The 111425-nt window shown below is 71.6% G+C and carries 105 protein-coding genes (2 of these 105 running past the window's edge); 47 read left to right on the top strand and 58 right to left on the bottom strand.

The features are described 5' to 3' along the window. The 3 genes in view from ACIBP6_RS23115 to ACIBP6_RS23125 are tightly spaced (at most 23 nt apart) and all read left to right on the top strand, a layout consistent with a single transcriptional unit that may run on beyond the window. Positions 1-381: the 3' portion of a GNAT family N-acetyltransferase gene (locus tag ACIBP6_RS23115; protein ID WP_165969904.1), read on the top strand. The gene continues 228 nt to the left of window position 1, outside the view; the window shows 381 of its 609 coding nt (coding positions 229-609); the start codon falls outside the window, past its left edge; the stop codon is at positions 379-381. A 23-nt stretch (positions 382-404) separates the two neighbouring features. Next, positions 405-1280: a 1,4-dihydroxy-2-naphthoate polyprenyltransferase gene (locus ACIBP6_RS23120; RefSeq protein ID WP_397055164.1), complete on the top strand. Its 876-nt coding sequence runs from the start codon at positions 405-407 to the stop codon at positions 1278-1280. Between the two features lie 10 nt (positions 1281-1290). Continuing rightward, on the top strand, positions 1291-2304 hold the full coding sequence (locus ACIBP6_RS23125; protein WP_397055166.1) for an adenosine deaminase: 1014 nt from the start codon (positions 1291-1293) through the stop codon (positions 2302-2304). A 226-nt stretch (positions 2305-2530) separates the two neighbouring features. Here the strand turns inward: ACIBP6_RS23125 and ACIBP6_RS23130 are convergent, their stop codons facing one another. From ACIBP6_RS23130 to ACIBP6_RS23155, 6 genes are all read right to left on the bottom strand, one after another. Further along, on the bottom strand, positions 2531-3037 hold the full coding sequence (locus tag ACIBP6_RS23130) for a GNAT family N-acetyltransferase (RefSeq protein ID WP_397055168.1): 507 nt from the start codon (positions 3035-3037) through the stop codon (positions 2531-2533). 140 nt (positions 3038-3177) lie between these two features. After that, positions 3178-3915, bottom strand: coding sequence for a 4-hydroxy-tetrahydrodipicolinate reductase (dapB, locus tag ACIBP6_RS23135; protein ID WP_397055170.1), 738 nt, complete (start codon positions 3913-3915; stop codon positions 3178-3180). 66 nt (positions 3916-3981) lie between these two features. Next, positions 3982-5292, bottom strand: coding sequence for a M16 family metallopeptidase (locus ACIBP6_RS23140; protein WP_132616048.1), 1311 nt, complete (start codon positions 5290-5292; stop codon positions 3982-3984). Further along, a complete protein-coding gene (locus ACIBP6_RS23145) occupies positions 5289-7622 on the bottom strand; it encodes a polyribonucleotide nucleotidyltransferase (RefSeq protein WP_397055172.1) in 2334 nt (777 codons plus the stop codon). Before ACIBP6_RS23145 ends, ACIBP6_RS23140 begins: the two co-directional genes overlap by 4 nt. A 297-nt stretch (positions 7623-7919) precedes the next feature. Continuing rightward, the gene (gene rpsO / locus ACIBP6_RS23150) at positions 7920-8189 is read right to left on the bottom strand and encodes a 30S ribosomal protein S15 (protein ID WP_132616044.1); all 270 of its coding nucleotides are present in this window, start codon (positions 8187-8189) and stop codon (positions 7920-7922) included. A gap of 214 nt (positions 8190-8403) precedes the next feature. After that, a complete protein-coding gene (locus ACIBP6_RS23155; protein WP_397055174.1) occupies positions 8404-9330 on the bottom strand; it encodes a bifunctional riboflavin kinase/FAD synthetase in 927 nt (308 codons plus the stop codon). An 81-nt stretch (positions 9331-9411) separates the two neighbouring features. Here ACIBP6_RS23155 and ACIBP6_RS23160 point away from each other — a divergent pair, with 81 nt between their 5' ends. After that, positions 9412-10434: a TRM11 family SAM-dependent methyltransferase gene (locus tag ACIBP6_RS23160; RefSeq protein ID WP_397055176.1), complete on the top strand. Its 1023-nt coding sequence runs from the start codon at positions 9412-9414 to the stop codon at positions 10432-10434. A 222-nt stretch (positions 10435-10656) separates the two neighbouring features. On the opposite strand, the gene truB is transcribed toward ACIBP6_RS23160, so the two are convergent. The 8 genes from truB to rimP all read right to left on the bottom strand — a co-directional run bounded on the left by truB (position 10657) and on the right by rimP (position 18496). Further along, the gene (gene truB / locus ACIBP6_RS23165) at positions 10657-11529 is read right to left on the bottom strand and encodes a tRNA pseudouridine(55) synthase TruB (protein WP_397055178.1); all 873 of its coding nucleotides are present in this window, start codon (positions 11527-11529) and stop codon (positions 10657-10659) included. Further along, on the bottom strand, positions 11530-12513 hold the full coding sequence (locus ACIBP6_RS23170; RefSeq protein ID WP_397055180.1) for a bifunctional oligoribonuclease/PAP phosphatase NrnA: 984 nt from the start codon (positions 12511-12513) through the stop codon (positions 11530-11532). A 53-nt stretch (positions 12514-12566) separates the two neighbouring features. Further along, entirely contained in the window at positions 12567-13031 is a 465-nt protein-coding gene (rbfA, locus tag ACIBP6_RS23175; protein ID WP_132613997.1) for a 30S ribosome-binding factor RbfA, read from the bottom strand. A gap of 39 nt (positions 13032-13070) precedes the next feature. Next, positions 13071-13367 (bottom strand): DUF503 domain-containing protein, encoded by a 297-nt coding sequence (locus ACIBP6_RS23180; RefSeq protein ID WP_397055182.1) that lies wholly within the window; start codon positions 13365-13367, stop codon positions 13071-13073. 120 nt (positions 13368-13487) lie between these two features. Beyond that, positions 13488-16586 (bottom strand): translation initiation factor IF-2, encoded by a 3099-nt coding sequence (gene infB / locus ACIBP6_RS23185; protein ID WP_397055184.1) that lies wholly within the window; start codon positions 16584-16586, stop codon positions 13488-13490. A 125-nt stretch (positions 16587-16711) separates the two neighbouring features. Further along, a complete protein-coding gene (locus ACIBP6_RS23190) occupies positions 16712-17011 on the bottom strand; it encodes a YlxR family protein (RefSeq protein ID WP_397055186.1) in 300 nt (99 codons plus the stop codon). After that, on the bottom strand, positions 16995-17999 hold the full coding sequence (gene nusA / locus ACIBP6_RS23195; RefSeq protein WP_397055188.1) for a transcription termination factor NusA: 1005 nt from the start codon (positions 17997-17999) through the stop codon (positions 16995-16997). Before nusA ends, ACIBP6_RS23190 begins: the two co-directional genes overlap by 17 nt. 11 nt (positions 18000-18010) lie before the next feature. Then, positions 18011-18496, bottom strand: coding sequence for a ribosome maturation factor RimP (gene rimP, locus ACIBP6_RS23200; RefSeq protein ID WP_397055190.1), 486 nt, complete (start codon positions 18494-18496; stop codon positions 18011-18013). Positions 18497-18718: 222 nt separating this feature from the next. Here rimP and ACIBP6_RS23205 point away from each other — a divergent pair, with 222 nt between their 5' ends. Further along, positions 18719-19225, top strand: a complete 507-nt coding sequence (locus tag ACIBP6_RS23205; protein ID WP_397055192.1) for a hypothetical protein — start codon at positions 18719-18721, stop codon at positions 19223-19225. Then, a complete protein-coding gene (locus ACIBP6_RS23210; protein ID WP_397055194.1) occupies positions 19222-19746 on the top strand; it encodes a ferritin-like domain-containing protein in 525 nt (174 codons plus the stop codon). The genes ACIBP6_RS23205 and ACIBP6_RS23210 overlap by 4 nt, the downstream gene beginning before the upstream one ends. 36 nt (positions 19747-19782) lie before the next feature. Here the strand turns inward: ACIBP6_RS23210 and ACIBP6_RS23215 are convergent, their stop codons facing one another. From ACIBP6_RS23215 to ACIBP6_RS23225, 3 genes are all read right to left on the bottom strand, one after another. Continuing rightward, positions 19783-21528, bottom strand: a complete 1746-nt coding sequence (locus tag ACIBP6_RS23215) for a proline--tRNA ligase (RefSeq protein WP_397055196.1) — start codon at positions 21526-21528, stop codon at positions 19783-19785. 87 nt (positions 21529-21615) lie between these two features. Further along, entirely contained in the window at positions 21616-22287 is a 672-nt protein-coding gene (locus ACIBP6_RS23220; RefSeq protein ID WP_397055198.1) for a hypothetical protein, read from the bottom strand. Positions 22288-22434: 147 nt separating this feature from the next. Beyond that, entirely contained in the window at positions 22435-22917 is a 483-nt protein-coding gene (locus tag ACIBP6_RS23225; RefSeq protein WP_397055200.1) for a hypothetical protein, read from the bottom strand. Positions 22918-23031: 114 nt separating this feature from the next. Between ACIBP6_RS23225 and ACIBP6_RS23230 the strand changes: the two genes are divergently transcribed. The 3 genes from ACIBP6_RS23230 to ACIBP6_RS23240 are packed head-to-tail and all read left to right on the top strand — an operon-like array spanning position 23032 to position 26658. Next, entirely contained in the window at positions 23032-24204 is a 1173-nt protein-coding gene (locus ACIBP6_RS23230) for a class I adenylate-forming enzyme family protein (RefSeq protein WP_397055202.1), read from the top strand. A 26-nt stretch (positions 24205-24230) separates the two neighbouring features. Beyond that, positions 24231-25532 (top strand): FAD-dependent oxidoreductase, encoded by a 1302-nt coding sequence (locus ACIBP6_RS23235; RefSeq protein ID WP_397055204.1) that lies wholly within the window; start codon positions 24231-24233, stop codon positions 25530-25532. Further along, positions 25516-26658 (top strand): DUF6986 family protein, encoded by a 1143-nt coding sequence (locus tag ACIBP6_RS23240; protein WP_397055206.1) that lies wholly within the window; start codon positions 25516-25518, stop codon positions 26656-26658. The genes ACIBP6_RS23235 and ACIBP6_RS23240 overlap by 17 nt, the downstream gene beginning before the upstream one ends. A gap of 4 nt (positions 26659-26662) precedes the next feature. Here ACIBP6_RS23240 and ACIBP6_RS23245 read toward each other — a convergent pair whose 3' ends face one another. From ACIBP6_RS23245 to ACIBP6_RS23255, 3 genes are all read right to left on the bottom strand, one after another. Further along, entirely contained in the window at positions 26663-27343 is a 681-nt protein-coding gene (locus ACIBP6_RS23245) for a copper homeostasis protein CutC (protein WP_397055208.1), read from the bottom strand. Between the two features lie 112 nt (positions 27344-27455). Continuing rightward, complete coding sequence (locus ACIBP6_RS23250; protein ID WP_397055210.1) at positions 27456-28058, bottom strand: GNAT family N-acetyltransferase; 603 nt, start codon at positions 28056-28058, stop codon at positions 27456-27458. 202 nt (positions 28059-28260) lie between these two features. After that, a complete protein-coding gene (locus ACIBP6_RS23255) occupies positions 28261-28998 on the bottom strand; it encodes a GntR family transcriptional regulator (RefSeq protein ID WP_132613975.1) in 738 nt (245 codons plus the stop codon). A gap of 1021 nt (positions 28999-30019) precedes the next feature. Between ACIBP6_RS23255 and ACIBP6_RS23260 the strand changes: the two genes are divergently transcribed. Both ACIBP6_RS23260 and ACIBP6_RS23265 read left to right on the top strand, forming a co-directional pair. Beyond that, the gene (locus ACIBP6_RS23260; RefSeq protein ID WP_397055212.1) at positions 30020-30880 is read left to right on the top strand and encodes a flavin reductase family protein; all 861 of its coding nucleotides are present in this window, start codon (positions 30020-30022) and stop codon (positions 30878-30880) included. A gap of 66 nt (positions 30881-30946) precedes the next feature. After that, positions 30947-31693, top strand: coding sequence for an SDR family oxidoreductase (locus ACIBP6_RS23265; RefSeq protein WP_397055214.1), 747 nt, complete (start codon positions 30947-30949; stop codon positions 31691-31693). Between the two features lie 218 nt (positions 31694-31911). Here the strand turns inward: ACIBP6_RS23265 and ACIBP6_RS23270 are convergent, their stop codons facing one another. Both ACIBP6_RS23270 and ACIBP6_RS23275 read right to left on the bottom strand, forming a co-directional pair. Further along, on the bottom strand, positions 31912-32169 hold the full coding sequence (locus ACIBP6_RS23270) for a hypothetical protein (RefSeq protein ID WP_397055216.1): 258 nt from the start codon (positions 32167-32169) through the stop codon (positions 31912-31914). Positions 32170-32214: 45 nt separating this feature from the next. Next, positions 32215-32502 carry a hypothetical protein gene (locus ACIBP6_RS23275; protein WP_132613969.1) on the bottom strand — a complete coding sequence of 96 codons (288 nt, stop codon included), beginning with the start codon at positions 32500-32502 and terminating at the stop codon, positions 32215-32217. Positions 32503-32706: 204 nt separating this feature from the next. Between ACIBP6_RS23275 and ACIBP6_RS23280 the strand changes: the two genes are divergently transcribed. Next, complete coding sequence (locus ACIBP6_RS23280) at positions 32707-33360, top strand: NIPSNAP family protein (RefSeq protein ID WP_397055218.1); 654 nt, start codon at positions 32707-32709, stop codon at positions 33358-33360. Positions 33361-33378: 18 nt separating this feature from the next. On the opposite strand, the gene ACIBP6_RS23285 is transcribed toward ACIBP6_RS23280, so the two are convergent. Genes ACIBP6_RS23285 through ACIBP6_RS23295 form a run of 3 tightly spaced genes read right to left on the bottom strand, consistent with a single transcriptional unit; the run spans position 33379 to position 36927 of the window. Beyond that, entirely contained in the window at positions 33379-34053 is a 675-nt protein-coding gene (locus ACIBP6_RS23285; RefSeq protein ID WP_397055220.1) for a pentapeptide repeat-containing protein, read from the bottom strand. Positions 34054-34057: 4 nt separating this feature from the next. Further along, positions 34058-35536: a glycoside hydrolase family 3 protein gene (locus ACIBP6_RS23290; RefSeq protein ID WP_397055222.1), complete on the bottom strand. Its 1479-nt coding sequence runs from the start codon at positions 35534-35536 to the stop codon at positions 34058-34060. Positions 35537-35562: 26 nt separating this feature from the next. After that, the gene (locus ACIBP6_RS23295; RefSeq protein WP_397055224.1) at positions 35563-36927 is read right to left on the bottom strand and encodes an alkaline phosphatase D family protein; all 1365 of its coding nucleotides are present in this window, start codon (positions 36925-36927) and stop codon (positions 35563-35565) included. Positions 36928-37052: 125 nt separating this feature from the next. On the opposite strand from ACIBP6_RS23295, the gene ACIBP6_RS23300 reads away from it, so the two are divergent. After that, positions 37053-37730: a TetR/AcrR family transcriptional regulator gene (locus ACIBP6_RS23300; protein WP_132613961.1), complete on the top strand. Its 678-nt coding sequence runs from the start codon at positions 37053-37055 to the stop codon at positions 37728-37730. Next, a complete protein-coding gene (locus ACIBP6_RS23305; RefSeq protein ID WP_397055226.1) occupies positions 37727-38407 on the top strand; it encodes a DNA alkylation repair protein in 681 nt (226 codons plus the stop codon). Before ACIBP6_RS23300 ends, ACIBP6_RS23305 begins: the two co-directional genes overlap by 4 nt. Here the strand turns inward: ACIBP6_RS23305 and ACIBP6_RS23310 are convergent. Then, positions 38400-39239, bottom strand: coding sequence for a LysR family transcriptional regulator (locus ACIBP6_RS23310; protein ID WP_397055388.1), 840 nt, complete (start codon positions 39237-39239; stop codon positions 38400-38402). The genes ACIBP6_RS23305 and ACIBP6_RS23310 overlap by 8 nt on opposite strands. Positions 39240-39324: 85 nt before the next feature. On the opposite strand from ACIBP6_RS23310, the gene metE reads away from it, so the two are divergent. Continuing rightward, on the top strand, positions 39325-41466 hold the full coding sequence (gene metE / locus ACIBP6_RS23315; RefSeq protein ID WP_397055228.1) for a 5-methyltetrahydropteroyltriglutamate--homocysteine S-methyltransferase: 2142 nt from the start codon (positions 39325-39327) through the stop codon (positions 41464-41466). Positions 41467-41543: 77 nt separating this feature from the next. Here the strand turns inward: metE and ACIBP6_RS23320 are convergent, their stop codons facing one another. The 5 genes from ACIBP6_RS23320 to ACIBP6_RS23340 are packed head-to-tail and all read right to left on the bottom strand — an operon-like array spanning position 41544 to position 46403. After that, positions 41544-42410 carry a carbohydrate ABC transporter permease gene (locus tag ACIBP6_RS23320; RefSeq protein WP_397055230.1) on the bottom strand — a complete coding sequence of 289 codons (867 nt, stop codon included), beginning with the start codon at positions 42408-42410 and terminating at the stop codon, positions 41544-41546. Between the two features lie 48 nt (positions 42411-42458). Continuing rightward, the gene (locus tag ACIBP6_RS23325; protein ID WP_132613951.1) at positions 42459-43370 is read right to left on the bottom strand and encodes a carbohydrate ABC transporter permease; all 912 of its coding nucleotides are present in this window, start codon (positions 43368-43370) and stop codon (positions 42459-42461) included. Continuing rightward, positions 43370-44779 carry an N-acetylglucosamine/diacetylchitobiose ABC transporter substrate-binding protein gene (gene ngcE / locus ACIBP6_RS23330; RefSeq protein WP_397055232.1) on the bottom strand — a complete coding sequence of 470 codons (1410 nt, stop codon included), beginning with the start codon at positions 44777-44779 and terminating at the stop codon, positions 43370-43372. Before ngcE ends, ACIBP6_RS23325 begins: the two co-directional genes overlap by 1 nt. Before the next feature lie 19 nt (positions 44780-44798). Next, the gene (locus tag ACIBP6_RS23335; RefSeq protein ID WP_397055234.1) at positions 44799-45533 is read right to left on the bottom strand and encodes a sugar isomerase domain-containing protein; all 735 of its coding nucleotides are present in this window, start codon (positions 45531-45533) and stop codon (positions 44799-44801) included. Continuing rightward, positions 45534-46403, bottom strand: coding sequence for a MurR/RpiR family transcriptional regulator (locus ACIBP6_RS23340; protein ID WP_397055236.1), 870 nt, complete (start codon positions 46401-46403; stop codon positions 45534-45536). 79 nt (positions 46404-46482) lie between these two features. Between ACIBP6_RS23340 and ACIBP6_RS23345 the strand changes: the two genes are divergently transcribed. After that, entirely contained in the window at positions 46483-47427 is a 945-nt protein-coding gene (locus tag ACIBP6_RS23345) for an N-acetylglucosamine kinase (protein WP_397055238.1), read from the top strand. A gap of 10 nt (positions 47428-47437) precedes the next feature. Here the strand turns inward: ACIBP6_RS23345 and ACIBP6_RS23350 are convergent, their stop codons facing one another. Beyond that, the gene (locus ACIBP6_RS23350) at positions 47438-47761 is read right to left on the bottom strand and encodes a hypothetical protein (protein WP_397055239.1); all 324 of its coding nucleotides are present in this window, start codon (positions 47759-47761) and stop codon (positions 47438-47440) included. Positions 47762-47872: 111 nt separating this feature from the next. Between ACIBP6_RS23350 and ACIBP6_RS23355 the strand changes: the two genes are divergently transcribed. Further along, entirely contained in the window at positions 47873-48349 is a 477-nt protein-coding gene (locus ACIBP6_RS23355; protein ID WP_397055241.1) for a GntR family transcriptional regulator, read from the top strand. 35 nt (positions 48350-48384) lie between these two features. Further along, complete coding sequence (locus ACIBP6_RS23360; RefSeq protein WP_397055243.1) at positions 48385-48879, top strand: GntR family transcriptional regulator; 495 nt, start codon at positions 48385-48387, stop codon at positions 48877-48879. Positions 48880-48892: 13 nt separating this feature from the next. Here ACIBP6_RS23360 and ACIBP6_RS23365 read toward each other — a convergent pair whose 3' ends face one another. The 6 genes from ACIBP6_RS23365 to ACIBP6_RS23390 all read right to left on the bottom strand — a co-directional run bounded on the left by ACIBP6_RS23365 (position 48893) and on the right by ACIBP6_RS23390 (position 55120). Then, a complete protein-coding gene (locus ACIBP6_RS23365) occupies positions 48893-49711 on the bottom strand; it encodes a carbohydrate ABC transporter permease (RefSeq protein ID WP_397055245.1) in 819 nt (272 codons plus the stop codon). After that, on the bottom strand, positions 49708-50592 hold the full coding sequence (locus ACIBP6_RS23370; RefSeq protein WP_397055247.1) for a carbohydrate ABC transporter permease: 885 nt from the start codon (positions 50590-50592) through the stop codon (positions 49708-49710). Before ACIBP6_RS23370 ends, ACIBP6_RS23365 begins: the two co-directional genes overlap by 4 nt. Next, complete coding sequence (locus ACIBP6_RS23375; protein WP_397055249.1) at positions 50592-51851, bottom strand: extracellular solute-binding protein; 1260 nt, start codon at positions 51849-51851, stop codon at positions 50592-50594. Before ACIBP6_RS23375 ends, ACIBP6_RS23370 begins: the two co-directional genes overlap by 1 nt. 63 nt (positions 51852-51914) lie before the next feature. Further along, positions 51915-53276, bottom strand: coding sequence for a cellulose binding domain-containing protein (locus ACIBP6_RS23380; RefSeq protein WP_397055250.1), 1362 nt, complete (start codon positions 53274-53276; stop codon positions 51915-51917). Between the two features lie 63 nt (positions 53277-53339). Then, positions 53340-54089 (bottom strand): sugar isomerase domain-containing protein, encoded by a 750-nt coding sequence (locus ACIBP6_RS23385; protein ID WP_397055252.1) that lies wholly within the window; start codon positions 54087-54089, stop codon positions 53340-53342. Further along, the gene (locus ACIBP6_RS23390; RefSeq protein ID WP_397055254.1) at positions 54086-55120 is read right to left on the bottom strand and encodes a MurR/RpiR family transcriptional regulator; all 1035 of its coding nucleotides are present in this window, start codon (positions 55118-55120) and stop codon (positions 54086-54088) included. The genes ACIBP6_RS23385 and ACIBP6_RS23390 overlap by 4 nt, the downstream gene beginning before the upstream one ends. A 60-nt stretch (positions 55121-55180) precedes the next feature. On the opposite strand from ACIBP6_RS23390, the gene ACIBP6_RS23395 reads away from it, so the two are divergent. Both ACIBP6_RS23395 and ACIBP6_RS23400 read left to right on the top strand, forming a co-directional pair. Next, complete coding sequence (locus tag ACIBP6_RS23395) at positions 55181-56191, top strand: N-acetylglucosamine kinase (protein ID WP_397055255.1); 1011 nt, start codon at positions 55181-55183, stop codon at positions 56189-56191. Positions 56192-56207: 16 nt separating this feature from the next. Beyond that, positions 56208-56834 (top strand): MerR family transcriptional regulator, encoded by a 627-nt coding sequence (locus ACIBP6_RS23400; protein WP_397055257.1) that lies wholly within the window; start codon positions 56208-56210, stop codon positions 56832-56834. A 52-nt stretch (positions 56835-56886) separates the two neighbouring features. Here the strand turns inward: ACIBP6_RS23400 and ACIBP6_RS23405 are convergent, their stop codons facing one another. The 3 genes from ACIBP6_RS23405 to ACIBP6_RS23415 all read right to left on the bottom strand — a co-directional run bounded on the left by ACIBP6_RS23405 (position 56887) and on the right by ACIBP6_RS23415 (position 59926). Continuing rightward, a complete protein-coding gene (locus ACIBP6_RS23405; protein WP_397055259.1) occupies positions 56887-57987 on the bottom strand; it encodes an acyltransferase in 1101 nt (366 codons plus the stop codon). Then, positions 57980-58915 (bottom strand): alpha/beta hydrolase, encoded by a 936-nt coding sequence (locus tag ACIBP6_RS23410; RefSeq protein ID WP_397055261.1) that lies wholly within the window; start codon positions 58913-58915, stop codon positions 57980-57982. Before ACIBP6_RS23410 ends, ACIBP6_RS23405 begins: the two co-directional genes overlap by 8 nt. 123 nt (positions 58916-59038) lie before the next feature. Further along, a complete protein-coding gene (locus tag ACIBP6_RS23415; protein WP_397055263.1) occupies positions 59039-59926 on the bottom strand; it encodes a hypothetical protein in 888 nt (295 codons plus the stop codon). A 95-nt stretch (positions 59927-60021) separates the two neighbouring features. On the opposite strand from ACIBP6_RS23415, the gene ACIBP6_RS23420 reads away from it, so the two are divergent. After that, complete coding sequence (locus ACIBP6_RS23420; RefSeq protein ID WP_397055265.1) at positions 60022-60447, top strand: TIGR03668 family PPOX class F420-dependent oxidoreductase; 426 nt, start codon at positions 60022-60024, stop codon at positions 60445-60447. On the opposite strand, the gene ACIBP6_RS23425 is transcribed toward ACIBP6_RS23420, so the two are convergent. Then, the gene (locus ACIBP6_RS23425) at positions 60431-61105 is read right to left on the bottom strand and encodes a ThuA domain-containing protein (protein ID WP_397055267.1); all 675 of its coding nucleotides are present in this window, start codon (positions 61103-61105) and stop codon (positions 60431-60433) included. The two genes, ACIBP6_RS23420 and ACIBP6_RS23425, sit on opposite strands and share 17 nt — an antisense overlap. Before the next feature lie 98 nt (positions 61106-61203). Between ACIBP6_RS23425 and ACIBP6_RS23430 the strand changes: the two genes are divergently transcribed. The 6 genes from ACIBP6_RS23430 to ACIBP6_RS23455 all read left to right on the top strand — a co-directional run bounded on the left by ACIBP6_RS23430 (position 61204) and on the right by ACIBP6_RS23455 (position 68795). Beyond that, positions 61204-62061, top strand: a complete 858-nt coding sequence (locus tag ACIBP6_RS23430) for an RNA polymerase sigma-70 factor (RefSeq protein WP_397055269.1) — start codon at positions 61204-61206, stop codon at positions 62059-62061. Between the two features lie 33 nt (positions 62062-62094). After that, a complete protein-coding gene (locus ACIBP6_RS23435; RefSeq protein ID WP_397055271.1) occupies positions 62095-62856 on the top strand; it encodes an SDR family oxidoreductase in 762 nt (253 codons plus the stop codon). An 84-nt stretch (positions 62857-62940) separates the two neighbouring features. Continuing rightward, positions 62941-64590 carry an FAD-dependent oxidoreductase gene (locus ACIBP6_RS23440; protein WP_397055273.1) on the top strand — a complete coding sequence of 550 codons (1650 nt, stop codon included), beginning with the start codon at positions 62941-62943 and terminating at the stop codon, positions 64588-64590. Beyond that, positions 64587-66029, top strand: coding sequence for a sensor histidine kinase (locus tag ACIBP6_RS23445; RefSeq protein WP_397055275.1), 1443 nt, complete (start codon positions 64587-64589; stop codon positions 66027-66029). The genes ACIBP6_RS23440 and ACIBP6_RS23445 overlap by 4 nt, the downstream gene beginning before the upstream one ends. Positions 66030-66108: 79 nt before the next feature. Beyond that, positions 66109-67650: an AbgT family transporter gene (locus ACIBP6_RS23450; RefSeq protein WP_397055277.1), complete on the top strand. Its 1542-nt coding sequence runs from the start codon at positions 66109-66111 to the stop codon at positions 67648-67650. 11 nt (positions 67651-67661) lie between these two features. Continuing rightward, entirely contained in the window at positions 67662-68795 is a 1134-nt protein-coding gene (locus ACIBP6_RS23455) for a M20 family metallopeptidase (RefSeq protein ID WP_397055279.1), read from the top strand. Between the two features lie 38 nt (positions 68796-68833). Here ACIBP6_RS23455 and ACIBP6_RS23460 read toward each other — a convergent pair whose 3' ends face one another. Next, positions 68834-69421, bottom strand: a complete 588-nt coding sequence (locus ACIBP6_RS23460) for a TetR/AcrR family transcriptional regulator (protein ID WP_397055281.1) — start codon at positions 69419-69421, stop codon at positions 68834-68836. An 87-nt stretch (positions 69422-69508) separates the two neighbouring features. On the opposite strand from ACIBP6_RS23460, the gene ACIBP6_RS23465 reads away from it, so the two are divergent. The 4 genes from ACIBP6_RS23465 to ACIBP6_RS23480 all read left to right on the top strand — a co-directional run bounded on the left by ACIBP6_RS23465 (position 69509) and on the right by ACIBP6_RS23480 (position 75925). Next, complete coding sequence (locus ACIBP6_RS23465) at positions 69509-70648, top strand: cytochrome P450 (RefSeq protein WP_397055283.1); 1140 nt, start codon at positions 69509-69511, stop codon at positions 70646-70648. 69 nt (positions 70649-70717) lie between these two features. Next, positions 70718-71926, top strand: a complete 1209-nt coding sequence (locus tag ACIBP6_RS23470) for a serine hydrolase domain-containing protein (RefSeq protein WP_397055285.1) — start codon at positions 70718-70720, stop codon at positions 71924-71926. 111 nt (positions 71927-72037) lie between these two features. Beyond that, positions 72038-73903, top strand: coding sequence for a protein kinase domain-containing protein (locus ACIBP6_RS23475; protein ID WP_397055287.1), 1866 nt, complete (start codon positions 72038-72040; stop codon positions 73901-73903). A gap of 264 nt (positions 73904-74167) precedes the next feature. Beyond that, complete coding sequence (locus ACIBP6_RS23480; RefSeq protein ID WP_397055289.1) at positions 74168-75925, top strand: CHAP domain-containing protein; 1758 nt, start codon at positions 74168-74170, stop codon at positions 75923-75925. Between the two features lie 3 nt (positions 75926-75928). On the opposite strand, the gene ACIBP6_RS23485 is transcribed toward ACIBP6_RS23480, so the two are convergent. Further along, positions 75929-76906 carry an alpha/beta hydrolase gene (locus ACIBP6_RS23485; RefSeq protein WP_449594918.1) on the bottom strand — a complete coding sequence of 326 codons (978 nt, stop codon included), beginning with the start codon at positions 76904-76906 and terminating at the stop codon, positions 75929-75931. A gap of 88 nt (positions 76907-76994) precedes the next feature. Between ACIBP6_RS23485 and ACIBP6_RS23490 the strand changes: the two genes are divergently transcribed. From ACIBP6_RS23490 to ACIBP6_RS23510, 5 genes are read left to right on the top strand one after another with little or no spacing between them, the layout of a single operon-like run. Next, entirely contained in the window at positions 76995-77720 is a 726-nt protein-coding gene (locus ACIBP6_RS23490) for a dienelactone hydrolase family protein (protein WP_397055292.1), read from the top strand. Between the two features lie 46 nt (positions 77721-77766). Further along, a complete protein-coding gene (locus ACIBP6_RS23495) occupies positions 77767-78663 on the top strand; it encodes an LLM class flavin-dependent oxidoreductase (RefSeq protein ID WP_397055294.1) in 897 nt (298 codons plus the stop codon). A 28-nt stretch (positions 78664-78691) separates the two neighbouring features. Then, the gene (locus ACIBP6_RS23500; protein WP_397055296.1) at positions 78692-79180 is read left to right on the top strand and encodes a cupin domain-containing protein; all 489 of its coding nucleotides are present in this window, start codon (positions 78692-78694) and stop codon (positions 79178-79180) included. Further along, entirely contained in the window at positions 79180-79821 is a 642-nt protein-coding gene (locus ACIBP6_RS23505) for an ArsR/SmtB family transcription factor (protein ID WP_132622845.1), read from the top strand. The genes ACIBP6_RS23500 and ACIBP6_RS23505 overlap by 1 nt, the downstream gene beginning before the upstream one ends. A 42-nt stretch (positions 79822-79863) precedes the next feature. Further along, positions 79864-80154, top strand: a complete 291-nt coding sequence (locus tag ACIBP6_RS23510) for a hypothetical protein (protein ID WP_397055298.1) — start codon at positions 79864-79866, stop codon at positions 80152-80154. A 3-nt stretch (positions 80155-80157) separates the two neighbouring features. On the opposite strand, the gene ACIBP6_RS23515 is transcribed toward ACIBP6_RS23510, so the two are convergent. Further along, a complete protein-coding gene (locus ACIBP6_RS23515; RefSeq protein WP_397055300.1) occupies positions 80158-82380 on the bottom strand; it encodes an MMPL family transporter in 2223 nt (740 codons plus the stop codon). A gap of 102 nt (positions 82381-82482) precedes the next feature. Between ACIBP6_RS23515 and ACIBP6_RS23520 the strand changes: the two genes are divergently transcribed. The 3 genes from ACIBP6_RS23520 (at position 82483) to ACIBP6_RS23530 (ending at position 86464) form a co-directional block, all read left to right on the top strand. Next, on the top strand, positions 82483-83010 hold the full coding sequence (locus ACIBP6_RS23520; RefSeq protein WP_397055302.1) for a TetR family transcriptional regulator: 528 nt from the start codon (positions 82483-82485) through the stop codon (positions 83008-83010). A gap of 160 nt (positions 83011-83170) precedes the next feature. After that, entirely contained in the window at positions 83171-84388 is a 1218-nt protein-coding gene (locus tag ACIBP6_RS23525; protein ID WP_397055304.1) for a Gfo/Idh/MocA family protein, read from the top strand. A gap of 75 nt (positions 84389-84463) precedes the next feature. Next, positions 84464-86464: a hypothetical protein gene (locus ACIBP6_RS23530; RefSeq protein WP_397055306.1), complete on the top strand. Its 2001-nt coding sequence runs from the start codon at positions 84464-84466 to the stop codon at positions 86462-86464. 357 nt (positions 86465-86821) lie between these two features. Here the strand turns inward: ACIBP6_RS23530 and ACIBP6_RS23535 are convergent, their stop codons facing one another. The 3 genes from ACIBP6_RS23535 to ACIBP6_RS23545 form a co-directional block, all read right to left on the bottom strand. Beyond that, complete coding sequence (locus tag ACIBP6_RS23535) at positions 86822-86983, bottom strand: DUF6203 family protein (RefSeq protein WP_397055308.1); 162 nt, start codon at positions 86981-86983, stop codon at positions 86822-86824. A gap of 178 nt (positions 86984-87161) precedes the next feature. Next, the gene (locus ACIBP6_RS23540) at positions 87162-89444 is read right to left on the bottom strand and encodes a protein kinase domain-containing protein (protein ID WP_397055310.1); all 2283 of its coding nucleotides are present in this window, start codon (positions 89442-89444) and stop codon (positions 87162-87164) included. A gap of 108 nt (positions 89445-89552) precedes the next feature. Next, positions 89553-91235, bottom strand: coding sequence for a serine/threonine-protein kinase (locus ACIBP6_RS23545; RefSeq protein ID WP_397055312.1), 1683 nt, complete (start codon positions 91233-91235; stop codon positions 89553-89555). A gap of 127 nt (positions 91236-91362) precedes the next feature. Here ACIBP6_RS23545 and ACIBP6_RS23550 point away from each other — a divergent pair, with 127 nt between their 5' ends. Beyond that, the gene (locus ACIBP6_RS23550) at positions 91363-92175 is read left to right on the top strand and encodes a HipA family kinase (RefSeq protein ID WP_397055314.1); all 813 of its coding nucleotides are present in this window, start codon (positions 91363-91365) and stop codon (positions 92173-92175) included. Then, positions 92172-92549 carry a DUF3037 domain-containing protein gene (locus ACIBP6_RS23555; RefSeq protein ID WP_397055316.1) on the top strand — a complete coding sequence of 126 codons (378 nt, stop codon included), beginning with the start codon at positions 92172-92174 and terminating at the stop codon, positions 92547-92549. The genes ACIBP6_RS23550 and ACIBP6_RS23555 overlap by 4 nt, the downstream gene beginning before the upstream one ends. A 27-nt stretch (positions 92550-92576) precedes the next feature. On the opposite strand, the gene ACIBP6_RS23560 is transcribed toward ACIBP6_RS23555, so the two are convergent. The 4 genes from ACIBP6_RS23560 to ACIBP6_RS23575 form a co-directional block, all read right to left on the bottom strand. Beyond that, positions 92577-93419 carry a GNAT family N-acetyltransferase gene (locus ACIBP6_RS23560; protein WP_397055390.1) on the bottom strand — a complete coding sequence of 281 codons (843 nt, stop codon included), beginning with the start codon at positions 93417-93419 and terminating at the stop codon, positions 92577-92579. Between the two features lie 72 nt (positions 93420-93491). Then, positions 93492-95090, bottom strand: a complete 1599-nt coding sequence (locus ACIBP6_RS23565; RefSeq protein ID WP_397055318.1) for an alpha/beta hydrolase — start codon at positions 95088-95090, stop codon at positions 93492-93494. Positions 95091-95216: 126 nt separating this feature from the next. After that, on the bottom strand, positions 95217-96296 hold the full coding sequence (locus ACIBP6_RS23570; protein ID WP_397055320.1) for a trypsin-like serine peptidase: 1080 nt from the start codon (positions 96294-96296) through the stop codon (positions 95217-95219). A gap of 55 nt (positions 96297-96351) precedes the next feature. Continuing rightward, the gene (locus ACIBP6_RS23575; protein ID WP_397055322.1) at positions 96352-97353 is read right to left on the bottom strand and encodes a peptidase; all 1002 of its coding nucleotides are present in this window, start codon (positions 97351-97353) and stop codon (positions 96352-96354) included. A 195-nt stretch (positions 97354-97548) separates the two neighbouring features. Between ACIBP6_RS23575 and dxr the strand changes: the two genes are divergently transcribed. Together dxr and ispG are read left to right on the top strand one after the other, a co-directional pair. Further along, the gene (gene dxr / locus ACIBP6_RS23580) at positions 97549-98739 is read left to right on the top strand and encodes a 1-deoxy-D-xylulose-5-phosphate reductoisomerase (protein ID WP_397055323.1); all 1191 of its coding nucleotides are present in this window, start codon (positions 97549-97551) and stop codon (positions 98737-98739) included. A 38-nt stretch (positions 98740-98777) separates the two neighbouring features. Further along, positions 98778-99947, top strand: a complete 1170-nt coding sequence (gene ispG, locus ACIBP6_RS23585; RefSeq protein ID WP_132621290.1) for a flavodoxin-dependent (E)-4-hydroxy-3-methylbut-2-enyl-diphosphate synthase — start codon at positions 98778-98780, stop codon at positions 99945-99947. A 97-nt stretch (positions 99948-100044) separates the two neighbouring features. Here the strand turns inward: ispG and ACIBP6_RS23590 are convergent, their stop codons facing one another. Further along, positions 100045-101472, bottom strand: coding sequence for an aldehyde dehydrogenase family protein (locus ACIBP6_RS23590; RefSeq protein ID WP_397055325.1), 1428 nt, complete (start codon positions 101470-101472; stop codon positions 100045-100047). A gap of 284 nt (positions 101473-101756) precedes the next feature. Here ACIBP6_RS23590 and ACIBP6_RS23595 point away from each other — a divergent pair, with 284 nt between their 5' ends. Next, positions 101757-102383, top strand: coding sequence for a TetR/AcrR family transcriptional regulator (locus tag ACIBP6_RS23595; RefSeq protein WP_132621286.1), 627 nt, complete (start codon positions 101757-101759; stop codon positions 102381-102383). Positions 102384-102389: 6 nt separating this feature from the next. Here ACIBP6_RS23595 and ACIBP6_RS23600 read toward each other — a convergent pair whose 3' ends face one another. Further along, positions 102390-103874, bottom strand: coding sequence for a PucR family transcriptional regulator (locus ACIBP6_RS23600; RefSeq protein ID WP_397055328.1), 1485 nt, complete (start codon positions 103872-103874; stop codon positions 102390-102392). 125 nt (positions 103875-103999) lie between these two features. On the opposite strand from ACIBP6_RS23600, the gene gabT reads away from it, so the two are divergent. Both gabT and ACIBP6_RS23610 read left to right on the top strand, forming a co-directional pair. After that, positions 104000-105328 carry a 4-aminobutyrate--2-oxoglutarate transaminase gene (gene gabT, locus ACIBP6_RS23605; RefSeq protein ID WP_132619309.1) on the top strand — a complete coding sequence of 443 codons (1329 nt, stop codon included), beginning with the start codon at positions 104000-104002 and terminating at the stop codon, positions 105326-105328. A 159-nt stretch (positions 105329-105487) separates the two neighbouring features. Further along, a complete protein-coding gene (locus ACIBP6_RS23610) occupies positions 105488-105739 on the top strand; it encodes a hypothetical protein (protein ID WP_246075452.1) in 252 nt (83 codons plus the stop codon). Between the two features lie 4 nt (positions 105740-105743). Here ACIBP6_RS23610 and ACIBP6_RS23615 read toward each other — a convergent pair whose 3' ends face one another. The 3 genes from ACIBP6_RS23615 to ACIBP6_RS23625 form a co-directional block, all read right to left on the bottom strand. After that, the gene (locus ACIBP6_RS23615) at positions 105744-106880 is read right to left on the bottom strand and encodes an extracellular solute-binding protein (RefSeq protein WP_397055330.1); all 1137 of its coding nucleotides are present in this window, start codon (positions 106878-106880) and stop codon (positions 105744-105746) included. A 95-nt stretch (positions 106881-106975) separates the two neighbouring features. Next, positions 106976-108484, bottom strand: coding sequence for a CoA-acylating methylmalonate-semialdehyde dehydrogenase (locus ACIBP6_RS23620; protein WP_397055332.1), 1509 nt, complete (start codon positions 108482-108484; stop codon positions 106976-106978). Continuing rightward, on the bottom strand, positions 108481-109755 hold the full coding sequence (locus tag ACIBP6_RS23625; RefSeq protein ID WP_397055334.1) for an aspartate aminotransferase family protein: 1275 nt from the start codon (positions 109753-109755) through the stop codon (positions 108481-108483). Before ACIBP6_RS23625 ends, ACIBP6_RS23620 begins: the two co-directional genes overlap by 4 nt. Positions 109756-109989: 234 nt before the next feature. Here ACIBP6_RS23625 and ACIBP6_RS23630 point away from each other — a divergent pair, with 234 nt between their 5' ends. Further along, positions 109990-110688, top strand: coding sequence for an alternative oxidase (locus ACIBP6_RS23630; RefSeq protein ID WP_397055336.1), 699 nt, complete (start codon positions 109990-109992; stop codon positions 110686-110688). On the opposite strand, the gene ACIBP6_RS23635 is transcribed toward ACIBP6_RS23630, so the two are convergent. After that, positions 110685-111425 carry the 3' portion of an MFS transporter gene (locus ACIBP6_RS23635; protein WP_397055338.1) on the bottom strand. Its footprint extends 720 nt past the window's final position, so the window shows 741 of its 1461 coding nt (coding positions 721-1461); the start codon falls outside the window, past its right edge — the gene reads right to left on this strand; its stop codon occupies positions 110685-110687. The two genes, ACIBP6_RS23630 and ACIBP6_RS23635, sit on opposite strands and share 4 nt — an antisense overlap.

Here is a 111425-nt window from a genome sequence, read left to right on the forward strand (position 1 = left end):
GACACCGAAGGCTTCCCCGCGCTCGGCGCGGGCGGCAGCGCCGCACTGGTGACGCCCCGCGGCGGCGAACGCGTGGTGGGCCTGGCCTCACACGCTCCCGCTGAAGATCCCGATCTCGACCCCAGTGTGGTGGCCGAGATGCTGACACTGCTCGTCGACCCCGACTTCGTCCGCCGGGGGCATGGCAGCCGCCTGCTCAACGCCACTGTTGACTACCTGCGCGAAGATGGGTTCCGGCAGATCGTGACCTGGGTCTTCGCTGACAACTACGCTGTGCTCGGCTTCCTGGAGTCGGCCGGTTGGGGCGAGGACATGGCCGAGCGCGTCCTCGACATGGGCCGCCCGATCCGAATGGTCCGGCTTGCCACCGACATCAGTTGATCAGTTGACTTGAGGTAGACAACATGGCAACCCCAGGCCAGTGGATCGCGGGCGCCCGCCCGCGTACCCTGCCCAATGCGATCGTGCCCGTGATGGTGGGCACAGGTGTGGCCGTCGGCGAAGGCGGATTCGTATGGTGGCGGGCGATTTTGGCCCTTCTCGTAGCGTTGTCGCTGCAGATCGGCGTCAACTACGCCAATGACTACAGCGACGGCATCCGTGGCACCGACGACCAGCGGGTCGGCCCGATGCGGTTGGTGGGCTCGCGGGCGGCGACGCCGCGGCAGGTGCTGACGGCCGCGCTGGGCTCCTTCGGGGTCGCGGCGGTGCTCGGGCTCATTTTGGTGATCGCGACGCAGGCGTGGTGGATACTGCTGGTCGGCGCGGCGTGCATCGCGGCCGCCTGGTTCTACACCGGCGGCAGCCGCCCGTACGGCTACCGCGGGCTGGGCGAGGTGGCCGTTTTCCTGTTCTTCGGAGTCGTCCCGGTGGTCGGCACCACGTACGTGCAGACCGAGCAGCTGAGCTGGGCGGCGCTGATCGCCTCCATCCCCGTCGGACTGCTCTCCTGCTCGATGCTCGTGGTCAACAACCTGCGCGACGTCCGCACCGACGGCGAGACGGGCAAGCGCACGCTGGCCGTGGCGCTCGGCGCCGAGCGCACCCGCACGCTCTACGTCGCCTGCCAGATCGTGCCGTTCGTGGTGGCGCTGGCGATGATCCCGATCACGCCGTGGGCGGCCCTGGTGCTGCTCGCCGCGCCGCTGGCCATCTCCCCCATCCGGGTGGTGCTGAGCAAGGCCGTGGGCCCCGCCCTGATCGCGGCGCTCCAGCAGACGGGCAAGCTGCAGATGGCCTACGGGCTGCTCTTCGCGGTGGGGCTCTCGCTCGTCTTCTAGTCTGGGTCGGGTGAGGGATTTCATCGCCGGGCTGCCCAAGGCAGAGCTCCACCTGCACATCGAGGGCACCCTGGAGCCCGAGCTCAAGTTCGAGCTGGCCGCGCGCAACGGCTTGGAGCTGCCGTACGCGAGCGTCGAGGAGATGCGCGCGGCCTACACCTTCGACAGTCTGCCGTCGTTCCTCAGGATCTACTACGAGGGCATGCGGGTGCTGCGCACCGAGCCCGATTTCTACGACCTGGCCATGGCCTACCTGAGCAAGGCCGCCGAGCAGAACGTCCGCTACGCCGAGATCTTCTTCGACCCGCAGGCCCACACCTCGCGCGGGGTGCCGTTCGACGTGGTGATCCGCGGGCTGCGGCGGGCGCTGCTGGACGCCGACGCGCGGCTCGGCGTGCGGGCCCAGCTCATCATGTGCTTCCTGCGCGACTTCCAGGCCGAGTACGCGATGGCGACGCTGCTGGAGTCGCTGCCGTACAAGGAGTGGATCGCCGGCGTGGGGCTCGACTCCGACGAGAAGGGCAACCCGCCGCGCAAGTTCGCCGCCGTCTACGAGCGGGCCAGGCAGGAGGGCTATCTGCTCACCATGCACTGCGACATCGACCAGGACGACACGGTCGAGCACATCCGCCAGGCGATCGAGGAGATCGGCGTCGACCGGATCGACCACGGCGTCAACGTCCTTGCGGACCTGCGGCTGGTGGAGGCGGTGCTGGAGCGGGGTCTCGGGCTGACCTGCTGCCCGATCTCCAACGGCTACGTCAGCGAGGGCATGAAGGCCGAGGGCATCCGCAAGCTGATGGACCTCGGCGTGCGGGTGACGGTCAACTCCGACGATCCGGCGTACTTCTCCGGCTACGTGCGGGAGAACCTGGAGGCGCTGCAGGGCGCGCTCCAGCTCACCCGCGAGGAGCTGGCCGATCTAGAACGCAACGCCTTCGAGATCGCCTGGCTGCCGCGTCACCTCAAGGACGCCTACCTCTCCGAGATCGACGCGTACGTGGCGGCGGGGCAGCCCCGCTAACCCGCCGTGGCCTCCTCGATCGGCTGGTCGAGCACGCGCAGGCCGTCGGCGAGGTGCCTGCTCGCCGCGATGGCGGCCAGGACTCCGGCGACGATGAGGATCGCCGTCGCCGAGCCCAGCCGGTGTAGTCGCGGTTGCGGAACAGCAGCCCCTTCTTCGCGACCGCTTGGGTGGTGCGCCCGGGGTTTGTCACTCGCCAGACACCAAGGGCATCAGACGGTGAAGATCAGCGGAAAGCCACGTCATCCCCGATCTCGGTGGCGCGGCTCATCACCACGCGGGGCGCGACCTCGATGCCCAGCTCGCGCTCATGCTTCACCAGCGCCCGCAGCCGCGGCCCCCACACGCTCTCGGGCAGCACGGAGAAGCCGTGCCGCGCATACCAGGGCGCGTTCCACGGCACGTCGCGGTAGGTCGTCAGCGTCACGGCGGGCGCGCCCGCGGCCCGCGCGTGGTCGACCACGGCCGCCAGCAGCCGCCCGCCGATGCCCCGCCGCATGCTGTCGGGGTGGACGGCGAGCTGGTCGAGATGGACGTTGCCGTCCGCCTGCCCGATCAGCGCGAACCCGGCCGGCGGCTCGCCCTCGACCAGCACCGAACCGGGGTCGCCAACATCCTCGATCATGGTCGTGCCGGGCGGGAAGACGATGCCCACCTGCTCGAACAGCCTGTCGGCGGCCAGCTCGACAGCGACCAGCCCGGGAAGTTCGGCGGCTTGAGCCCATCGCACCATGGCGACACGATCTCATGTTTCGGGCGGATCTCGCCGCTCGTATTAGGGTTGATGATCGTAGGCCCGGCTGTGCGGAGCCGGGACCCTCTCCTCACGACGTGCCCATTACCACTCGGTGGTGGGCACGTCGTGTACGGCGATCAAAGGTCGAGCAGCGGCTCTAGACCCACCGTCAGGCCGGGCACCTCGCGCACCCTGCGCACGCCCAGCAGCACGCCCGGCGCGAACGCCGACCTGCTCATCGTGTCGTGGCGGATCGTCAGGATCTCGCCGTCGCCGCCGAGCAGCACCTCCTGGTGCGCGATCAGCCCCGACAGGCGCACCGCGTGGACGTGCACGCCGCCGACGTCGGCCCCGCGCGAACCGTCGAGCGCGGTGGTCGTCGCGTCGGGCATCGCGCCCAGCCCGGCCTTGGACCGCGCCTCGGCCACCAGCTCCGCCGTACGGCGGGCCGTGCCGGAGGGCGCGTCGGCCTTGTTGGGGTGGTGCAGCTCGACGATCTCGACGGACTCGAAGTAGCGCGCCGCCTGCTGGGCGAAGTGCATCATCAGCACGGCCGCGATGCCGAAGTTGGGGGCGATCAGGCAGTTGGTGCCCGGCGAGGCCGCCAGCCACCCGCGTACGGCCTCCAGCCGGCCCTCGTCGAAGCCGGTCGTGCCGACCACCGGGTGGATGCCGTGACCGATCGCCCATTCGAGGTTGCCCATGACCACGTCGGGGTGGGTGAAGTCGACCACCACCTCCGCGTCCTGCAGCCCCTCGATGGAGTCGTCCTTGTCGAGCGCGGCCACGAGCTCCATGTCGGAGGCCGCCTCGACCGCCTTGCACACCTCCACGCCCACACGGCCGCGGGCGCCGAGCACACCTACCTTGATCACACGGCCAACCCTATCCCACCTGCCCGGAGCCGAAGCGGCGGGCCGCGACCGGCGGCCCGCCGGGACTCAGCGGATGGCGTCGGAGAAGTCCTTGTCGCCGTACGGGCCGATCACGGCGAGCGTGAGCGGCCGGTTGAGCACGTCGCGGGCCACCTCGGAGATCTCGTCAGGGGTGACCGACTCGATGCGCGCGAGCACCTCGTCGACCGACATGAGCTCGTCGTAGACCAGGTCGTTCTTGCCGATGCGGGACATGCGCGAGCCGGTGTCCTCCAGGCCCAGCACGAGCCCGCCGCGCATCTGGCCCTTGCCGCGCATGATCTCGTCGGCGGCCAGGCCCTCGGTCACGACCCTGGCCAGCTCGTCACGGCAGATCTTCAGCACGTCGTCGATCTTCGAGGGCAGGCAGCCCACGTAGATGCCGAACTGGCCGGTGTCGGCGTAGGCCGAGGTGTAGCTGTAGGCGGAGTACGCCAGGCCGCGCTTCTCCCGGATCTCCTGGAACAGCCGCGACGACATGCCGCCGCCCAGGGCGGCGTTGAGCACACCCATCGCGAACCTGCGATCGTCGGTACGGGCCAGGCCGGTCGTGCCGAGCACCAGGTTGGCCTGCTCGGTGGGCCGGTCGAGCACGCGTACGCCGGAGCGCGTCTCGGCTCCGGGGCCGCTCGTGCGCGGCGGGGCGAACTCCGCCGCGCCGCTCAGCGCGCCCGCCCGCTCGTAGGCGCGGGTGACGAGCTCGACGACCTCCTCGTGCCGGATGTTGCCGGCGACGGAGACGACGGTGCGGCGGGGCCGGTAGTAGCGGCGGTAGTACTCCGCGATCCGCTCCCGGGCCAGGGAGTTGATCGACTCGACCGTGCCGAGGATCGGGCGGCCGATCGGCGAGTCGCCGTACAGCTCGGCGGCGAACTGCTCGTGCACCACGTCGGAGGGGTCGTCGTCGTGCATGGCGATCTCCTCCAGGATCACGCCACGCTCCGACTCGACGTCCTCCTCGCTCACCAGGGAGCTCGTCACCACATCGGCGAGCACGTCGACCGCGATCGGCAGGTCCTCGTCGAGGACCCGCGCGTAGTAGCAGGTGTACTCCTTGGCGGTGAAGGCGTTGATCTCACCGCCGATGCCCTCGATGGAGGCGGAGATCTCCATGGCGTCGCGGGTGGCCGTGCCCTTGAACAGCAGGTGCTCGAGGAAATGGGTGGCCCCCATGTGCTCGGGGGCCTCGTCACGCGAGCCGATGCCGACCCACATGCCGACCGCGACGCTACGCACGGTCGGCATGGTCTCGGTCACCACGCGCAGCCCACCCGGGAGGACGGTGCGCCTTACCACCCCGGCTCCGTCCTTGCCGGGGTGCAGCGTGGTCGTGCTCACGAGTTGCGGTCGTCTCCCTCGGCGCTGCGGGTGGTGCGCACGCGCGTACGGGTGCGACGGGGCCGCTCGGACTTGTCCTCGCCCGAAGCCTCGGCCTGCGCCGGGACGTCGGTGTCGTCACCCTCGGCGGCCCCACCCTTGGCCTCCTTCTCGGCGGCCTCCTTCTCGATGACCTCGACCGGCACCAGCGAGAGCTTGCCGCGGCCGTCGATCTCGGCGATCTCGACCTGGATCTTCTCGCCGACGCTCATCACGTCTTCGACGTTCTCGATGCGCTTGCCGCCGTGCAGCTTGCGGATCTGCGAGACGTGCAGCAGGCCGTCCTTGCCCGGCATGAGCGAGACGAACGCGCCGAAGGCCGCGATCTTGACGACCGTGCCCAGGTAGCGCTCGCCGACCTCCGGCATGTGCGGGTTGGCGATCGCGTTGATCGCCGACCGCGCCGCCTCGGCGGACGGGCCGTCGGTGGCGCCGATGTAGATCGTGCCGTCGTCCTCGATGGTGATCTCGGCGCCCGTGTCGTCCTGGATCTGGTTGATCATCTTGCCCTTCGGGCCGATGACCTCGCCGATCTTGTCGACCGGGACCTTGATGGTGATGATGCGCGGCGCGGTCGGGTTCATCTCCGCCGGGGAGTCGATCGCCTCCTGCATCACGTCGAGGATCGCCAGGCGAGCGCCCTTGGCCTGCTTGAGCGCGCCGGCCAGCACGTGGGCCGGGATGCCGTCGAGCTTGGTGTCGAGCTGCAGGGCGGTGATGAGGTCCTTGGTGCCGGCGACCTTGAAGTCCATGTCGCCCATGGCGTCCTCGGCGCCGAGGATGTCGGTCAGCGTGACGTAGGTGTCACCCTCGCCGATCAGGCCCATCGCGATGCCCGCGACCATCTCCTTGAGCGGCACGCCGGCGTCGAGCAGCGCCATCGTGGACGCGCACACCGAGCCCATCGAGGTCGAGCCGTTGGAGCCGAGCGCCTCGGAGACCTGGCGGATGGCGTACGGGAACTCCTCGCGGGTCGGGAGCACCGGGATCAGCGCCCGCTCGGCCAGCGCGCCGTGACCGATCTCGCGGCGCTTGGGCGAGCCCACCCGGCCGGTCTCACCGGTGGAGTAGGGCGGGAAGTTGTAGTTGTGCATGTAGCGCTTGGTGCGCTCGGGGTTGAGCGTGTCGATGACCTGCTCCATGCGGAGCATGTTGAGCGTCGTGATGCCCATGATCTGGGTCTCGCCGCGCTCGAACAGCGCCGAGCCGTGCACCCGGGGCACCACGTGGACCTCGGCGGACAGCGCGCGGATGTCCTTCGTGCCGCGGCCGTCGATGCGCACGCCCTCCTTGACGACCCGCTCGCGCATGAGCTTCTTCATCACCGCGCGGAACGCGGCGCTGATCTCCTTCTCGCGGCCCTCGAAGTCGGGCAGGAGCTTCTCGGCGGCCAGCGCCTTGACCTTGTCGAGCTCGTTCTCGCGCTCCTGCTTGCCGGCGATGGTCAGCGCGGCCGCCAGCTCGGTCCTGATCGCTGCCTCGACGGCGGCGTAGGTGTCTTCCTGGTAGTCGAGGAAGACCGGGAACTCGGCCGTCTCCTTGGCGGCGACCCGCGCGATGCGCGACTGCGCCTCGCACAGCACCTTGATGAAGGGCTTGGCGGCGTCGAGGCCCTGCGCGACGGCCTCCTCGGTCGGCGCGACGGCGCCGTCGGCGACCAGCTTCAGCGTGTCCTTGGTGGACTCGGCCTCGACCATCATGATCGCGACGTCGCCGTCGTCGAGCACGCGGCCCGCCACGACCATGTCGAACGTGGCCCGCTCCAGCTCGTGGTGGGTCGGGAACGCCACCCACTGGCCCTCGATCAGCGCGACCCGCACGCCGCCGATCGGGCCGGAGAACGGCAGGCCCGCCAGCTGCGTGGACAGGGACGCGGCGTTGATCGCGACCACGTCGTAGAGGTGGTCGGGGTTGAGCGCCATGATCGTTGCGACGACCTGCACCTCGTTGCGCAGGCCCTTGACGAACGACGGGCGCAGCGGCCGGTCGATCAGGCGGCAGGTGAGGATGGCGTCCTCGGAAGGACGGCCCTCACGGCGGAAGAACGAGCCGGGGATGCGGCCCGCGGCGTACATGCGCTCTTCGACGTCCACCGTCAGCGGGAAGAAGTCGAACTGCTCCTTCGGAGCCTTGGACGCGGTGGTCGCCGAGAGCACCATCGTGTCGTTGTCGAGATAGGCGACGGCGGAACCCGCCGCCTGACGCGCGAGGCGACCGGTCTCGAACCGGATCGTGCGCGTGCCGAACGAACCGTTGTCTATGACGGCTTCAGCGGTGTGGACACCCTCCACGGGGGACCTCCTTGTGGTCGGTCTCCCGCGCCCTTTTCTCACCGGCACCCTCGTTAGGTGCAGCGCCGGTCTTCGATCGAAGCACCCGGTCGAGGACATCGAGTCCTACCGGAAGCCACTACCGAGGACCGGCCCGCAGGCGTCGCGGGTCGCATGGTGCTGACGGACGCGGGGGCTGTGTGTCTCGGATCTTCAGTTGTACGTCAGGCGCGTGGCCGATTCACGCCGCCACGCGCCTGCTCATATCGGTCGTGCCCATATGAGAAGGGAGCGGCGCGGAGGCCGCTCCCTTCCATGTTATCGGCGCAGGCCGAGCCGCTCGATGAGCGAGCGGTAACGCTGGATGTCGATCTTCTGCAAGTACTTCAGCAGGCGGCGCCGACGGCCCACGAGCAGCAGCAGGCCACGACGGCTGTGGTGGTCGTGCTTGTGCGTCTTCAGGTGCTCGGTGAGCTCGCTGATGCGCTTGCTCAGCAGGGCGATCTGCACCTCGGGCGACCCGGTGTCGCCCTCGACCGTCGCGTATTCGCTGATGATGGACTTCTTGGCAGCGGTGTCGAGGGACACGGCTCTCCTTCGATTCTACGGGCACGCGTCGATGAGATGGACAGACGAACGACCGTGCGTGCCTACAGTCGCCGCGTGAAGGCCGTCATGGGCAGCGGACAGCTCCGCCGCTACAGAGCCGACATGCAAGGTTACCACCTCGTGCCGGATGCTCGGGGTGGTCGCGGGCCGGGAGACGGGAGCCGTCAGCTCGTCAGACGTCAGCTCGTCAGTGTCAGCTCGTCAGACGTCGGGTGGCCGCCACATCGTCGTGGATCTGGGCGATCAGGGCGTCGATCGAGTCGAAGCGGGTGTTGCCGCGCAGGCGCGCCGCGAACTCCACCGCTACGTGCGTGCCGTAGAGATCCAGGTCGTCGCGGTCGAGCGCGTACGCCTCGACCGTGCGCGGCACGTCCTCGAACGTCGGGTTGGTGCCGACGGAGATGGCCGCGGGCCAGCGCTGCCCCTCGTACAGGGTGGGGAGGTTGGCCACCGGGACGCTCTGCAGCCATCCGGCGTAGACGCCGTCGGCCGGGATCGCGGTGTGCTGCGGGGTCTCGACGTTGGCGGTGGGGAAGCCGAGCTCGCGTCCGCGCTGGTAGCCGCGTACGACGATGCCCTCGACGCGGTGCGGCCGGCCGAGCCTGGCCGCGGCGGTCTCGACGTCGCCGGCGGTGAGGAGCTCGCGGACGGCGGTGGAGGAGACGTCGTCGAGCCGGGGCACGACCTCCACCGCGAAGTCATATTTTTCGCCCAGCGTCCGCAATATCTCGACATCGCCGCTGGCGTCACGGCCGAACACGAAATCCTCCCCCACGACGACCGCCGCCGCCCGCAGCCGCTCGGTCAGCACGCTCTGCGCGAAGTCGTCCGGGGTCTCGCGCGCCAGCTCGGGCGTGAACTCCACCACCCGGACCTCGTCGATCCCCAGCCGGGTCAGCAGCTCGATCCTGCGCCGCATGCTGGTCAGCCGCTGCGGTCGCGCGCCGGGCCGGACGATCTCGTCGGGATGCGGCTCGAACGTCACGGCGACGCCCCGCAGCCCCCGCTCGCGGGCGACCGCCACCGTACGTTCCACCACCCGCTGGTGCCCCAGGTGGACGCCGTCGTACACACCGACGGTGACGACGGCCCTTCCCGAACCCTGCACCGCAGCCCCCATTCGCTCATTCCCGGTCAACGCGCACAAGCCTGCCATGCGAGACGCGGCCCGCTCCAACCGAGGGCACTATCATCGGGCATCATGCCTCGTTACGCGCTCCTGATCCTGCCTGCCTTCAACCGGGTCTACGGCGAGAGCGCCGCCCGGCTGACCCGCGCCGAGCTGGCCGTCTTCAGCGCGCGGGCCCTCGACGTCGACGTCGTGGGCAGCGAGGAGACGCGGATCGGTGGCGTCCCCTACGTGACGTTCGAGACCGCGCGGCCGCTCGCCGACGCCGACGTCGCGCTGCTGTCCAACCTGTCCTCCGTCTACGTCGTCTTCGGCGTGGAGGGCGAGCTGCTGCGCCCGCTGGCCATGCGCCCGCGCGACCGGCTGAGCAGCGACCTGATCACCATCCAGAAATACGCCGGCAAGACCAACGAGCACTTCACCAAGCTGCTGCTCAACGTCACCGCGCTGGCCGGCGACAAGGGGCTGGGCGACGGGCTTTCGGTGTTCGACCCGCTGTGCGGCCGCGGCACCACCCTCAACCAGGCCCTCATGTACGGCTACGACGCCTACGGCATCGACGTCGACGGCAAGGACTTCGAGGCCTACACCGGCTTCATCAAGACGTGGCTGCGCAACAAGCGGCTCAAGCACACCGCCGAGACCGTGCCGGTGCGCCGTGAGCGGGCGCTGGTCGGGCGGCGGCTCAACGTGACGTTCGGGCTGTCGAAGGAGGCGGTCAAGGCCGGTGACGTGCAACACCTGACCGTGGTCAACGCCGACACCCTCAAAAGCCGCGACTTCTTCAAGCCCCGCTCGTTCGACCTGCTGGTGACCGACGCGCCCTACGGCGTCCAGCACGGCAGCAAGGGCGGGAGCGGCCTGTCGCGCAGCCCGCTGGAGCTGCTGCGCCAGGCCGTGCCGGTCTGGGCCGAGCTGCTGCGCCCGGGCGGCGCGATGGGCATCGCCTGGAACACCTACGGCGGCACGCGCGCAGAGCTGGGCGAGATCCTGCTGGACGCGGGCCTTCAGGTCATGGAATATCCCGACTTCGAACACTGGGTCGACCAGGCCATCGTCCGCGACATCCTCGTCGCCCACAAACCCGCCCGCTGACCCACCCCGCCAACGCTCGCCTCTTCCGGGCGCGCCCCGCCACGCCCGCCCCGCCAACGCTCGCCTCTTCCGGGGCGCACCCTGCCACGCCCTCCGCACCGAGCGCCCGCGTCCGGGGAGTAGTGCCTGGTGCGCCGCGGACACCGCAGGCGCCGCTCGCCTCTTGGGGGTGGCGGGGGCGATCCCCCCTCCACCGCACTCAGCGCTCCGGTGTGCGGGCGGTCAGCTGACGAAGACCGCGACGGGCTTGGCCGTGCGGCCTTGCTCCTCGACCAGCGCGAGCAAGGCGCCGTCCGGGCCGAACACGCCGATCGGTCCCGGGCCGAGGCCGGCCGCGGGCAGCCGGCCGCCGTGGCCGACGACGCGGGCCTCCTCCGCCGTGACGTCGCGGCGCGGGAACGCCGCCGCCACCGCCTCGGCGATCGGCAGGATCACGCACTCCTCGGCGAGCTGCTCGACCGTCCTGGCCAGCGACAGGTCGTACGGCCCCACGCGGGTGCGCCGCAACCGCGTCAGATGCCCGCCGACGCCGAGCGCCGCCCCCAGGTCGCGGGCCAGCGCGCGGATGTAGGTGCCGCTGGAACACGTCACGACCGCGTCCACGTCGACGACGTCACCGCCGGCCCGGATCTCGCGTACGTCGAACTCCCGCACGGTGACGGGCCTGGCCGCGAGCTCGACCTCCTCGCCCGCGCGCGCCATCTTGTACGCCCGCTGCCCGTTCACCTTGATCGCGCTCACCTGCGGCGGGATCTGCATGATCTCACCGGTCAGCGCCTCGATGCCCTTGCGGATCTCCGCCTCGGTGACGCCGGCCGCCGAGGAGGCGGCGGTGACCTCGCCCTCGGCGTCGTCGGTGTTGGTGCTGACGCCGAGCCGGATCGTCGCCTCGTACACCTTCTCGGTCAGTGTCAGGTGCCCGAGCAGCCTGGTCGCCTTCTCCACGCCGATCACCAGCACGCCCGTGGCCATCGGATCGAGCGTGCCCGCGTGGCCCACCCGGCGGGTGCCCGCGATGCGCCGCATCTTGGCCACCACGTCGTGGGAGGTCCACTCCGCCGGCTTGTCGACGATGATCAGACCGCTCTCGGCCATTCAGCAGACCTTCCGCAGCTCGCGCCGGAACTTCGCCATGGTCTCCTCCACGGAGTCGTGGGAGGTGTAGCCGGCCGCGTTGTGGTGGCCGCCGCCGCCCAGCGCCGCGCACACCGATCCCACGTCGACGCGGCCCTTGGACCTGGTGGAGACCTGCCAGTCGCCCTGGTCGTCCTCCTTGAGAACGACCGCGACCTCGGCCTCGTCGGTGCGCCGGACGATGTCGATGATGCCCTCCAGCTCCGCGTACGGCAGCCCGTACGCGGCCCGGTCGACCCGCGTGACGTACGTCGAGACGAGGCCGTCCTCCAGCGTCACCCGGTCGAGCGCGGCGGCGAGCACCTTGAGGTAGCCGAACGGCGAGCGGTCCCACAGCTCCCGGGCGATCTCGTCGGTACGCAGCCCCGTCGCCACGAGCCTGGCCGCCATCTGGTGGACGGCGGGCGTGACGGAGGAGTGGCGGAAGGAGCCGGTGTCGGTCACCAGCCCGGCGTACAGGCAGGTGGCGATGTCACGGTCCAGACGCCCGCCGAGGCGGTAGACGAGCTGCTCGGCCAGCATGGCCGTGGCCGCCGCCTTGGCGTCGATGAGGCCGAGCGTGCCGAACCCGCCGTTGGACGGGTGGTGGTCGACCACGATGACCTCGCGCGCGGTGGCGGCGTTCGAGCACAGCAGCCCGAGCCGCTCGAACGTCGAGGCGTCGAACACGATCATCAGCTCGGGCTCTGCCGGGTAGTCCTCCGGTGCCACGAGCATGTCCTGGCCCGGCAGGAACCGCAGCAGCCGCGGCACCACGAAGTGGCGGTCGCCGAACGACGCCACCACCCGCTTGCCCATCCGGCGCAGCGTGAAGGCCACCGCCAGCATCGAGCCGAGCGCGTCGCCGTCAGGGGTGACGTGGCAGGCCAGCGCCACCTCGTCGGCGCGGCCGATCAGCTCAAGGGCCCGCTCCCACTGGGAGTCGGGGATCGGGCAGCTCTCCATGGGCCGACGGTCCACGCGGTGCGGACGGCCGGCCCGGTCACGCACGTCGGGTGTCACGCCTGGTCTTCCCCGCCGGACTCGGGCCCCTCGCCGGGGCCTTCCTCCGGCTTCCTGTAGGGGTCGGGCTCACCCGCGTAGGCCGCGGTCTGCGCCTGACGGGCCACCTCGGCGTCGCGCGCCCGCGCGGCATTGATGAGGTCGTCGAGGTGGCGGGCGCTGTCGGGCAGCGGGTCATGCTTGAACGTCAGCGTGGGAGCGAAACGCACACCGGTCTGACGGCCCACCTCGGAGCGGATGATGCCCTTGGCGCTCTCCAGAGCGGCCGCGCTGTCGGCCCGCTCCGCCTCGGAGCCGAACACCGTGTAGAACACCGTCGCATCGCGCAGATCAGCGGTGATGCGCGTGTCGGTCACGGTGACGAAGCCCAGACGGGGATCCTTGATCCGGCGCTCCAGCATCTCGGCGACGATCTGCTGGATGCGGTCGGCGAGCTTGCGCGCTCGTGCGGCATCCACCATGTTCGCTCCCCCTCACGCACGACCTGGCGTGCTGTTCGTTCAATCTTCGTCGTTGTAGAGCCGGTGCCGGGCCGACAGCAGCTCGATCTCGGGCCGGAAAGCCACCATACGCTCGCACGCGTCGAGGACCTCCTTGCAGTTGCCCGCGGAGGCCGACACCACCGCCACGCCGACCTCAGCCCTGCGGTGCAGGTCGAGATGTCCGGTCTCGGCCACCGCGACGCTGGGATAACGGCGCTGCAGCTCGGCGATCAACGGCCGGACGACAGCGCGCTTCTGCTTCAGCGACCTGACATCGCCCAGCAGGATGTCCAGGGTAAGAGCACCCACATACATCGTTGGTAACCACCGCTTGGCCTGGTGGGGTGGAAGCACGGCCGGCCTGCTGCGGTGGGAACCAGGCCTGGGCGTGCGAGAGGCGCCCGGCGGATGTCCCGCCGGGCGCCCGGCCGCGCATCACACGCGCGGCTTCTCCCGCATCTCGAACGTCTCGATCACGTCGTCGATCCGGATGTCGTTGTAGCCGACCCCGATACCGCACTCGAAGCCCTCGCGGACCTCGGTCGCGTCATCCTTGAACCGACGCAGCGACGAGACGGTCAGGTTGTCGGCGATGACGACGCCATCGCGGATCACCCTGGCCTTGCTGTTACGGACGATCACGCCGGAGCGGACCAGCGAACCGGCGACGTTGCCGATCTTCGGCACCTTGAAGACCTCGCGGACCTCCGCCGTGCCCATCTGGACCTCTTCGAACTCGGGCTTGAGCATGCCCTTGAGCGCCGCTTCGATTTCCTCGATCGCCTGGTAGATGACCGAGTAGTAGCGGATGTCGACGCCCTCGCGCTCGGCCAGATCGCGCGCCCGAGGCTCGGGGCGGACGTTGAAGCCGATGATGACCGCGTTGTCGTCGGCGACGGCCAGGTTGACGTCGTACTCGGTGATGGCGCCGACCGCGCGGTGCAGGACTCGGAGCCTGACCTCGTCGCCGACGTCGATCTTGAGCAGGGCGTCTTCCAGGGCCTCGACCGAACCGGACACGTCACCCTTGATGATGAGCTTGAGCTCGTCGACGCGACCCTTCTCAAGGTCGCTGAACAGCTCTTCGAGGGTGCGGCGACGGCTCGACTTCGCCATGTCGGCGCTGCGCTTGCGCGCCGCGCGCTGCTGGGCGATCTGCCGGGCCATCCGGTCGTCGGTGACCACGATGAAGTTGTCACCGGCGCTCGGCACGGCCGTCAGACCCATCACCAGGACCGGACGCGACGGCGTGGCCTCCTCGACCGCGTCGCCGTTGTCGTCGAGCATCGCGCGGACTCGGCCGAAGGCCTCGCCGCACACGATCGAGTCGCCGACCCGCAGCGTGCCGCGCTGGACCAGGACGGTCGCGACGGGGCCGCGGCCCTTGTCGAGGTGAGCCTCGATCGCGATGCCCTGCGCGTCCATCGTCGGGTTGGCCCGCAGGTCGAGCTCGGCGTCGGCGGTCAGCAGGATCGCCTCGAGGAGCTCGTCGATGCCCGTGCCGTTCTTCGCCGAGATGTCGACGAACAGGGTCGAGCCGCCGAACTCCTCGGCCACCAGGCCGTACTCGGTGAGCTGGGCGCGCACCTTGTTGGGGTCGGCGCCCTCCTTGTCGACCTTGTTGACCGCGACCACGACCGGCACCTCCGCCGCCTGGGCGTGGTTGAGGGCCTCGATCGTCTGCGGCTTCACACCGTCGTCGGCCGCGACCACCAGCACCGCGATGTCGGTGGACTTGGCGCCTCGGGCACGCATGGCGGTGAACGCCTCGTGACCCGGGGTGTCGATGAAGGTGACCCTCCGGTCTTGGCCCTCGTGCTCGGTGGAGACCTGGTAAGCACCGATGTGCTGGGTGATGCCACCCGCCTCGCGCGCCACCACGTTGGTCTTGCGGATGGCGTCGAGCAGCTTGGTCTTACCGTGGTCGACGTGACCCATGACGGTCACGACCGGGGGACGCGCGGCCAGGTCGGCCTCGTCGCCCTCGTCCTCGCCGAACTCGATGTCGAAGGCCTCGAGAAGCTCGCGGTCCTCCTCCTCCGGGCTGACGACCTGGATGTTGTAGTCGAGCTCGGCGCCGAGCAGCTGCAGCGTCTCCTCGTTGACCGACTGCGTCGCCGTCACCATCTCGCCGAGGTGCAGCATGATCTGCACGAGCGAGGCGGGGTTGGCGCCGATGCGGTCGGCGAAGTCGGACAGCGACGCGCCGCGCGGCAGCCGGATCGTCGCGCCGTTACCGCGAGCGACCTGCACACCGCCGATCGCCGGCGCCGACATGTTGTCGAACTCCTGGCGCCTCTGACGCTTGGACTTGCGGCCACGGGCCGGACGGCCGCCGGGACGCCCGAAGGCTCCCGCGGTGCCGCCGCCACGGCCACGACCGCCGCCACCGGGACGACCGCCGAAGCCGCCGCCACCGGGACCGCCGGTGCCGGTGCGCTGACCGGTGCCGCCGCCACCCGGCCGGCCGGCGAAACCGCCGCCGCCACCGGGACGACCACCGCCGCCACCACCGCCGGGACGGCCACCGCCGCCACCGCCACCGGGACGACCGCCGCCGCCACCGCCACCGGGACGACCGGCGCCGGGACCACCGGCAGGACGACCCTGCGGCATCATCATCGGGTTGGGCCGCGGGCCACCCGGACGGGGACCACCCGCACCGGGACCCGGACGCGGGCCGCCGGCCGGCGGGCCGGGACGCGCGCCACCGGAGCCGGGCCTGGCGTCGGGGCCGGACCGACCCTGCGGCGGACGCGGCATCGCGCCGTCGCGCGGCGGACCGTCACGACGCTCGCGCTGACCGGGACCGCCACCCTCGCGGTTGCCTCCCGGACGCGGGCGCGACTGACCCATGCCGCTGGCGTTGGACGAGAACGGGTTGTTGCCGGGACGCGGGCCACGCGGGCCGGGCTTGGGACCCGGACCGGGACGCGGGCCGCCGCCACCGGGGCCGCCGGAACGCGGCGCCTGCTGGGAACCGCCGCCACCCGAGGGCCCCGGACGGGGCGCCGGGCCGGGCTTGGGACCCGGACGTGCGGCGGGACCGGGCCTCGGGCCCGGAGCCGGACGTGTGGGCGCGCCGCTCTCGAAGCGCGCCTGAGGAGCCCCGGAGGTCTCGCCGCGCGCAGCCTCGGGCTGCTGCGGCTGCTGCGGCTGGGGCTGCTGCTGCGGCATCGGCGGCACCTGCGGACGCGGCTGACCGCCGCCCGCGGGGCTGGGCCGCGGACCGGGCTTGGGAGCCGGACGCGGCGGAACTGGAACCGGAGCCTGTCCGGCGCCGTTGCCGGCCTGGCTCTCGCCCGGCCGGGGCGCAGCCCTTGGCGGCTGCGGCCTGTTGGACGGCTGACCGCCGCCCCTGGAGGGGCCCCCCTTAGAGGCGCCCAAAGCTTCGGTGAGCCTGCGGACCACCGGCGCCTCGATGGTCGAGGACGCCGAACGGACGAACTCTCCCATCTCTTGGAGCTTGGCCATGACGACCTTGCTCTCTACGCCGAACTCCTTAGCGAGCTCGTATACCCGGACCTTCGCCACTGCACTCCCTTACTCGGCCCGGGAGGCTGGCTGTGCCGTCCGGACCGTCGCTACCTTGACGTCTTCATCGCCGCGTGCTCATCAGGCGCTCATAGCAATCTGACTCCGCCCATCAACTCGGCGTCCTACATGACATTTCGTGGTTCTCCCTCCAGGTGCGCCCGCACGGGCGACACGTCAAGCGGCCCCGTCACGCGGAACGCGCGCGGAAACGCTCGGCGACGCTCGGCAAGCTCCAGACAACTCAAGGACGGATGCAGTGAAGCACCGCGACCGGGGAGCCGTCCTCGCAGGTCGGGGACCACATGATCCTCTACCCGCACCAGGCGGAGCAGCTCGGACTGAGCCGTGCGAACCCTGCAACCCACACAGGTGCGCTGCGGGGCTGCCTGGCCACCATATTCCAGCTTACCGTGTTGACGCATCTACGGAACCGGCGGCGTCCTCGGCTTGGGTGTCGGGACGGATGTCGATCCGCCATCCGGTGAGCCTGGCCGCGAGCCGCGCATTTTGCCCCTCTTTGCCGATCGCCAGCGAGAGCTGGTAGTCGGGCACCGTCACTCGCGCGACCCGCCCGTCCAGATCGAGAACCTCGACGTGGGAAACACGTGCGGGCGACAGGGCATTCCCGACGAACTCGCCCGGATCTTCCGACCAGTCGATGATGTCGATCTTCTCGCCGTGCAACTCGGTCATCACGTTGCGCACGCGCGAGCCCATCGGGCCGATGCACGCGCCCTTGGCGTTGACGCCCGCCTTGCGCGACCTGACGGCGATCTTCGTACGGTGGCCCGCCTCGCGCGCCACCGCCGCGATCTCCACGGTGCCGTCGGCGATCTCCGGCACCTCCAGCGCGAACAGCTTCTTCACCAGCCCGGGATGCGTGCGCGACAGGGTGACGGAGGGGCCCTTGTGGCCCTTCTTCACCTGCACCACGTAGGCGCGGATGCGCTCGCCGTGCGCGTATTCCTCACCGGGGACCTGCTCGGCGTGCGGCAGCACGGCCTCGATCTTGCCGAGGTCGACCAGCACCACGCGCGGGTCCTTGCCCTGCTGGATGACGCCGGAGACCAGCTCGCCCTCGCGGCTGGCGAACTCGCCGAAGTTGATCTCGTCCTCGGCGTCGCGCAACTGCTGCAGGATGACCTGTTTGGCGGTGGTCGCGGCGATCCTGCTGAAGTTGTTGGGTGTGTCGTCGTATTCCCTGACGACCTCGCCGTCCTCGTCGATCTCGGCAGCCCAGATCATGACGTGACCGGTCGCGCGGTCGAGCTCCGCCCGCGCCTTGGAAGCGGCACCGTCGGTGCGGAAGTATGCGATCAGCAGCGCGTCCTCGATCGCCTTGACGACCAGGTCGAAGGAGATGTCCTTCTCCCGCTCCAGGCTGCGCAGGACGCTCATGTCGATGTCCACGGCGGCTCCCCCTAGCCCTCGTCGCCGTCGACGTCGTCGATCCGGCGGAATTCCACCTGTACCCGTCCCCGGGTCAGGTCCTTGTAATCAAGCTTGCGCGCCGTGCCGGCGACGTCGAGGTCGACGCCGCTCTCGTCGGCGCCCAGAATGCGGCCCTCCATCACGGTGCCGTCTCTCATCTCCGCCTTCACCAGCCGTTTGGCCGCGCGCCGCCAGTGGCGCGGCTCGGTGAGCGGACGGTCGACACCGGGCGAGGAGACCTCGAGCGTGTAGGCGCTCTGGCCCATCGCGTCGTCGTCGTCGAGCGCCGCGGAGACGGCCTGGCTCACGTCGGCCACGTCGTCGAGGCTCACGCCGCCGTCACGGTCGACGATCACGCGCAGGATCCGTCGCCTGCCCGCCTGGGTGACCGTGATGTCCTCCAGATCGAGGCCCTCCGCGCTGACCACGGGCTCCAGGAGCTTCATCAGGTGGTCGCGGGGTGATGCGCTGCCCATATCGACCTCCCCTATTGTCATGTCTCAGCCGGGCGGACCTCGCCTCTGGCTCTCCGCCGTCTGACAGCTCGGCCAGCGACGACAGTTGACACCCTATCCGTACGAAGGCACGGAGAGAGCGCCACTCGTCACCGTCGAATGGCGGAGCGTCGCCTGACGGCGATCCGGGGCACCAGCCCGTACGATGCTATCTGCGTCCGTAGTCACTGGAGGTCCACGCCTGTGCGCCCGCGTCACCTGTCTCGGCGAGCCTTGCTGGCGGGCGGAGCGGCCGCTCTCGCCGCCTGCAGCTCGTCAGGGCCGCCCCGGCCGTCCGCCCCGGCTCAAGACTCCGCCGAGACGCGGCTGCTGAGGCAGCTGATCGCCGAGAAGGAGCGGACGATCGCGCTCTACTCGTCGCTGATCGCCGACGGGGGTGACAAGCTGATCCCGTTCCGGCAGCGCCATCAGGCCCACCTCGCCGAACTGCGCAAGCACGTGCCGCCGGCGCCCCAGTCGCCGTCCCAGTCGGTGCCCCAGTCAGTGCCCCAGTCGCCGCGGCCGTCGGGCTCGCCTTCTGCGTCGCCGTCGGCGAAGCCGTCCCTGTCGCGGTTGCGCGACGCCGAGCGCGCGGCGGCGGAGCTGCGTACGCGGCAGCTGGCCGGGGTCTCCCCCGGAGTCGCGCAGCTCATCGCCAGCATCGGGGCCTGCGAGGCGGCCCACGCCGTCGCCCTGCCGAGGTCGTTGTGAGCGGGCGCGCCCTGACGGCGGCGGACGACGCCGAGAAGCTGCGCAAGGCGCTGGCGGCCGAGCACGCGGTGTTGTTCGCCTACGGGCTGCTGGGGGCGCGCACGTCCGGCTCGCTGCGGGAGCGCGTCGAGGACGCCTTCGACGTGCACCGGGCCCGGCGCGATCAGTTGCGCTCCTACATCGTGGCCAGGGGCGGCAAGCCGGCCGAGGCGGAGGCCTCCTACACGCTGCCGTTCTTCCCCTCCAACGCCACGCTGGCCACCAACCTGGCGGTGCACCTGGAGAACGGCGTCACCGCCGCCTACCTGGAGCTGGCCTCCGCCCGGGATCCGTCGCTGCGCCGCTACGCCGCCAAGGCCATGCAGGACGCGGTGACCCGCGCGTACGCCTTCCGCCCGGCCCAGCCGCCGGCCTTCCCCGGCATGCCGGGCTCGACCCGGACGCCCACCCCATCAGCGGCCCCCACAACGACGCCGTCCGCGGCACCCTCCTCGGGGGCGGGCAGCGGCGTGACAGAGTAGCCGCGCGGGCCAAGTCAGCCCGCGCGGCGTGCGGGATCAGCCGGCGCAGACGGCCTGGACGCGGTCGGCGGCCTCCGCCAGCGGGATCTCCGACTTCTCACCCGAGACGCGGTCGCGCAGCTCCACCACGCCCTGCGCCAGGCCGCGGCCGACCACGACGATCGTCGGCACGCCGAGGAGCTCGGCGTCCTTGAACTTCACGCCGGGCGACACCTGCGGCCGGTCGTCGACGAGGACGCGCAGCCCGCGCGCCTCCAGCTCGGCGCCGAGCTGGAGCGCCGCCTCGACCTGGTTGTCCTTGCCGGTGCCGACGATGTGGACGTCGGCGGGCGCGACCTCGCGCGGCCACACGAGCCCGAGCTCGTCGTGCGCCTGCTCGGCGATGACCGCCACCGCGCGGGAGACGCCGATGCCGTAGGAGCCCATGGTGACCCGGATCGGCTTGCCGTCGGGGCCGAGGGCGTCGAGGCCGGCGGCGTCGGCGTATTTGCGGCCCAGCTGGAAGATGTGGCCGATCTCGATGCCGCGGTCGATGGACAGCGCGGAGCCGCAGCGCGGGCAGGGGTCGCCGGCGCGCACCTCGGCGGCCTCGATGGTGCCGTCGGGGGTGAAGTCGCGGCCGGCGACCACGTCGACGGCGTGCCGGCCGGGCTCGTTGGCGCCCGTCACCCACGAGGTGCCGGTGACGACCCGGGGGTCGACGAGGTAGCGGATGCCGAGCTCGCGCAGGATCTGCGGGCCGATGTAGCCGCGGACGAGGCCGGGGTGCTTGTCGAAGTCGGCGGCCTCGAAGATGGCGGGCTCGCCGGGCGACAGCGCCGCCTCCAGGCGCTTGAAGTCGACCTCGCGGTCGCCGGGCACCCCGATGACCAGCGTCTCGACCTTGTCGGTGCCAGGCGTGGAGACCTTGACCACGACGTTCTTGAGCGTGTCGGCGGCGGTGACGGACAGGCCGTGGTGCTCGTTGACGTACGACACCAGCGTCTCGATGGTGGGGGTGTCGGGTGTGTCGAGGACCTTCATCGGCGCCACGTCGTCGTAGGAACGGGCGGCCGGCGCGGGGGTGGTGACGGCCTCGGCGTTGGCGGCGTAGCCGCACGAGCGGCAGGCCACGAACGTGTCCTCGCCGGTGGGCGTGGCCGCGAGGAACTCCTCGGAGGCCGAGCCGCCCATGGCGCCCGACTGGGCAAAGACGATCTTGTAGTTGATGCCGAGGCGGTCGAACGTGCGGATGTAGGCCTCGCGGTGCAGCTCGTAGGAGCGCTTGAGGCCGTCGTCGCCGAGGTCGAAGGAGTAGGAGTCCTTCATCAGGAACTCGCGCCCGCGCAGGATGCCCGCGCGGGGCCGCGCCTCGTCGCGGTATTTGGTCTGGATCTGGTAGAGGATGACCGGATAGTCCTTGTACGAGGAGTATTCGCCCTTGACCATGTCGGTGAAGAGCTCCTCGTGCGTGGGGCCGAGGAGGTAGTCGGCGCCCTTGCGGTCCTGCAGGCGGAAGATGTTGTCGCCGTATTCGGTCCAGCGGCCGGTGGCCTCGTAGTACTCGCGGGGCAGCAGGGCGGGGAAGAGCACCTCCTGACCGCCCATCCGGTTCATCTCCTCGCGGACGATCCTGGTGACGTTCTCCAGCACCATCTTGCCGAGGGGCAGCCAGGAGTAGATCCCGGGCGCGACCCGGCGGACGTAACCGGCGCGGACGAGCAGCTTGTGGCTCGGGACTTCCGCGTCTGCCGGGTCGTCCCGCAGGGTGCGAAGAAACAACGACGACATGCGCAGCAACACGGCCACTCCTTGCTCGAAACCCTGATGGAGGATTACAGGCTATCGACTCGGCGTGGTACGGCGCTCGTCGTTATCGCGCGGCGACCCTCAGACGGCCAGGGGGAACCAGCCCGCGACGAAGGCGGCCAGGCAGGCCGCGAACGTTCCCGAGAAGACGACCGACAGCGCGAGGGCGCGCAGGCGTCCCCGGGTGTTCCTGCGCAGCGCGAGCACGAGGACGAGGGACAACAGCCCGATCGCCATCGCGGGCCCTGGCCAGAACGACTGCTCGCTCTCGATGAAACCGGGGGTCGCGCGGTCCACGACGTCGGCGATGAGCGCCGCGCCGACCGCCCCCGCGGCCAGGTCGCCCCAGCCGTCGTCCCTGCGCGTGGCGTACGCCAGCAGGCCGAGACCGACGAGCAGGACGAGCGTCCAGTTGAGCCCGGCCGCGTCGGAGCCGACGATCTCGAGGATGTCGCGGCCGTGCAGCGCGCCCGCGGCCATGGTGCCGACCAGGGCGGAGACAGCCGCCAGGAACGTGGTCACCAGCGCCCAGGCGAAGCCGGACGCGCTCGCGCCCACGGCGAGCGAGAGGGCGAGGTAGGCGTACGGATCGTAGATCTGGCCGACCCATCCGGGGCCGTTCCCGGCGAAGAGGATGCCGATCAGGCCGACGGTCAGTCCCCCGGCGAAGGCCACCAGCAGGTGACGTTCGATCGCGCGCTGCCGCCTGTCGTACTCGGCGAAGTCTGCGTACTCGATGGTGGTGTTGTTCATCTCCAGTCCCTGGTCAAACCTCCCCCGGTTACAGATAGGGATGACCACCACCAGATTATGTAACCGTACAAAAAAGGCAAATTTGGGTCATCTTAGGGACAAAACGGTCACTTCTGTCCCACAGAGGGATTCCCCGATGTGGGACGGCTAACCACCGAGCAGCTCTTCCCAGGGATGACGGGTGTTGGTGCGGCGGGTGGTGTCGAGTGCCTCGGCCAGGCGCCAGAGGCCGGGCCGGGCGCGTACGGTGGCCCGTCCCATCGGGTCGACCGCGCGCAGCTCGAACCGCACGCCCATCACGTCGAGCACCGCCGAGCCGTCGCCGCCCGGACCTGCCTGGGTGACCAGGGAGCCGTCGTAGTCGGGGTCGCGCACCTCGTCGGCGAGGAGGGCGGCCACCTCCGACGCGTAGGGGCCGTCACGCCACTCGATGTGCCAGCTGTGGTCGGACCCGCGCCACCAGGTCAGGTCGCGGCACGACTCGATGAAGTCGGCCTCGGACGCCAGCGCGGCCATCACCCGGCCGAAGGCTTCGTACCTGCGCGCGCTGGTGAGCGAGAGATCGTCGCCTTGATCAGGGAACGGCCCGCCCTCCGGCCGTCGCAGCGCGTGCTTTCGCTTCACGAGCATCCACTCTGATCGCCCCCTCACCTTCCCGCAAGTCCTTGCCGCGAACCGCTTCCCACTTCACACAGCACGGCGGGCGAGTAGCGTGGAGGTGCGCCCTCTGCCCCGGGAGCTGCCATGTTGGGCCTGCTGGCCGGAGAGGCCGCGCGCAGGTTCGGGGAGCGCGCGGCCGTGTTCACCGGATCTGTGCCGCTGTCGTTCGCCGAGCTCGACCGCCTCTCCGACGAGGTGGCCGCCGGGCTGGCCCATCGCGGGTGCCGCATCGGCGACATCGTGATCCTCGCGCTGCCCGACGGGCCCGAGTTCGTGATCTGCTACGTGGCGGCCGCCAAGATCGGCGCGGTCACCGCCGGCGTCGGGGCGCGGCGGGCGGAGCTGCCCGCCGCGCCGGACCCGGCCGTCGTGGTCACCGCCCCCGGCGTGCTGCCGCCGCTGACCGGGATCGACGTCGTGACGCTGCCGCTCGACCGGCGCCCGCGCGAGCCGCACTCCTACGATCCCGCCCGGCTGGACGGGCTGCGCAGGGCCGAGCCGCCGCCTCCGCCGTTCCCGCCCGATCCCGGGCGGCCGGTGGTGATCACGTTCACCTCGGGAAGGACGGGGCCGCCCAAGGGCGTGCTGTTCGGCGAGCGGCAGCTGGAGGCGATCCGGGCCCACGGCGCCGGGCTGCGCTGGGGCACGGGTGAGGCCCGTCTGGTGCCGCACCCGCTCGGGCGGCTCGGGTTCGCCACCCGGCTGCCGGTCTTCCTGCAGATGGGGCGGACCTGTCACGTCCTGCCCGAATGGACGCCGGAAGCCGCCCTGGAGGTGCTGCGCCGGCACCGGATCGGGGTGCTGCAGGGGAGCCCGTACCAGTTGTCGCGCCTTCTGGCGCTCGGCGCGGATCTGCCGGACCTGGAGCTCGTGCTGTGCGGCGGCGCCCCGGCCGCGCCGGAGCTGATCAGGGGCCTGCGCGAGCGGTACGGCGTGCCCGTCTGCAATCGCTACACCTGCACCGAGGCCGGTCTTGGGCTCGGCACGGCGCCCGGCGACCCTCCGGAGGACGCCGAGGAGAGCGTCGGCAGGCCGCGCGGCGGGGTGGACGTGTCCGTCAGAGACGTGGAGGGGCGGGTCCTGCCCGCCGGGGAGCAGGGCGAGGTGCTCCTCCGCTCCCGGGCGGTGATGAGCGGATATGTCGGCGATATCCCCCGGCGCCCGGCATTCGCCAAAGACGGGTTCATCCGCACCGGGGACCGGGGATACATCGATCACATTGGCCGGTTGCATCTGGTGGGACGCGTGCCCGCGTGAACCGAGCATCGGCAGAGGGAGGCAGCGTGACCTTGCACGTGGCGGTCATCGGATCGGGACCGGCCGGCATCTACACGGCCGAGGCGCTGGTCAAGCAGTCGGCCGAGCCGGTCGCGGTCGACGTGCTCGAACGCCTGCCGACGCCGTACGGGCTGGTGCGGTACGGCGTGGCGCCCGACCACACCTCGATCAAGTCGATCGCCAACTACCTGCGCCGGGTGCTGGAGCTTCCCCAGGTGCGCTTCCTGGGCGGCGTCACGCTCGGCGAGCACCTGACGGTCGAGGACCTGCTCGGCGTCTACGACGCGGTCGTCTACTGCACGGGCGCCATGGTCGACAGGAAGCTCGGCATCCCCGGCGAGGACCTGCCGGGCAGCGTGGCGGCGACCGACTTCGTCAACTGGTACTGCGGCCACCCCGACGTCGACCCGGACCGGTTCACGCTCGACACCTCCGAGGTCGCGGTCATCGGCGTCGGCAACGTGGCGGTCGATGTCGTACGCGTCCTGGCCAAGACGGCCGAGGAGCTGAGCGCCACCGACGTGCCCCACGAGGTGCTCGAACGCCTCGGCGAGAGCCAGGTGAAGGCCATCCACATGATCGGCCGGCGCGGGCCGGAGCACGCCAAGTTCACCCTGAAGGAGCTGCGCGAGCTGGGCGAGCTGGCCAACGCCGACGTCTGCGTACGCCCCGAGGAGGCCGTCGTGCTGGGCGGCGACTTCCCGCGGCAGGTGCAGGGCAACATCAAGGTGCTGCAGTCGTGGGCCGCCCGCGAGCCGGTGGGGCGTCCGCGCCGGCTCGACGTGCGCTTCTGGATGCGGCCGGTGGAGATCCTCGGCGCCGAACGGGTCGAGGGCCTGAAGCTGGAGCGCACCCGGCTGTCGGAGGACGGCCGCGTGGTCGGCACCGGCGAGTTCGAGACGCTGCCGGTCGGCATGGTGCTGCGCTCGGTGGGCTACCGCAGCGTGCCGCTGCCGGGGGTGCCGTTCTCGGAGCGGACCATGACCGTGCCCAACGAGGCGGGGCGGGTACGCGAGCGCGAATACGTGGCGGGGTGGCTCAAGCGCGGGCCGACCGGGGTGATCGGCACCAACAAGTCCGACGCGGCCGAGACCGTCCGGACGTTGCTGGCCGACCTCGACGGGCGCGAGCGCGTGGGTCACGACGGCATCGGCGCGCTGCTGGCCTCGCGCGGGGTGCGGCCGGTGACCTACGACGAGTGGCTGGCCGTCGAGGCCGCCGAGGCGGAGCTGGCCAAGACGCTGGGGCGCGGCGAACGCGTCAAGCTCGTGGGTTTGGAGGCCATGCTCCGTGCGTGCCGTCCCTGAGGGATTCGAGGAGGCGTACCGGCTGCAGCGGGCCCGGTATCCCGCCGATGAGCCCGCCTGGCAGCCCGTCCACACCGTGTACGTGCCCGCCGACCGGTTCACCGAGCGCACCGTCGCCGACTGGGGCGAGCGGGCGCTGTCGCTGCTCAAGTCCCATCTGGCGAGCGCCGAGGAGATGGCCGAGGTCTTCGGTGTGCCGGGGGGCCTCGCCGCGGTCGTCCACGACAAGGTGCTGCTGAAGCTGGCCACCGAGCCGGTCGAGGACCTGCGGATCGACTTCGAGGACGGCTACGGCCTGCGGCCGGGGCCGGTCGAGGACGGTCACGTGGATCAGTCCGTCGCCGCGGTGGCCGCCATGAGCGACGCCGGGACGCTGCCGCGGCGGTGGGGGCCCCGGGTGAAGTCGTTCGCGGACGGCGACCCGGAACGCTCGGCGCGGACGCTGGAGAGGTTCGTCACGGGGGTGGCCGAGCGGGCCGGAGGGCTGCCGGACGGCTTCACGGTGACCTTCCCCAAGATCCTCATGGAGTCCTACCTCGGGCAGTTCGCGGGCGTGCTGGCCGGGCTGGAGGCGGAGCTCGGGGTGCGGCTGCGGTTCGAGATGCAGGTGGAGGCGCCGCAGACGCTGGCGTTCCTGCGCGGCGACCTCAACGAGTCGCTGGGCGGGCGGCTGGCGGCGGCGCACTTCGGGGTCTTCGACTACACCGCCGCGATCGGGCTGCCGCCGCACGAGCAGCGGCTCGACCACCCGGCCTGCGACCACGCGCGCCACGTGATGCAGACGGCGCTCGCCGGCACGGGGGTGGAGCTGTCGGACGGGTCACTGGCCGCCGCGCCCGCCTCCGACCGGACGCTCGACGTCCACGTGCTGTGGCGGCGTCACGCCGAGCTGGTCAGGCACTCGCTGCGGCACGGCTTCCACCAGGGCTGGGACATGCACCCCTCGCACCTGGTGAGCCGCTTCGCCACCGTCTACGCCTTCCACCTGGCCCGCTACGACTCCTATCGGGAGCGGGTGCGGGCCTGGGAGGAGCGGCGCGCGGCCGAGGGCGGCGTGCTGGACGAGCCCGCCACGATCCGCACGCTCGCCGCCGCCCTGCGCCGGGCCGACGCGACTCTCCCCTGACGGGTCAGTCGCGTTCGACCAGGTCGCGCCACTGGCGGACCAGGTGCCGCTCGACCGGGTCCGACCAGCTCGCCCGTACGGCGGAGCCCACGTGGAAGGCGCGGATGCCGTAGCCGAGCAGGGCCGGCACGTGGCCGGGGCGCAGGCCGCCGCCGGCCAGGATGATGGAGGCGTCCCCGGCGTCGGCGCGTGCCTTCAGCACGCCCAGGCCGTCGCCCACGCCCGTCGGGGCGCCGGAGGTCAGCACCGTGGCGAGGTTGGGCAGCAGCCGTACGGCCCGCCAGGCCGCCTGGAGGTCGGCGGCGTGGTCGACGGCGCGGTGGAACGTCCACGGCAGTGGGGAGACGGCGTGGATGAGCGCCTCGGTGGCCGTCAGATCGACGGCGCCCGCGCCGTCCAGGAAGCCGAACACGAATCCCGCCGCGCCCGCCTGGGCGAGATCCTTGGCGTCGCGGCGCAGCCGGTCGAGGACGTCGGGGTCGGCGGTGAAGTTCGCGTCACAGCGGAGCATCACCATCTGCGGAAGGGGACATTCCGCCGCGATCGCGGCGACCGTCTCCGGCGAGGGGGTCAGCCCGTCGGCCGCCATGTCGGCGACGACCTCCAGCCGGTCGGCTCCGCCCTGTTCGGCGGCCACGGCGTCGCGCACGTTCAGCGCGATCACCTCGAGCAGGGATCCGGTCATGCAGCAGAGGTTATATGGTGCTCTGCCCCTTTCTGCTGTGGATCACGGGCAAAGCCCCCGGCGAGAAGCCGGGCCCGGCCCCTGGCGTGGGGCCGGGCCGCCGTCGAGCCGGTCAGGCGCTGATCAGTTCCGCCGCCGTGAGGTCGCGGAACACCGTGGGGGACACGTCCTCGGACGGGCGCTCGAAGAGCGCACCCGAGGCGCGGTGGGGCAGATCCACCGTGCGGATGTGCCGGAAGCCGCGCTTTCTGTAGTAGTCCTGCAGCCGCAGGTTGGTCTTCGCGCAGTCGAGCCGCAGCCAGGGCAGCCCGGCCGCGTACGCCGCGGCGCAGGCCCAGTCCAGCAGGGCGTCGCCGAGACCGCTGCCCGACCAGTTGCGGGCGACGGCGAGCTTGTGGACGTACAGCGCCGCGCCGGGGTCGTCGCCGGGAGTCCAGAACTCAGGGTCGGCGTGTTCGTCGAGGGCTATGGTGGCGACCGGCGGCGCCGAGGCGCCGGGGTCGAGGTAGCGAAGTTCGTCGTCCAGCAGGAACAGCACCCGCTCCTCGATCAGCGGCTCGATCCGCTCGGGGCCGAAGCCTCCGCGGGGCCATTGCCGCACTCCCTGCGTGTAGAGCCACTCGGAGGTGTCGGCGAGCAGCTTGAGTACGCCGTGGAGGTCCGCCGGCTCGGCTCTGCGGAGCGCGAGAGGATGAAGCAGGGTGGGGGTGTGCATGAGTAAGCCCTTCGTCGCGTTGGGTTTCCACGCTGACACGTAGCGTGATGAGGCAATGTCGCGTGGGGCCGAAATGGGGCCTTAACCCGATATATATGGATAAATGGCGATTTAGGGGAGTATGCACGACTCCCCATGGCCAGCGAGGCGGCTTATTTCTCGCTGCGCCCGGCCGGCGGGATCACCCCTTCACCCTGAGCTCTTAGCGGCGATCGAGCTCGTACCTGATCAGATGCTTGTCGGCGGGCAGCACCGACACGGCGACACGAACGGGCATGTCGGCCCGGTCGTACCCAACTCGGACATAGACCATGACGGGTGTGCCGAGTTCCAATTGAAGGCGTTCCGCCTCCTCCTGGTTGGGCATGCGTGCCCAGATGTCGTCGACGACGCGCACCTGCGCATGCCCGAGCTCCTCCAGCACCCGGTTCGCCCCTCGCGCGATGTCCCCGGGCCTGGCGATCTCGGAGTCGGCCACCAGATCACGGGGAAAGTAGGAATCGTTGGTGTTGTACGGCTGACCGTCGACGAAACGCAGACGGCGTCTGACCACCGCCAATTCCCCGTCTGCCAGCTGGAGCCTGCTGGCGATCTCCTCGACCGGAGACACCGTCAGGACCTCGATGTACTGGCTGGGTTCGCGGCCTTCCTGCGACACGGCATAGGCGAAGGCCTCTTTCAGCTCCCCACGGGGTTGTGGCTCCAGCTCCCGCTGCGGGTACATCAGCAGCGGCCGGCGGTCTCTCACCACGGTTCCGCGGCGCGGCGTACGCGTGACGAGTCCCTCGTTGACGAGTTCGCCCAGGGCCAGCCTCACGGTGTTCCTGCTCACCCCATGGTCTTCCATGAGCTGTGCCTCGGTCGGAAGCTGCGCCCCGGGGCCGAGGACACCCGAGTAGATGGCTCGTCGCAACTCCGAAGCCACCTGCTGATACAGCACCGACCTTGCCACTTTCACCCCTTTTGTTCCAACAATTTAGACGATCTGGTTCTAGCAGGCCACAACCCCTTGACCGAACCCCTTCGACCGGCCCATCATCCATTCGTTGGTACAAATCCATCTAAAGGCCGGTGAGGGGGTGAGGGCCAGTGTTGCCGGTCCGCACGGGTACGCCATTACTGCCCTGGCATGACCCCCGCGAAGCAACTCGTTTACTGCGTTACGGGTTGAGTCGCGATGGGGTAACCCACACCTACCAGAGCAGTGGTGTTTCCGTGCCATCGGTGTTCGCTGAGCTGACCGTGTGGTGCGCTGACGGATCCTTTGTCGCGAACGAGGAGGGTGGCGCCCCCGTCGCGCACTCCATTGATGACCTGGTCGGCGCAGCTCGACGCATCGACGCACGTTGCCGGCAGCAGGGGCCTTCGTGCTCCCCCATCGACTCCGTGTGCGAACCAGCGGTCTAGGACTCCATCCCTCGCCGGAGTCCTGGCGCCGCCGCACGCGGGGCAGGAAGCGCGTCCTGGCGGGTCCCCCACGCCCGCCAGGGCGCGCTTTCCTCCGAAGGGACCCGACGCCTCCATCAGCCGATGGGGGCTTCGTCGTCGTCAGGCGGGGCGCGAGTGCAGGGGCGACTCATCCGGGAGACGTCATGACGGACGCACGAAACCGTCTTCCGCGGCCCCGTCGCCGGGGCCGCCGTCCCGTACGTACCTCTCACGTGTGCCGCCAAGTCCGAGCCGTCCGCGTCGACGCCTCCCCCATCATCGGCCCTCGGGGCCTGGGCTGTGGGCCGCTTCGTCAGGGTGGGACCAATGGTTTCGTCGGTACCGATCCCGTCGCCGGACCGAGACCGTCCTGGTCGGGTCCTCGCGGGCTGGGGGATGGTCATGCAGACTCCGAGAGGGGCGATCGGGGCGAGCCGTCCGGGGGTCCGGGGGCACTTGACAGCACTCTCCGCCAACCCTACCGTCCAAGCAAGCGCTTGGTTTGATCTGGTGCGGTGGACTTGGAGGCGGACATGAGCACACGCGCTGCCCGGACCGGCAAGGCGGACGGCTGCCGCGGCATCCTCGTGCCCCGCAGGCGCAGAACCCGCCGGGGCGTCATCCTGCCGCCCCTCCGCGCGTCCGGCGCCGGCCCCACCACCGCCGAGGCCGACCAGCCGAACGGCCGCTCAAGCGATCGAGTGGAGCGGCGGCTGGAGCGCCGGCTCGACGGCAGCGCAGAGGGACAGCCCCACGACCGTGCGGAGGGGCGGAGCGACCACAGCGAGGACGGGCCGCGTGTGCCTGGGGTGTCCGGCCCGCGTGTGGCCGGGATGGTCGAGGGGCGGCGGTTTCGGGAGGTGCTGGGGACGTTCGCGACCGGGGTGGTGGCGATCACGGCGGTGGATCCGCGGGACGGGCGGCCGTGCGGGCTGGCCGTCAACTCCTTCACCTCGGTCTCGCTCGACCCGCCCCTGGTCGCGTTCTGCGTGGCGCACACCAGCTCCAGCTGGCCGCGCGTGCGCGACGCCGGAGTCGTCACCGTGAACGTGCTGGCGGGCGACCAGCGGGACGTCTGCGCCCGGCTGGCCTCCCGTGGCGGCGACAAGTTCGCCGGCCTGTCGTGGAGCGGCTCCCCCGGCGGCAACCCCGTGCTGGACGGCGCGCTGGCCTGGCTGGACTGCGCGATCGAGGCCGAGCACCCGGCGGGCGACCACACGATCGTGGTGGCCCGGGTGCTCCGGCTCGCCGCCCTCGCGGACGGCGACCCGCTGGTCTTCTTCCGCGGCGCGTACGGCTCCTTCAGCGCCGCACCGCCGAAGACCGCCGCACCGCCGAAGACCGCCGCACCTCCGCAACCCGCCGCGCTGCTGGAGCCCGCGCCTGCCTGCTGAGACCGGCGCCAGGGCGCATCCCGGGCTTCTGGCAACCGACCGTTCGGTATGGCATGCTTCCGGAACATGACTCTGTTCTCGGTGGAAGGCAAGACGGTCGTCGTCACGGGCGGGTCGCGCGGCATCGGACGCATGATCGCCGCCGGCTTCGTACAGGCAGGGGCGAACGTCTATATATCCGCCCGCAAGTCGGCCGAGGTCGAGAAGACGGCCGCGGAGCTGGGCTGCGTCGCCGTACCGGCCGACCTGTCGACGCCCGAGGGGCTGGAGACGCTGGTGGCCGCGGTGGACGGGCCGCTGGACGTGCTGGTGAACAACGCGGGGGCGACCTGGGGCGCGCCGCTGGAGGAGTATCCGGAGCACGCCTTCGACAAGCTCTGGGACATCAACGTCAAGGGCGTCTTCCATCTGACCCAGAAGTTCCTGCCCCAGCTGCGGGAGGCGGCGAGCGCCGACGACCCGGCGCGGGTGATCAACGTGGGCTCGATCGACGGCATCAAGGTGCCCGCGCTGCCGACCTACGCGTATTCGTCGACGAAGTCGGCCGTGCACATGCTGACCCGGCACCTGGCCAAGCACCTGGCCAAGGAGCACATCACGGTGAACGCCATCGCACCGGGGCCGTTCGACTCGAAGATGATGGCGTTCGCGCTCGACGACCCGGAGACGCGCAAGTCGATCGCGGCGAACGTGCCCCTGGGGCGCATCGGACGGCCGGACGACATGGCCGGCGCGGCGATCTTCCTCGCCTCGCGGGCGGGGGCGTACCTGACGGGGACGGTGATCCCGGTGGACGGCGGGATCACCTGCTGACATGGACCGGGCCGGGTCGCTCCCGGCCTGGAGAAGGACATGGGGTACGGCAGCAAGGACCTTCTCGGCGAGCTCGACCCGGCCCGGGGCTGGGGCGCGTCATCGCACCCGCACCGGAGGCGGTGCGGGAACGGCGCGAGCCGGGGCCGTCACGGGACCCGGCTCGCACGCGCTCCGGACGCGCCGCGTCCCGCAGGGGCGCGGCGCGCGTCGGCAGGTCAGTCGACCACGTCGTCCACGAGCAGGTCGCTGCCGTAGGCGCCGATCACGGCGTTGCCGTTGACGGTGTTGACACCCGTCGCGGCACGGCCGTTCACGTTGGTGCTGACGACGTTGCCGAAGTTGTTGCCCGACTGCGACGAGGCGCGGTTGACGCTGGTGTTGCCCGCGTTGACGTCGGCGTACGAGGGAGCCGACATCAGGGTCACGCCCGCCGCGGCGGCGATGAGACCGGTCACGCAGAGCTTCTTCATCATGTCGATGTCCTTCCAGAGAGTGCTTGTGTGCGGAACGTCAGCCGGTCAGTCGAAGATGTACATCACCGTGATGCCGCCGTGGGCGGACGTCGCGGCGATGCCGTTGGTGTTGTTGACGTTGGTCGAGAAGCCCGCGCCGCGGATGCCGGCGAGGACGTCGCCGAAGTTGTTTCCCGTCTGGAGCGAGTCGCCGTTGGCGCTGCGGTTCACCCCCCAGTTGGCACCGGACCAGGGGCTGCGCCAGCCGTCGTCGGCATGGGCGGGGGCTGCCAATAGTGCGCTGCCGCCGACCGCTGCGAGCATCGCCACGACGGCGGACGTCCTTTTGATCACTTCTGCTCCTTCGCCAGTGGGGAAAGCCTTCCGGGACGGGTCGGACGCCGGGGCCCCGAGGCGCACGCCCTTCCTTTGACCTTCCTTGACCCCTGGGGATCAAGGCAGTGCGAGCATATAACCCTGCGTTGCCAATCGGTAGCTATGAGTAATCAGAATATTGTTCGACGGTCGGATGTCGGTGACCATGGCTACCATCCGCGCATGATCTACGAGCTGCGCAACTACACGATGCGCCCCGGACGGCGCGACGAGCTGATCGCGCTGTTCGAGCGCGAGTTCGTCGAGCCGCAGGAAGCGGTCGGCATACGCGTCACCGGCACCTTCCGCGATCCCGACGCGCCCGACACGTTCCCGTGGGTGCGGGCCTTCCCTGACATGGAGTCGCGCCGCGCGTCGCTCGAGGCGTTCTACGGCGGCCCCGTGTGGCGCGCGCACCGCGACGCGGCCAACGCCACGATGGAGAGCTCCGACGACGTGCTCCTGTTACGCCCGGCCGGCCCGGAGTTCCAGGTCTCGGAGCGTCCGCCGGTGGGCGCGGCCAAGGCCCCGCCGTCGTCCTACGTCGCCACGGTCTATCACGTCACGGACGGCTTCGCCGGTCTCTTCGCCCGTGCGGCGGCGCCGGTGCTGGCCGAGGCCGGGGTGCCGCCGGTGGCCTGTTTCGAGACCGAGCCCGCGCGGAACACCTTTCCGCGGCTGCCCGTACGGACCGGGGTGAAGGTGTTCGTGTGGTTCGCCCGTTTCGACACGCCGGAGGCGGAGCGGGAGGTGGACCTGCCGATGCTGGCGCCGTGCCTCACCGCCGCCCCCGTACGGCTGCGCCTGCGGCCCACGGCCCGCTCGTCGCTGCGCTGACCGTCTGCCCGCGGGCCGTCAGATGACGGTGAGGCCGCGGGCGGCGAGGATGGCGGTGGCCTGCGACTGGGTGATCACCGCACCGGCCAGGGCGCGGAGCCTGGTGTCGTCGTCGATGTCGCCCAGGTCGGCGCCGCGCAGATCGGCCTGGGCGAAGACCGTCTTCAACAGGCGCGCGCCGATCAACCGGCAGTCCGTCAGGGTGGCCTGGGTGAAGTCGCAGCCGGCCAGGTCGGCGTCGTCGAAGCGGACGCCCTCGATGTGCTCGCGGCGGAACGAGCAACCACCGAGGTTGGCCAGCGTCAGGTTGCAGCCGGTCACGGTGAAGCCGGTGCCCCGCGAGCCGGTCAGGGAGGCGCCGATCATGCGGCAGCCGGTGAACGCGGCGTCGGTCAGCAGGGCGCCGCCGAACTGCGCCGACGACAGGTCGACGTCGGTGAAGGTGGCGTCGATGAGGTCGGCGTCGCTGAAGCGGGCCCGCATGCCGCCCCCGCCGGTGAACACGGCTCCGTCGAGGTCGGCCTTGCGGAAGTCGGTCTGCTCCAGCACGCACGACTCGAACCTGGCCCCGGCCAGCGACGCGCCCCACAGGTCGGCCTCGGTGAGGTCGCAGTCGTGGAAGACGTGCGTCTCCCCCGGCGCCAGGCGGTCGGCCAGGGGCTTGCGGGAGAGGTCCTCGCCGTCGAAGTTCACGATCTCAGAGCCTACCGCTCAGCGCCTCCGCCGCCGCCCGGCCGCAGACGGGGGCCGAGCCGTGCGTGGCGATGTGCACGGCGCCCAGGTCGGCGCGGGCGGGCAGGCCCATCTCGACGACGACGGCGTCGGGGCGGGCGCTCAGCAGGTGGCGCAGGGCGTCGGCCTGCCAGGGGTGGCGGTGCGCGTCGCGGACCACGACGACCAAGGGCCGGTCGGCGGCCGTCGCGATCAGGCGTTCGAGTGCGGGGCCGGTCGCCTCGCCGGACGTGAGGCGGGTGACCGCGGTGCCGGGCACGAGGCGGGCCAGCGGCTCCCCCACACCCCACGGGGTCTTCTTGTCGATCGCCAGGTTCATCTCGGGCGCCAGCTCCACGACGTGCGCGGGATCCGCCAGCGGCAGGACCTGCGCGGTGGAGCGGCGCGTGATCCGGATCGCCCGCCGGGCGGCGACCAGCCCGATCCCGGGTTCCGCCGGGGTGGGGCTGCCCGAGGAGGTGGTCCAGGCGGCCAGCTCGCGGACCCTTCGAGCGGCGTCGGCCAGACGTTCCTCGGGCAGCAGCCCCTCGACCACCGCCGCCGCGATCGCGTCGCGGATCCCGGCGGCGGTGGCCTCGTCGGCCCGCTCGCCGCCGACGCAGATCGCGTCGGCGCCGGCGGCTATGGCGCGGGCGGAGGCGCCCCCGATGCCGTACGCCCCCGACACCGCCGCCATCTCGATGCCGTCAGTGATGATCATGCCGTCGAACCCGAGCTCCTCCCGCAGCAGCCCGGCGAGCACCTTGGGGCTGAGCGTGGCGGGCCGCTCGGCGTCGTACGAGGGCACGAGCAGGTGGCCGGTCATGACGGCCTTGACGCCCGCCGCGATCGCCGCGCGAAAAGGGCGCAGCGCCTCCTCGATGCCCTGCTCGGCGACCACGGGCACGCCGTGGTGGGAGTCGACCGAGGTGTCGCCGTGGCCGGGGAAGTGTTTGGCGCACGCGGCCACCCCGGCGGACTGCAGGCCGCGGACGAACGCCCGGGTGTGCCGGGCGACCAGATCGGGGTCGGCGCCGAAGGCCCGCAGGCCGATGACCGGGTTGTCCGGGTTGGAGTTGACGTCGGCCGAGGGCGCGAAGTCGATCGTGACGCCGGCCCTGGCCAGGTCGCCGCCGAGGTCCACGGCCACGGCCTCGGTGAGCCGCACGTCGTCCACGACGCCGAGGGCGTACGCGCCGGGGCGGCTGCTGCCGGTGGCGGCTTCGAGCCGGGTGACCTCGCCCGACTCCTCGTCGGTGCCGACGAGCACCGCGGGGTTCTCGGCGCGCAGGGCGGCGGTCAGCCGGGCGATCTGCTCAGGCCCGGCGATGTTGCGTGAGAACAGCACCACCCCGGCCAGCCCCTCGCCGAGCCGGCGGCGGATCCAGTCGGGTGGGCCGTGCCCGGCGAAGCCGGGGAAGAGGACGGCGTCGGCGAGGCGAAGCAGGTCACCGCTGAGGGGCATGCCCATGAATCTAATAGGAAACTTTACTATTTGCTAGTGGCATTTTCTGACGTCAGCCCGTCTCCCTCTGTGCGGAACTCCGCGACGGTCGTGACAGGCGCGCCGGGCCGGTCGACGTGGTCGATCGCCTGGAAGGCCACCCGCAGCTCGTCGGGGCCCGCCGTGCCCGACAGGTAACCGCGGTGGCCGTCGAAGAACTTCAGGTGCGGGTTGGCGGCCAGCACGGCGGGGCCGTCGGTCGCCGGGGGCCTGCTGCTGATCGCGCTGGCCACGAACTCCACGCCCACCGTGGCCGAGCCCGGGTCGAGGAAGTCGGCCTTCAGCTCCCCGGCCCAGGCGTTGTGCACGTCGCCGCTGAGCACCACCAGGCCGGGCGCCCCCGCCGCCAGGATGCGCGCCCGCTGCTCCTGGTGACCGTCCCAGGAGTCGGTACGCAGGTTCGGCGCCGGCCCCGGCACGAAACGGCGGGCGAAGAACAGCGGCTGCACCAGCACGCGCCACCTGACCCGCCCGGTGACCAGCCGGGAGATCAGCCACTCCTCCTGCGCGGCCCCGAGCATGGTGCCCGCGTCGCGGTGCTGGCGCACGTCGAGCACCAGGAAGTCGGCGACGGCGCCGTACGTCCGCCTGCGGTACATCTGCAGGCCGCCGCCCCGCGGGCGCACCCTGATCGGCTGGTTCTCGAAGTACGCCTGGTAGGCCGCGGCCCGCCGGCGCAGGAACGCCGCGGTGCCGTCGCCCGTGCCCCGGTAGTTGTTCGCGACCTCGTGGTCGTCCCAGGTGGGCACCCAGGGCGCGGCGGCGTGGGCGGCCCGCAGGTCGGGGTCGGACTTGTAGCGGGCGTAGCGCAGGCGGTACTCGGCCAGCGTGTCGGTCTCGCCGGGCAGCGTCCCGAGGGGGCGTACGACGCTCGCGGCCTGGCGTGACTCGTAGATGTAGTCGCCGACGTGGAGGACGACGTCGGGCCGCTCGGCCGCGAGGTGGCGGTAGGCGGTGTAGAAGCCGTGCTCGTAGCGCTGGCAGTTGGCCACGGCGAAGCGTACGGGCCGGGTGGAGGCCGGGTCGTCGGCCGTCCGCGTGCGCCCGACGGGGCTCTGCGCGCCGCTCGCCCTGAACCGGTAGTAGTAGTCGGTGCCGGGCTTGAGACCGGCGACCCTGACGTGCACGCTGTGCGCCCAGGCCGGCTGGGCCTCGGTGACGCCCTGGCGCAGCCCTCGCGTGAAGTGTTCGTCCTCGGCGAGCTGCCAGCTCACCTCGACGGCCCGCGCGGCCATGCCGCCGGGCCGGGCGGGATCGGCGCTCAGGGGGTCGACGGCCAAGCGGGTCCAGAGCATGACGCCGTCGGGCAGTGGCTCACCCGACGCGACGCCGAGGGTGAAAGGGTCGGCCATACTTTTCTATCGTGACCGAGGAACGGCAGGGTAAAGCTCACCAAGCGCTTGGTTTGCCGCCGAATGCCGCATGAGCTGGGCCGGTTGCGAGAACAAGCGATTGTCTGAGGGCTCATAATGGTGGCGTGACCACGCGAAAGAACTCCGGCACCGCCACCACGGCGAAGCGTCAGCGCACGACCTCGACGGGGTCGGCGTCCGAGCGCCGCGACCACCTCGTCAAGCTCGCCGCGGAGCTCTTCGCACGCAAGGGCTTCCAGGCCACGACCGTACGCCAGATCGCCGACGAGGCCGGCATCCTGTCCGGGAGCCTCTACCACCACTTCGACTCCAAGGAGACGATCGTCGACGAGGTGCTGTCCACCTTCCTCGACGACATCATCGCCCGCTACCGCGGCGCGCTCGACACGAGCACCGACGCCCGCGAGGTGCTCTCGGAGATGGTCCGCATCGGCTTCGCCACGCTGGAGCCGCACCGCGCCGCGATCACGGTGATGCAGAACGACTGGAACTACCTGCGTCAGTTCGAGCGCTTCAACTACCTCGTCAAGGCTGAGGAGGAGGTCGAGCAGATCTGGGTCGAGCAGATCAAGGCGGGTCAGGCGGCCGGGCTGTTCCGGGCCGACGTCGATCCCAAGCTGACCTACCGCATGATCCGCGACACGATCTGGGTGGCGGTGCGCTGGTTCCGCCCCGGCGGCAGGCTCAATCCCCACGCCCTGGCCGAGCACTACATCACCGTGCTGTTCGACGGTCTGGCCACCGGCGAGCGCACCACCCCCACCAGCGCCGCCGCGGGATGAGCCTCGGCAAGGCGGTGCGCCTGGCCCTGCAGGAGGCGGCCCAGCCCGGCAAGGCCGAGGTCATGCGGGCGTACATGAAGTCGTCGATGCCGTTCCTCGGTGTGCAGGCGGTGCCGCGGCGGGGGGCGCTGCGCAAGGTGTTCGCCGAGCACCGGCTGGCGACCGCGCCGGAGTGGCGGCGGGCGGTGTTGTCCCTGTGGCGCGAGGCCGAATACCGGGAGGAGCGCTACGCCGCGATCGAGCTGTCCGGCCACCACTTCTACCGGGAGTTCCAGACCCTCTACACGGTGCCGATGTACGAGGAGATGATCGTCACCGGCGCCTGGTGGGACCTCGTGGACGAGCTGGCCACCCACCGGGTCGGCGGCCTGCTGGCGGCCTACCCCGACACGATGCGGCCGCTCATGCTGGAATGGGCGGGCGACGCCGACCTGTGGAAGCGCCGTACGGCGATCCTGTGCCAGAACCGGTTCAAGGCCCGCACCGACACCGCCCTGCTGTACGCGTGCATCGAGCCGAGCCTGTCCGACACCGACTTCTTCGCCCGCAAGGCGATCGGCTGGGCGTTACGCGAATACGCCAAGACCAATCCCGCCGAAGTGATCCGCTACGTCAAGGCCAAGGGCATCTCGGGCCTGAGCCGCCGCGAGGCGCTGAAGAACCTCTCCCTCACCTAGTCCACAGCGCCTCCTGCACCGCCTGCACGAGAGCCATCAGCTCCGGCGTGACGCGCTCCTTCGACCAGGCCAGGGCGTACGTGATGCGCAGGTCGCCCGCCTCCAGCGGCACGAACCGCAGGTCGTCGCGCCTGACCGTCCTGACCAGCAGGTGCGGGACGGGCAGCAGCCCGGCGCCCGCGGCCACCAGGTCGAGCGCGGCGGCGAAGTCGTCCTCGGCCACCAGGCGCGCCCGGCCCGGCAGCCCCGCCCAGGGCCGGCCGGCCGGCGTGAGCAGCACCTGCCCGGCCAGGTCGGCGGGCGTGACGCGCGGACTCGACCCCAGCCGGTGCCCCACCGGCACGGCCAGGTGGTCGACGGTGACGTGGAACCTGGCCGCCGTGACGAGCCCGGCGGGCGCCGGGGTGGCCAGGATCGCGGCCGAGACCTCGCCGCCGGCCAGCGCTCGCGCCGCCTCCCCCCGCCCGGCCGCCCGCAGCTCCACCCCGATCGCGGGCGTGCGGCTCGCGAGCCGCCTGGCGATGCGTGCCGCGAGCGCTCCGACCGGCGGTGGATAAGCGAGGTGAATGGTCGGCCGTGCCAGCCGGGCCGCCTCGGCGGTGAAAGCGCCGACCGACTCGATCACCTGCTCGGCGTACGCGAGGAGCGTCTTGCCCTCGGCGGTGAGCCGCACCTCGCGGGCGGTCCGGGCGAAGAGCCGGAGGCCGGTGGCGCGTTCGAGCCGGGTGATCGCCTGGCTCATGGCGGGCTGGGACATCCCGAGGTCGGCGGCGGCGGCCGAGAAGCTGAGCCTGGCCGCGACCCGCGTGAAGCAGTGGATCTCCCTGAGCATAAGCAACACCAATACATGGTGCACCACTCGCCGGGCAGTCGGCAGGATGCCGAGCATTCTGATCCACCGTGCGAGGAGACGTAAGATGTCGGCATTTCCCCAGTCCACCGTGCTCGGATACCCGCGGATCGGGCCGCGCAGGGAGCTGAAGCGGGCGCTGGAGTCATACTGGGACGGGCGGTCCGGCCGGGCGGAGCTCGAGCGGACGGGCGCCGAGCTGCGGGCCAGGACCTGGCGCCGGCTGGCCGAGCTGGGGCTGGAGGGGCTGCCGTCGAACACCTTCTCGCTGTACGACCAGGTGCTGGACACGGCGGTCATGCTCGGCGCGGTGCCGGAGCGCTATCGCGCGGCCGAGGACCCCTACTTCGCGATGGCGCGCGGCACCGAGGGGCTCGCGCCGCTGCGGATGACGAAGTGGTTCGACACGAACTACCACTACATCGTGCCGGAGATCGGCCCCCAGACCGTGTTCAAGCTGGACGCGGGCAAGCCGCTCGGCGAGGTGCGCGAGGCGCGCGCGCTCGGCTTCGAGACGCGTCCCGTGGTGGTGGGGCCGGTGACGTTCCTGCTGCTGGGCTCGGCGCCGGACCGGCTGGAGGAGGTGCTGGGCTGTTACGCGGAGCTGCTCGCGGCGCTGGCCACCGAGGGGGTGGCGTGGGTGCAGCTCGACGAGCCGGCGCTGGTGGCCGACCGCACCCCGGAGGAACTGGCCGCGGTACGCGACGCCTACGAACGGCTGGGGGCGCTGTCCGAGCGGCCGGGATTGTTCGTGGCCTCCTCCTTCGGCGACCTCGGCGAGGCGCTGCCGGTGCTGGCCGCCACGCCCGTGGAGGCCATCGGGGTCGACCTGGTCAGGGGCGGCGTGCCGGAGCTCGACCTGACCGGGAAGACCGTGGTCGCGGGGGTGGTGTCGGGACGTGACGTGTGGCGGACCCCGCCCGAGCGGGCCCTCGCCGCGCTGGGCGCGATCCGGGCCTCGCGGGTGACGGTGAGCACGTCCTGCTCGCTGCTGCACGTGCCGTACGACGTCGAGGCGGAGCCGGGGCTCGACCCGGCGCTGAAGGAGCGGCTGGCGTTCGCGGAGCAGAAGGTGGCCGAGGTGGTGGCGCTGGCCCGGGGCGATGTCCGCGGCGTGCCGGTGTCCCTGCCGTCCGAGGCGGCGCCGGCGCCGTTCGCGGCCGAGGGGCGCGGCCCGTACGCGGTGCGCGCCGCCGCGCAGGCCGACCGGCTGCGGCTGCCGCCGCTGCCGATCACCACGATCGGCTCGTTCCCGCAGACCGGCGAGCTGCGCGCGGCCCGCGCCGCCGCGGCCGCCGGGACGCTGCCCCAGCAGGACTACGAGCGGCGGGTCGAGACCGAGATCGAGCGGGTGATCCGGCTGCAGGAACGGCTCGGGCTCGACGTCCTCGTGCACGGGGAGCCCGAGCGCAACGACATGGTGCAGTACTTCGCCGAGCACCTCGACGGGTTCGCCGTCACCGCGAACGGCTGGGTGCAGTCGTACGGCTCGCGCTGCACCCGCCCGCCCCTCCTGTACGGCGACGTCAGCCGGCCCGCGCCGATCACGGTGCGGTGGGCGCGCTACGCCCAGTCGCTGACGGACAAGCCGGTCAAGGGCATGCTCACCGGGCCGGTCACGATCGTGGCCTGGTCGTTCGTCCGCGACGACCTGCCGCTGCGCGACGTGGTGTTCCAGGTGGCCGACGCCGTCCGGGAGGAGGTGCGCGACCTGGAGGCCGCCGGGGTGCCGATCGTCCAGGTGGACGAGCCGGCGCTGCGCGAGCTGCTGCCGCTGCGGCGGGCGGCGCAGGGCGGCTACCTGGAGTGGGCGGTGGCGGCGTACCGGCGGGCCACCTCGGGGGCGGGCGACCGCACGCAGATCCACACCCACCTGTGCTACTCGGACGCCGACGAGATCCTGGCCGCCGTCGACGCTCTGGACGCGGACGTCACCACGATCGAGTCGGCACGGTCGGGGGCGCGCATCCTGGGCGCGGTGGACGCGTTCGAGCGCGGCCTCGGTCCGGGCGTCTACGACATCCACTCGCCGCGCGTGCCCTCGGCGCAAGAGGTCGAGGACCTGTTGCGCAGGACCCTGCGGGTGCTGCCGGCCGAGCGCGTGTGGGTCAACCCCGACTGCGGGCTGAAGACGCGGGCGTACGAGCAGGTCGAGGCGTCTCTGAAAAACGTCGTGGCGGCCACCCGCAGGCTGCGGGCCGAGCTCTAGCGGGCTCTAGCGGCGGCCGCCGCCGGTGCACGGGGTCGGTGGGTGGAGCAGCGGGAACCGCCCCACCCAGGCCGACGTCATTTCAGCGCGCCCGCCGTCAGGCCGGACTGGATCTGGCGCTGGAAGACCGTGTAGACGACGAGCATGGGGAGGATGGCCAGCGTCAGGGCGGCGAACAGGGCCGCCCAGTCGGCGTCGTAGCCGGCGGCGGTGGAGATGTCGGCGATGCCCTGACTCAGGACCCATTTGTCGCGGTCCTGCAGCAGGATCAGCGGGATCTGGTACTGATTCCACTGGCCCAGGATGTTGAAGATCGTGATGCTGATGATGCCGGGTTTGGCCATCGGCATCATGATCTGGAAGAACACCCTGGTGTGCGAGGCGCCGTCCACCATCGCGGCCTCCCCGACCGAGGTCGGCAGCGTACGGAAGAACGCCGCGAGGAAGAAGATGGTGAACGGCATCGAGTACGCGATGTACACCAGCACCGCGCCCGCGTGCGTGTTCAGCCCGATGAACTGCCCGATCACCGGGACGTTGCCCATGTTCTGGACCACGAAGAACAGCGGCGACAGCGCCAGGAAGAACGGGAACGCCAGGCCCGCGACGAACAGCGTGTAGATCGTGCGGTTGCCCCGGAAGGGATAACGCGCCAGCACGTACGCCGCCATCGAGCCGACCAGCATCGTGCCGAACGTGCTGAACGACACCACGATCACACTGTTGATCATGTACTGGCCGATGTGGGCCTGCTCCCAGGCCCTGGCGAAGTTGTCCCAGCGCAACGACTCCGGGAGCGACCACGCCGAGCCGAAGATCTCGTCCTCGCTCTTGACCGAGGCCAGGAAGGTCCACAGGAGCGGCACCAACACCAGCAGGGTCCAGATCACCAGCGCGAGGTGCGTCAGCACGCCCAGCGGCCCCAGCCGCCGCCTCCGCTCCACACGGGCGACGCTCCTTGAGGGCGCAGCCGAGGTCATCGTTGCCATTTCTCAGTACTCGATTCGTTCACGCCGCGACAGGCGCAGCGAAAGGATCGCGAAGCCGACGGTGAACAGGAACATCACCACGCCCAGGGCGGAGGCGTAGCCGAAGCGGAAGTAGCCGAAGGCGTTGCGGTAGATCTCGGCCGCCATCACCGTGGTCGACCAGTCGGGGCCGCCCTGCTGGACGGTCATCACCCAGACGATCGCGAAGACGTCCATGGCGAGGATGCCCAGATAGACCCAGGCGACCTGGACGGTGTCCCACAGCAGCGGCAGCGTGACGCGGAAGAACATGCTGACCCGGCCGGCCCCGTCGATCTGCGCGGCCTCGAACATCTCCTTGGGGATGCTCGCCAGGCCGGCCGAGAAGAGCACGACGTAGAAGCCGACCGCCTGCCAGACGAGCACGCCCAGCACCGACCAGAACGCGAGGCCCGAGTCGGACAGGAACCCGATCGGGTTGATCCCGAGCGCCATCAGCGGCCCGTTGAGCATGCCGCTGGCGTCCGGCCGCAACACCTGCTGGAACAGGACCGCCACGATCGTGACGGCCAGGACCTGCGGGAAGAAGAAGACCACCCGGTAGAAGGTGGACCCCCGGATCCCCGACACGCCCTGCCGCCCGCCCACGTTGAGCAGGAAGGCGAAGAACAGGGCGATGACGATCGTGATCACCGGCAGCAGCACGAGCAGCGCGGCGTTGTGGCTGACGGCCTTCCAGAAGACGTTGTCCCCGAGGAGCCGCTCGAAGTTCTCCAGGCCGATGAACGCCGGCGTGGCGGACACGCCACGCCAGTCGGTCATCGCGATGTAGAACGCCTGGACGTTCGGGGAGATCACGTAGACGAGATAAAGGATCACCGGGGCTGCCAGGAACGAGGTGATGAACAGCCCGCGGCGATACCTGTTGAAAGTCATTACCGGGTGAACTTCTTGATCGAGGAGTCGTTCTTGATCTCGTCGGCCTTCTTCTGCATGCGCTCGAGATAGGCGTCCGGGGTCAGGCCACCGGTCATGAGCTCGCCGGTGGCGGCCTTGCACTCGTCGTTGAGCTGGCCGTACCAGGCGAAGACGCGGTAGTAGACGGTGTTGGTGCCCGCCGCCGCGACGGCCTGGGTGGCGCTGGTGACGCCGGGCGAGATCTCGCGGCCCTCGCTGGCGCCCTTGACCACGGTGAGGGTGGTGACCAGCTCGCTGAAGTCGCCGGCCGCCTTCTTCGACAACATGGCCCGCAGATACTCCATGCCGGCCTGCGGGTGGGCGCTCCTGGCCGAGACCATGAAGTTCTCACCCGGCTGGGTGTGCAGGGTGCCGTACGGCAAGGCGTCGGAGCCGGTGATGTCGGGGATGGGGAACATCGCGTACGCGAAGTCGTCCGGGGTGGTGGACTTCTGCTCGTTCTCCAGCCACGAGCCGCAGGGCAGCATGGCGACCTGGAACTTGTTCTGCGCGGTCTGCGTCTGCACGTGGTCGAGGCCGGCGGTGCCCTGCATCAGGTATTTGGCGCCCACCTCGGCCATGTTCTCGGCCGCGGTCTTCATGGCGTCGACCTTCCAGGCGCCGTCCTCGAGGTTGTCGATGTTGACCAGCACCTCGTTGCCGGCGATCTTCGCGGCCATGGTGAGCAGCGGCTCGTAGGCGTACTGCGGGTGCTTGCCGGCGTAGGTGAAGGGAGCCATCTCGCCGGACTTCTTGATGGTCTCGCAGAGGGCGAGGAAGGCGTCCCAGGTCTTCGGGACCTCCCAGCCGTTGTCGGTGAAGACCTTCTGCGAGTACCAGATGCCGTGGATGTAGTTGACGTAGCCGAGGACGCTGAACTTGCCGTCGTAGGTGCCGATCTCGATGACGGACGGGTCGATGGTGTCGCGCACCTTGACGTTGGGGTCGTCCCACGAGGGCGCGTCGAGCAGCGGCGACAGGTCCTGCAGCTGCCCGTCCTGGGCCAGGGCGCCGAAGTCCATCATGTCGGCGCCGGCGTTGTCGATCACCTCAGGAGGGTTCCCGCCGGCGAAGCGCGGCTGGAGGATCTTGGTGATCTCCTTGGTGACGTTGTGCTTGATCTCGACGTTCGGATATTTGGTCTTGAAGAGCGGCTGGTGGATGTCGGTGGCGTACTGGTGACCGAAGCCACCGTCGAAGATCCAGACCTCGAGCGGCTTGTCGCCGACGCCGAACGGGTTGGCCGCGCTGGTGGCGGCCGGCGCCGCGGAGGCGGTCTGGGCCGGCTGGGAGGCGGGGGCGGCACACGCGGCCAGCGCCCCGGCCGCGGGCACGAGCGCCGCGGCACGAAGAAGATCACGCCTGCTGAGGTGGGGGGTGGAAGGCATATCGACTACTCCTGACTTTTCATGATCCGCGCCTGATGCGCCCTGCGTATCGGCTCTCCAGTGCCTTGTTGTGCTCGTCGCCGCCGGCCACGTTGGCCGACAGGTAGATGGGCGGCGTCTCGCCGAGCGCGACGAGCTCGTCCACCGCCTCGGTGACCACCATCTGCGCCAGCAGCGCGGAGGTGATCGTGGAAACCGCGCCGTAGCTGCCGCCCCCGGGCAGCTCCAGGACGGCGTCGCCGTACGGCGCGCCGTTGTCCAGCACGACGTCGGCCAGGTCGAGCAGCTTGCGGCCCGACGGGTGGCGCGAGGTCATCCGGGTGCTGTGCTCGACCGAGGTGATCGCGATCAGCGGGTGGCCGCGATCCTTGACGATCCGGGCCAGCTCCACCACGGTGCCGTTGACGCCCGAGCTGGAGACGAGCACGAACACGTCCTGCGGCGCGACCGGCGCGAGGTCGTAGATCTCCTGCGCCACGGCCGGGTCGCGCTCCAGCTCCGAGGTCAGCACGCTCGGCGGCTTGCCGCCGTACAGGACGAGGTCCCTCGGCGTGAGGCGGTTGCTCGGGACGAGGCCACCGGCCCGGCCGGCGATCTCCATGGCGATGGCCTCGGAGTGCCCGGAACCGAAAGCGTTTACAACGCCTCCGGCCTTGATCGCGGCCACCAGCAGCGCCGCGGCCTCGCCCACCGGCCCCGCTTGACTCTCGGCGACCTGGCGGGCCAGGTCGAGGACCTTGGATGCGTACGTCATTCAGCCTCTCTCCACGCGGTGGCTCTCCACTGCGCTGATCGTGCGCTCGAACGCCTCGTTCGTCCGCTCGTAGGTGCGCTGGGCGACCGCCACGTACACGGCGTCCAGCACGAACAGCTGCGAGTGGACGGCGGCCAGCCCGCCGAGCCGGAACGTGGTCTCCCTGCTGGCCGTGGTGAGCACCAGGTCGGCCAGGTCGGCCAGCGGGGAGCGGGCGAAGGAGGTGACCGCGACCGTCGTGGCGCCGTGGCTGCCCGCCTCCGCCAGCGCCTCCATGACCTCGCGGGTGCGTCCTCGGTGGCTGATGCCGACGGCCACGTCGCCCGACTTGAGCAACGCCGCCTCCGACAGCGCCACGTGGGCGTCGCCCGCGCCGTAGGCCGGGATGCCGATCCTGCGCAGCCGCCCTTCGAGCATGGTGGCGACGTTGCCGCTGGTGGACACGCCGGCGAGGAGCACCCGCGGTGCCGCCACGACGGCGTCGGCCACCCGGGCGACGACGTCGAGGTCGAGCCCGGCCGCGGTGTCCTGGATGAGCCGGGTGTCGGCCGCCGCCATCACCTCGATGGCGGCGTCGAGCGGATCGTCGGGGCCGATCTCGTGGCCGACCCCCGCGCCCCAGCCCGCCTGGGCGGCCCGGCCGGTCTCGGTGGCGAGGGCGACGCGCAGCTCCGCATAGCCCGAGAACCCGAACGCCCGGCAGAATCTGGTCACCGTCGCAGGGGAACTGCCCGCGCGCTCGGCCAGCGCGATGATCGTCGAGCGGGCCGCCTCGGCCGGGTCGCCGAGGATCACCTCGCCGACTCTGCGCAAGGCCTCCGGCAAGCCGGGGAGTTCTGTTTCGACGCGCCCGAGCGCTCCTGAAGTCACGAATATTCCTTCCGAATACTCGGTCTTCTGGCGAAAATTATTCTTGCTTATGGGCCACGTCAAGCCCCAGACTCTGACCGTGACCGAATCGCTAGTGGTCGGTGTGGATGCCGGTGCCACCTCTACCCGGGTCGCCGTCCACGCGCTCGACGGCACGCGCGTCGGCTATGCGCGGGCGGGTGCGGGCAATCCGAGCGCCCACGGGCTCGGCAGGTCGGTGGCGGCGATCGAGACGGCGCTCGGCGCGGCGCTGCCGCCCGGTGACGGGCATCGCGTGGTCGCCTCGGTGGCCGGGGTGGCGGGGCTCGTGGACGAGCTGGCGCCCGAGCTGGCGAAGGTCTGGGCCGCGGTGGGCATCGCCGAGGGGCCGCGGTGCACGGGCGACGTGCCGATCGCGTACGCGGCCGGCTCGCCCGAGCCGGACGGCTCGCTGCTGCTGTCGGGCACGGGCGCGGTGGCGGCCAGGATCGCGGGCTTCCGGCAGGAGGTGATCGCCGACGGCCTCGGCTGGCTGCTGGGCGACGCGGGGTCGGGCTTCTGGATCGGGCGCGCCGCCGCCAAGGCCGTGGTGGCCGCCCTCGACCAGGAGCGGGCCGAAGGCGTGCTGGCGGACCTCGTCGTGGCCGACTTCCTCGGCGACGAGCGGCCCGCCGGGCAGCGCCAGGTGGCCAACCGGATCGTACGGCTGGCGCAGGCCGACCACATGCGGCTGGCGTCGCTGGCGCGGCCGGTCAGCCGGGCCGCCGAGCAGGGCGACCCGACGGCCGCCGAGATCACCCGGGAGGCGGCCCGCCACCTGGTGACCACGCTGCGGCGGGTGCACGTGTCGGGGCCGGTGGTGCTCGCCGGCAGCGTCCTGACCAACGACGGGCCCGTACGGCGGGCGGTCACCGAGCTGCTCGCGGGCGAGACCGTCACGACGGCGGGCGACGCGGCGGGCGCGGCCGCCTGGCTGGCCACCCGCGACCTCCTCGCCGAGACCACCGCGAGATCCCTGCACGCCGCCTTCACCGCCGGCCCCTGAGGCGAGCCTCTTACCTGGCCGCTCCGGCGAGGAGCATGGCCCAGACCGCCAGCGTCTTGACGGGACGGCCGTGGGCGCATTCGTCGATCAGGGTCTTGCCGTTCACCCGGCGGGTGCGGCGGATGAACGCCTGGCCGTGGGCGTAGCAGAGCTCGTAGAACGTCGGCCGGCAGTCGCACGTGTAGGCGCGGACGCGGGCGTAGCCGCCGTTGCGGACGGGCTCCCAGTCGAGCTCGGCGCAGCCGGGGACGTCGGGCACGTGGGCCGAGTGGAACCGGCCCTCCTCCGCTGGGAGGTCCTCCACGGGGCCGTCACCGGGTCGATTACTGATCACGGGAGGAACCATATCTCTGGTCGTCTGCTCTTGTCTGCATGGAGCGCCTAGTCTGTCTGAACAGACAGCACGATATGAGAGCTCTTGCCCGTCTTGGCCTATGTTGCCTACGTGCTCGACTACGAAGGCGACACCCACGTCTACATCCAGATCGCCGACATCCTGCGACGCCGGGTCTCCGGCCTCGCCGCCGGATCTCCGGTGCCGAGCGAGGCCGAGATCCAGCAGGAGTTCGGCGTGGCCAGGACCACCGCCCGGCGGGCGGTGAACCTGCTGCGGGAGGAGGGCCTCCTCTACACCGTGCAGGGAGAGGGGTCCTTCGTCGGCCCGCCGGCGGGAGCCCCGCGCCAGAAGCGGAAGATGCCGATCTACCAGCAGATCGCGGCGGACGTCAGCGGTCAGATCAAGGCGGGCGAGTTCCTCCCGCGGCGTCCCATTCCGGGCGAGACGGCGCTGGTCAAGCAGTACGGCGTCGCGCGCGAGACCGTACGGCGGGCCATGGCGCTGCTGCGCGAGCAGGGCTGGATCTACACCGTCGCCCAGCGCGGCAGTTACGTCTCCCCGAAGGAGTCGTGGCCGGCGGAGTGATTCGCCTGCCCGCTCGTATCTAGACGTCTACGCTTATGAGCGTGCTCGACCGCGATGGCCCCATCCCCCTGTACGTGCAGGTCGCCGACGTGATCCATGAGCGGATCGCCGGCGGAGAGCTGCGCACCGGTGAGCCCGTGCCGAGCGAGGCGGCGCTGGAGGCGGAGTTCGGCATCGCGCGGACCACCGCGCGCAACGTGGCCAGGGAACTGCGCAGGCGGCGGCTCGTCCACACCGTCCGCGGCGAGGGCACGTTCGTCGGGCCCGCGGGCGTGCCCCGGGTGAAGCCGACGAGGGCTCTGCACGCCCGCATCGCCGAGGACCTGGTCGCCCGGATCAGGCGCGGCGAGCTCCGGCCCAACCGGCCGATCCCCACTGACACGACGTTGATGCGCCAGTACGGCGTCGCCCGGGTCACCGCGCGGCGAGCCGTCTCGCACCTGCGGGAGGCGCGCTGGGTCGTCACGGTGCCGCAGCGGGGCACCTACGTGTGCGATCCCGGGGAGTGGCCCGAGGAAGCGTCCGGGTGACCCGCCGCGGCGCTCACCCCTTGACCGCTCCCGCCGTCATCCCGGTGCCGACGTTGCGCTGCAGGAACAGGAAGAGCAGCAGGGCCGGCAGCGCGAAAAGGCTGGCGGCGGCCATCGTGGCGCCCCAGTCGGTGCCGAACACGTCGCGGAACGACGACAGCCACACCGGCAGCGTCCGCTGGTCCTGGTCCTTGATGATCAGCACGTTGACGAACGCGAACTCGTTCCACGCCGTGATGAAGCCGAACAGCGAGGTCGCCATCAGGCCCGGCGCGAGCAGCGGGAACACCACCCGGCGGAAGGCCGCCATCCGGCTGCACCCGTCCACCTGGGCGGCCTCCTCCAACTCCAGGGGGATCGCGTCCAGGAACCCGCGCAGCGTGACGATCGTGAACGGCAACGTGATCATGAAGTAGACGCCGGTCAGCATGGCCAGCGAGTCGAGCAGGTCGGTGTCGCGGGCGATGATGAACACCGGCACCAGCAGCGCCTCCCACGGCGCCATCTGCGCGGCGAACACCGCCACGACGAACACGCCTCTCCCCCGCCACCGCATCCGCGCCACCGCGAACGACGCCAGCAGCGCCACGATCAGCGCCAGCAGCACCGCTCCCACGGTGACCAGCAGGCTGTTACGCCAGTAGGTCCAGAACCCCGGTGCGTTGATCGCCGTGACGAAGTGGTCGAACGTCGGATCGGCGGGCCAGAACGTCGGCGTGGGCGACTGGATGTCCCTGGTCGGCTTGAACGCGGTCAGGAACATCCAGTAGACCGGGAAGATCGTGGTCACGAGTACGGCGACGGCCGCCGTGTTGAGCAGGAGCCTCTTCACTGACGCACCATCCTGCGCAGGTTGCTGACCAGGGCGATCGCCAGGATGACGACCGTGAGCATGGCCACCGCCGAACCGAGGTCATAGCGGTGCAGCACCCGCGCGATCTTGAAGGCGTACACGGGCAGGGTGGTCGTGGCGTCGTCGGGGCCGCCCTGGCTGAGCACCCAGATCTGCGGGAAGCACTTGGCCACCCAGATGACCTCCAGCGACGCGACCAGGGCGAACAGCGGGCGCAGGATCGGGAAGGTGATCTGCCGGAACACCTGCCAGCCGGTGCCGCCGTCGATCCTGGCCGACTCGTACAGCTCCGCCGGGATCGTGGTGAGCCCGGCGTAGAGGGTGAGCGCGGCGAACGGCACCGACTGCCACACCACGAGCACGACGAGCACGGCGAACGTGGCGGTGCCGTTCGCGAACCAGGTGTAGCCCTGGAACGACTCGAGGCCGAGTGTGACCAGCAGCCAGTTGACCAGCCCCAGCTCCGACTGGAACAACCACTGGAAGACGGTCGTGGCGGCGATGATCGGCATGGCCCAGGCCAGCGCCAGGGCGCTCATGAGGGCCAGGCGCAGGCCGCGGCCGAGGCGGACCATCATGAGCGCGATGCCGGTGGAGAGCCCCACGATGAGCACCACGTTGATCGCCGTCCACACGGCCGTGCGCAGCAGCACCTCCCAGAACTCGGTGCCGGTCAGCAGCTCCGTGTAGTTGTCCAGCCCGACGAAGACCGCGCCGCCCCTGATCAGCTCCCCCATGCGGAAGTGCTGGAACGAGATCACCGCCGCCTTGAACAGCGGATAGAGCAGGAGGAAGGCCCCGCCCACCACCGCCGGCGCGATGAGCAGGTAGGGCCAGTACGACCGGGTCCTGACCCACATCAGGATCCGCTGTTCAACGTCGTGGTGATCGACTCGGAGACCTTCTTCGCCTCCGTCGCGGGGTCGGCGCCGGTGAGCACGGCGGTCATGTACTGCTTGATCATCGAAGTCGCCTCGACGGCGGCCCAGTTCGGGGTGTTCGGGGTGGCGCGGCCGTTGGCGGCGCCCACAGCCATGGCCGCGGTGCCCTCGTCGCCCGACAGCACGCCGGCCAGCGACGTGCGGTTCGGCACGAAGCTCATGGTGGTGGCGAGCTCGGTCTGGAACTTCTCCCCCGCCAGCGCCTTGACCAGCTCGTACGCCTCCGTCTGGCGCTGCGAGGCGACCGGGATGATGAGGTCGGAGCCGCCGGTGAAGACGGTGCCGGGCTTGTCGGCGGTCTTGCCGGGGATGGGGAAGAAGCCCATCTTGTCCTTCATCCCTGGCTCGACCTCCAGCACGCGGGCGGCGGCGCCGGGCACGGCGATGATCTGGGCGACCTTGCCCTGGGCGAAGACCTCGTGCTGGGGCGGGGTGGCCTCGTCGGCGTCCTTGGGGCCCTTGCCGAGCGCCTGCAGCTGCTTGTAGAACTGCATGCCGGCCATGGCCTGGGGGGTGTCGAGCGCGCCCTTCCACTGGCCGTTCTCCTGGACGGCCAGGTCACCGCCCTCGTCCCAGACGAAGCCGGCGAGGGCGTACCAGGTCTGGCCGGTTAAATAAATGCCCTGATTTCCATCTTTATTGAGTTTTGTCGTGACTTCTATCCATTCGTCGCGGGTTTTCGGGTGTTCTGTGATGCCGGCGTCGGCGAACAGGTCCTTGTTGTAGACGACCACGCGGTTGGCGGCGTACCAGGGGATGCCGTACTGCTTGCCGTCGATGTTGCCCGGCTGGGCCAGGCCCGGCAGCCAGTCCTCGCCCTTCAGGTCGGCGATCTTGCCGGTCAGGTCGGTCACGCCGCCGCTGGCCGCGTACTGGGCGATCTGGGTGTTGCCCACCTCGATCACGTCGGGGGCGTCGGTGCTGGCCAGGGCGGCGGTGACGCGCTCGCCGATGCCGTCCCACGCCTGGATCTGGATGTCGAGGTCGATGCCCTGGTGGGCCGCCTCGTACTCGGTCTCGAACTTCTTCAGCAGGTCCTGCGTGACGCTGCCGTCCATGATCCAGGCGGTCAGCGTCGTGGAGGCGGCCCCCGAGGCCGCCCCGGGCTCCGGCTCACCGCCGCCGCCGCACGCGCTGAGCGCGAACACGGCCGCCAGGGCAAGAATGCGGTATTTCATGGTGTTCCTTCTGGTGGGGGGTGGACCCGCGCCCGCCCCCTGCGGGGACGGGCGCGGGACGGTTCACGGGCTGGGAACGGTGTCCGTGAAGGAGGTGCCGGCCGCGCGCAGGGCGGCGACCCGGCTCAGGACGTCGGCGGGCGCGACGACCTCGTTCTTGCTGTGGTAGACGTAGTCGACCTGCTGCCGGTACGTACGGGTTCCCGTCGCGCCCTGCAGATCGATGAACCACTGGTTGAACATGATCCACATCGGGGTCTCGGGGTAGTACATGTCACCGTGGTCGGCGAAGAGCCGGCCGTCCACGTAGTACTTGATCCGGCCGCCCGAGATCTGGATGGCGAGGTCGTGCCAGCCCGCGAACGACGCGCGCTCGGCGGTGTGGGTGTTGACGGCCTGCCACGGGTCGCCCTGGTAGGTCTCCCAGCTGGTGGCGTAGAGGATGGTGGACGGCTCGCCCCAGCCGCCGTTCGGCAGGTACTCGAAGTCGAGCTCGCCGTAGTTCGGGTCGAGGTTGAAGGCCAGCGGGGTGATGGTGAAGAACGTCTGCACGACGTGCTCGCCGTCGGGTCCGCTGGTGGGGGCGTCGCTGAAGCGCACCCGGGCGGCGTAGGTGCCCTCGTGGAACTTGCGGGCGGCGGTGGACAGCTCGGTCTGCACGGTCCCGGCGGCGGTGCCGTTCGTGGAGGAGTCGAGGGTCAGCAGGCCGCCGGGGAACGACACGGCCGACGGTGACCAGGTGGCGCCGGGCACGCCCGGCCCGCCCGAGCTGGAGCGCACGGTCCAACCGCGCTGTGACAGCAGCGGGTCAGCCGGCCCGGCGTAACTGAAGTCGTCGAACAGCACGCCCGATCCGCCGGGCGGGTTGGTCGGCGGGTCGGTCGGGTCCGGGTCGCTGCCCGTCGGCTCGCCCCACGCGAGCTCCCCGCCGACGTAGACGGTGATCTTCTCCCAGTCGGAGTACGCGGTCTGCGGACCGTAGGAGTAGTCGTCGCTCTGGGTGAACGTCTGCCAGTCGGCGCGGTAGAAGCGCAGCTGCAGGTCGCTGGTGTTCCGGCCCGGGGCCAGGCTGCCGGAGGTGAAGCCGACCTCCAGGTACTGCCCCGAGCCCTCCTGCCGGACGAAGGTCCCCGTGACCGTCGAGCAGCTCACCACCGCCCATGAGCAGGCGAAGCGATAGGTCTCGGTGCCGGTCAGGTAGTAGCGGATCTTGACCTGGTTCAGCGGGATCGTGGTCGTCCCGTCGTTGAACAGGCGCAGCCAGGGCTCGGCCTGGGCGGTGGTGGCGCCGGGCGCGCTCGTGCGGTACTGGAGGCGGACGGCCTGGTCGGCGCTGGCCGGCGCGACGACGGCCAGGGCGCCGACGGCGGCGAGCAGGAGGGTGAGGGACAAGGAGAGGAGCAGTTTTCCGAAATTTCGGGACATGGCGGGGGTCTCCTTGGGTGTGTGGTCCCCGATGTCGTGCGTGCCCCTGAGTGTGGGGCCGGGTCAGGCGCCGCGGCGGATGCGACCCGCGTACAGCGCCTCCAGCCGGAGGTTGTGCGCGTCACCCTCGGGGACGTTGGCCGAGAGGTAGACGGGCGGCACTTCGCCGGCTTCGAGAAGGTTGCGTACGGTCTGGATGACGACGAGCTGGGCGAGCAGGGCGGAGGTGATCGTGGAGACGGCTCCGACGGAGGCGCCTCCCCCGGGCAGGGACAGGACGGCGTCGCCGTACGGCGCACGGTTGTCCAGGACGACGTCGGCCAGGTCGGCGAGCTTGCGCCCCGAGGGGTGGCGGGAGGCGACGGCTGCGCCGTGGGCGCGCGAGGTGATCGCGATCAGGTCGTGACCGCGCTCCTTCACGAGGGCGGCGAGCTCGACGACGACGCCGTTCACGCCGGAGTTGGAGATGATGACGAACAGGTCGTGATTCTGGACCGGCGCCAGGTCGAGGATGGTGCGGGCGATGGTGGGGTCGCGTTCGAGGTCGTAGCGGTCGAGCTCGGAGCGGGGCGCGTCGCCGTGCAGCACGATGTCGCGCAGCGCGAGGCGGTTGGTGGGCACGAGACCGCCCGCGCGGCCGGCGATCTCCATCGCCACCGCCTCGGAGTGGCCCGAGCCGAACGCCTGGATGACGCCGCCCGCGGTCAGGGCCTTGGTGAACAGGTCGGCGGCGCGCGGGATCTCCGGGTCCTCGGGGATGACCCGCACGAGGTCGGCGACGTGTCCGGCGTAGTCTTCGCGGCTTACTGTCATGACTCCTCTTCTGGAAGGCCCTGCTGGGGAAGGTGCTGCTCGGAAAGATGCTGCTCCGGTAGACGGTGCTCCGGTAGACGGTGCTCCGGTAGACGGTGCTCCGATGGACGGTGCTCCGGTAGACGGTGCTCCGATGGACGGTGCTCCGATGGACGCTGCTCCGATGGACGCTGCTCCGGTAGACGGTGTCCGGCGACAGCCCGGACCGTGACGTCGAAGGCCTGCTTGGTCCGCTCGTAGGTGCGCTGGGCGACCGACACGTACACGACGTCGAGCACCAGCAGCTGCGAGTGAATGGCGGCGAACCCCTCCGACCGGAAGCTGGTCGCCCGGCTGGCCGTGGTGAGCACCAGCTCGGCCACCTCGGCCAGCGGCGAGCGGGGCTGCGAGGTGACGGCCACGCTGATCGCGCCATGGCTGCCCGCCTCCGCGAGCACCTCGATGACCTCGCGCGTCCTGCCGCTGTGGGAGATGCCGATGGCCACGTCGCCCTGGCCGAGCAGCGCCGCGTCGGTGAGCGCGGTGTGGGCGTCGGACCTGCTCCAGGTCGGCACCCCCATGCGCTGCAGGCGGTACTCCATCTCGCTGGCCACCGCCGCGCTGCTCGACACCCCGAACAGCAGCACCCGGCCCGCCCGCGCCACGGCCTGGGCGACCTTGTCGACGACGGCGAGGTCGAGCTGGTCGCGCGTCTGCTGGATCAGCCGGATGTCGTTGGCGGACACGACGCCGAGCACCCGGTCGAGGCTGTCGTCGGGCAGGATCTCCTGGCCGATGTCGGTCTCCCACGTCTGCTGCGCCACCCGCCCGGTCTCGGTCGCGATGGCCACGCGCAACTCGGCGTACCCGGTGAAGCCCAGGGCGCGGCAGAAACGGGTGATGGTGGCGGTGGACGTCCCGCTCCGCTCGGCCAGGTCGACGATGGTCATCCGGGCGGCGTCGGCCGGGCCGCCGAGAATGGCGTCGGCCACTTTGCGCAGCGCCTCGGGCATGTCGTGCCGGTCGGTCGCGATGCGGTTGAGGAGGTCCACGCGGCGATAATTATGCCCAGATCTGGTGCAGTCAAGGGCATTTGGGCAATAATTTTTGACATGCAGCTGGTGCTGGGCGTCGACGCGGGCGGCACATCCTCGCGGGCCGCGCTGTTCACGGTGGAGGGCGAGCCGGTGCGGCGCGGGTCGGCCGGCGGAGCCAACCCCGTCACGCTCGGCATGGAGGCCGCCTCCGCGAACCTCGCCGAGGCCGTGCGGGCGGCGCTGTCCGGGGTCTCGCCGTCGCGGGTGAAGGCGGTGGTGGTCGGGCTGGCGGGAAACCCGGCGCTGTGCGCGTCCCTGTCCGACCGCGTCCTGCGCGCCGCCCTCCCGGAAGCCTTTCCCACGCGGACGGACGACGCCGCCCCGCGCGTGCGTACGGTGGGCGACGTCGTGACCGCGTTCGTCTCCGGCACGGCGTCGCCGTCGGGCACCGTGCTGATCTCGGGCACGGGGGCCGTGGCGGCGAGCATCCGCGGTCATGCGCCGGTCGCCACCGCCGACGGGTACGGCTGGCAGCTCGGCGACGAAGGCTCGGCCTTCTGGATCGGCCGCGCCGCCGCCCGCACCGCCATCCGCGCCGTCGCCGCCACCCCGGGCCCGCTCACCTCCCTCGTCGTCCGCCGCCTCCTCGGGGAGTGCGCCTGCACCACCCACGGCGATCCCGTGGCGCGGCTGGCGGAGGTGGTGCACGCGCGCCACCCCTTGGCGCTGGCCGAGCTGGCGCCGCTGGTGAGCCGGGCGGCGCGAACCGGCGATCCGGCGGCCGTGTCGATCGTCGAGGAAGCCGCACGCCGCCTGGTCAGGACCGTCTCGGCGGTGCACGAGCCGGGCCTGCCGATCGTCCTGTCCGGCGGCGTCCTCACACCTGAGGGCCCCGTACGGGATGCCGTACGAGATCTCCTGGAAGGCGCCGGGACGGTCACCGTGGCGGGCGACGCCGCGGGGGCGGCGGCCTGGCTGGCCGCGCAGGCGTTCCTGGACCCACGGGAGTCGCGCGCCCGCCATACCCGCTTCACCGGAGCCCGGCCGCACGGGGAGCGAGCCACAAGCTGGACGGAGAGTGGATAGCGTTATTATCTGCCGGATGCGGATCTCGGAGCTCAGCGTCAGGTCGGGTGTCGCGATCCCGACGATCAAGTACTACCTGCGCGAAGGGCTGCTGCACCCGGGCGAGCAGACCGCCGCGACCAGGGCCGAGTACGACGACTCCCACCTGCGGCGGCTGCGCCTGATCCGCACCCTGCTCGACGTCGGCCGGCTCTCGGTCGCCGCCATCAAGAAGGTCGTCGCCGCCGTCGACGACCCGTCGCTGCCGATGCACGTGACGCTGGGCACCGCCCACAACGCCCTGAGCGTGCCCGTCGAGCCCGAGCCCGGCGACGAGTGGCGGGCGGCGCGATCCCAGGTCGACGCCCTCCTCGACGACCTCGGCTGGGAGGTCGCCCCGGCCGCGCCCACCCGTGACGAGCTGGCCCACACCCTGGTCCGGATGCGTCAGCTGGGCCTGCGGATCGACCTCGCGCCGTACGCTGAGGCGGCGCGCAGGCTGGTGGCGGACGTGGAGATGGACGCGATCCCGTTCGACGGCCCGCGCGACGCCGCCGTCGAGGCGATGGTGCTCGGCACGGTCCTGTACGGCCGGGCGCTCGACACGCTGCGCCGCATGGCCCAGGAGTCCGAGTCCGCCCTGCGCGTCACCCCCGCGCGGTGACCGGCCGGCAGGTCGAGTCGCTTCCCCCGGCCACCCCCGCGCGGTGAAACGCTCAACCGGCCGCACGGCGTTCGTGGACGTGGAACGCGGTGCAGCAGACCAGCAGCGCCGCCGCGAACACCGGCAGCCAGGCCGGCCGGGCCAGCACCCAGCCAAGCCCGTCGGGAGCGGTGTGCAGGCCGGGCAGTCTCCCGGCGAGCAGGGCGAGCGAGGCGACCGCGATCATCGCGGTCTGGTGCCAGAGGAAGACCGTCATCGCGGCGAGGTTGGTGAGCGCCACCGCGCCCCAGGCCGCCGGGCGGCGCAGCACCCGCCGCAGCGGGCCGAGCAGCAGCACGGCCGCGCCGCTCTGGGCGAGCCCGAAGGCGACGGCGGCGAGTGAGGGCGGGTCGAGGTTCGACAGCGGCGCCCCCGGCACGCCGACCATGGCGGCGGGGTAGCCGCCCCAGGTGACGAGCGCCACGGCCGCGGCCCCGCCCCCGGCCAGCAGCGCCCATCCCGCCGCGCGCCCCGGCAGGCCGCGGCGGGCCCAGGCCGCCCCCATGCAGTACGGCACCAGCCACCCGGCCACCACGTTGACCCACCCGAGCCCATCCGCTCCGTCCACGGTGAACCGCGCCAGATCGACCACCCCGGCCACGGCGAGCGGCCAGGCCGGATGCAGCCGTGACACCAGCGGAGTCGCCGCCGTCAGCGCGGCGAACACCAGCAGGAACCACATCGGCGACAGCACCAGCTTGACCAGCGCCCACACGCTCTCCAGCTCGGCGCCCCAGGCCAGCATGGCCGGCGCCGCCACCGCCCACACCGCCACCAAGGCCGCCACCGGCCGGAACAACCGGGCCGCCCGCCCCGCGAGCCACCGCCCGTACGACACGCCTCGCGCCCGGGCACGGAGGTGACCGCGCGTCGCCACCAGACCGCCCACCAGGAAGAACACCGCGAGCGTCTGGAACACCCAGGACACCGGGGCGAGCTGCGGCATGGACCGCAGCGGACTGGCGACGCGGACCGTCCCGCTCTCCATGACCAGCGCGGTCACCAGCCAGTGCCCGATCACCACGCCGAGGACGGCCAGGGCGCGCAGCGCGTCGAGCGCGCGGTCGCGATCGGCGGGCGTCGCGGCGTCGAGCCGCGTGAGCAGGTCACGCATCGCCGCCGGCCCGTCCGGACACGATGCGCGCGATGCTCGCCAGCGCCGTGGACCCGGCGGCCAGGTAGTCGCCGTGCCCGCCGCCGCCCGCGGCGAAGACCCGGGCGCCGAACCCGGGCGCGACCGGGTCCTCGCCGAGCCCGACCGTGGCGAACGGCAACGCGATGGAGGCGTGCGGCAGGCCGCCGATCCAGTCCCCCGCCGTGCGGCCGGCCCACACCGTGGCGGGGGTGCGCAGCGCGGCGGCGTCCGGCACGCCGGCGCCGGGGCTGCCGAACAGGACGAGGTGGGCCACGTCCAGGCCCGGCGCGGCCCGGCCGCACACGACGGAGCCGTACGAGTGGCAGAGCAGCGAGATCCTGGCGCCCGGCCTGGCCGCGGCCAGCTCGCGGACGAAGGCGCGCAGGCGGGGCGCGGCCTCCTCGGCACGGCCGGGGGTGACCGCCTGGAGGCTCACACCGTTCGGCGTGGCGTACCCGAGCCAGGCGACGACGGCCGACCGGTCGCCGAGCGCGTCCTTGAGACTCGTCGAGCCGTCGCGCAAGGCTCGGTACTTGTCCAGGCTGATGCCGGCGCCGGGCACCAGCACGGCGATGCGCTCGGCGCCGGCCAGATCGCCGAACACCTCGACGGTCCGGCCGCCGTCACGTCCGTCGAACGACAGGAAGCGCCGCGCGGGATCGGCCATCGCGCGCACCACGGCGGCGCGCCGGTGGTCGCCGTGCCGGGCCGCCGCCCGTTCGGCCGCCAGGATCTCGGCGCGGCCGGCGGCGTACCGCTCGGCGAGTGCGGCCGGGGTCGCGACCAGCGGGGGCACGGGGGCGGGAACGGGCGCGGGCACCGATCCGGGACGTGTCACGCCGGTCAGGGGCCCCGCCAGGGCGGCGACGATCGCCGCGGACAACAAGCGGTGCAGGCGGGTCCTCATGAGCGGTGGGTCCTTCCGTGCCGGGGATCAGTCCTCGGCATCGAAAGTAGGGATCACCGCCTGTAGTCCGACTCCCGCTGGAGAGCGCACCTTTCAGGTAGCTCTGGAGTACTACGGGGCTTCTCAGACGAGGGAGTTGGCGCGCAGGACGCTGACCGCGCTGACGGTCGCGGCGCCGCGCCACTCCATCGCCCCGGCGGGCGAGATCCGCGCGTAGTCCACCGCCCAGCCGCCGTCGTCGCGCTGCTCCCCCGCCAGGCGGACGAGGTCGGCGGCGATCACCTCGGGCTCGAACAGCGTGCGGGCGGGCCGGCCGGGATAGGGCGCGAAGTCGAGCGGGCGCAGCGCCTCGTCCTCGGTGCCGCCCTCCACCCGCACCCTGCCGTCCTCGGGGATGTGGTCGCCGAGGCGTTTGAGCAGCTCGGCGGCGCCGGGCTGCGTGTCGTGGACCGCGTCCAGGAAGCGCACGGCGAACGCCAGCACGTACGCGTGCGGCGGCTCCTTCATCGCGTGGATGGCGTCGAGGCAGTAGCGGGTGGCCCGCTCCAGCCACGGGTGCGCGGCCACGGCCGGGTCGTGGGCGGCGACGCGGTGGGCGGCCGCCGCCGACACGGAGGTGATCTGCAGGGACGACACGGTCGGGTCGCCGCCCGCCCACCAGGGCGCGGTGGCGGCGGTGTCACGGATCGGCAGCGCGAACGGCAGCCCGCCGTCGGGCAGCGTCACCGACTCCAGCCAGTCGCACAGCGCGGCGGCCTGCGGCGCGGTCGCGGGAGCGATCTCGTCGAACACCTCGAAGGCGTGCAGCGCGGCTCCCGGCTCGCTCTCGGGAGAGCGCAGGTCGGGCTCCAGGCCCCAGCCGTACCCGCCGTCGGCGTTGCGGTAGCCCTCCAGCGCCGCGAGGACGCCGGCCGCGTCACCCTCCCCCATGAGCAGGTCGTAGCGGCGGCGGTCCAGCACCCGCGCGTGCCCGGCCAGGAAGGCGGGGACCACGGAAAGGTTCACGTTCATGCGCTCATCGTGCCCGGATTCGGGCCGTGCGCTCTTGTACGTTCCGGACGCGCCTGCGGGCCAGGGCCGCAGCGCGCCCGCACAATGGCAGGGTGATGGACGCTCAGCTGGCACGGGAGAGGTTCGCCGGGCAGCCGGTGGCGCGGCTGGCCACGGCCGACGCCGGCGGGCGGCCCCACGTGGTGCCGGTCACCTTCGCCGTGACGGGCGCGCGCGTGGTGACGGCGGTCGACCACAAGCCCAAGACCACCATGGCGCTGCGGCGGCTGCGCAACGTCCGCGACAACCCGGCCGTCAGCCTGCTGGCCGACCACTACGAGGACGACTGGACGCGCCTGTGGTGGGCGCGCGCCGACGGCACCGCACGGGTCGTCGAGGACGGGCCCGACCGCGAGGCCGCGCTCGACGTGCTCGCCTCGAAGTACGCGCAGTACCGCAGGCGCCGTCCCGCCGGGCCGGTGATCGTCGTGGACGTGACCCGCTGGAGCGGCTGGTCGGCGACCGCTACTCCCGCACCGTGACCGGCCGTTTCAGCAGCCACAGGGCCGCCCGGCGCAGCAGCGTGCGGTGGATCTCGTTGTCGTACGACCTCGTGTCGTGCCCCAGCGCGTCGTAGAGCACCCGCCCCCGCCGCACCGGACGCGCCCACACCAAGGGCCGGCCGTTCGCCGAGGCCAGCGGCTCGACGTCGGGCAGCACGTCGAGGTCGCCGTAGACCTCGTCCACCACGTCGAAGTCCCGCAGGCCCTCGGCCACCGGGTGAGTGCCGTGCACGCGCACGCCCGTCCAGCCCAGCGGCGTGTGGTGGGACTTGGGCCAGCTCCAGCAGCCGCCCAGCACGCGCGGCCAGCCCTGCCAGTCGTCGAAGCAGATGGCCGCCGTGTGCATGCACAGCAGCCCGCCGCCCTGGTCGAGGTGGTCGAGCAGAGTCGTGCGGGCCGCGGTCGGCAGGGAGAAGCGCCAGCGCGGGCGCAGGCCGGCGAAGCGGTCCTGGGGCATCTGCCAGCGCAGCGCGTTGACGGTGATCAGCTGGACCTCGGGCGGCTCGGCGAGCGCGCCCGTGATGTCCTCGGTGATCTCGGATTCGACCCCCACCTCGGCGAGCGTCTCGGCGAGCGCGGCCGACGTGGCGGCGAAGTCGTGGAACGGGCCTCCTGAAAGGATCAGATTTCTCGCCACGCGTCCAGCCCATCACGGTTCCCGCGAACTGTCACATCTTCCGCGACCTCCACGTCCTGTCACCAGGAGGCGACGCGCGGCTCGCACGATGAGGGGGCATGATGCCGGACGTGGACTTCGAGGAGCACCGTCCGATGTTGCTGGGGCTGGCGTACCGGCTGCTCGGCAGCATGTGGGACGCCGAGGACGTCGTGCAGGAGGCGTGGCTGCGCTGGCAGGGCACGGACCGGAGCCAGGTCAGGGAGCCGCGGGCGTTCCTGGTGACGGTGGTGTCGCGGCTGGCGCTGGACCAGCTGCGCTCCGCGCGCGTCAAACGTGAGGCGTACACCGGGCCCTGGCTGCCCGAGCCGGTCATGACGGCGGAGGCGGGGCCGCTGGACACGGCCGAGCTGCGCGACACGGTCTCGTACGCGACGCTGCACCTGATGGAACGGCTGTCGCCGCCGGAGCGGGCGGTGTTCGTGCTGCGGGAGGCGTTCGAGCTGCCGTACGACGAGATCGCGGAGATCGTCGGCACGACCGTGGCCAACTGCCGGCAGCTGCACCACCGGGCCTCCGGCCGCCTGGCCGCGGGGCGCGACCGGTTCCGGCCGTCGGGCGAGGAGCACGCCAGGCTGCTGGCCAGGTTCATGGAGGCGGCCGCGGGCGGCGACCTGTCGGCGCTCACCGACCTGTTCCACGAGGACGTCGTGGCCTACACCGACGGCGGCGGCCGGGTCAGGGCGGCGCTGCGGCCGGTCTCCGGGCGGCGCAAGGTGCTGGGTTTCCTGGCCGGGCTCGCCGCCCGCTATCACTTCACCGATCCTCGGCTGGTCCACGTCAACGGCGAGCCGGCGATCTGGGCGCGCGTCGGCGACCAGCCCCAGCTCGTGGTGCTGGAGTTCCGCGACGGCCTGATCAGCGCGGTCTACGGTCTGCTCAACCCGGACAAGCTGACCCGCGTGAAGCCCGCCTGACCTCCGGCGCGGAGGCGATCTATAGTCGCCCGTATGGATCTCGGTATCTCGGGCAAGGTCGCTCTCGTCACCGGAGGCAGCGCGGGCCTCGGACTCGCCGCCGCCAAGAGCCTCGCGCGGGAGGGCTGCGACGTCTGTGTCAGCGCCCGCGACCCGGAGCGGCTCGCCGACGCGGTGGTGGAGCTGCAGGAGTTCGGCAAGGTCGTGCACGCCGTGCTGGCCGACGTGGAGGATCCGTCCGCCGCGCGCCGGGTGGTCGAGGAGACCCGCGACGTGCTCGGGCCGGTCGACATCCTGGTGGCCAACGCGGGCGGCCCCCCGGCCGGCCGCTTCGACCAGGTCGGGCTCGACGACTGGGACGTCGCCGTCCAGCGCAACCTGCTGGGCACCGTACGCCTGATCCACGCGGTCCTGCCGGAGATGCGCTCGCGCGGCTGGGGGCGGATCGTCACCATCACCAGCCGGTCGGTCCGCGAGGCGATCGACGGCCTGCTGCTGTCCAACGCCACCCGCTCGGCCGTGGCCGGCGTCGTGCGCACGCTGGCCCGCGAGGTGGGCGGCGACGGCGTGCTGGTCAACAACGTGCTGCCGGGCCCCATCGAGACCGACCGGCTGCGGCAGCTCATGGGCGACGAGGAGGCGCTGCGCCGCCGCGGCGAGGAGGTGCCGGTCGGCCGCGTCGGGCGGCCCGAGGAGATCGGCGACGTGGTGGCGTTCCTGGCCAGCGAGCGGGCGTCGTTCGTGAACGGCGTGTCCCTGCTGGTGGACGGCGGCGAGAGCCGGGTCATCGCCTGACCCGGCCAGGCTCCGGGTGGCCGTCCGCCGCATACCCACGCACATGACATCCTTCCCTTAGGAGCCATCGAAGGGGCGAGGGTCATGGAAAAGCCGGTCATCGTGACGGTCGATGACGATCCGGGCGTGTCGCGGGCCGTCGCGCGCGACCTCAGACGGCGCTACGGGCAGCAGTACCGCATCGTCCGCGCCGAAACGGCCGCGGACGGCATCGGCGCGGTCAAGGAGATGAGGCTGCGGGGCGACGACGTGGCGGCGATCCTGGCCGACTACCGGATGCCGCAGATGAACGGCGTGCAGTTCCTGGAGGCCGCCATGGACCTCTACCCGTACGCCCGCCGGGTGCTGCTGACCGCCTACGCCGACACGGACGCGGCGATCCAGGCGATCAACGTGGTGGATCTCGACCACTATCTGCTCAAGCCGTGGGATCCGCCGGAGGAGAAGTTCTATCCGGTGATCGACAACCAGCTCGACGCCTGGATGCGCACCGACCGGGTGGAGCGGACCGAGCTACGGGTGGTGGGCGACCGGTGGTCGGCGCAGTCGTACCGGGTGCGCGACTTCCTGTCCCGCAACCACGTGCCGTACCAGTGGATGCTGGCCGAGGATCCCGAGGGCGCGCAGCTGGTGAAGGCGGCGGGCGAGGGGTGTCACCTGCCGCTGGTGGTGACGCCCGACGGCGTGACGCTGGAGTCGCCCGACCAGGCGACGCTGGCCACGGCGGTGGGCCTGTCCACGACCCCGGCCACTGACTTCTACGACCTGATCGTGGTGGGCGGCGGCCCCGCCGGACTCGGCGCGGCCGTCTACGGCGCCTCCGAGGGACTCAAGACGGTCCTGGTGGAGGCGTACTCGTCGGGCGGCCAGGCCGGGCAGAGCTCGCGGATCGAGAACTACCTGGGCTTTCCCGACGGCGTCTCCGGCCAGCAGCTCGCCGACCGGGCGCGGCGGCAGGCGCTGAAGTTCGGGGCCGAGCTGCTGACCGCGCGCAAGGTGGTCAGCCTGGAGCCGCGCGGCCAGGCGCGCGTGGTCGGGTTCAAGGACGGCGGCGAGATCGCGGCGCACGCGGTCATCCTGGCGACCGGCGTCACCTACCGCCGGCTGCAGGCGCCCGGCCTGGACGACTTCGTCGGCCGGGGCGTCTTCTACGGCGCCGCCATGACCGAGGCGCCGTCGTGCGAGGACTCCGAGGTCTACATCGTGGGCGCGGCCAACTCGGCCGGCCAGGCGGCGGTCCACCTGTCGCAGTACGCGAGCAAGGTCCACCTGCTGGTGCGGGGCGAGGGGCTGGAGAAGTCCATGTCCCACTACCTCATCGAGCAGCTCACGGCGCTGCCCAACGTCGAGGTGCACGCGCAGACCCAGGTCGTCGCCGGCTCCGGCGACGACCACCTGCAGGAGCTGACGCTGGCCACGAAGGGCGAGGAGCGCACGGTCCCCGCGCAGTGGCTCTTCGTCTTCATCGGGGCCGAGCCGTACACGTCGTGGCTGGGCGACACCGTCGAACGGGACAGGCGCGGGTTCATCCTGACCGGCCCCGACCTGGTGCAGCGCGGGCAGCGGCCACGCAACTGGCCGCTGCGGCGCGAGCCGTACTACCTGGAGACGAACGTGCCCGGGGTGCTGGCCGCGGGCGACGTACGCGCCGAATCCATCAAGCGGGTGGCCTCGGCCGTCGGCGAGGGCGCCATGGCCGTCTCGCTGGTGCACCGGTACTTGGAGAAACAATGAGCGAGACCGAGACCCAGATCGGCATCGACGAGCTGCGCAAGCTCTTCCTCTTCGAGCGGCTGACCGACGAGCAGCTCACCACGCTGGCCCGCAGCGGCCGGGTGCAGACGTACGCGCAGGACGAGGACATCGTCCGGCAGGGCGAGCCGGCCGAGTGCTTCGCGGTGCTCATCGAGGGCGAGGTGCAGATGATCAGCGAGACGGTCGCCGCCGGCACCGTCGCGATGCCCCGCACCTCGCAGCCCGGCGTCTACGGCGGCGCCACCGCCGCCTATCTCGGCGACCGGGCGCCGCAGACCTACCAGCACACGCTGCGCGCCACCGCGCCGTCGCGGGTGTTCATGCTGCCCGCGCGGAAGTTCGGCTACATCGTCGCCGAGTGGTTCCCGATGGGGATGCACCTGCTCGACGGGCTGATGTCGGGCGGCCGCATGCAGCGGGAGATCATCGACCGGCGGCAGCGGCTGACGGCGCTCGGCACGATCACGGCCGGGCTGACCCACGAGCTGAACAACCCCGCCGCGGCGGCCGTACGCGCGGTGGGCGAGCTGCGCTCGCTGGTCAAGGGCGCGCGCCGGCAGCTCGCCCAGCTGGCCGAGGACGGCATCCCGCCCGAGCGGCTGCGCGCCCTGATCGAGGTGCAGGAGGCGTGCACGGGCGGCCTGGCCGCGCAGCCGAAACGCTCTCCGCTGGAGATCGCCGACGCCGAGGACGAGCTCGGCGAGGCGCTGGAGGAGCTGGGCGTCGACAACGCGTGGGACCTGGCGCCGCCGCTGGTCACGGCCGGGTTCACCCCTGAGCATCTGGAGGAGATCCGCGAGAAGCTCGGCGAGCGGCACATCGCGGGGTCGCTCAACTGGCTGACCAAGGCCGTCGAGATCGCGCAGATGCTCAACGAGGTGACCGACGCGACCGACCGCATCACGACGCTGATCCGGTCGGCCAAGCAGTACTCCCAGATGGACCGGGCGCCGTTCCAGCAGATCGACGTGCACGAGCTGCTCGACAGCACGATCGCGATCTTCCGCGGGAAGATCCCGCCGGGCATCAGCGTGGTCACCGAGTACGACCGCACGCTGCCGGCGATCCCGTGCTACGCGGGCGAGCTCAACCAGGTGTGGACCAACCTCATCCACAACGCGCTCGACGCGATGGGCCCGGACGGCACGCTCACCATCCGCACCGCGCACGACGCCGACGAGGCGATCGTCGAGATCGGCGACACGGGCCACGGCGTACCGGAGGCGATCAAGGACCGGATCTTCGAGCCGTTCTTCACCACCAAGACCGTGGGCGAGGGCACGGGGCTCGGCCTCGACATCTCGTACCGGATCGTGGCGGGGCGGCACGGCGGTGAGATCAAGGTGCGCTCGGTGCCGGGCGACACGTGGTTCGAGGTGCGCCTGCCGCTCAGGGAGGCGTCCATCGCCCCTGCGTGATTTCTTGGTGCCGATTTGTCAACTGCTTCCTTACCGCATGTAAGGTTTGACCGAAATGCGGGAAGGAGGCGGCGCGGTGATGACGTCCGAGCCGGTGGCGGAGTCCCGTTCGCTCGGCGCGCTGCTCAGGGTGCTCGGCGGCATCGAACGACTCGGCAACAAACTGCCCCATCCGTTCTGGCTGTTCGTGGTGCTGAGCGTGCTGCTGGCGCTGGTGAGCTGGGGGCTCGCCGCGGCGGGGGTGTCGGCGGTCAACCCGGCGAGCGGCGAGACCGTCGTGGCCAGGAACCTGCTCTCGGTCGAGGGCGTGCGGATGATGGTCGGCGACGCGATCGAGAACTACACGTCGTTCCCGCCGCTCGGCACGATCCTGGTCGTCATGCTCGGCGTCGCAGTGGCCGAGCGCTCGGGGCTGCTGGCCGCGGTGCTGCGGTCCGGGGTGTCGAAGGTGTCGCCGAAGTGGGTGACGTTCGCGCTGGCGTTCACCGGGATGGTCGCGCACGTGGCCTCCGACGCCGCGTACGTCGTGCTCATCCCGCTCGGCGCGCTGGCGTTCCGCGCGGTGGGGCGCAGCCCGATCCTCGGCATCGTGGTGGCGTTCGTGTCGATCTCGGCCGGCTACGACGCCAGCCCGCTGATCACGCCGGCGGACGCCGTGCTGTCCGGGCTGACGACGGCCGCCGCGCACACCATCGACCCGTCCTACGTCGTCACGCCGGTGGCCAACTACTACTTCTCGATCGCGTCGTCGTTCCTGCTGGCCGCCGCGATCACCCTCGTGACCGAGCGGGTGCTGGCGCGCCGGGTCGAGACCATGCCGGTCGATCCCGACGCCCCCGACGACGACCTGGGCTCGCTGACGCTCGGCGACGGGGAGCGCAAGGGGTTGAAGGCCGCGCTGATCACGCTCGTGGTGCTCGCCGCCGCGATCGTGGCGGCCGTGCTGCCCTCCGGGTCGCCGCTGCGCGGCGAGGACGGCGGGATCGTGCAGTCGCCGCTGCTCACCTCGATCGCGATCTTCCTCGGGCTCGCGTTCCTGGCCGCCGGCTGGGCGTACGGGAAGGCGGCCGGGACGATCGGCGGCAGCCGGGACATCCCCGCCTTCATGGCGCACGGGTTCCGCGAGATGGCGCCGATCCTCGTGCTGTTCTTCGCCATCTCGCAGTTCCTGGCGTACTTCCGGTGGACCGGCATCGGCGAGATCCTCGCCATCGACGGGGCCGGTCTGCTGCGCTCGGCCGGGGTGAGCGGGCCCGTGGTGTTCCTCGGCATCCTGCTCGTGGTCACCGTGATCAACCTGGTGGTGACCAGCGGGTCGGCGCAGTGGGCGCTGGTCGGGCCGGTGTTCGTGCCGATGCTGATGTTGCTGGACATCCCGCCCGAGTACACCCAGGCGCTCTACCGGATCGCCGACTCCTGTACGAACGCGATCACGCCGATGAGCCCGTACTTCGTGATGGCGCTGGGCTTCCTGCAGCGCTACCGGCGCTCGGCCGGCATCGGCACGCTGGCCTCGATGACCATCCCGCTCGCGGTCACCCTGCTCGTCGTCTGGACGTTGCTGTTCTTCGTGTTCTGGGCCCTGGGCGTCCCGCTCGGGCCCGGCGCGCCCGTCCCCTAGAAAGGATTCTCGTGCTGATCAACGACTGGACCCGGCAGGCCCTGCCGTCCATGCTCGACGACCTCAGGGCCGTGGTGGAGCTGGAGACCCACAGCTACGACAAGCCCATGCTGGTCAAGGGGCTGCGCGCGATCCGCGCGCGGGTGGTGGGCCATCTCGGGACTCCTGACGACGAGATCCTGCACGAGGGCGGCCAGCACGGCGACGTCCTGGAGCTGACCTACCGGGGCACCGCGCCCGGCACGGTGCTGATGCTCAGCCACTACGACACCGTCTGGCCGACGGGCACGCTCACGAGCTGGCCGTTCGCGATCATGGACGACAAGGTCACAGGGCCGGGCGTGTTCGACATGAAGACGGGGCTCGTCCAGGCGGTCTGGGCGCTGCGCGGGCTGCGCGAGCTGGGGCTTCCCCATCCGGGCGTGCGGTTCCTGTTCAACGGCGACGAGGAGATCGGCAGCCCGGCCTCGCGCGAGTTCATCGAGGCGGCCAGCGAGGACGCCCTGGCCACGCTGGTCTTCGAGGCGTCGCTCGACGGGGCGGTCAAGACGGCGCGCAAGGGCGTGGGGCTGTTCAACGTGACGGTCACCGGGGTCGAGGCGCACGCGGGGCTCGACCCGTACGCGGGGGCGAACGCGATCCACGCCCTCGCCGAGATCGTCACCACGCTGGCCGGGGCCGGCTCGCGTGAGCGCGGCACGACCGTGAACGTCGGCCTGATCAACGGCGGAACCGGGCGCAACGTGGCCGCGGGGCGCGCGACCTGCGGCGTGGACGTGCGGGTCGCCGACCCGGCGGAGATGGCGCGGATCGACGAGGTGTTCGCGGGGCTGCGGGCCTCCGACCCGCGCGTGACGGTCGCCGCGACCGGCGAGTGGAACCGGCCGCCCATGGTCCCGAACGCCCCCTCGCAGCGCCTGTTCAAGGAGGCGCAGGCGGTGGCCTCCGGGTTCGGGTGGCAGCTGGAGGAGACCGCGGTCGGCGGCGCCAGCGACGGGAACTTCGTCTCGGCGCTGGGCCGGCCGGTGCTGGACGGCCTCGGCGCCGTCGGCGACGGAGCGCACGCGCGGCACGAGCACGTGCTGGTCGAGCACATCCCCGAGCGCACGGCCCTCGCGATCGGCCTCATCAGCGCCCTGGCGTAGGTCTCAGGCCGCCGCGAAAGCCTTGCCGGGGCGGACGGTCAGGTCAGCGGGAGGCCGGCTTCCAGGTGGGCCAGGGCCTGGTCGGCCTCCGCCAGGGCGTCCATGCCCGGATCACGTACCCAGGCGAACCAGAGGGCCACCAGGACGCCCGCGATCGCTCCCGTGATGTTGCGGATCTCCGGGTCGTCGGGCTCGCGGCCCTCGCGTCGCGCGAGCGTCTCCTGGAGGGTCCTGATCTCGCCGGTGACGCCCTTGAGGCTGGCCGCCCACAGCTCCGGGACCGTGGCCATGAGCCTCTCCCGTTCCAGGCTGTCGGCGCGCTCCTCGGGCGTCTGCGCCTCGACCGCCGCCCGCAGCGCCCGGCGTACGGCGCTCACCGGGCCGAGCTCGGGCGGCAGCGCCCGGAGCGCCTCTATGAAGGGCGGGAACTGGTCGACCAGCACCAGATCCTCTTTGGTGGCGAAATAGCGGAAGACCGTGCTCGGCGCCACCTCCGCCGCCTCCGCGATCTTCTCGACCGTCGTGGCCGCGTATCCCTGCTCGCGGAACAGCCGCAGCGCCTCCTTCTGGATCGACGCCCTCGTCTTGGCCTTCTTCCGCTCACGCAGGCCCGGTCGGTCGTTCATGACTTCGCATTCTGGGCGGTGCGGCGCCCGGGCGTCCACGCACACTTTCTGCTAGCCAGCTGTCAAATGAGAGCCTACTCTCAAAATATGCGACTTCCCGAGCACCGCGACCCGGCATGCCCCTTCGACCCGCCGCCCGAGCTGCGCGGGCTGCCCGCCATGACCCGCCTGGAGTTCGCCGACGGCCATCCGGGCTGGCTGGCCACCACGATGGCGGCGGCCAGGGTCGTGCTGGGCGACCCCAGGTTCAGCGCCCGCCAGGAGCTCAAACACGTCCCCGTACGCTCGGCCCGCCCCGGCGGCCCCGCCGCCCCGGCGCCGCCGGGCTTCTTCGCCACCATGGACCCGCCCGCCCACACCCGTTACCGGCGCCTGCTCACCGGCCGCTTCACCGTCCGCAGGATGCGCGAGCTGGAGCCGCGCATCGAGCGGATCGCCGCCGACCACCTCGACGCCATGGCCGCCGCCGGGCCGCCCGCCGACCTGGTCTCCGCGTACGCGCTGCCGATCCCGTCCCTGGTCATCTGCGAGCTGCTCGGAGTCCCGTACGACGACCGCGGGTTCTTCCAGGAGCGCACGGCGCGCATCGTGCGGGGCCATGACACGGCGGAGGCGATCGCCGACCTGTCGGCGTACCTCGGCGAGCTGGTACGGCGCCGCCGAGCCGAGCCGGCCGGCGACCTGATCAGCGACCTGACGGGCGACCTCACCGACGAGGAGCTGGCCAACGTCGCCATGATCCTGCTCGTCGCCGGGCACGAGACCACCGCCAACATGCTGGCTCTGGGCACGTTCGCGCTGCTGGAGCACGGGTCGGCCTACGAGGAGGGGGCGGTCGAGGAGCTGCTGCGCTGGCTGTCGGTCCTGCAGCTCGGCGCGCCGTCCAGGGTCGCGCTGGAGGACGTCGAGGTGGCCGGCACGCCGGTCAGGAAGGGCGAGACGGTCGCCCTGACCCTGTCCGTGATCAACCGCGACCCGGACGAGTTCGACGACCCCGAGGCGCTCCTGCCCGGCCGGCCGGAGGCCCGCAGGCATCTCGCGTTCGGCCTCGGCGTCCACCAGTGCCTGGGGCAGCAGCTCGCCAGGGTCGAGCTGCGCATCGGCTACCGGGCGCTGTTCGACCGCCTCCCCGGCCTGCGCCTCGCCGTGCCGGCCGCCGAGGTGCCGCTGAAGCAGGGCGCCGCCGTCTACGGCGTGGAGAGCCTCCCGGTGACGTGGCCGAGCTGATCATCTGCTCTGGGAGGAATCATCCTGGATTGTTAGGCTCGGGGCCCAAGTGATTAGTGCGGAGGTCCGATGTACTGCGATCCCAGGTTCTCCCGTGTGCGTGAGGTGTTCGAGCGGCAGTTCGCCGAGGGGCAGGAGCTGGGCGCCGCCTTCGCCGTCCACCTCGACGGTGAGCTGGTCGTGGACCTCTGGGACGGCGTCGCCGACCGGCACACCGGGCGGCCCTGGGAGCGCGACACCCCGGCGTTCGCCTATTCCTGCACGAAGGGCGTCGCCGCCGCCGTGCTGCTGCACCTCGCGGAGCAGGGGCTGGTGGACGTGACGGCGCCGGTCGCGGACGTGTGGCCGGAGTTCGCCGCGAACGGCAAGGAGTCGGTCACCGTCGAACATCTGCTCACCCACCAGTCCGGGCTGCCCGCGGTGGAGGAGCCGGTGCCGGTGGAGGAGTTCGAGGACCAGCCGGCGATCGCGGCCCGGCTCGCCCGCCAGGCCCCCGTGTGGGAGCCGGGGACGGCCCACGGTTATCACGCCCTCACGTACGGGTTCCTGGTCGGCGAGGTGGTCAGGCGGGTGAGCGGCAAGTCGGTGGGCGAGCTGGTCGCCGCCGAGATCGCCGGGCCGCTGGGCCTGGAGCTGTGGGTCGGGGCGCCGGACTCCGTGATCGCCCGTACGGCCCGGCTCAAGGCCGCGGACCGTCCCCGTTCCGGCCGGACCGGGGAGCCGCCCTCGGCCGACCCGCGAGCCGTGGCCCCGACGGTCGGCGAGGAGGCCACGGACGGCGGGCGGATGGAGGACCTGCTGGCCCAGATGGCGCGGGCCGCGCTCGACCCCGGCAGCCTGATGAACCGGGCGCTCGGCAACCCCGGCATGCACCTGCTCGAAGGCGGCGCCAACAACCCGGTCATCCTGCGCGCCGGCTGGCCGGCCGCCGGGGTGGTCACCACCGCCCGGGGGCTGGCCGGCTTCTACCGTTCGGTGGTCTCGGGCGACATCCTGCGGCCGGAGACGCTCCAGGAGGCCATGCGGCCCCGGGTGGACGGTCCCGACCGGGTGCTGTTCCTGCACAGCTCGTTCGGGCTGGGCTTCATGCGTCCGTCGATGACGTTCCCGATGCCGTCGCCGACGGCGTTCGGCCACTCGGGCATGGGCGGCTCTCTCGGCATGGGCGACCCAGAACGCCGACTCGGCATCGGCTACGTCATGAACAGGATGAGCAGCGGGGCCTCGGGCGGCATGCGCGCCCCCAACCTCGTGCAGGCGGTCTACGACTCGCTGTGAGTCACTCATCGTCATGGCGCATTGACGGTGGGCGAAATATCTGCGGTCGTGACAACCCCAACCCCGGGTGAGACCGTCGAACCGGTGAGGGCTTGCCGATGGGGGTAGGACTTGGTCCCTGGTTATCGTGACGTACGCCAGCTCGGCGCCGGTCGCACCGGCCGCGTCTTCCTGGCCACCTACGAGGCGACCGGTGCGCACGTGGCGATCAAATACCTGAACGCCACCCTGCGCAGGGACGCCGAGTTCATGGACCGCTTCCGCTCGGACACCCATCAGCTCGTCGAGATCGACGACCCCAACGTGGTGCGGCTCTACGAGTACGTCGAGATGCCGACCAGGGCCGCCGTCGTCATGGAGCTGGTGGACGGCGTGTCGCTGCGCACGCTGCTGACCGAGCACGGCCGGACCAGCCCCGAGGCGGCGCTGGCCGTGCTGAAGAGCACACTGCTCGCCCTGGCCGCGGCCCACGAGCGCGGCGTGCCGCACCGGGACGTCAAGCCGGACAACATCCTCGTCCAGGCCGACGGCACCAGCAAGCTGGCCGACTTCGGCGTCGTGGTGCACGCCGAGGAGCCGGGCGTCCCGGCGGGCACGCCCGCGTACATGTCGCCGGAGCTGTGGACGCGCCACCAGGCGGGGCCGTCGGCCGACCTGTACGCGGCGGCCTGCGTGCTGTTCGAGGCGGTGCGGGGGCGGGCGCCGTACCGGGCGTACAAGGAGGGGGCGGACGCCGAGCCGGACGTGCCCGCGCTGCGGGACAAGCACCTGGTGGAGCCGGTGCCGCTGGAGGTGGCCCCGGACACGCTGCGCGACCTGCTCAAGCGCGGGCTGGCCAAGGACCCGGCGGCCAGGTACGCCTCGGCGCGGCAGTTCGCGGCCGAGGTGGAGGAGGATGCGGTCGCCGGGTACGGCCCCGACTGGGAGAAGCGCGGGCGCCGGCACCTGGCGGAGCAGGCCACGCTGCTCGCCCTCCGCTTCCCGCTGGCCAGGACCGACCGGGAGGCCGCGGCCGGGATCCGCGACCGTATGGCATGGATGCCGCGCTTACCTCCGCAGCTGTGGGTGGCCGGCGCGACCGTCGTCGCGGCGGCCGTCGCCATCATGGTGTCGGGCGGACGGCTCCCGCCCGGCCCCGGGACGATCCTCATGCCGCCGCCGGAGACGCAGAGCGAGCCCGAGCCCGCCGCCCGGACCACACGGACCACGCCGCCCACGCGGACCCCCGCCGCCGCCACGACGCCGGGCCCGCGCCCCTCGGCCACCGCCCCCAGGCGTACACCGAGCGCCGCGCCGAGCTCGCGCACCGCTCCCCCGCCTCCGTCCCCCACGCGGGCCCGGGGGTCGGCCTCGGTGCCGAGCCCCGTCGTACGGACGGCCGGCATCGTGCGGTGGAGCGGGACGGCCGGGGCGGTCACCGTGTCGGCCACCGGCACGGGACCGGTGCGGTTGCGGATCTCGTACACCCGCAGAGACGGCGACGCGGGTGTGGCCAGGACCCTGCGCGAGGAGACCCGCACGCTGCGCGGGAGCACCGCCTACACCAGCGAGGTGGCGCACGATCCGGGGGACGTCGCCTGCGGCGAGCGGGCGTACCTGGGGCTGGTCGTCATGACGGAGCCGGCGGCGGGCAACGGGCCGCAGGTGAGCGAGGTGGCGGTGCACGGGCCCGCCTGTCCCCCGGCCCCGACGCCGAGCCGCTCGACCGCCTCCACCTCAGATCCGACGCCCACGCCCACGCCGAGCCCGTACGTCACCGGGTCGGCCACCGTCCCGTCCGGCTCGTCGCGCGCGGCCTCCCCCACGTCGGACCCGCCGGACGACTCCCCGCCACAGCCGTTCCGCCGGCCCACCGACGGCTTCTCGCCGCAGCCGTCTCTCGAACGGCTGCTGCCGGCGTCGCCGTCCGCCGAACAGGACGGACCGGAACCCGCGCCTGATCCGCATGTCGAGAACGAGCCGTGGGACGGCGGATAGCGAACTATCACCCAGAGGTAGATCTTTACCGATTAAACCACCCGCGCATGGACATTTCTGGCACCGTTTTGACCTGCAGTTTCCATCCGCGCAAGGGTCTTGACCCTCCCTTGACGCGTGCCTGGTCAGTGTTACGGGCGGGTAACCTCACTGACCGCAGAAGATGCCAACCATCCGGTTTGGCCACACTTGTCCCGGTGTACCCACTGTTACCCAGGGCTGCGTGGATAAACCGGTCTGCCCGGAAGGTTCTTCCCGAGGTCCATGACGCCAGAGATCCAGAAGTTCATCGAACTGCTCGAGGGCCAGCTCGGCTACCGCGAGAAGGGCGACGCGTACACCAAGTTCGGCCACTGGTACGGCAAGCACGTCGAGTTCGACGACGACTTCACCAACGCCCCTTGGTGTGACATGTACATCTCCTGGGCCGCGCACAAGCTGGGCTACGAGGAGTGGATCGGGCAGTTCGCCTGGACCGTGGAGCACGCGAAGTGGTTCAAGAAGCAGGGCGCGTGGGGGAAGAAGCCCGAGGTCGGCGCGATCGTCTTCTACGACTGGAGCGGCTCGAACAGCATCGACCGCATCGACCACGTCGGTGTGGTGACGAAGGTCGAGGGCGGCCGCATCCACACCATCGAGGGTAACGTCGACGGCGGTGTCGCCAAGCGCAAGGAACGTGACACCAGCAAGGTGGTCGGCTACGGCTACCCCGAGAAGGTCAAAGCCCGGCTGGAGCGGAAGGCGCAGGAGAAGGCCGGGCGGGTCGAAGGCGAGCTCCCCGGAGAGTCGCTGAGCTCGTTGATCCCGGGGGGCCGCATCCATTCCGGAGGCCCCGCAGGACACGGCGACCGGTCACAGGGCCAGGTCGACGGCCGGCTCCCCGGCGACGGCGTCCAGGGCAGGACCCACACCGGGGACGAGGTCCGTACGCAGGCCCCGGCCAAGGACCAGGGCCCGAAGCAGGAGGCCGCCCCGGCGCCCCGCTCGTCCTCGGCCCACACGTCCGCCTCGGAGCGGAACGCCGCCCCGCCTCGGACGTCGGCCTCCGAAGGCGCACCGGACGCCACGAAGAAGGCCAAGCACGCCAAACCCGCCACGGCGGACACCACGGCGGCGACCGCCGAACCGCTCCCCACGCATACGGACGCCGCCACGACCGGCCCGCTGCCGGTCATCGACTCTCCCACCACCCTGGTCAGCTCGGCCCTGGTGGCCGCGCTCGCGCTGCTCGCGGTGGCCAGGACCCGCCGCCTCCGCGTCGCCGCCGCCGCGGTGGCCGGACCCCGGACGAACCGGACTCGCGCCGCCCACCGCCGCCACCGCAAGCCGAGCGAGGGACGCCTGCGCAGGGCGCTGTTCCCCGAGCCCACGGCCCAGGAGCCCGCCCTGGAACCGGCCGCCCTGCAGCCGACCGCCCTGCAGCCGGCCGCCCTGGAAGCGGCTGCCCTGGAACCGGCCGCCGCGCTGGAGCCGACGGCGATCCTGGAGCCCGCCGCCGTGCTGAAGGTCTCCACCACGCAGGACGGCGTACGGCGCCCGCGCGCCCGGCACGCCCGGATGCCGCTGGAGACCCGTCCCTTCGACCTCTCCATGGACGGCGCCGGCCGCCGCCACGCCCTCGACCCCGCCGCGCCGGGCCGCGCCGCCGACGTCCGGCCCTTCACCCCCGCCTTCGACACCGACCCCTACGAGCCGGACTTCGACCGCGGCCGGTACGCCTTCGGCGACGAGACCGGCCCGCTGGAGGTCGTCGTCGACACGGGGCCGCTGGAGTTGGTGGTGGACACCGGGCCGTTCGAGCGGATCGTGATCCCGGGGGCGACGAGCGAGTTCGACGCGTTCAGCCCGCCGAGGAGGGGCGAGAACCCCTCCTACCGGGGCCGCCGCCGTCGCCACACGGGCGAGGAGCCCCTCACCCTCGCCGACCTCACCCCGCGCGGTCGCCGGCACCGTAGGGCGCCCGAGGACGACTCCCTCCTGGTCGGCGCGGGCGGCGCCAGGAGAGGCCGCCACCGCGCCTGACGATCACGGCTGCGGGATCCGGAGGGCCCGCCGCAGCGCGGCCAGCCGTGTCTCCCGCGCCCGGACGCTGAGCGCCGCGTCCGGCACCATCATGTCGAACCCGTGGAACGCCCCCGGATACAGGTGGAACTCGGTCGAGACCCCGGCCCGCGCCAGCCGCAGCGCATAGTCGGCGCACTCGTCCCTGAACACCTCCAGCTCACCCACGTCGACGAACGCCGGAGGCAGTCCCGCCAGGTCCGTGGCCCGCGCCGGCGCCGCGTACGGCGGGACGTCGTCGGTGCCGACCCGGTCGCCGAGCAGCGCCCGCCAGCCGAACCGGTTGGCCTCCCGGTCCCACACCACGGCCTCGGTGAACTGGCGGCTGGACGGCGTGTCGTCGCGGTCGTCCAGCATCGGGCAGATCAGCAGCTGGAAGGCCACCTCGGGGCCACCCCTGTCGCGGGCCAGCAGCACGGTCGCGGCGGCCAGCCCGCCGCCCGCGCTGCCCCCGCCCACGGCCAGCCGCGCGGGGTCGAGGCCCAGCTCCGCGGCGTTCTTGGCGACCCAGGCCAGGCCCGCGTAGCAGTCTTCGACGGGCGCGGGGTGCGGATGCTCGGGCGCGAGCCGGTACTCGACCGACACGGCCACGACGCCGAGCCGCTCCACGTGGTCGACGAGCATCGCGTCGTCGAGCTCCGGCGTCCCGATGATCATGCCGCCGCCGTGGATCCAGTAGAGCCCCGGGCGGGCGGGGCCGTCCTCTTGCGGCCGGTAGGTGCGCAGCCGGACGTCGGGCGCGCCCTCGGGCCCCGGCACGACGCGGTCCTCGATCACCACCTGCGTGTCCGGGCGGGGCATCGCCGCCACCATCGCGTTCATCTGCTCCCGCTGCTGGGCCAGGAGCTCGTACGACAGGAACGTGCCTGCCGGCAGCGCCGCCATCTGCTCGACCGCGGCGCGCAGTTCCGGATCGAGGTTGGGGTGAAGGGTCATGAACATACCTTTCCACCATGCATATCGGATTACTCCGCCGGGCAACCCCGGGGTCGCGTGCGACCGCCCGAACTGCTGTGGGCATGCTGGGACCATGTGCCATTCCACTGACAGCAGGCCTCCCGCCCCGCCCGTGCAGGGCAAGGTGGCCTCTCAGGAGCAGATAGAGCTGACCGCCGCCGACGGCAACCGTTTCCTGGCCTACCGGGCCGAGCCCGAGCAGCCGAACGGCCGGGCCATGGTGATCCTGCCCGACATCCGCGGCCTGCACCCGTACTACCGCGATCTGGCCGTACGGTTCGCCGAGGCGGGGTTCCGGACGATCGCGATCGACTACTTCGGCCGCACCGCCGGAACGGGCGACCGCAGTGACGACTTCGCGTTCATGCCGCACGTCGAGCAGCTCACCAGCGACCACGTGCGGGCCGACGCGAAGGCGGCCACCGAGGCGCTGGCCGGTGCCGGGCCGGTGTTCACGGTGGGCTTCTGCCTGGGCGGCGCCCAGTCGTTGCGGCAGGCCGCCGAGGGCAACGGCCTGGCGGGCGGCATCGGCTTCTACCCGACGCTGCGCTTCGTGGACGAGCCGGCGTCCGGGCCGGGCGCGCCGATCCTCATGCTCATGGGCGGGGCCGACACCGCCACCAAGCCCGAGCAGTTCGCGGCGTACGAGGCGGCGCTCGACCGGGCCGGCACGCCGTACGAGAAGCACGTCTACAAGGGCGCGCCGCACTCGTTCTTCGACCGCTCCTACGGCGAGTGGGCCGAGGTGTGCCAGGACGCCTGGCGGCAGATCCTCGACTTCACCGAGCGGCACGCGTAGTCACGCGGAGGTTTGGCGGCGGGGGACGGCGGCTATCCGGTCGGACATGACAGATGCCATCACCCGGTTCGCCGTCTCCCTGCCGCAGCAGGTCGCCGACGGCACCTTCGACCCCGGCGAGTTCCGCGCCTACCTGGCGCGCGTGGAGGAGCTGGGCTTCCACAGCGCGTGGACCCGCGAGGGGACGCTCTCCCCGGTCCCGACGCTCGGCCCGATGGAGGTCATGACGTACGCGGCCGCCTGCACCGAGCGGCTGCGCATCGGCTGCGCCGTGTTCGTCAGCGTCCTGCACCAGCCGCTGCAGCTGGCCAAGAGCCTCAGCACGCTCGACCAGCTCAGTCGTGGCCGCCTGGAGATCGGCTTCGGGCTCGGCGGCAGGGAACGGCTGGGCTCTTTCGGGGTGTCCCCCGACGGGTTCGTGACGCGCTTCACCGAGGGCATCGAGCTGATGAAGGCCTGCTGGAGCCGGCCGCAGGTCTCCTTCCACGGGCGGTTCTTCCAGGTCGAGGCGGCCATGGAGCCGAAGACGTACCAGAAGCCGCATCCGCCCGTGTGGATCGGCGGGCACCGGCCCGCGGCGATCCGGCGGGCGGTCCGGCACGGCGACGGGTTCGTGGGCGCCGGCGCGGCGACGACGGCCGCCTTCGCCGAGCAGGTGCGGACGCTGCGGGCCGAGCTGGAGCGGGCCGGCCGCGACCCGGCGCGGTTCGGGGTCGCCAAGCGCGTCTACGTGTCCGTGGGCGAGGAGGACCGGATCGGCGAGCAGCTCCGCCATCTGTACGGCACCGCCGAGTCGGCCGTCGCCGGCCCGCCGGAGGCGGTCGTACGCGGGCTGCGCGAGGTGATCGAGGCCGGCGCGGACCTCGTCCTGCTGGACCTGATGACCGACGAGGCCCAGCAGCTCGAACGTCTGGCCACGGACGTGCTGCCCGCGCTACTCTAAAGTTCCTTGGAACAATGGAGGAGTGGCCATGTCCTACCCCGAGCAGCGCTACTTCGGCGAGAGCGGCGAGCACAGCGGCGTCTTCAGGAGCGCGGGCGACCCACCCGACCTGCCCATGCGCACCACCCAGGTCCACTACCTCGCCACCGGCGGCCTCACCGGCGGCGCGTACGGGCTCTACCGGTGGGAGATGGGCCCCAGCCCGTCCGGCCCCGGCGCCCACTTCCACCGCACCATGACCGAGTCGTTCTACGTGCTGTCGGGCACGATCCGGCTCTACGACGGCGTGAAGTGGACCGACGGCCGGCCGGGCGACTTCCTGTTCGTGCCCGAGGGCGGCGTGCACGCCTTCCGCAACGAGTCCGGCGAGCCCGCCTCGATGCTGATCCTGTTCACGCCCGGCGCGCCCCGGGAGGCGTACTTCGAGGAGCTCGCCGACATCGCCGCCACCGGCCGGAACCTCACGCCGGAGGAGTGGACGGAGCTCTACCGCCGGCACGACCAGTACATGGTCTGATGTTCCCCGAAGAGCGGATCTACGAGCAGCTCGCCCGCGTCGGCAAGGCCCTGGCCAGCCCGGTGCGGCTGCGCCTGCTCGACGTGCTCGACCAGCGCGAGCGCACGGTGGAGGAGCTGGCGCAGGCGGCGGGCGTGCCGCTGAAGAACACCTCGGCCCAGCTCCAGCAACTGCGCGCGGCCCAGCTGGTGTCGAGCAGGAAGGACGGCACCCGCGTCTACTACCGCCTGGCCGACGACGGGGTGTCGCGCTTCCTCGGCGAGCTGCAGGCGTTCGCCGAGGGCCGGCTGGCCGATCTGCGCGACGCCGTGCACGCGCGGATGGGGTCACTGGCGGGCGTGACCGCCGACGAGCTGGCCGACCGGCTCGCCGACCCCGGCACGGTCGTCGTGGACGTGCGAACGGCGGCCGACTACGCCGCCGGCCACGTGCCGGGGGCGATCTCGGTGCCGCTGGCCGAGTTGCGCGAGCGGCTGGCCGAGCTGCCGAGGCAGGCGGAGGTCGTGGCCTACTGCGGAGGGCCGTACTGCGTGGTGTCGCCGGAGGCGGTGCGGCTGCTGCGCGAGCACGGCTACGCCGCCCGCCCGCTCGACGGCGGCCTGCTCGGCTGGCGGCGCGGCGGCAAGGAGCTGGAACGCTGAGTGACCGCTGCCTTACTGTGAGCCGGACGGTAAGGAGACACGGTGCGCATCACACGAGCCGCCATCGCGGGTCTGCTCGCGTCCGCGGCGCTGTCGGGGCTCCGCCACGACTTCGCCGCGCACGGGGTGGTCATCTGGGCGGAGCCGCGCGCCGGGTCGGCCCGCAACGGCGTCGGCCACCCCGGCCACGGGTTCGAGCCGAACCGGTCGGAGGAGCACGGCCTCTACCGCTGCGACGCCCACTTCGACAGCACCCTGTGGTACCACGGGCGCGACGCCACCACCGGCGTCGTCGGCTGGGTCCCGGCCTGTCACCTCACCGACGACGACTGAGGATCAGACGCCCGCCTTGACCGGTGCTGGGCGGCGCGGCTCGGGCGCGGGCCCGTCCTCCTCCTCGTGGCCCTCGACCGACAGGTTCGGCAGGATCCGGTCCAGCCAGCGGGGGCACCACCAGTTGGCCCGCCCCAGCAGCACCATCGTCGCGGGCACCAGGAACCCCCTGATGATCGTGGCGTCCACCGCGATCGCCACCGCCAGACCCACCCCGAACGTCTTGACCATCGAGTCGGGGTAGGCGATGAACGCCGTGAACACCGCCACCATGATCAACGCCGCCGACGTGATGACCCGTCCCGTCGAGCCGAGCCCCTCGGCCACCGCCCGCGCGTTGCACCCGTGCCGCAGGTACGACTGCCGCACCGCCGTCAGCAGGAACACCTCGTAGTCCATCGACAGCCCGAACAGCACCGCGAACAACATCAGCGGCACGTAGCTCTCGACCGGCACCGAGAAGAAGAGCGGCGTCAGGTACGACGAGCTGACCGGCGGATCCATCCCCACCAGCCCCGTGCCCAGCCCGAACGAGAACACCAGCGCCAGCGCCCCGAACGCGGCCCCGAGCGAGACGAGGTTCATCACCGCCGCCTTGACCGCGACCAGTGGCGCACGGAAGGCCAGCAGCAGAAGCAGGGCGCTGAGCAGCACCACCACGGCGATGACCAGCGGGGTGCGCTCGGCCAGGCGGTCGGCGGCGTCGGTCAGGCCCGCGACCTCGCCGCCGACGTGCACCCGCACCGCGGGCAGGGCGACGGCCCTGACGTCCCTGACCACCTGGGCGGTGCGCTCGTCGCTGGGCGCGTACTCGGGGACGGCCTGCAGCAGCACCGAGCGGCCGGAGTCGTTGAGCTTGGGGTCGCTCACGTGGGCCACGCCGTCGACGGCCTTCACCTCGCGGGTCAGGTCCTCCACCAGGGGGTCGTCGGCGTCGGCGACCTTCTCGGTCAGCTCGGCGACCACGATCAGCGGCCCGTTGGAGCCCGGCCCGAAGCCGGTGGCCATCAGCTCGTACGCGCGCCGCGACTCCGACCCCTGAGCGCCGTACCCCTCGTCGATCGGCCCCAGCTTCAGCGCGAGCGCGGGCGCGGCCAGCGCCCCCAGCACCACGACGGCGGCGAGCAGCACCCGCCACGGGCGGCGCGCCACCCACGCGCCGAGCCCCGCCCACCCGGCGCCGCCCGAGCCGGAGCCGCGCAGGAACGGCACCCTGAGCGCGTTGACGCGGTGGCCGAGCAGCCCGAGCAGGGCCGGGACCAGCGTGATCGAGGTGAGCACGGCGGCGACCACCGAGATGCCGGTGACCCAGCCCAGCGTGGCCAGCAGCGGGAACCCGGCCAGCAGCAGCGCGCTCAACGCGATGATCACCGTGCCGCCCGCGAAGACGACGGCCCCGCCGGAGCTCGCCACGGTGCGGCGTACGGACTCCACGACCGGCACCCCGTCGGCCAGCAGGCGGCGATGGCGGGACAGCAGGAACAGCGCGTAGTCGATGCCCACGCCGAGCCCGACCATCGTGGCCATGATGCCGGCCTGCTTGGGCATGTCCACGGCCCAGCCGAGCAGCCCGATCAGGCCGAGCCCCGAGGCCACGCTGACCAGCGCCACGAAGATCGGCACCGTCGCGGCCACCAGCGTCCCGAACGCGAACACCAGCACCACCAGCGCGCAGATCACGCCCACGACCTCGCTCGGCCCCGTCTTGATCTCCTTGCTGGCAGGGTTGGAGCTGTCGGCCGGCACCACTTCCAGCCCGGCCTCGCGCGCCGGATCGGCGGCCTCCGACAGGTCCTGCGTGATCCTGCCGACCGCGTCGGGGTCGTGACCCTCCAGCCGGACGCCGATCAGGCCGATCTGCAGGTTGGAGGAGATGCCGCCCCTGCGGAACGGCGTCTCCACCTCCGCGACGTGCGGCATCGTGCGCAGCCGGTCGACGGCGTCCTCGACGGCCTTCTTGCGGGTGTCCGCAAGAAGCGGCCCGTCGGCGGAGTACACGAGGAGCTGCACCGTGCCGCCCGCCTGGTAGCCGGAGCCGAAACCGGTCTTCATGAGATCGTGGGCGCGCTGGGCGTCGGTGCCGGGGATGCTGGCGTCGCTGCTGGTCGGGCTGGGGAAGGCGAGGTTGCTGCCCATCAGGGCGGCGGCGGCCAGCACCCAGGTGACGAGGACGATCCAGCCGTGGCGCGCGCACCAGCCGCCCAGCCGGCCCAGCAACCGTGTCATCGCTTCCGTTCCCCACTCGACGGCCGTCCTGTACGGTCGTACAGGACCTAACGATAAAACCGGAAATATCCGGAAGGCTGTCTCCCTGAGGGAAATGAGACGATGGCCACAGCCGACGACACCCGCACCCGGATCCTCGACGCCGCCCGCTCGCTCTTCGCCGAACGCGGGTACGCGGCCACCTCCCTGGCCGACATCGCGGCGGCCGTGGGCCTGACGAAGACCGCGGTCGCCTACCACTTCCACCCGAAGGACCGCCTGGCCGCCGAGCTGCTGTCCCCCGCGGCGGGCGACATGCTGGCCCTGCTCGACACCCCGTACGCCTCCCGCCAGGAGTTCGTCGAGGCCCTGGTGGGGTTCGCGGTGCGCTACCGCTCGGTGATCCGCCTGTTCATGGAGGATCTGGCGGCCGACGACCCGGCGACTGACGACGCCGACTCGGGGCGTGCGACCGTCCGGACCTTCCGCGACGAGATCCACACCAAACTGGTCGGCGACAACCCCACCCCCGAAGCCCGCCTGAAGAGCTGGGCCCTCCTGGGAGCCCTGCAATGGGGCGCCGTCAAAACCATGGACCTCCCCGAAGACCAGGTCCACGCCGCCCTGCTGCAGGCCGCCCGCGCCTACTGACCCTCCCTCCGTCTCATGCCCCTTGCTGGCAGGGCAGAGCCGCTGGAAGACTCGCCGCCGTTGACATGAGAGGGGAAGCTCCGCCTTGCCGGTGGGAGACAGGGCCGCCGGACGGCTCGCCCGCTGCTGGTGCGAGGCAGAGTTTCCAGGAGGAGGCAGGATGGTCACGCTCGCCGTCGTCGGTGCGGGCTCGCGAGGGCTCTCGTACGCCCGCCACGCCGCCGGGACCGGCCGGGCTCGGGTGGTCGCGGTGGCCGACCCGCTCGCCTCCCGCCGCGAGAAGTTCCCCGACGCCACCCCGTACGCCGACTGGCGCGAGCTGGCCGCCCTCCCCCGCCAGGCCGACGCCGTGATCATCGCCACCCAGGACCGCGACCACGTCGAACCCGCGCTGCGCTTCGCCGAGCTGGGCTACGACATCCTGCTGGAGAAGCCGATGGGCGTCTCACAGGAGGAGTGCCACGCGATCGTGTCCGCCGCCGAACGCTCCGGCGCCATCTTCGCGGTCTGCCACGTCCTGCGCTACACCCCGTACACCAAGACCCTGAAAGCGCTGCTGGACGCCGGACGCATCGGCGAGATCGTCAGCATCCAGCACCTGGAGCCCGTGGGCTGGTGGCACCAGGCGCACTCCTACGTCCGCGGCAACTGGCGGCGCACCGACGAGTCCACGTTCATGCTGCTCGCCAAGTCCTGCCACGATCTCGACTGGCTCGTGCACCTCACCGGCAAGCGGGTCACCCGTGTCTCGTCATTCGGCGGCCTCCACCACTTCCGCCCGGAGAACCGCCCCCAGAACGCCGCCGACCGCTGCCTCGACTGCACGGCCGAACCCGAGTGCCCGTACTCCGCCACCCGCCTCTACCTCCCCCTGGCCGGCCGCGAGATCTGGCCACTGACCGCCCTGACCGACGACGTCTCGGAACAGGGCGTCAGGAAAGCCCTCCGAACCGGCCCGTACGGCCGATGCGTCTACGCCTGCGACAACGACGTCGTCGACCACCAAGTCGTGAACATGGAATTCGAAGGCGGCACGACGGCCGCGTTCACCATGACCGCCTTCACCCCGTCCCTGCACCGCCAGACCCGCGTCTTCGGCACCCACGGCTCAATAGAAGGCGACGGCGACCGCCTGACCGTGCACGACTTCGTCACCGGCCGCACAGAGGTCGTCGAAACCCGTCCCCCCGGTGATGCCACGGCGAGGGGCGGCCATGGGGGTGGTGACGAAGGGCTGGTCGAGGCGTTCCTGACCGCTGTGTCCACCCGCGACCGCTCCTCGATCCTGTCGTCGCCGACCGACAGCCTCCACAGCCACCTCATGGCCTGGGCCGCCGAGCGCTCCCGCCTGACCGGCGAGACCGTCCGCACCGATTAGATCGCAGAACCCGCACGCCCGAAGGTGCCTGGGGCCGGAATACTGGTGCCTCCAACCACCAGCGAGGAGCACCTGTTGCGCACCTGGTTCGAGCCGGAGGAGACCGACGAGTTCGAGGCGGCCAAGGACCTGCTCGTCCGCCGCTGCCTCACCTGGGCGGACGAGCACCGCCTACCCGCCGTCGGCCTGCTGCTGGAGGCCGCCGTGGACGCCCGTCACGAGAGCCGCGACGGACGCCTGGCCTACTGGGACGACGCCGAGATCAGCCACTTCCTCCTGGCCTGGGTCCCGGCCCAGCTCGTGGCTGACAGAGAGGTCCTCGACACCGCACCGGAGGTGCTGCGCACGTACCTGCGCTACCTCGACGCGACCGGCCTGCTCGACCCCCGAGGCGCCACCGTCAAGGACGCGGAGGCCGCGATCGACCGCGCCGCCGCCGAGCTCCCCGACGCCCTGGACGACCCGGCCCGCCAGGGCCTGGCGAAGTTCTGGCTCCAGGTGGCGCTCGACCACGGCGTGGACGTGACCGACCCGCCCGCCTTCGAACGCTTCCGCCGCGACATCGACGCCGGCCGGATCCCCTACGACCGGGACGTCCTCGACGAGATCATGGAGGCCCGGCTCACCGGCCGCCACCCCGGCCTCCCCCAGGAACGCGCCTTCGTCCAGCCGCCCATCGCCCTCCCCCCGCAGTCCGACCTGGCGGAGGCCGCCGCCCGGAGCCAGACCGTACGACGCCTGGTGGCCCTGACGGAGTGGATCGGCCCGGACGGCCGCACCCTGACCAAGACGGGTCACCTCCGCCTCGCCGACGCCCGCGACCTGGCCGCCCTCCTCGGCACCGGCGAGGAGAGCCTCCAAGCCCGTAGCAGCACCGAGCTGCACCACGTCACCCTCCTCCTCACCTGGGCGAAGAAGATGCGTCTCATCCGCACGAGCAAGGGTCGCCTGCTCCAGGTGGCCAAGGCGGCCCCGCTGCTCCGCAACCCCTTCGAGCTGTGGCAACGCGCGTTCGAGACCCTCCCTGAGCTGGGCCGATCCGTCTGCACCGCCGAATCCGCGCTGGCGGGCTCGCTCCAGGAGACGCTGCCCGACATCCTCAACTCGATGTACGGCCTCGACGCCATGCCCGTGGCCCGGCTGGAGGAGACGGTGTGGCTCGCTTGCCGCGACTACTTCCTGAGCCCCTACTTCCTGGGCGGCGACGACGCGCCGGGCCGCGAACTGGTCGCTGAAGACCTCCGGCGCACCTTCGAGGTCCTCTCCGACCTCGGCGCCGCGGAACTGACCCGCGGCCCCGCCGACCCGCTCTACGCCACAGACCTCGACCACGAGGACCAAGAGCTACCCCCGGACACCGTCGAACGCCTGCGCACCCGCCTGGCGGAACCAGACCTCCTCCTGGCCGGCCTGACGCCACTCGGCCTGAACGCCGTCCGTAACCTCCTCCTGGCGGACGGCCGCGACGCCCCTGCCGTCGGCGAGCTCGCCACCGCGTCCCCGGCCGGCCTCCTGGGCGTGATCTCCCAGCACTACCCCCGCGAGGACGCCACCACAGAGCTCAAGGGCTGGCTCGCCCAACCGGGTCACGACGTAGCGGCGTTGCTGCAGGCCGTACGCGACTGCCCCTTCCGCACCCGGACCGCCGCCCTCCTGCACGTCGTGACCGAGTCCCTTCCCGAGGTCCGCACGCTCCTCCCCGAGCTGCGCCACGACCCGATCCTCGGCTCCGCCGTCCTGAGCATGCTCGTGAACCAGGGAGACCTCACCCCCGAGTCCCTGACCCAGCACGAGCACCTCCTGTTGGGCGCTGAGAACTTCCTGGCCCTCCTGGAACTGTCCGGCCCCGACGGCCTCATGGAGCAGATCACGTCAATGGCAGGCCGCGACGCGTACGACCTCCTGGAGGCAATCGTCTCCTCCGGCCACCCCGACACCGTGGGCCTGAACGAAATGCGCACCCTGGTCCTGGAACGCCTGCGCACCACCAGCCCCCACCCCCTCCGCCTGGTTCCCACAACACCTCCAGGCGCCCGAGGCCGCCGCAAGAGCCCTGGCAGGAAACGCAAGCGCTGACCGCCCCGGATCACCCGCGCAGAAAGGCGTCGCACCTCCACGCGGCTGCTCCATGGTCGGCGCGTTACGCTCTGATCTCCGACAAGGAGATCGCTCTCCAGCGCCCTCGGAGAAGGCAGCTGCCCGTGGCCGGCACCCCCATCACCGGCCCGTACGACTCCCTGCTCACCGAGCGGCTCAGGGAACTCTGGAAGCCGGCGGTCGGGACATCGGTGACCTCTACCGCAACAAGCGCTACTGGACGGCTCTGCTCCGAGGCGCGGGGCTCCTCACCGGCGATGCCTTCCCGATGGAGGAGTTCCTTGGCCGCGCCGCCATCGCCGGGTGACCCGCCTCCTCCAGCGCGCGGACGGTGCATCAGCGGTGGGCGGGCATCCGCCGTCTGCTTCGTGATGTTTGCGGTTCGGCCCGGCGCTGTTTGCGGCGGCGGGCTATGAGCCAGCCGACACCCAGGGCGATCATGCCGATCGGCGTAGCGGACAGGCGGCGGGCCACCAGTAGTTTGAGCAAGTTCTTCATGCCGCCACAACTGCCCAGTGGCGCGCCATGCACGCATATCCGGGTGTCCAGTGGCCCGTTGGATCGGTGGACCGGCGCGCTGACAGTGCGCGTTCCAGGTAGTCGGGGTGGGGGCTGTTCTCCGCGCCGGCGAGGCCGTTCTTCTTGGTGGAGGACGGGAGGCCCGGCCATGAGGAGTTCACCCTCCGGGGAGGTGGCCGGGGGTCCCGGCGGCCGCGTCCGGGGCGGGGACTTCGCCGGGGTCGGGTCTTTCGCCGGGGTCAGGGGTGGGGTCCTCGCCGGGGTCGGGCTCTTCGCCCGGGTCCGGGCCGGTCTGGGCCGCGACGCCGACGGTGATCACGATGGAGGCTTGCGGTTCGGCGCAGGTGCCGCCTGCGATGCTCTGGCTCAGGATGGTGCCGACCTGCGACTCGTCCGCCACGGCCTTTCCGCGCGACCGTACCCGGAAGCCATCGTCCGCCAGGGCCGCGCGGCCGTCCGCCTCGGAACGGCCCACCACGCCCGGGACGGTGCTGCCGTGGCGGGCCAGGGTGAGGCTCACCGAGGTGCCGCCGGAGACGCGGGTGCCTGCCCGGGGGTCAGCGGAAATGACCTGGCCGTTGGGTCTGTCTGAGCACGTACGGTCGACGCCGCCGGCCTTGAGGCCCGCCTCGGCCAGCGTCGACTCGGCGGCCTTGCGCTGCATGCCGGCCACCGCGGGCACCGCCACGCCCGCCGACACCTGCAGCGAGACCGTACTTCCCCGGGGAACCGCCGCCCCCGCGGCGGGCTTGCTGCTCAGCACCCGCCCGACGGGCTGCGTGGAGCCGACCTCGGCGACGAGGCCCGGCATCAGCCCGGCCTGCCTGATGGCCCTGGTCGCCGCCTTTCTGTCCAGGCCGGCCAGCGGCGGGATCGCGACGGTCACCGGTCGTGCCACCGGTGGCTGACTGGCGGACTCGCGCGGCCCCCGCACCTCGTCGGACTTGCCGGGCGTGGGTTTCGCCGGTTCCGGTTCGGACGTCGCCGGCTCCGGTGTCGCGGGCTCCGACGCGGCCGCCGGGGGCAACGTGGGTCCGGCCGCCTGGGCCGCCGGGGAGGAGTCGTCCCCGGTCAGTTGCGGGACGAGCACGGCCAGCAGGACGCCCGCCGTCACCAGCAGCGCCGCGCAGACCGCGATCGCCGCCGTCGGCCACCTCCTGGTGGTCCGCTCCCCCGCCGCACTCCCCGAAGGCCCACCCCCGAAGACACCCGCCATGTCCGTACGGCCCGCACCGCCGGCCTCAGCCCCGGATCCCCCCACGTCGCCCGAAAGACCAACGGCGAACACAGCCGCACCGCCCGAAGGACCGGCGCCGAACGCGTGCTCCATGGGGCCGGTGTCGAGCGGGCAGCTGCCGTCCGAACAGGCGCCGACGGAGTGAAGGCCGGGGCGGTCGGGCGAGGAGCCCTCAGCGTCCGGGGAATCGGAGGCTTTGGCACGTTCCGGATCCGTGACAGACGGCGAAGGGTCGGAGGCCGTGAATCGGTAACCGCCCGGGGTGCCGGTCGCTTCGGGTTCGGCGAGCGGGCCTGCACCGGAGGGGCCGTACGGTGAGCGCTGCTCCGGCACCGCGAACGGCGGCGCCGGAGCGCGCAGGATGTGCGGCGGAGGTGAGCGCAGCACCTCCGCGGGCACGTCGCCGGTCGACTCCCCCAGCAGCTCGAACAGCAGCTCCCTGCTGGTCGGACGGTTGCGCGCGTCCTTGTCCAGGCACGCCGCCACGAGCGTGCGCAGGCGTCCGTCGAGGCGGCCGAGTTCGGGCGGCGCGGTGAGGATGCGGTGCAGCACAGGCGCCACGGAGTCCTGCCCGAACGGCGCCGACGCGTTGGCCGCGAAGCACATCGTCGCGCCCCAGGAGAACACGTCCGCCGCGCCGGTGACCGCCGAGGCGGTGATCTGCTCGGGCGCCATGTACGCCGGCGTGCCCACCCCCCGGCCGCTCACCGTCGCCGCCGCGTCCAGCGCCTTGGCCAGCCCGAAGTCGATCACCCGCGGCCCGTCCGAGCCGAGCAGCACGTTCTGCGGCTTGAAGTCGCGGTGCACGATCCCGGCCCGGTGGATGGCCGTGAGCGCCGTCGCCGTGCTGACGGCCAGGCGTTCCAGCGCGCCGCCGCGCCGGGGCCCGGTGAGGGCGACCTCGCGCTGGAGGGAGGGGCCGTCGACGTACTCGCTCACGATGTACGGCCGGCCCTCGTCGAACCCGGCGTCGATCACCTGGGCCGTGCAGAACCTCGCCACATGCTTGGCCAGCTCCACTTCCCGCAGGAACGCCGCCTGCTCGTCCCCCACGGGCCCGTGCAGCAGTTTGACCGCGTACGTCTCACCGCCCCGCGAACCGAGGTACACCGTGCCCTGTCCACCCTCACCCAGGCGTCCGGACAGTTCGTACTCCCCGAGCCGATGCGGGTCCCCCGTCCTGAGCGGCTGCGCCGTTGGCACGGGAGCGCCTCCCCTCGCCGCCACCCTTTCTGCTCTCTACTGAAAGCAACCGCGCGCGAACAGTCAACGGTGCGCAGGGCAATCGCGGCCTGACCGTGACACGGCAGGTCACGCGGCGCTGGAGACCGTGCCCGAATACGTCACTTCTTCCTCACCCGCGCGCGTCACCTTGATGACCGTCCGGTCGGCCTCGCCGAACCGCGGCACGACCGGGGCGGTGGTCGTCTCGCCTGAGCCCGTCCACGCCCCTTCCGCTACGGATCCGTGCGCGGCGCGCAGCCAGAGCAGCAGTCCGGCCACCACCACGACCACCGCGATCGCGGCGACGAGGACCATCCGGCGCCCCCCGACGGATGATCCTCTGTCCGATGCTCCGCCACCGGCCGGGGGCTGGGCGCTCGCGGGGAAGGGCCGTTCCCGGCCGGTGATCGCGGGAAAGCTCGTCGTGGGGTCAGGATCGGTGATCACCGGCCCGGAGTCCTCACCACCGGCGCCGGACGCGGGAGGAACCGGAACAGTCGTGTCGGCATCCCCGGCCTCCCCAGCCCCGTCGCCGTCAGACCCACCCGGTCCACGACCGGCGCATCCGGAGAACGCGGCGGTGACGTCAACACCTTCGCGCTCGACCCCACCGGTTTCCCCGCCGTCGGCGTCGAGCCCGGCATCCTCCACGCGCGCCGGTGCTGCGTCCCCCGCCGCCGACCCGGTGGGGCGGGCGCCGCGAGGAGCGACCTGAGTGACGTCGGCATCGTCATCGGTGAAGCGACTCTCACCATCGCCGGGCACGCTGAAGTCCGCCTGGAACGGTTCGGTCGCATCGAGGTCCGCGCCATCGGACCCGGACTCGTGGGCCGCATCCCCGGCCGCACCGGCCCCGCTCGTGTCAGGCGCGGCCGCCCCAGAGCCCCCGGTTCCAGCGGCGTCAGGGCCAGGAGCGGCGGAGGCGCCGATGGCGACCATCGCGCCCGAGGTCAGCACGTCCGGCCCGATCCGGTCCTGCCCCAGCAGCAGCCGCAGCACCTCTTCAGCGTCCGGCCGGTCCCCCGGCTCGGGTGCCAGGCACGCCTCCACGATCTCGCGCAGCCTGCCGGTCAGCGCGCCCACGTCCGGCCGCCCGTACAGGACGCGCGCCAGCACCTCCTGGTACGTGCCCCCACCGTACGCGTTCCGTCCCGTGGCCGTGAACACCATGGTCAGGCCCCACGCCCACAGGTCCGTCGCCGGACCCGCGGGCTCGCCCTTGATCCGTTCGGGCGCCATGTACGCGGGCGTCCCCATCGGCAGGTGCCCGGTGGAGGCGGTGGAGTCCTTGAGCCGGGACACCCCGAAGTCGATCACCCGGGGCCCGTCCAGCCCGAGCAGCACATTGCCCGGTTTGAAGTCGCGGTGCACCACCCCGGCCCGGTGGATCGCTCCCAGCGCGGTGGCGGTGCCGATGGCGAGCCGGTCGAGCGACCCGCCCCGCCGCGGCCCCTGGCTGAGCACGAGCTCGCGCAGCGACGGCCCCTCGACGTACTCGCTCACCAGGTAAGGACGGTCGCCGTCGAGGTCGGCGTCGAGCAGCTGCGCCGTGCAGAACGCCGCCACCCGCCGGACCGCCTCGACCTCGCGGAGGAACCGGCGCCGCACGGAGGGGTCGTCGGACAGGCTGGCGTGCAGGAGCTTGACGGCGACCTGCGCCCCTTGGGGCGAGTGACCGAGGTAGACGACGCCCTGGCCCCCTTGGCCGAGCCTGCGTGTCAGCCGGTACGCCCCCAGTTGCCGAGGGTCATCGGCGCGAAGCTCGGACATATGCCCCCATTATGCCCACGCCCTCAAGAGCGCCGACCAACCGCCCAACGCTCAAGCGGCCACACCGGAGCGGGGACCGTCACGAACGCCTGCCGCCGGACCTCCCGGAGGGCGATAGCCTCGTCTCGTGCTGGAAAGGATCGCCGCCACCCGCTACGTGACCCCGCTGCGGGAGGGCGGGTCGCTGCCGGGCGTCGTCGAGGCCGACGACCTCGGCACCTACGTGGTGAAGTTCCGCGAGGCGGGCCAGGGGCGGCGGGTGCTGGTCGCCGAGATCATCGCCGCCGAGCTGGGCCGGAGGCTCGGGTTCAGGACCCCTGAGCTCAAGCTCATCGACCTCGACCCGCAGCTCGGCGTCCGCGAGCCCGACGAAGAGGTGCAGGACCTGCTCAAGGCCAGCACGGGGCTCAACCTGGCGGTCGACTTCCTGCCCGGCGCACTCGGGTTCGAGCCGCTGGCGTGGGTGGCCGATCCGCGGTTCGCGGCGCGGGTGGTGTGGTTCGACGGCCTCATCCACAACATCGACCGCAGCTGGCGCAACCCCAACCTGCTGGTCTGGCACCGCGACACGTGGCTGATCGACCACGGCGCCGCGCTGTGGTTCCACCACAACTGGAAGACCGCCGACCCGCAGCGGCCGTTCGACGCGGGCGACCACGTGCTCGCCCCCTTCGCCGCGGACGTCGAGGCGGCGGGCGCGGAGCTGGCCGGGCAGATCACCCGGGAGCTGCTGGAGACGGTGACGGCGCTGGTGCCCGACGAGTGGCTGGACGGCGAGCCGGGCTTCGCCGCGCCGGGCGAGGTGCGCGAGGCGTACGTCGGCCATCTGCTGCGAAGGGCGCACGGGCCGCGCGAGTGGCTGGTGCGCGCCCAGCAGCGCGAGACGCCGAAGGCGGGCCCCGGGTCGGTCGGCGAGTTCTGGCGGGGAGGCCCCCGATGAGCAGGGACGTCTACGAGTACGCGGTGATCCGCGTGGTGCCCAAGGTCGAGCGCGGCGAGCTGATCAACGCCGGCGTGCTGCTCTACTGCCAGCCGCGCGACTACCTGTGCGCCCGCGTCGAGCTCGACCCGGCCCGGCTGCGCGCCCTCGACCCGCACGCCGACGTCGACGGCATCTGCCGGGCGCTCAGCGCGTACGAGCTGGCCTGCGGCGACGAGCCCGGGCCACTGGCGGGCGAGCCGCTCGGCGGCAGGTTCCGCTGGCTGACGGCGCCGCGCAGCACGATCGTGCAGACGAGCCCGGTGCACGCGGGCCTCACCGCCGACCCCGACACGGAGCTGGCCCGCCTCTTCGACAAGCTCGTACGTCTCTAGAACAGCACCCGTCTCCACAACGGGTCTCTAGAACAGCACCGACATGAACGTGTCGACCTCGCGGAAGCCCACCTTGCGGTAGACCGCGCGCGCCGAGGTGTTGAAGTCGTTGACGTAGAGCGTGACGATCGGGGCGAAGCAGCTCAGCGCGGCCTCCACCACGGCGGCCATCCCGGCCACGGCGTGCCCCCGGCCGCGCAGCTCGGGGTCGACCCAGACGCCCTGGATCTGGCAGGCGTACGGCGTCACGGCCCCGATCTCTGCCTTGAACACCACCCGCCCGTCGTCGATCCGGGCGTAGGAGCGTCCGATGCGGATCAGCTCGGCCACCCGCGTGCGGTACAGGGCGCCGCCGTCACCGAGGTTCGGCGAGACGCCGACTTCCTCGGTGAACATGGCCACGCACGCCGGCAGCAGGATGTCGAACTCCTCCGGCCGGGCCCGCCGCACCAGCGGGTCGGCGGGGACCGGCGCCTTGTGCGACGTCGCCATGACGGGCTGCGCCCAGCGGATGGCGCGGGCGCGCCCCCAGTGGGGCTCCAGGCGCTCCCACAGCAGGGAGACCGCGTCGACCGGCCCGACGATGGACGAGCAGCGCCGTCCCTGCTTGCGGGCGCGGTCGGCGAAGGCGTGCACGGCCTCTGGACCGGCGTTGACCGGCACCATGTTGGCCCCGGCGTAACAGAGTGACACGAGGCCACCGCGCGGCCCGAACCCCCACATCTGCCCGCCCAGCCTCGCCGGGTTGAGTCCGACGGCCCGCACTCGGGAGGCGACGAAGACGTTGGCGACCGGGTCGCTGTCCAGCAGCGCGAGAACCTCGTCCCGGTCGTTGTCGTCGAGCACGCGCGACGCCGATGTACGCAGCATCACACGGTCAGACTACGCGAAGGGTTACCGATTAGCTCATCTGGCGCTGCCCGCGGTAACCGTTTCTTGACATCATCTCCCGATGAGCGACCCGAGCACCCCCAGGACGCCGAGCAGTTCGGGTGTCTCCATCCGCTGCGCCGACGCCATGCGGGCCGCCGGGCGAGGCGCGGGTGAGGCGGCGCACGTGGCGTCGCGCGGCGGCAGCGAGCCGTCCCTCAGGTACGCGGCCAGGTGCCGGTCCACGCACTGGTTGCCGGCCAGCGACACCCCGTGGTTGCCGCCCTGTTCCAGGACCATGCGCGCGCGGGGGAACCGCTTCGCCATCGCCAGCGCCCCGCGGTACGGCGTCGCGGCGTCGTGGCGGGACTGCAGGATGAGGAACGGCGGCAACTTCGGCGACGCCTTGACCTCGACGGGCGTGCCGCCGCGCACCGGCCAGAACGCGCACGGGGCGTTGTACCAGGCGTTCGGCCAGGTCATGAACGGCGCCTCGCGGTGCATCCTGGTCATGTCGGCCCGCCACTTGTCCCACCGGCGCGGCCAGGGGGCGTCGCTGCACTGCACGCCCAGGTAGACGGCGTAGCCGTTCTCGTCCTTGGCGTCGTTGCTGCCGTGCTTGGTGTAGACGTCGACCAGTCCGTCGACGTCGCCGTCGCGCACGTACGACGACCAGGCCTGGGCGAACTGCGGCCAGACCTTGTCGGTGTAGCTCGCGAAGGAGAAGGTGTCGTCGAGCTCACTCGGCCCGACGACCCCGCCGGCCGGGCGGGCGCCCAGCCGCTCGCGCATCGCGTAGAAGGCGAACGACGTCTGCTCGGCCGTCCTGCCCAGCTTGTAGGCGGAGTGGTGCCGGGCGACCCAGGCGAGGAACTGGCGGTGGCGGCGCTCGAAGGAGACGTTCTGCCGCAGGTTCGACGCGTACCAGACCGCGCCGGGGTCGACGGAGCTGTCCATCACCAGCCGCTTGACCCGCTGCGGGAAGAGCGTGGCGTAGACGGCCCCGAGGTAGGTGCCGTAGGAGTAGCCGAGGTAGCTGATCTGCTCCTCGCCCAGGGCGGCGCGGATGCGGTCCATGTCGCGGGCGGAGTTCGCCGTGGTCAGGTGCGGCAGCAGCCAGGACCACAGGTTGCCGCAGCGGCCGGCGTACGCCTCGGCCCGGCCGAGCAGCACCCGCTCGTCGGCCTGTCCCCGCGGCACCGCGTCGGGCCGCGGCGGCCGGTAGTACGTGGCCGGGTCCACGCAGCGCAGCGACGGCTCGCTCGCTCCGACGCCGCGCGGGTCGAAGCCCACGATGTCGTAGCGGGCCCGCACGTCCGCCGGCAGGGACGCGGCCACGAACCGGGTCAGGTCACGCCCGGAGGCTCCCGGCCCGCCGGGATTGATGAGCAGGGTGCCGAGGTGGTTGGCGTCCCTGGAGACCTTGGCCCTGACCCGGTTGATCGCGATCTTGATCTGGTGTCCCATGGGCTCGCGGTAGTCGAGCGGCACGCGCAGCGTGGCGCACTCGACCTCCTCCGGCACCGGCTGTCCGTCGCGCTCGGGGCACGGCCCCCAGCCCGTCACGGACGGCACCGCTCTGACCCCGCCGGCCACCGCCGTCCCGTCCGCGCTCCCGACTCCGGCCACGAGCACCGCCATTCCGGCGACGACCCCAACTAGTCGCTTCACCCGGCCCCCTTCCCTGTCATAAGGCCCTGTGATGCTCCCGCGAGCAACCGGCTCATGACGCTGGGTATGGGGAAATGCTTGCCATTCTGTAATCGCTCCATGGCGGGGCGTGGCGGCCGGCTCAGGTCAGGCGCGTTGCGCGTTGTCGTACAGCGCCTTGACGACGTCGCCGAAGTAGGGGCCGTACATCGTGCGCCGGTCGTCGCTGTACTTGAAGCTGCTCACCGACGTGATCCTGCCCCTGCCGGTGGCCGGGTCGAACCTGGTCATCCACGGCCCGCCGCTGGAGCCCGCCGTCATGGCGCAGCCCAGTCCCTGGTCGCGCGTCTGGCGGTGGGGGTCCGCCCGGAGCCGGCCCGCGCAGTAGACCAGACGGGTGCCGTCGTACGGCGGGTCGGCGGGGTAGCCGAAGCCGAACACCTGCCCCCCGCGCCCGGTGTTGAACGCGATCTCCTGCGCGCCCACCACGTCGGCGACGTGCCGGCCGCGCGAGGTGTTCAGGACGACCATGCCGACGTCGTAGTTGTCGTCGCCGCTGCGTGACCAGGGGCTCGCGACGAACATGCGCCGGGCGGTGTACTTCCCGTACGGGTGCGCTCCGGCCGTGCCGTACCCGGGGACGAACGTCCAGTTGGCGGCCCAGGCGCCGGCGCCGTCCTTGACGCAGTGGCCCGCGGTGACCACGACGTCGCGGTTGGCGCTCCTGATCGTGCTGGCCGAGCAGACGAAGTCGGCGCCCGACACGGTGAGGAACACCCGGCCTGTGGTCCTGGACACCAGGCCGCCCGTCATCCAGCGGGACCCGGCCGTGCTGGTGTCGGGGCGGGCCCCGGTCAGCCGGTTGGAGCCCATCAGCTCGCGCGGGACGGCCAGGTCGGACCGCCCGCCCGACAGGTCGGGCAGCAGCCGGGCTACCTGGCCGGTGAGGCCGCGCTCGCCCGTGACGACGTCGAGCAGGCCGATGGGCAGGGCCTTGGCCATGCGTTCCGGCGTCCAGTAGTCGAGCACGCGCCGCTGGTCGGCGACGGTGCGCGCGGCGACGTGCTCGACGACGTCGCTGTGCTCGGCCCGATGAGCGAGCCCGTGAGCGGGCGCGACGGCCGGTTGTTCGGCCTGCTGCCGGCCCGGAGCCGCGCCGAGCAGCGCGGGTCCGATCAGCCCCGCCAGGAGCGGGACGGCCGCAAGCAGGGGGGTGCTCAGGGTCATGCCCCCCGAGTGTGCACTACAGGATGTGTTCTTGTGACTACTTTCGGTAAATTTCTCAGAGTGCGTTGGCGCTCTGAGCCGACTGGTAGACGGCCTGGGCCTCGTTCCCGAAATAGGGGCCGAACATCCAGTTGGGAGCGAAGTTGTATTTGAAACTGTTGACGGAATTCTGCGTGCCGAGACCGGTCGATTCGGTGAAATTCAGCATCCACGGGCCGCCGCTCGATCCGCCCGTCATGTTGCAGGTCAGGCCGAGGTCGTCGCTCATGAGGACGTCGTCGAAGGTGCGCCCGCTGCAGTAGATCAGCCGCGACCCGTCGTACGGCGCCGCCGCGGGGTAGCCGAAGGCGTGCATCTGGCGGCCGCGCGGCTGGTTGAAGGCCACGCCCTGGCCGCCGACGACGTCGGTCAGCGACTTGCCGTTCAGCGGCGCGACGATGGCGGCGGCGACGTCGAAGTTGATGTCCTCGCGGGCGTTCCACTGCTGCGTGGTCAGCAGCCGGGTGGCGGCCCAGGTGCCGAACGGCCGGTTGCCGCCCGCGTAGCCGGGGACGAACACCCAGTTCGTGTGGAAGGCGCCGTTCAGCTTCACGCAGTGGCCGGCGGTGAGCACGACGCTCTTGTTGGCGCTGGTCACCGCCGTGCCGGAACACGAGGAGTTACGCCCCTGCGTGGTGAAGAAGACCCGGCCCGTGGTGCGCGTCACCGCGCCGCCGCTGGTCCACGGCGCGCCCGAGCTCCGGGCGGCCTGCGTCTCCACGCCGCCGCGGCTGCGGGTGGGTGGAGCGGTCCACGGCGTGCCCTTGGCGGGCTCGTCGGCCGACAGACCCGCTGCGCCCTGCTTGGGGGCGGGCGCGTCCAGCGGCTGGGCCGCCTCCATCCGGCCCTCCGTCCAGTACGTCACGACCTGCCGCCGTTCCGTGGGCGTGTCTGCGGCGGCCTGCTGGACGGGCTTCGGCCGCGCCTCGGCGGGCCCTTCCACGGTGGCCCGCGCCCCACCTGCGGGAATCAGCGCGGCGAGCGCGGCGACGGAAACCAGGACGACTTTGCGGTGCATTACGTACCTCCCGAAACTGGACATGGGCATGGAAGGTAGCGGCCCCAATATCCCGATTTCTCAGGATTTGCTTATTCGGATATAGCTGCATTCCGACATAAACTCACTGGCTTATCTCACGTCACACGAGGAAGGGATTTCGGGACGCGGGCGGCCCGGTGCCCGAGCGCGCCGCCGAGCGGGGACAATGGACGGGTGCATCAAGAGACCCTCCGCTCGGTGGTCGTGCTCGGCTCCACCGGCTCGATCGGCACCCAGGCCCTCGACGTCATCGCCGCCAACCCCGGCGGCTTCCGGGTCGCGGGGCTCGCGGCCGGCGGCGGCAAGATCGACCTGCTGGCCCGGCAGGCCGCCGACTTCGGTGTCGAGGTCGTGGCGGTGGCCGACCCCGCGACCGTGCCCGCGCTGAAGGAGGCGCTGGCGGCGCGGGGTGTCCACCCCGAGGTGCTCGCCGGCGCCGACGGCGTCGCCGAGGTGGCCGGCCGGCCGTGCGACATCGTGCTCAACGGCATCACCGGCGCGCTCGGCCTGACCTCCACGCTGGTGGCGCTGCAGGCCGGCCGCACGCTGGCGCTGGCCAACAAGGAGTCGCTGATCATCGGCGGCCCGCTGGTGAAACGGCTGGCCAAGCCCGGCCAGATCGTCCCGGTCGACTCCGAGCACTCCGCGGTGCAGCAGTGCCTGTGGGCCGCGGGCCCCGACGGCTACGACCCCTCGTGCGTCAGGCAGCTGGTGATCACCGCCAGCGGCGGGCCGTTCCGCGGCATGAAGCGCGAGGAGATGGCCGACGTCACGCCCGAGATGGCGCTGGCCCACCCGACCTGGTCGATGGGGCCGTTCATCACGATCAACTCCGCGACCCTGGTCAACAAAGGGCTCGAGGTGATCGAGGCCCACCTGCTGTTCGACCTCGGCTTCGACCGCATCGAGGTCGTCGTCCACCCGCAGTCGATCATCCATTCCATGGTCGAATACGTCGACGGCTCGACCATCGCGCAGGCCAGCCCACCCGACATGCGGCTGCCGATCGCGCTCGCGCTCGGCCATCCCCGCCGGCTGCCCGGCGCCGCCCCGCCGATCGACTGGACCAAGGCCCACACCTGGACGTTCGAGCCGCTCGACGACGCCGCGTTCCCCTCGGTCGCCCTGGCCAGACACGTCGGCGGCGAGGGCGGCACCGCGCCCGCCGTCTACAACGCCGCCAACGAGGCGTGCCTGGAGGCGTTCCTGCGGGGCGGGCTGCCGTTCCTGGGCATCGTCGACACGGTCGCCCAGGTCGTCGAAGAACACCAGGTGACCCCGGCAGACTCCGTCGAGGAGGTCCTGGCCGCCGACGCCTGGGCCCGCGCCCGGGCCGCGGAGCTGACCGCCGCGCATTCCGGCTAGGTGCCTACACTGAAAAGCGTCGTCAAGTAAGGGTTGAAATGTCTTCTGTAGCTCTCGGCATCCCGACGGTCCGCCCCAAACCCCTCGCCGAACGCCGCCGTTCCCGCCAGATCATGGTGGGCAGCGTGCCCGTGGGCGGTGACGCCCCCGTTTCCGTGCAGTCGATGACGACCACCGTCACGGCCGACGTCAACGCCACCCTGCAGCAGATCGCCGAGCTGACGGCGTCCGGCTGCCAGATCGTCCGCGTGGCCGTGCCGTCGCAGGACGACGCGGACGCGCTGCCCATCATCGCGAAGAAGTCGCAGATCCCGGTCATCGCCGACATCCACTTCCAGCCGAAGTACGTCTTCGCCGCGATCGAGGCGGGCTGCGCGGCCGTCCGGGTCAATCCCGGCAACATCAAGAAGTTCGATGACAAGGTGGGCGAGATCGCCCGGGCGGCGGCCGACCACGGCGTGCCGATCCGCATCGGGGTCAACGCCGGCTCGCTCGACCCCCGCTTGCTGCAGAAATACGGCAAGGCCACGCCCGAGGCGCTCGTGGAGTCGGCGCTGTGGGAGTGCTCGCTGTTCGAGGAGCACGGCTTCCGCGACATCAAGATCTCGGTCAAGCACAACGACCCGGTCGTGATGATCAACGCCTACCGCCTGCTGGCCCAGCAGTGCGACTATCCGCTCCACCTCGGCGTCACCGAGGCGGGCCCGGCCTTCCAGGGCACGATCAAGAGCGCGGTGGCGTTCGGCGCGCTGCTGGCCGAGGGCATCGGCGACACGATCCGGGTCTCCCTGTCGGCTCCTCCGGTCGAGGAGGTCAAGGTCGGCGCCCAGATCCTCGAGTCGCTGGGCCTGCGCGAGCGCGGTCTGGAGATCGTCTCCTGCCCGTCGTGCGGGCGGGCGCAGGTCGACGTCTACACGCTGGCCGAGCAGGTCCAGGCGGGCCTGGAGGGGCTGAAGGTGCCGCTGCGGGTGGCCGTCATGGGCTGCGTCGTCAACGGCCCCGGCGAGGCCCGCGAGGCCGACCTCGGCGTGGCCTCGGGAAACGGCAAGGGCCAGATCTTCGTCAAGGGCGAGGTCATCAAGACCGTGCCCGAGTCGCAGATCGTCGAGACCCTGATCGAAGAGGCCCTGCGCCTGGCCGAGGAGATGGGCGTCGAGGTCGACCTCGACGACGACACCCCCGCGGGCCCGGTCGTCACGGTCAGCTGAAACACGGTCAACTGAAACACAGGACAGCCGAAACACGATCTGCCGGAACACGACGAGAGGGCGTGGCCGCCGCACGGCCACGCCCTCTCGTGTCGTCCTACAGCGTGAGCCCGGTCAGCACCATGACCTTCTCGTACGTCAGGTCGTCCATGGCCGAGTGCAGGCCCTCCCGACCGATGCCGGAGTCCTTGACCCCGCCGTACGGCATCTGGTCGGCCCGGTACGACGGCACGTCGCCGATGATCACGCCGCCGACCTCCAGCTCGCGGTTCGCCCGGAAGGCGGCGTCGAGCGAGCGGGTGAACACCCCGGCCTGCAGCCCGTACTTCGAGTCGTTGACCATCGCGTACGCCTCGTCGATCGAGGCCGCCCGCTGCAGGATCATGACGGGCCCGAAGACCTCCTCGCAGGCGACCTTGGCCTCACGCGGCACGCCGGCCAGCACGGTCGGCGCGACGGTGGCGCCCTCGCGGGTGCCGCCGGCCAGCACCTCGGCCCCGGCCTCGACGGCCTCGCGCACCCACTGCTCGACCCGCTCGGCCGCGGCCGGCGACACCAGCGGGCCCACCTGGGTCTTCTCGTCGGCCGGGTCGCCGGTGACGAGCGCGGAGACGGCCGGGAGCAGGCGCTCCACGAACGCGTCGTAGACCGGCTCCTCGACGATGACCCGCTGCACGGCGATGCAGCTCTGACCCGCCTGATAGTTGGAGTAGAGCGCGACGCGCTGGGCCGCCCAGTCGAGGTCGGCGTCGGCCAGCACGACCGCCGCCGCGTTGCCGCCCAGCTCCAGTGTCACGTGCTTGCGCGGCACCTGGTCGGCGATGGCGTACCCGACGGGCGCGGAGCCGGTGAACGACACCACGGGCAGCCGGGGGTCCTGCACCAGGCCGGAGGCGCGGTCGTTCGCGACGGGCAGGACCGAGAACATGCCCGCGGGCAGGTCGGTCTCGGCCAGGATCTCGCCGAGCAGCAGCGACGACAGCGGCGTGGCCGGAGCCGGCTTGACGATGACGGGAGCGCCGACGGCGATGGCCGGGGCCACCTTGTGCGCGACCAGGTTCAGCGGGAAGTTGAACGGGGTGATCGCCAGCACGGGCCCGTACGGCACCCGCGTCACGTACGCCAGCCGCCCGGCGGCCGCCGGCTCGGTGTCGAGCCGCTGCACGCCGCCCGACCAGCGGCGGGCCTCCTCGGCGGCGAAGCGGAAGGTGGCCACGGCCCGGCTCACCTCGCCGCGCGCCCACAGGATCGGCTTGCCGTTCTCGGCCGTGATCAGCTGGGCGAACTCCTCGGCCCGTTCGGCGATGCGGCGCGCGACGTGGGCCAGGGCCTCCGCGCGTACGTGCACGGGCAGCGCGGCGGCCTCCTTGGCCACCGCGTGGGCGGCCGCGACGGCCTCCTCCACCTGGGCGTCGGTCGGCACGGAATGCCGGCCGACCTCGCGGCCGTCAAGCGGATTGGTGACAGTGAGCTCGGTCTCCCCGGTCGCGGAGCGGCCGGCCAGCCAGAAGGTACGCACGTCCATACCTTGACGTTATGCGACCACGGGGTCGGGGCATTTACACCACGTTGCACAAGACTCCCCGGAGCACTCACCGTTAAGTACAAGCTCTGGTGTATACCCACGATGTAACGGAAGTAGACCCAATTCATGATGTTTACCACGCGGGGTGGTTTGAGCGATCTCTGCCCTGGCTAAGTCATCGTGTGCGGGTCTCCAGCGCGGCGGGCCCCCGAGCAGAAAGGCGTGGGCCCCGTGACCGAACAGCGTGAGGTCACAGCGACCTCCTCGGCCACAGAGGAGGTGTCATGACCTCACCGCCTCTGGGGTTGCAGGGCGCCTACCTCCTCGGTGAGCGCGCCACCCATGACGAGCTCCGCTCTCGCCTGCTGGACGTGGCGGTCAACCTGCTGCAGACCGACGGTCCCGACAGCCTCACCATGCGGCGGATCGCGGACGAGGCGGGCTGCACGACGACCGTCATCTACACGATGTTCGGCAACCGGGAGGGCCTGGCCGAGGCGCTCTACCTGGAGGGCTTCGAGCGCTTCCGCCGGTTCCTGGAGGCGGTGCCGCAGCGGCGCGACCCGCTCGAACACCTGACCGCGCTCGGCCCGGCGTACCGGCAGGCGTGTCTGGCGGAGCCCGGTTACTACAGCCTGATGTTCGAGCAGGCCATCCCCGGCTTCGAGCCCAGCGAGCGGGCCAGGACCCTCGCCCGCGCGGCCCTGAACATCCTCGACCGGGTGATCGCCGAGTGCATCTCGGCCGGCCACCTGATTCCCACCCAGCCCCGCAAGATCGCGGACGCCCTGTGGGCGGCGGCCCAGGGCGCGGTCAGCCTGGAACGTGCCGGGCACCTGCGCGACGGCCGCACGTGCGAAGCGGTGACCACGGCCGTCATCTGCTGCTACCAGGTGGACAAGCCCAGATAACCGGGCTCAGCCGCGCCGGGCGGCTTCGAGGGCGAGCCACAGTTCGGCGCGTACGCCGGGGTCGTCGAGGTCGCGGCCGAGCAGCTCGGCGACGCGTCTCATGCGGTAACGCAGGGTGTGGCGGTGCACGCCGAGCCGTTGCGCCGCCGCGTCCCAGTGCCCGTTGCACTCCAGGTACGCGCGCAGCGACCGCACCAGGTCGGCGCGTGAGCCGTACCCGGTGAGAGGGGCCAGGACGGCGGCGGCGAACGCCTGGGCGGCGGCCGGGTCGAGCAGACCGAGCAGCCCCTGTCCCGCCAGGTCCCCGAAGCGCTGCAGCCCCGCACCGCTCTTGGCCGCCAGCGCCCGCGACGCCTGCTCCAGCGCGCCGCGCAGCGCCCCGGCCTCGTACGGGAACGGCAGGCTCGCCCCCACGGGCCCCTCCGCCTCCCGTGCCACCGCCTCGACCTGCCCTTCGCCCACCAGCGCGAACACCACGTCGCCGGCGGGCACGGCGGTGAAGGCGCGGGGTTCGAGGGCGTCGAGTGCGGCGGCGTCCGCCGCGAGCACCACCACGGGGTCGTCGGGCAGACGGCCGCCGATCGGCTCCAGGACCGCGCGGGCCCGGCCCTCCTCACCGGCCAGGAGCAGCTCCAGCACCGCGGTACGGATCCCGCGCTCGGCCCTGAGCCTCGTCCTGCCCTGTTCCATCGCCAGCGTGAGCAACGAGCCGGCGGCGTTGATCACCGTGTGGGTGACCGGCGAGAACGTGTGCGCGGCGCCGACGGCGAAGAAGCCGCGCGGACGCGCGCCGCCGCCCAGCGGCTGCACGACGATACGCTCGCCGGGGCCCGACAACGCCAGGCTGGCCGGCATCCGCTCGGGCGCCATGCCCCACCGCGACGCCTCCGCGGTCGGTTCCCTGGGCGGGGTCTCGTCCTGCGCGTCGGCCGGTCCGATGCGATGGCGGGCGAGTGCGGCGGTCACCTTGTCCGTCACGGCGCCCGGGGTGGCGTGCAGGACCTCGCCCGACTCCCCCAGCAGCGCCGCCCACCCGCCGACCTCCTTGGCCAGCCGGTCGATGACCGCGTGGGTGCCCTCGGGGCGCAGCGCCGCCCGCGTCAGCCGGCCCTGCGCGGCGAAGGCGCGGGTGATCTCGTCGTACTGCTCGGCGGCGAGCAGCTCGCTGACCAGCTTGCCGATCGCGATGAACGGCGTTTCGCGGGGCACCTCCAGCAGTGGCAGCCCGGCCGCCTCGGCGGCCTCGACCAGAGCGGGCGGCGTCTCCTCGTGCGAGACCCCGACCCCGAACCCGAGCCCGGCCACACCGCGCGCCACGAGCCGGGCGACATATCCGGACTGGTCGCCTTCCATCCGCATGCCCGTGGTCAGCAGCAGCTCCCCGCCCTCCAGGTAAGGGGTCGGGTCGGCCAGCTCACTGACCGCCACCCACCGCACGGGAGCGTCCAGCACCCCCTGGCGCGACGTCCCGGCCAGTGGCCGGAGATTCACGCGGCGCACGACGGTCCGCAACGAAGGCGGCATGAGAGTTTTATCCATTCCGGCGAAGACGATCACTCTCAGTGTGACATATCGACGTATCGGCGCAGGTGTGCGCCCACCGTAGCGTCGGAGCCATGAGCATTCCCCAGGAGCGGCGTCTCGTGACCGCCATCCCCGGCCCCAAGTCCCAGGAGTTGCTGGCCCGCAAGCAGGCCGCCGTGCCGCCCGGCATCGGCACCACCCTGCCCGTGTTCGTCACGCGCGCCGGCGGTGGCGTGGTGCAGGACGCCGACGGGAACTCGCTGATCGACTTCGGCTCCGGCATCGCCGTGACGAACGTCGGCAACTCCGCCCCCAGGGTCGTCGAACGCGTCCAGAAGCAGGTCGCCGACTTCACCCACACCTGTTTCATGGTCACCCCGTACGAGTCGTACGTGCGGGTGTGCGAGAAGCTCAACGAGCTCACCCCCGGCGACCACGAGAAGCGCACCTTCCTGGTGAACTCGGGCGCCGAGGCCGTGGAGAACGCGGTCAAGGTCGCCCGGCACGCCACCGGGCGGCCGGCCGTCGTCGTCTTCGACCACGGCTACCACGGCCGCACGCTGCTCACGATGACCCTGACGGCCAAGAACATGCCGTACAAGGAGGGGTTCGGGCCGTTCGCGCCGGAGGTCTACCGGGTGCCGCTGGCCTACCCGTACCGGTGGCCGACGGGGCCGGAGAACTGCGCCGAGGAGGCCGCCGAGCAGGCCATCGACCTGATCACCAAGCAGATCGGCGCGCAGAACGTGGCCGCCGTGGTGATCGAGCCGATCGCGGGCGAGGGCGGGTTCATCGTGCCGGCCCGCGGGTTCCTGCCGCGCGTCGCCGAGTTCTGCCGGGCCAACGGGATCGTGTTCGTGGCCGACGAGGTGCAGACCGGCTTCGCGCGCACCGGGACGCTCTTCGCCTGCGAGGACGAGGGCGTCGTGCCCGACATCATCACCACCGCCAAGGGCATCGCGGGCGGCCTGCCGCTGGCCGCCGTGACCGGCCGGGCGGAACTCATGGACAAGGTGCACTCCGGCGGCCTCGGCGGCACGTACGGCGGCAACCCGCTCGCCTGCGAGGCCGCGCTCGGCGTGCTGGAGACCATCGAGGCGGAGGACCTGGTCGCCAAGGCCCGCCGGATCGGCGAGATCATGCTCCCCCGGCTCCAGGCCATGCGGGAGCGCTTCGACGTGATCGGCGACGTACGCGGCAGGGGCGCGATGATCGCCATCGAGCTGGTCGAGCCCGGCACCAAGGAGCCGAACCCGGCGGCCGTGCAGGAGGTCGCCAGGCGCTGCCACGCGGAAGGCCTGCTGGTGCTGACCGCGGGCACGTACGGCAACGTGCTGCGATTCCTGCCGCCGCTCGTCATGCCCGAGCACCTGCTTGAGGAGGGTCTCGGCATCCTGGAGAAGGCGATCGCCGAACTGTAGACGAAACCCTCTGAAAGGGGCATCCGGCTTGCGGCTGGATGTCCCTTTTTGTGGTGTAAGTGGCGGCAGTCGGGTAGAGAATTCACCCTGACTTGACGCTCAGCTGGACGCTCACGGCCTCGGTCAGGGTTATAACGGTTCCGTCTATACGGAGGGGCAATGGCTGCTGGGAGCGTGATGAACCGGGGTGCGACCAGAGCGGCGCGGAGCACGGTGACGTTCGATCCCGAAGGTCTGACGCCGGCCCAGCGCTACGGCGACGCCTGCGTCGTCTGTCTCAAGAGGTGGCCTCGCCCGCGGGTCCGCGTGGGGGTCCTGCCCGACGAGTCGACCGTCCTGGCCTGCGAAGACTGCGCCGAGGCGCTGGCTCCCTCGCCGGCGGCCACCGTCGTCGCCTTCCCCACCCGCTGATCGGCTATTCGACCAGCTCGCGCCAGCGTTCGGCCCAGGCCGTGTAATCGGGCAGGTCGGCGCACTTGCCCTCGCCGGCCTGGCAGTCGCCGGGCGGGCGCACCGCGAACACCACCCGGTCGAGCACCTTGTCGTCGCCCACGCCGTACAGCTCGCACATCTGCCTGGCCCGCCCCTTGCACGCCTTGTCGCCGGCGGGCGCCATGCCCGCCCACGCCGCCGCGTCACGCTGCCTGTCGGGCGAGGCCACCCAGGTGAGCCACCGGTAGGCGCAGGTGGTGTCGGCGACGTGCGCGCCGAGCATCCACGAGTCGGCCCACCCGGTGGTCTCCCGGGTCTCCAGGGTCTTGACCGGCAGCCCGGCCTTCTGCAGCAGCAGGCGATGGTAAGGGGTGACCTGGGCGTAGTCGAGCGACCCCGTGGCGAACCCCTTCACCAGGTCGATCGCGTCGCGCCAGTACGTGCGCTCCTTCTGCCGCCCGAGCAGCTCCGCCGCCCGGCCGAGGTCGCCGGCCCCCAGCTCGTACGGCTCCTCCGCCGACCCCTCGGCCTGCGCGGCGTCGGCGATCGTCAGCGGATTGTCGCGCAGCGCCGACCGCTCGGAGGTGAACACCTGCTCCAGCCGCGGGTCCTTGACCTTGTCGGAGTCGTAGACGTACTCGTGGTACGCCCACAGGTACGGCACCCCGTAGACCTTGCCGTCCACCGTGGTCATGTCGCGGAACCGCTCGTCGAGGTCGTCGTAGCCGCTCACCTTGGCCGTGTCGATCGGCTGCGCCTTCTTGCCCTCGACGAGGTCGGCGGCCAGCACGGGCCCGGCGGTCATGACGTCGTAGGGCCGGTCGTCGACCTTGGCGGCGAGGTCCTCGGGGCTGTGCGCGATGTCGAGCCGGGCGATCCGGCAGCCGGTCTCCTTCTCGAAGGGGACCACCCAGTTGGCCCGGGGGCTGACGCTGCCGTACTCGGCGTAGCCGCGGTAGGTGAGGATCTGCAGCGTGCCGTCGCTCTGCGTCGCGCTCGGCGACGGGCTGGGCGTCGGGGTGGCGCTCGGGCCGGGGGTGGGGGTGGACCGCGCCGCGCCCATGCCGGCCGCCAGCGCCGTCACGGCGAGCGCCACGGCAAAAGTCCGACGACGATTCACGATCTCCCCTTCATGTCCCCTTCGTCCGTGTGGTGGAGCTTACCGGGGACGAGGCCGGGAGAGACGCCGCTCCCTCCCGGCCGGGTTCGGGAGTGTCACCCGTTGGTGGGGAAGCCCAGGTTGACGCCGCCGTGCGAGGGATCGAGCCAGCGGGAGGTGACGACCTTGCCGCGGGTGTAGAAGTGCACGCCCTCGGTGCCGTGCACGTGGGTGTCGCCGAACAGGGACGACTTCCAGCCGCCGAAGCTGTAGAAGGCCATCGGCACCGGGATCGGCACGTTGACGCCGATCATGCCGACCTCGACCTCGTTCTGGAAGCGCCGGGCCGCGCCGCCGTCGTTGGTGAAGATCGCGGTGCCGTTGCCGTACAGGCCGCCGTTGATCACTTCAAGGCCCTCCTCGTACGAGGAGACGCGGACGATCGACAGCACCGGCCCGAAGATCTCGTCGGTGTGGGTGCGCGAGCCGACGGGCACGTGGTCGAGCACGGTCGGGCCGAGCCAGAAACCCGGTGTCTCCGCCGCCTTGCCGCCGCCGAGCACGGGAGCCTCACGGCCGTCCACCACCAGCTTGGCGCCCTCCTGGACGCCGAGGTCGAGGTAGGAGGCCACCTTGTCGCGGTGGGGCCCGCTGACCAGCGGCCCCATCTGGGCCTTCGGGTCGTCGCCGGGGCCGACCACCAGGTCGTCCACCCGCTCGACGATCTTCTGGACGAGCTCGTCGCCGATCGGGTCGACGGCCAGCACGACGGAGATCGCCATGCAGCGCTCCCCCGCCGAGCCGAACCCGGCCGACACCGCCGAGTCGGCCACCAGGTCGAGGTCGGCGTCGGGCAGCACGAGCATGTGGTTCTTGGCGCCGCCGAGCGCCTGCACGCGCTTGCCGTGCCGGGTGCCGCTCTCGTAGACGTACTGGGCGATCGGGGTGGAGCCGACGAAGGAGACGCCACGCACGTCGGGATGCTCCAGCAGGCGGTCGACGGCGACCTTGTCGCCCTGCACCACGGAGAAGATCCCGTCGGGCAGCCCGGCCTCCTGCCAGAGCCGCGCCATCAGCAGCGACGCCGACGGGTCCTTCTCCGACGGCTTGAGCACGAACGCGTTGCCGCACGCGATCGCGATCGGGAACATCCACATCGGCACCATGGCCGGGAAGTTGAACGGCGTGATGCCGGCCACCACGCCCAGCGGCTGCCGGATCGAGTAGGAGTCGACCTTGGTCGAGACGCCCTCGGAGAAGCCGCCCTTGAGCAGGTGGGGGATGCCGCAGGCGAACTCGACGACCTCCAGGCCGCGGGCCACCTCACCGAGCGCGTCGGAGTGCACCTTGCCGTGCTCGGAGGAGATGAGCGCGGCCAGCTCGTCGCGGTGAGCGTACATGAGCTCGCGGAAGCGGAACAGCACCTGCGAACGCTTGATCAGCGACGCGTCGCGCCAGGCGGGGAAGGCCGCGGCGGCCGCCGCCACGGCGGCGTCCACGTCGGCGGCTGAGGCCAGCGCGACGTGCCCGCTCACCTCGCCGGTGGCCGGGTTGAAGATCTCCGCGGTACGCGCGGGGTCCCCGTCCGCGAGGGCGCCGTTGATCCAGTGCTTGACCGACTTCACTGCTGCTCCGCGTTGATCGTCTCGAGGGCGGCGACGATGATGCCGAGGCCCTCGGTGGCCTCGTCCACCGTCAGCGTGAGCGGCGGGGCCATGCGGATGGCGGTGCCGTAGAGGCCGCCCTTGCCGGCCAGCAGCCCCAGCTTCTTGGTCTCCTCCATGAAGCGGGCGGCCTGCGCCGGCGTCTCCAGCTCGACGGCGAACATCAGGCCCTTGCCGCGGACCTCCTGGACCACGGGCAGCCGCTCGGCCGCCGCCTTCAGCCCGCTGATGATGATCTCACCGGTGCGGGCCGCGTTGGCCTGCAGGTCGTGGTCGAGGACGTAGTCGAGGGTGGCGTTGGCGGCGGCCATGGAGATGGGGTTGCCGCCGAACGTGGACAGGCCCACGGCGTGGGGGGCGTCCATCAGGTCGCCGCGCGCCACGATGCCGCCGACCGCGAAGCCGTTGCCGAGGCCCTTGGCGAACGTGATCATGTCAGGGGTCACGCCGTGGTTCTCGATGCCGAAGAACGCGCTGCCGGTACGGCCCCAACCGGTCTGCACCTCGTCGGAGACGAACAAGATGCCCTGCTCGTCGAGCACCTCCTTGTACGCGGCGAACAGCCCGTCGGGGGCCATCGTGAACCCGCCCACGCCCTGGATCGGCTCGGCGATCAGCGCCGCGACGTCGTTGGAGACGGAGGTGGCCAGCACGTGGCGCAGGTCGTCCACGCACGCCTTGATGTAGTCGGCGTCCGACAGGCCCTTGAACTGGGTGAGGTGCCGGTCGGCGCCGTGCAGGAAGTGCACGTTGAGCGGGGAGAACGAGTTGTTCTTCCAGGACCGGTTGGAGGTGACGCTGATCGCGCCGAAGCTGCGCCCGTGGTAGCTCTGGCGCATGGCCAGCACCTGGTCGCTCTTGCGCGCGTACGTGGCCAGCAGCAGCGCGGTCTCGTTGGCCTCGGTGCCGGAGTTGGTGAAGAAGACCTTGGCGTCGGGGATGCCGGAGAGCCGCGCGATCTTCTCGGCCAGGTCGATCTGGCCGCGCAGCAGGTAGGCGGTGCTGGTGTGCACCACTCCGGTGGCGAGCTGACGCTCGACGGCCTCCCGTACCTCGGGCACGTCGTAGCCGATCATGTTGGTGAGGATGCCGGCGAAGAAGTCCAGGTAACTCTTGCCGTCGGCGTCGACGACCCGGTTGCCCTTGCCGCTGGCGATCTCGATGGGCTCGTTGTAGTTGAGCGCAAGCCAGTTCGGCATCACTGCCCGATGGCGCGCGAGAAGCTCCGACATGTACTGAGTATCCCGTCCCTGTCCGCGATGCTCCTATCCGCAAGCTGTCGGCATGCGGCAAATTCACCTTACAACCTGTAATCGGCCCCTTAGGGGATGTCCCGTGCGTCTGGGGACGTACGGAATCCCCATCATTTACGCCGCAGGAGGCAGTGCGGAAGCCCTCCGCAGGCCGACGCGCCGGCGCACACCTCTCGGCGACGATCGAGTCATCGAGACGAAGGAGAGATCGAGATGACCGTCACCGTCGAGCAGCGCCACCGGACGCCGTCCGGGCCGCCGAAGCTCAGCCGCGAGGAGCTGCTGCGCGCCCAGCGGGAGACCCTGGACACGCCGCGCATGGACTACAGCCTGCTGGCCAGGATGATGTTCAAGCCGGTCGACCTCATGTACGGCAAAGAGGGGTCGTACACGAAGTTCGCCATGCTGGAGATCATCGCGCGGGTGCCGTACCAGGCGTGGGAGCGGATCGGCTACCTGCTCGTGCACCGGCACGCGGGCCGCTCCGCGCTGGCCAGGAGGGTGTTCGAGCGGATCGTGGAGGCCCGCGCCGACCAGGACAACGAGCAGTGGCACCTGCTCATCCTGCAGGACCTCGTGCAGCGCACCGGGCAGCGGCAGTCGTGGCTGCCGCACAAGGTGGCGCCGTGGCTGATCGCGTTCTTCTACTACCACGTGTCCTGGCTGCTGTTCCTCCTCCGGCCGGACTGGAGCTACCGGCTGAACGCGGAGTTCGAGGACCACGCCGAGCACGAGTACATGACGTTCGTGGCCGAGCACCCGGAGCTGGAGCTGGTGCCCGACCCCGGCACGTACGCCGCCGAGTACGGCCGCTACCGTTCGGTGGCCGATCTGCTGCGCCAGATCGGCCATGACGAGCGCACGCACAAGCTCGACAGCCTGGAGAGCATGCGAGAGCCCCGTGTGCGTTAGGCCGGTGCGTGCTCCGGCTCCGGCTCGGGATCCGCGACGGGCGCGGCCGGGCGGAGCACGATGACCGCGAGCAGCGCGGCGGCCACGCAGAAGGCCGCCCCCACCCACGAGCCGAGATGCATGGCGGAGGTGAAGGCCGCGTTGGCGGCCTCGCCGAAGCCCATCGGGTGCGCCGCCCCGATGGACTCCCTGGCCGCGGCGGGCAGCTCGGCCGGCATCTCGGCGGTGTACCGGCCGGCCAGCACGCTGCCCAGCACGGCGATGCTCAGCGCCATGCCGACCTGCTGGACGGTGTCGTTGAGCGCCGAGCCGACGCCGGCGTGCTCGATCGGGATCGCGCCCATGAGCGAGGCGTACGCGGACGGCCCGGCGAGCCCGCCGCCGATGCCCATGATCACCAGCGCGGTGAGCAGCGTCGGGTAGCCGGTGGTCGTGGCCATGACGGCGAAGCCCCCGGCCATGAGCGACAACCCGGCCCCGATCAGCGTCCGGTTGCTGAGCCTCTGCCCGAGTGCGGCTCCGACGCCGTTGAAGACGGCCGCCGCCACCGCGTACGGCAGCATGGCCAGCCCCGCCCGCATCTCCGCATAGCCGAGGACGAACTGCAGGTACTGGGTGAGCATGAGCATCACGGCGCCCGCGCCGAACGACATCAGCAGGATCGAGAACGACGCGCCGCTGAAGTTGCGGTTGGCGAACAGGTGCAGCGGAAGCATGGGCTCCTCCCGGCTGCGCTC

It is taken from the genome of Nonomuraea terrae (genome assembly GCF_044465245.1).
In the GTDB taxonomy this organism is placed as follows: domain Bacteria; phylum Actinomycetota; class Actinomycetes; order Streptosporangiales; family Streptosporangiaceae; genus Nonomuraea; species Nonomuraea terrae.

What these genes read in the sequence shown, in the direction of transcription:
- ACIBP6_RS23370 (WP_397055247.1), bottom strand. Translation starts at nt 50,592, where the DNA reads ATGTGGGTCAGGACCCGGTCGTACTGGCCCTACCTGCTCATCGCGCCG.
- rbfA (WP_132613997.1), bottom strand. Translation starts at nt 13,031, where the DNA reads ATGGTGGATGCCGCACGAGCGCGCAAGCTCGCCGACCGCATCCAGCAG.
- ACIBP6_RS23500 (WP_397055296.1), top strand. Translation starts at nt 78,692, where the DNA reads ATGTCCTACCCCGAGCAGCGCTACTTCGGCGAGAGCGGCGAGCACAGC.
- ACIBP6_RS23415 (WP_397055263.1), bottom strand. Translation starts at nt 59,926, where the DNA reads ATGAACGTGAACCTTTCCGTGGTCCCCGCCTTCCTGGCCGGGCACGCG.
- ACIBP6_RS23405 (WP_397055259.1), bottom strand. Translation starts at nt 57,987, where the DNA reads ATGCGTGACCTGCTCACGCGGCTCGACGCCGCGACGCCCGCCGATCGC.
- ACIBP6_RS23450 (WP_397055277.1), top strand. Translation starts at nt 66,109, where the DNA reads ATGACGTCCGAGCCGGTGGCGGAGTCCCGTTCGCTCGGCGCGCTGCTC.
- ACIBP6_RS23445 (WP_397055275.1), top strand. Translation starts at nt 64,587, where the DNA reads ATGAGCGAGACCGAGACCCAGATCGGCATCGACGAGCTGCGCAAGCTC.
- ACIBP6_RS23220 (WP_397055198.1), bottom strand. Translation starts at nt 22,287, where the DNA reads ATGAACAACACCACCATCGAGTACGCAGACTTCGCCGAGTACGACAGG.
- ACIBP6_RS23485 (WP_449594918.1), bottom strand. Translation starts at nt 76,906, where the DNA reads ATGTTCATGACCCTTCACCCCAACCTCGATCCGGAACTGCGCGCCGCG.
- ACIBP6_RS23570 (WP_397055320.1), bottom strand. Translation starts at nt 96,296, where the DNA reads ATGACCCTGAGCACCCCCCTGCTTGCGGCCGTCCCGCTCCTGGCGGGG.
- ACIBP6_RS23625 (WP_397055334.1), bottom strand. Translation starts at nt 109,755, where the DNA reads ATGTCGGAGCTTCTCGCGCGCCATCGGGCAGTGATGCCGAACTGGCTT.
- ACIBP6_RS23560 (WP_397055390.1), bottom strand. Translation starts at nt 93,419, where the DNA reads ATGCTGCGTACATCGGCGTCGCGCGTGCTCGACGACAACGACCGGGAC.
- ACIBP6_RS23495 (WP_397055294.1), top strand. Translation starts at nt 77,767, where the DNA reads ATGACAGATGCCATCACCCGGTTCGCCGTCTCCCTGCCGCAGCAGGTC.
- ACIBP6_RS23525 (WP_397055304.1), top strand. Translation starts at nt 83,171, where the DNA reads ATGGTCACGCTCGCCGTCGTCGGTGCGGGCTCGCGAGGGCTCTCGTAC.
- ACIBP6_RS23590 (WP_397055325.1), bottom strand. Translation starts at nt 101,472, where the DNA reads ATGGACGTGCGTACCTTCTGGCTGGCCGGCCGCTCCGCGACCGGGGAG.
- ACIBP6_RS23265 (WP_397055214.1), top strand. Translation starts at nt 30,947, where the DNA reads ATGACTCTGTTCTCGGTGGAAGGCAAGACGGTCGTCGTCACGGGCGGG.
- ACIBP6_RS23430 (WP_397055269.1), top strand. Translation starts at nt 61,204, where the DNA reads ATGATGCCGGACGTGGACTTCGAGGAGCACCGTCCGATGTTGCTGGGG.
- ACIBP6_RS23190 (WP_397055186.1), bottom strand. Translation starts at nt 17,011, where the DNA reads ATGCGTCAACACGGTAAGCTGGAATATGGTGGCCAGGCAGCCCCGCAG.
- ACIBP6_RS23595 (WP_132621286.1), top strand. Translation starts at nt 101,757, where the DNA reads ATGACCTCACCGCCTCTGGGGTTGCAGGGCGCCTACCTCCTCGGTGAG.
- ACIBP6_RS23130 (WP_397055168.1), bottom strand. Translation starts at nt 3,037, where the DNA reads ATGGTGCGATGGGCTCAAGCCGCCGAACTTCCCGGGCTGGTCGCTGTC.
- ACIBP6_RS23260 (WP_397055212.1), top strand. Translation starts at nt 30,020, where the DNA reads ATGAGCACACGCGCTGCCCGGACCGGCAAGGCGGACGGCTGCCGCGGC.
- ACIBP6_RS23520 (WP_397055302.1), top strand. Translation starts at nt 82,483, where the DNA reads ATGGCCACAGCCGACGACACCCGCACCCGGATCCTCGACGCCGCCCGC.
- ngcE (WP_397055232.1), bottom strand. Translation starts at nt 44,779, where the DNA reads ATGCCTTCCACCCCCCACCTCAGCAGGCGTGATCTTCTTCGTGCCGCG.
- ACIBP6_RS23245 (WP_397055208.1), bottom strand. Translation starts at nt 27,343, where the DNA reads ATGACCGGATCCCTGCTCGAGGTGATCGCGCTGAACGTGCGCGACGCC.
- ACIBP6_RS23395 (WP_397055255.1), top strand. Translation starts at nt 55,181, where the DNA reads ATGCAGCTGGTGCTGGGCGTCGACGCGGGCGGCACATCCTCGCGGGCC.
- ACIBP6_RS23250 (WP_397055210.1), bottom strand. Translation starts at nt 28,058, where the DNA reads ATGCACACCCCCACCCTGCTTCATCCTCTCGCGCTCCGCAGAGCCGAG.
- ACIBP6_RS23470 (WP_397055285.1), top strand. Translation starts at nt 70,718, where the DNA reads ATGTACTGCGATCCCAGGTTCTCCCGTGTGCGTGAGGTGTTCGAGCGG.
- ACIBP6_RS23575 (WP_397055322.1), bottom strand. Translation starts at nt 97,353, where the DNA reads ATGCACCGCAAAGTCGTCCTGGTTTCCGTCGCCGCGCTCGCCGCGCTG.
- ACIBP6_RS23305 (WP_397055226.1), top strand. Translation starts at nt 37,727, where the DNA reads ATGAGCCTCGGCAAGGCGGTGCGCCTGGCCCTGCAGGAGGCGGCCCAG.
- ACIBP6_RS23160 (WP_397055176.1), top strand. Translation starts at nt 9,412, where the DNA reads ATGCCTCGTTACGCGCTCCTGATCCTGCCTGCCTTCAACCGGGTCTAC.
- ACIBP6_RS23400 (WP_397055257.1), top strand. Translation starts at nt 56,208, where the DNA reads ATGCGGATCTCGGAGCTCAGCGTCAGGTCGGGTGTCGCGATCCCGACG.
- ACIBP6_RS23545 (WP_397055312.1), bottom strand. Translation starts at nt 91,235, where the DNA reads ATGTCCGAGCTTCGCGCCGATGACCCTCGGCAACTGGGGGCGTACCGG.
- ACIBP6_RS23335 (WP_397055234.1), bottom strand. Translation starts at nt 45,533, where the DNA reads ATGACGTACGCATCCAAGGTCCTCGACCTGGCCCGCCAGGTCGCCGAG.
- ACIBP6_RS23515 (WP_397055300.1), bottom strand. Translation starts at nt 82,380, where the DNA reads ATGACACGGTTGCTGGGCCGGCTGGGCGGCTGGTGCGCGCGCCACGGC.
- ACIBP6_RS23385 (WP_397055252.1), bottom strand. Translation starts at nt 54,089, where the DNA reads ATGACAGTAAGCCGCGAAGACTACGCCGGACACGTCGCCGACCTCGTG.
- ACIBP6_RS23230 (WP_397055202.1), top strand. Translation starts at nt 23,032, where the DNA reads ATGTTGGGCCTGCTGGCCGGAGAGGCCGCGCGCAGGTTCGGGGAGCGC.
- ACIBP6_RS23630 (WP_397055336.1), top strand. Translation starts at nt 109,990, where the DNA reads ATGACCGTCACCGTCGAGCAGCGCCACCGGACGCCGTCCGGGCCGCCG.
- ACIBP6_RS23555 (WP_397055316.1), top strand. Translation starts at nt 92,172, where the DNA reads ATGAGCAGGGACGTCTACGAGTACGCGGTGATCCGCGTGGTGCCCAAG.
- ACIBP6_RS23490 (WP_397055292.1), top strand. Translation starts at nt 76,995, where the DNA reads ATGTGCCATTCCACTGACAGCAGGCCTCCCGCCCCGCCCGTGCAGGGC.
- ACIBP6_RS23435 (WP_397055271.1), top strand. Translation starts at nt 62,095, where the DNA reads ATGGATCTCGGTATCTCGGGCAAGGTCGCTCTCGTCACCGGAGGCAGC.
- ACIBP6_RS23290 (WP_397055222.1), bottom strand. Translation starts at nt 35,536, where the DNA reads ATGCCCCTCAGCGGTGACCTGCTTCGCCTCGCCGACGCCGTCCTCTTC.
- ACIBP6_RS23410 (WP_397055261.1), bottom strand. Translation starts at nt 58,915, where the DNA reads ATGAGGACCCGCCTGCACCGCTTGTTGTCCGCGGCGATCGTCGCCGCC.
- metE (WP_397055228.1), top strand. Translation starts at nt 39,325, where the DNA reads ATGTCGGCATTTCCCCAGTCCACCGTGCTCGGATACCCGCGGATCGGG.
- ACIBP6_RS23270 (WP_397055216.1), bottom strand. Translation starts at nt 32,169, where the DNA reads ATGATGAAGAAGCTCTGCGTGACCGGTCTCATCGCCGCCGCGGCGGGC.
- ACIBP6_RS23420 (WP_397055265.1), top strand. Translation starts at nt 60,022, where the DNA reads ATGGACGCTCAGCTGGCACGGGAGAGGTTCGCCGGGCAGCCGGTGGCG.
- ACIBP6_RS23505 (WP_132622845.1), top strand. Translation starts at nt 79,180, where the DNA reads ATGTTCCCCGAAGAGCGGATCTACGAGCAGCTCGCCCGCGTCGGCAAG.
- ACIBP6_RS23170 (WP_397055180.1), bottom strand. Translation starts at nt 12,513, where the DNA reads ATGGAGAGCTGCCCGATCCCCGACTCCCAGTGGGAGCGGGCCCTTGAG.
- ACIBP6_RS23535 (WP_397055308.1), bottom strand. Translation starts at nt 86,983, where the DNA reads ATGAAGAACTTGCTCAAACTACTGGTGGCCCGCCGCCTGTCCGCTACG.
- ACIBP6_RS23310 (WP_397055388.1), bottom strand. Translation starts at nt 39,239, where the DNA reads ATGCTCAGGGAGATCCACTGCTTCACGCGGGTCGCGGCCAGGCTCAGC.
- ACIBP6_RS23440 (WP_397055273.1), top strand. Translation starts at nt 62,941, where the DNA reads ATGGAAAAGCCGGTCATCGTGACGGTCGATGACGATCCGGGCGTGTCG.
- ACIBP6_RS23380 (WP_397055250.1), bottom strand. Translation starts at nt 53,276, where the DNA reads ATGTCCCGAAATTTCGGAAAACTGCTCCTCTCCTTGTCCCTCACCCTC.
- ACIBP6_RS23610 (WP_246075452.1), top strand. Translation starts at nt 105,488, where the DNA reads ATGGCTGCTGGGAGCGTGATGAACCGGGGTGCGACCAGAGCGGCGCGG.
- ACIBP6_RS23295 (WP_397055224.1), bottom strand. Translation starts at nt 36,927, where the DNA reads ATGGCCGACCCTTTCACCCTCGGCGTCGCGTCGGGTGAGCCACTGCCC.
- ispG (WP_132621290.1), top strand. Translation starts at nt 98,778, where the DNA reads ATGTCTTCTGTAGCTCTCGGCATCCCGACGGTCCGCCCCAAACCCCTC.
- ACIBP6_RS23280 (WP_397055218.1), top strand. Translation starts at nt 32,707, where the DNA reads ATGATCTACGAGCTGCGCAACTACACGATGCGCCCCGGACGGCGCGAC.
- ACIBP6_RS23325 (WP_132613951.1), bottom strand. Translation starts at nt 43,370, where the DNA reads ATGACTTTCAACAGGTATCGCCGCGGGCTGTTCATCACCTCGTTCCTG.
- gabT (WP_132619309.1), top strand. Translation starts at nt 104,000, where the DNA reads ATGAGCATTCCCCAGGAGCGGCGTCTCGTGACCGCCATCCCCGGCCCC.
- ACIBP6_RS23120 (WP_397055164.1), top strand. Translation starts at nt 405, where the DNA reads ATGGCAACCCCAGGCCAGTGGATCGCGGGCGCCCGCCCGCGTACCCTG.
- ACIBP6_RS23225 (WP_397055200.1), bottom strand. Translation starts at nt 22,917, where the DNA reads ATGCTCGTGAAGCGAAAGCACGCGCTGCGACGGCCGGAGGGCGGGCCG.
- ACIBP6_RS23360 (WP_397055243.1), top strand. Translation starts at nt 48,385, where the DNA reads ATGAGCGTGCTCGACCGCGATGGCCCCATCCCCCTGTACGTGCAGGTC.
- truB (WP_397055178.1), bottom strand. Translation starts at nt 11,529, where the DNA reads ATGGCCGAGAGCGGTCTGATCATCGTCGACAAGCCGGCGGAGTGGACC.
- ACIBP6_RS23460 (WP_397055281.1), bottom strand. Translation starts at nt 69,421, where the DNA reads ATGAACGACCGACCGGGCCTGCGTGAGCGGAAGAAGGCCAAGACGAGG.
- rimP (WP_397055190.1), bottom strand. Translation starts at nt 18,496, where the DNA reads ATGGGCAGCGCATCACCCCGCGACCACCTGATGAAGCTCCTGGAGCCC.
- ACIBP6_RS23375 (WP_397055249.1), bottom strand. Translation starts at nt 51,851, where the DNA reads ATGAAATACCGCATTCTTGCCCTGGCGGCCGTGTTCGCGCTCAGCGCG.
- ACIBP6_RS23155 (WP_397055174.1), bottom strand. Translation starts at nt 9,330, where the DNA reads ATGGGGGCTGCGGTGCAGGGTTCGGGAAGGGCCGTCGTCACCGTCGGT.
- ACIBP6_RS23480 (WP_397055289.1), top strand. Translation starts at nt 74,168, where the DNA reads ATGACGCCAGAGATCCAGAAGTTCATCGAACTGCTCGAGGGCCAGCTC.
- ACIBP6_RS23465 (WP_397055283.1), top strand. Translation starts at nt 69,509, where the DNA reads ATGCGACTTCCCGAGCACCGCGACCCGGCATGCCCCTTCGACCCGCCG.
- ACIBP6_RS23180 (WP_397055182.1), bottom strand. Translation starts at nt 13,367, where the DNA reads ATGTATGTGGGTGCTCTTACCCTGGACATCCTGCTGGGCGATGTCAGG.